General features: G+C 61.3%; 102 protein-coding genes (2 of these 102 cut by a window edge). 62 read left to right on the forward strand and 40 right to left on the reverse strand.

The window, feature by feature from the left end; all coding sequences use genetic code 11:
- Window positions 1-1653, reverse strand: the 5' portion of a protein-coding gene (gene iolC, locus AWX27_RS19200; protein WP_060424471.1) for a bifunctional 5-dehydro-2-deoxygluconokinase/5-dehydro-2-deoxyphosphogluconate aldolase. Its footprint begins 279 nt before the window's first position; 1653 of the gene's 1932 nt are visible here — the first part of the coding sequence; its start codon is at window positions 1651-1653; the stop codon falls past the left edge of the window.
- Between the two features lie 545 nt (window positions 1654-2198).
- Between iolC and iolD the strand changes: the two genes are divergently transcribed.
- Genes iolD through iolE form a run of 4 tightly spaced genes read left to right on the forward strand, consistent with a single transcriptional unit; the run spans window position 2199 to window position 7069 of the window.
- Window positions 2199-4139: a 3D-(3,5/4)-trihydroxycyclohexane-1,2-dione acylhydrolase (decyclizing) gene (iolD, locus tag AWX27_RS19205; protein WP_060424473.1), complete on the forward strand. Its 1941-nt coding sequence runs from the start codon at window positions 2199-2201 to the stop codon at window positions 4137-4139.
- A gap of 35 nt (window positions 4140-4174) precedes the next feature.
- Complete coding sequence (locus tag AWX27_RS19210; protein ID WP_038871433.1) at window positions 4175-5188, forward strand: bifunctional inositol 2-dehydrogenase/D-chiro-inositol 1-dehydrogenase; 1014 nt, start codon at window positions 4175-4177, stop codon at window positions 5186-5188.
- 40 nt (window positions 5189-5228) lie between these two features.
- Window positions 5229-6113 carry a sugar phosphate isomerase/epimerase family protein gene (locus tag AWX27_RS19215; protein ID WP_004930845.1) on the forward strand — a complete coding sequence of 295 codons (885 nt, stop codon included), beginning with the start codon at window positions 5229-5231 and terminating at the stop codon, window positions 6111-6113.
- Window positions 6114-6172: 59 nt separating this feature from the next.
- Complete coding sequence (gene iolE, locus AWX27_RS19220; RefSeq protein ID WP_019455194.1) at window positions 6173-7069, forward strand: myo-inosose-2 dehydratase; 897 nt, start codon at window positions 6173-6175, stop codon at window positions 7067-7069.
- Window positions 7070-7127: 58 nt separating this feature from the next.
- On the opposite strand, the gene AWX27_RS19225 is transcribed toward iolE, so the two are convergent.
- Window positions 7128-8309 (reverse strand): P1 family peptidase, encoded by a 1182-nt coding sequence (locus AWX27_RS19225; RefSeq protein ID WP_060424475.1) that lies wholly within the window; start codon window positions 8307-8309, stop codon window positions 7128-7130.
- On the reverse strand, window positions 8302-8817 hold the full coding sequence (locus AWX27_RS19230; RefSeq protein ID WP_060424478.1) for a GNAT family N-acetyltransferase: 516 nt from the start codon (window positions 8815-8817) through the stop codon (window positions 8302-8304). The genes AWX27_RS19225 and AWX27_RS19230 overlap by 8 nt, the downstream gene beginning before the upstream one ends.
- A gap of 389 nt (window positions 8818-9206) precedes the next feature.
- On the opposite strand from AWX27_RS19230, the gene AWX27_RS19235 reads away from it, so the two are divergent.
- From AWX27_RS19235 to gntK, 4 genes are all read left to right on the forward strand, one after another.
- Window positions 9207-9902, forward strand: a complete 696-nt coding sequence (locus tag AWX27_RS19235; RefSeq protein WP_038873615.1) for a pirin family protein — start codon at window positions 9207-9209, stop codon at window positions 9900-9902.
- A gap of 289 nt (window positions 9903-10191) precedes the next feature.
- On the forward strand, window positions 10192-11187 hold the full coding sequence (gene gntR, locus AWX27_RS19240) for a gluconate operon transcriptional repressor GntR (protein WP_060424481.1): 996 nt from the start codon (window positions 10192-10194) through the stop codon (window positions 11185-11187).
- Window positions 11188-11527: 340 nt separating this feature from the next.
- Entirely contained in the window at window positions 11528-12844 is a 1317-nt protein-coding gene (gntT, locus tag AWX27_RS19245; protein WP_033636339.1) for a gluconate transporter, read from the forward strand.
- Between the two features lie 101 nt (window positions 12845-12945).
- Window positions 12946-13473 carry a gluconokinase gene (gene gntK / locus AWX27_RS19250; RefSeq protein WP_033649350.1) on the forward strand — a complete coding sequence of 176 codons (528 nt, stop codon included), beginning with the start codon at window positions 12946-12948 and terminating at the stop codon, window positions 13471-13473.
- Between the two features lie 30 nt (window positions 13474-13503).
- Here gntK and AWX27_RS19255 read toward each other — a convergent pair whose 3' ends face one another.
- Window positions 13504-14097 (reverse strand): YhgN family NAAT transporter, encoded by a 594-nt coding sequence (locus AWX27_RS19255; protein ID WP_025159894.1) that lies wholly within the window; start codon window positions 14095-14097, stop codon window positions 13504-13506.
- Between the two features lie 192 nt (window positions 14098-14289).
- Here AWX27_RS19255 and asd point away from each other — a divergent pair, with 192 nt between their 5' ends.
- From asd to glgP, 6 genes are all read left to right on the forward strand, one after another.
- Window positions 14290-15393, forward strand: a complete 1104-nt coding sequence (gene asd / locus AWX27_RS19260) for an aspartate-semialdehyde dehydrogenase (RefSeq protein ID WP_016930397.1) — start codon at window positions 14290-14292, stop codon at window positions 15391-15393.
- 443 nt (window positions 15394-15836) lie between these two features.
- Entirely contained in the window at window positions 15837-18023 is a 2187-nt protein-coding gene (gene glgB, locus AWX27_RS19265; protein ID WP_060424483.1) for a 1,4-alpha-glucan branching protein GlgB, read from the forward strand.
- Complete coding sequence (gene glgX / locus AWX27_RS19270) at window positions 18020-20002, forward strand: glycogen debranching protein GlgX (protein WP_060424485.1); 1983 nt, start codon at window positions 18020-18022, stop codon at window positions 20000-20002. Before glgB ends, glgX begins: the two co-directional genes overlap by 4 nt.
- Window positions 20003-20017: 15 nt before the next feature.
- Entirely contained in the window at window positions 20018-21295 is a 1278-nt protein-coding gene (gene glgC, locus AWX27_RS19275) for a glucose-1-phosphate adenylyltransferase (protein ID WP_004930810.1), read from the forward strand.
- Between the two features lie 135 nt (window positions 21296-21430).
- A complete protein-coding gene (gene glgA / locus AWX27_RS19280; RefSeq protein ID WP_049202834.1) occupies window positions 21431-22861 on the forward strand; it encodes a glycogen synthase GlgA in 1431 nt (476 codons plus the stop codon).
- Window positions 22862-23002: 141 nt separating this feature from the next.
- Window positions 23003-25450 carry a glycogen phosphorylase gene (gene glgP, locus AWX27_RS19285; RefSeq protein WP_060424487.1) on the forward strand — a complete coding sequence of 816 codons (2448 nt, stop codon included), beginning with the start codon at window positions 23003-23005 and terminating at the stop codon, window positions 25448-25450.
- Between the two features lie 63 nt (window positions 25451-25513).
- On the opposite strand, the gene glpD is transcribed toward glgP, so the two are convergent.
- The 6 genes from glpD to ulaG all read right to left on the reverse strand — a co-directional run bounded on the left by glpD (window position 25514) and on the right by ulaG (window position 31428).
- Window positions 25514-27022, reverse strand: a complete 1509-nt coding sequence (glpD, locus tag AWX27_RS19290) for a glycerol-3-phosphate dehydrogenase (protein WP_049202828.1) — start codon at window positions 27020-27022, stop codon at window positions 25514-25516.
- A 247-nt stretch (window positions 27023-27269) separates the two neighbouring features.
- The gene (locus AWX27_RS19295) at window positions 27270-28028 is read right to left on the reverse strand and encodes a DeoR/GlpR family transcriptional regulator (RefSeq protein WP_004930797.1); all 759 of its coding nucleotides are present in this window, start codon (window positions 28026-28028) and stop codon (window positions 27270-27272) included.
- Window positions 28029-28078: 50 nt separating this feature from the next.
- On the reverse strand, window positions 28079-28915 hold the full coding sequence (gene glpG, locus AWX27_RS19300) for a rhomboid family intramembrane serine protease GlpG (RefSeq protein WP_060424489.1): 837 nt from the start codon (window positions 28913-28915) through the stop codon (window positions 28079-28081).
- Between the two features lie 171 nt (window positions 28916-29086).
- A complete protein-coding gene (glpE, locus tag AWX27_RS19305; protein WP_060424492.1) occupies window positions 29087-29413 on the reverse strand; it encodes a thiosulfate sulfurtransferase GlpE in 327 nt (108 codons plus the stop codon).
- 84 nt (window positions 29414-29497) lie between these two features.
- Entirely contained in the window at window positions 29498-30253 is a 756-nt protein-coding gene (gene ulaR, locus AWX27_RS19310) for an HTH-type transcriptional regulator UlaR (RefSeq protein ID WP_060424494.1), read from the reverse strand.
- Window positions 30254-30363: 110 nt separating this feature from the next.
- Window positions 30364-31428: an L-ascorbate 6-phosphate lactonase gene (gene ulaG, locus AWX27_RS19315; protein WP_060424495.1), complete on the reverse strand. Its 1065-nt coding sequence runs from the start codon at window positions 31426-31428 to the stop codon at window positions 30364-30366.
- A gap of 354 nt (window positions 31429-31782) precedes the next feature.
- Here ulaG and ulaA point away from each other — a divergent pair, with 354 nt between their 5' ends.
- Genes ulaA through AWX27_RS19345 form a run of 6 tightly spaced genes read left to right on the forward strand, consistent with a single transcriptional unit; the run spans window position 31783 to window position 36208 of the window.
- Window positions 31783-33180 (forward strand): PTS ascorbate transporter subunit IIC, encoded by a 1398-nt coding sequence (gene ulaA, locus AWX27_RS19320; RefSeq protein WP_060424498.1) that lies wholly within the window; start codon window positions 31783-31785, stop codon window positions 33178-33180.
- Window positions 33181-33194: 14 nt separating this feature from the next.
- Window positions 33195-33503 (forward strand): PTS ascorbate transporter subunit IIB, encoded by a 309-nt coding sequence (gene ulaB, locus AWX27_RS19325; protein WP_047729673.1) that lies wholly within the window; start codon window positions 33195-33197, stop codon window positions 33501-33503.
- A gap of 10 nt (window positions 33504-33513) precedes the next feature.
- The gene (gene ulaC, locus AWX27_RS19330) at window positions 33514-33984 is read left to right on the forward strand and encodes a PTS ascorbate transporter subunit IIA (RefSeq protein ID WP_047729674.1); all 471 of its coding nucleotides are present in this window, start codon (window positions 33514-33516) and stop codon (window positions 33982-33984) included.
- An 18-nt stretch (window positions 33985-34002) separates the two neighbouring features.
- Entirely contained in the window at window positions 34003-34653 is a 651-nt protein-coding gene (locus AWX27_RS19335; RefSeq protein ID WP_060424598.1) for a 3-keto-L-gulonate-6-phosphate decarboxylase UlaD, read from the forward strand.
- A 9-nt stretch (window positions 34654-34662) separates the two neighbouring features.
- Window positions 34663-35517 carry an L-ribulose-5-phosphate 3-epimerase gene (locus AWX27_RS19340; protein WP_060424499.1) on the forward strand — a complete coding sequence of 285 codons (855 nt, stop codon included), beginning with the start codon at window positions 34663-34665 and terminating at the stop codon, window positions 35515-35517.
- Window positions 35518-35521: 4 nt separating this feature from the next.
- Window positions 35522-36208 (forward strand): L-ribulose-5-phosphate 4-epimerase, encoded by a 687-nt coding sequence (locus AWX27_RS19345; protein ID WP_060424600.1) that lies wholly within the window; start codon window positions 35522-35524, stop codon window positions 36206-36208.
- Between the two features lie 3 nt (window positions 36209-36211).
- Here the strand turns inward: AWX27_RS19345 and malT are convergent, their stop codons facing one another.
- Window positions 36212-38926 carry an HTH-type transcriptional regulator MalT gene (gene malT, locus AWX27_RS19350; RefSeq protein ID WP_060424501.1) on the reverse strand — a complete coding sequence of 905 codons (2715 nt, stop codon included), beginning with the start codon at window positions 38924-38926 and terminating at the stop codon, window positions 36212-36214.
- A gap of 460 nt (window positions 38927-39386) precedes the next feature.
- Here malT and malP point away from each other — a divergent pair, with 460 nt between their 5' ends.
- Window positions 39387-41792 (forward strand): maltodextrin phosphorylase, encoded by a 2406-nt coding sequence (gene malP / locus AWX27_RS19355; protein WP_055311831.1) that lies wholly within the window; start codon window positions 39387-39389, stop codon window positions 41790-41792.
- 9 nt (window positions 41793-41801) lie between these two features.
- Complete coding sequence (malQ, locus tag AWX27_RS19360; protein ID WP_060424503.1) at window positions 41802-43892, forward strand: 4-alpha-glucanotransferase; 2091 nt, start codon at window positions 41802-41804, stop codon at window positions 43890-43892.
- A gap of 69 nt (window positions 43893-43961) precedes the next feature.
- Here the strand turns inward: malQ and nfuA are convergent, their stop codons facing one another.
- Together nfuA and gntX are read right to left on the reverse strand one after the other, a co-directional pair.
- Window positions 43962-44537 carry a Fe-S biogenesis protein NfuA gene (nfuA, locus tag AWX27_RS19365; protein WP_033631902.1) on the reverse strand — a complete coding sequence of 192 codons (576 nt, stop codon included), beginning with the start codon at window positions 44535-44537 and terminating at the stop codon, window positions 43962-43964.
- Window positions 44538-44595: 58 nt separating this feature from the next.
- Window positions 44596-45279: a DNA utilization protein GntX gene (gntX, locus tag AWX27_RS19370; RefSeq protein WP_060424505.1), complete on the reverse strand. Its 684-nt coding sequence runs from the start codon at window positions 45277-45279 to the stop codon at window positions 44596-44598.
- A gap of 40 nt (window positions 45280-45319) precedes the next feature.
- On the opposite strand from gntX, the gene bioH reads away from it, so the two are divergent.
- Window positions 45320-46090 (forward strand): pimeloyl-ACP methyl ester esterase BioH, encoded by a 771-nt coding sequence (gene bioH / locus AWX27_RS19375; protein WP_060424507.1) that lies wholly within the window; start codon window positions 45320-45322, stop codon window positions 46088-46090.
- A gap of 270 nt (window positions 46091-46360) precedes the next feature.
- A complete protein-coding gene (locus AWX27_RS19380; RefSeq protein ID WP_049202818.1) occupies window positions 46361-46645 on the forward strand; it encodes a YdgH/BhsA/McbA-like domain containing protein in 285 nt (94 codons plus the stop codon).
- A 41-nt stretch (window positions 46646-46686) separates the two neighbouring features.
- Here the strand turns inward: AWX27_RS19380 and AWX27_RS19385 are convergent, their stop codons facing one another.
- The 5 genes from AWX27_RS19385 to greB all read right to left on the reverse strand — a co-directional run bounded on the left by AWX27_RS19385 (window position 46687) and on the right by greB (window position 53109).
- Window positions 46687-46926: a FeoC-like transcriptional regulator gene (locus AWX27_RS19385; RefSeq protein WP_048232091.1), complete on the reverse strand. Its 240-nt coding sequence runs from the start codon at window positions 46924-46926 to the stop codon at window positions 46687-46689.
- Complete coding sequence (gene feoB, locus AWX27_RS19390; RefSeq protein WP_060424509.1) at window positions 46926-49241, reverse strand: Fe(2+) transporter permease subunit FeoB; 2316 nt, start codon at window positions 49239-49241, stop codon at window positions 46926-46928. Before feoB ends, AWX27_RS19385 begins: the two co-directional genes overlap by 1 nt.
- Before the next feature lie 72 nt (window positions 49242-49313).
- A complete protein-coding gene (gene feoA / locus AWX27_RS19395) occupies window positions 49314-49538 on the reverse strand; it encodes a ferrous iron transporter A (RefSeq protein WP_038878234.1) in 225 nt (74 codons plus the stop codon).
- A 606-nt stretch (window positions 49539-50144) separates the two neighbouring features.
- Window positions 50145-52478, reverse strand: a complete 2334-nt coding sequence (locus AWX27_RS19400; protein ID WP_060424511.1) for a Tex family protein — start codon at window positions 52476-52478, stop codon at window positions 50145-50147.
- A 157-nt stretch (window positions 52479-52635) separates the two neighbouring features.
- Window positions 52636-53109, reverse strand: coding sequence for a transcription elongation factor GreB (greB, locus tag AWX27_RS19405; RefSeq protein ID WP_038878177.1), 474 nt, complete (start codon window positions 53107-53109; stop codon window positions 52636-52638).
- A 230-nt stretch (window positions 53110-53339) separates the two neighbouring features.
- Between greB and cbpA the strand changes: the two genes are divergently transcribed.
- From cbpA to envZ, 4 genes are all read left to right on the forward strand, one after another.
- Window positions 53340-54302 carry a curved DNA-binding protein gene (gene cbpA, locus AWX27_RS19410; protein WP_060424513.1) on the forward strand — a complete coding sequence of 321 codons (963 nt, stop codon included), beginning with the start codon at window positions 53340-53342 and terminating at the stop codon, window positions 54300-54302.
- Window positions 54303-54307: 5 nt separating this feature from the next.
- Window positions 54308-54613, forward strand: a complete 306-nt coding sequence (locus tag AWX27_RS19415) for a chaperone modulator CbpM (protein ID WP_049202813.1) — start codon at window positions 54308-54310, stop codon at window positions 54611-54613.
- 257 nt (window positions 54614-54870) lie between these two features.
- The gene (gene ompR / locus AWX27_RS19420; RefSeq protein ID WP_004709363.1) at window positions 54871-55590 is read left to right on the forward strand and encodes an osmolarity response regulator transcription factor OmpR; all 720 of its coding nucleotides are present in this window, start codon (window positions 54871-54873) and stop codon (window positions 55588-55590) included.
- Window positions 55587-56957 carry a two-component system sensor histidine kinase EnvZ gene (gene envZ / locus AWX27_RS19425; protein WP_038881686.1) on the forward strand — a complete coding sequence of 457 codons (1371 nt, stop codon included), beginning with the start codon at window positions 55587-55589 and terminating at the stop codon, window positions 56955-56957. The genes ompR and envZ overlap by 4 nt, the downstream gene beginning before the upstream one ends.
- Window positions 56958-56991: 34 nt before the next feature.
- On the opposite strand, the gene AWX27_RS19430 is transcribed toward envZ, so the two are convergent.
- The 7 genes from AWX27_RS19430 to AWX27_RS19460 form a co-directional block, all read right to left on the reverse strand.
- Entirely contained in the window at window positions 56992-57471 is a 480-nt protein-coding gene (locus AWX27_RS19430) for a type II toxin-antitoxin system VapC family toxin (protein ID WP_015379310.1), read from the reverse strand.
- On the reverse strand, window positions 57468-57728 hold the full coding sequence (locus tag AWX27_RS19435; protein WP_015379309.1) for a FitA-like ribbon-helix-helix domain-containing protein: 261 nt from the start codon (window positions 57726-57728) through the stop codon (window positions 57468-57470). Before AWX27_RS19435 ends, AWX27_RS19430 begins: the two co-directional genes overlap by 4 nt.
- Before the next feature lie 126 nt (window positions 57729-57854).
- On the reverse strand, window positions 57855-59474 hold the full coding sequence (gene pckA, locus AWX27_RS19440; protein ID WP_015379308.1) for a phosphoenolpyruvate carboxykinase (ATP): 1620 nt from the start codon (window positions 59472-59474) through the stop codon (window positions 57855-57857).
- A gap of 194 nt (window positions 59475-59668) precedes the next feature.
- Window positions 59669-60547, reverse strand: coding sequence for an Hsp33 family molecular chaperone HslO (gene hslO / locus AWX27_RS19445; protein ID WP_060424515.1), 879 nt, complete (start codon window positions 60545-60547; stop codon window positions 59669-59671).
- Between the two features lie 25 nt (window positions 60548-60572).
- Window positions 60573-60980 (reverse strand): ribosome-associated heat shock protein Hsp15, encoded by a 408-nt coding sequence (gene hslR, locus AWX27_RS19450; RefSeq protein WP_015379306.1) that lies wholly within the window; start codon window positions 60978-60980, stop codon window positions 60573-60575.
- On the reverse strand, window positions 60977-61657 hold the full coding sequence (gene yrfG / locus AWX27_RS19455) for a GMP/IMP nucleotidase (protein ID WP_025304546.1): 681 nt from the start codon (window positions 61655-61657) through the stop codon (window positions 60977-60979). The genes hslR and yrfG overlap by 4 nt, the downstream gene beginning before the upstream one ends.
- Before the next feature lie 98 nt (window positions 61658-61755).
- The gene (locus AWX27_RS19460) at window positions 61756-63891 is read right to left on the reverse strand and encodes an intracellular growth attenuator family protein (RefSeq protein ID WP_060424517.1); all 2136 of its coding nucleotides are present in this window, start codon (window positions 63889-63891) and stop codon (window positions 61756-61758) included.
- A gap of 448 nt (window positions 63892-64339) precedes the next feature.
- On the opposite strand from AWX27_RS19460, the gene nudE reads away from it, so the two are divergent.
- Complete coding sequence (nudE, locus tag AWX27_RS19465; RefSeq protein WP_038878156.1) at window positions 64340-64894, forward strand: ADP compounds hydrolase NudE; 555 nt, start codon at window positions 64340-64342, stop codon at window positions 64892-64894.
- A 51-nt stretch (window positions 64895-64945) separates the two neighbouring features.
- Here the strand turns inward: nudE and mrcA are convergent, their stop codons facing one another.
- Window positions 64946-67504, reverse strand: coding sequence for a peptidoglycan glycosyltransferase/peptidoglycan DD-transpeptidase MrcA (gene mrcA / locus AWX27_RS19470; protein WP_047729686.1), 2559 nt, complete (start codon window positions 67502-67504; stop codon window positions 64946-64948).
- A gap of 121 nt (window positions 67505-67625) precedes the next feature.
- On the opposite strand from mrcA, the gene pilM reads away from it, so the two are divergent.
- The 12 genes from pilM (at window position 67626) to trpS (ending at window position 77655) form a co-directional block, all read left to right on the forward strand.
- Entirely contained in the window at window positions 67626-68459 is an 834-nt protein-coding gene (pilM, locus tag AWX27_RS19475; RefSeq protein WP_060424519.1) for a pilus assembly protein PilM, read from the forward strand.
- Window positions 68459-68998 carry a PilN domain-containing protein gene (locus tag AWX27_RS19480; protein WP_060424521.1) on the forward strand — a complete coding sequence of 180 codons (540 nt, stop codon included), beginning with the start codon at window positions 68459-68461 and terminating at the stop codon, window positions 68996-68998. Before pilM ends, AWX27_RS19480 begins: the two co-directional genes overlap by 1 nt.
- Complete coding sequence (locus AWX27_RS19485) at window positions 68991-69485, forward strand: hypothetical protein (RefSeq protein WP_060424523.1); 495 nt, start codon at window positions 68991-68993, stop codon at window positions 69483-69485. Before AWX27_RS19480 ends, AWX27_RS19485 begins: the two co-directional genes overlap by 8 nt.
- Window positions 69478-69840, forward strand: coding sequence for a HofP DNA utilization family protein (locus AWX27_RS19490; protein ID WP_060424525.1), 363 nt, complete (start codon window positions 69478-69480; stop codon window positions 69838-69840). Before AWX27_RS19485 ends, AWX27_RS19490 begins: the two co-directional genes overlap by 8 nt.
- Window positions 69837-71081 (forward strand): DNA uptake porin HofQ, encoded by a 1245-nt coding sequence (hofQ, locus tag AWX27_RS19495; RefSeq protein ID WP_072265488.1) that lies wholly within the window; start codon window positions 69837-69839, stop codon window positions 71079-71081. The genes AWX27_RS19490 and hofQ overlap by 4 nt, the downstream gene beginning before the upstream one ends.
- Before the next feature lie 349 nt (window positions 71082-71430).
- Window positions 71431-71952 (forward strand): shikimate kinase AroK, encoded by a 522-nt coding sequence (aroK, locus tag AWX27_RS19500; protein WP_004391482.1) that lies wholly within the window; start codon window positions 71431-71433, stop codon window positions 71950-71952.
- Between the two features lie 106 nt (window positions 71953-72058).
- Complete coding sequence (gene aroB / locus AWX27_RS19505) at window positions 72059-73159, forward strand: 3-dehydroquinate synthase (protein ID WP_060424528.1); 1101 nt, start codon at window positions 72059-72061, stop codon at window positions 73157-73159.
- Window positions 73160-73315: 156 nt separating this feature from the next.
- Complete coding sequence (locus tag AWX27_RS19510) at window positions 73316-74329, forward strand: SPOR domain-containing protein (RefSeq protein WP_060424531.1); 1014 nt, start codon at window positions 73316-73318, stop codon at window positions 74327-74329.
- Window positions 74330-74413: 84 nt separating this feature from the next.
- Entirely contained in the window at window positions 74414-75226 is an 813-nt protein-coding gene (dam, locus tag AWX27_RS19515; RefSeq protein WP_038878140.1) for an adenine-specific DNA-methyltransferase, read from the forward strand.
- A 50-nt stretch (window positions 75227-75276) separates the two neighbouring features.
- Complete coding sequence (gene rpe, locus AWX27_RS19520) at window positions 75277-75954, forward strand: ribulose-phosphate 3-epimerase (protein ID WP_019456160.1); 678 nt, start codon at window positions 75277-75279, stop codon at window positions 75952-75954.
- Complete coding sequence (locus tag AWX27_RS19525) at window positions 75947-76645, forward strand: phosphoglycolate phosphatase (RefSeq protein WP_038878137.1); 699 nt, start codon at window positions 75947-75949, stop codon at window positions 76643-76645. Before rpe ends, AWX27_RS19525 begins: the two co-directional genes overlap by 8 nt.
- Window positions 76646-76647: 2 nt before the next feature.
- Complete coding sequence (gene trpS, locus AWX27_RS19530) at window positions 76648-77655, forward strand: tryptophan--tRNA ligase (RefSeq protein WP_025304534.1); 1008 nt, start codon at window positions 76648-76650, stop codon at window positions 77653-77655.
- Between the two features lie 51 nt (window positions 77656-77706).
- On the opposite strand, the gene cysG is transcribed toward trpS, so the two are convergent.
- From cysG to nirB, 4 genes are read right to left on the reverse strand one after another with little or no spacing between them, the layout of a single operon-like run.
- A complete protein-coding gene (gene cysG, locus AWX27_RS19535; protein WP_060424534.1) occupies window positions 77707-79110 on the reverse strand; it encodes a siroheme synthase CysG in 1404 nt (467 codons plus the stop codon).
- A 50-nt stretch (window positions 79111-79160) separates the two neighbouring features.
- A complete protein-coding gene (gene nirC, locus AWX27_RS19540; RefSeq protein ID WP_060424537.1) occupies window positions 79161-79961 on the reverse strand; it encodes a nitrite transporter NirC in 801 nt (266 codons plus the stop codon).
- A 16-nt stretch (window positions 79962-79977) separates the two neighbouring features.
- Window positions 79978-80304, reverse strand: coding sequence for a nitrite reductase small subunit NirD (nirD, locus tag AWX27_RS19545; RefSeq protein WP_038878129.1), 327 nt, complete (start codon window positions 80302-80304; stop codon window positions 79978-79980).
- The gene (nirB, locus tag AWX27_RS19550; RefSeq protein WP_038878127.1) at window positions 80301-82850 is read right to left on the reverse strand and encodes a nitrite reductase large subunit NirB; all 2550 of its coding nucleotides are present in this window, start codon (window positions 82848-82850) and stop codon (window positions 80301-80303) included. Before nirB ends, nirD begins: the two co-directional genes overlap by 4 nt.
- A gap of 303 nt (window positions 82851-83153) precedes the next feature.
- On the opposite strand from nirB, the gene AWX27_RS19560 reads away from it, so the two are divergent.
- The gene (locus AWX27_RS19560) at window positions 83154-84422 is read left to right on the forward strand and encodes a cytosine deaminase (RefSeq protein WP_369819341.1); all 1269 of its coding nucleotides are present in this window, start codon (window positions 83154-83156) and stop codon (window positions 84420-84422) included.
- A gap of 54 nt (window positions 84423-84476) precedes the next feature.
- Here AWX27_RS19560 and tsgA read toward each other — a convergent pair whose 3' ends face one another.
- The 4 genes from tsgA to AWX27_RS19580 form a co-directional block, all read right to left on the reverse strand.
- The gene (tsgA, locus tag AWX27_RS19565; RefSeq protein ID WP_033636290.1) at window positions 84477-85661 is read right to left on the reverse strand and encodes an MFS transporter TsgA; all 1185 of its coding nucleotides are present in this window, start codon (window positions 85659-85661) and stop codon (window positions 84477-84479) included.
- A 191-nt stretch (window positions 85662-85852) separates the two neighbouring features.
- A complete protein-coding gene (locus AWX27_RS19570; RefSeq protein ID WP_060424542.1) occupies window positions 85853-86833 on the reverse strand; it encodes a LacI family DNA-binding transcriptional regulator in 981 nt (326 codons plus the stop codon).
- Between the two features lie 73 nt (window positions 86834-86906).
- Window positions 86907-88214 carry a 6-phospho-beta-glucosidase gene (locus tag AWX27_RS19575; protein WP_060424544.1) on the reverse strand — a complete coding sequence of 436 codons (1308 nt, stop codon included), beginning with the start codon at window positions 88212-88214 and terminating at the stop codon, window positions 86907-86909.
- The gene (locus tag AWX27_RS19580; RefSeq protein ID WP_038878111.1) at window positions 88211-88549 is read right to left on the reverse strand and encodes a PTS lactose/cellobiose transporter subunit IIA; all 339 of its coding nucleotides are present in this window, start codon (window positions 88547-88549) and stop codon (window positions 88211-88213) included. Before AWX27_RS19580 ends, AWX27_RS19575 begins: the two co-directional genes overlap by 4 nt.
- 353 nt (window positions 88550-88902) lie before the next feature.
- Between AWX27_RS19580 and ppiA the strand changes: the two genes are divergently transcribed.
- From ppiA to AWX27_RS19610, 6 genes are all read left to right on the forward strand, one after another.
- Window positions 88903-89472, forward strand: a complete 570-nt coding sequence (gene ppiA, locus AWX27_RS19585; RefSeq protein WP_060424547.1) for a peptidylprolyl isomerase A — start codon at window positions 88903-88905, stop codon at window positions 89470-89472.
- Between the two features lie 156 nt (window positions 89473-89628).
- Complete coding sequence (locus AWX27_RS19590; protein WP_060424549.1) at window positions 89629-91314, forward strand: sensor histidine kinase; 1686 nt, start codon at window positions 89629-89631, stop codon at window positions 91312-91314.
- A complete protein-coding gene (btsR, locus tag AWX27_RS19595; protein WP_060424551.1) occupies window positions 91314-92039 on the forward strand; it encodes a two-component system response regulator BtsR in 726 nt (241 codons plus the stop codon). The genes AWX27_RS19590 and btsR overlap by 1 nt, the downstream gene beginning before the upstream one ends.
- A gap of 151 nt (window positions 92040-92190) precedes the next feature.
- The gene (locus AWX27_RS19600; protein WP_033649312.1) at window positions 92191-93717 is read left to right on the forward strand and encodes a helicase HerA-like domain-containing protein; all 1527 of its coding nucleotides are present in this window, start codon (window positions 92191-92193) and stop codon (window positions 93715-93717) included.
- A gap of 72 nt (window positions 93718-93789) precedes the next feature.
- Window positions 93790-94365, forward strand: coding sequence for an aminodeoxychorismate synthase component II (locus AWX27_RS19605; RefSeq protein WP_049198366.1), 576 nt, complete (start codon window positions 93790-93792; stop codon window positions 94363-94365).
- 131 nt (window positions 94366-94496) lie between these two features.
- Entirely contained in the window at window positions 94497-95714 is a 1218-nt protein-coding gene (locus tag AWX27_RS19610) for a bifunctional acetylornithine/succinyldiaminopimelate transaminase (RefSeq protein ID WP_060424553.1), read from the forward strand.
- 40 nt (window positions 95715-95754) lie between these two features.
- Here AWX27_RS19610 and AWX27_RS19615 read toward each other — a convergent pair whose 3' ends face one another.
- On the reverse strand, window positions 95755-97833 hold the full coding sequence (locus AWX27_RS19615; protein ID WP_060424556.1) for a YccS/YhfK family putative transporter: 2079 nt from the start codon (window positions 97831-97833) through the stop codon (window positions 95755-95757).
- 50 nt (window positions 97834-97883) lie between these two features.
- Window positions 97884-98516: a cAMP-activated global transcriptional regulator CRP gene (crp, locus tag AWX27_RS19620; RefSeq protein ID WP_004090925.1), complete on the reverse strand. Its 633-nt coding sequence runs from the start codon at window positions 98514-98516 to the stop codon at window positions 97884-97886.
- A 382-nt stretch (window positions 98517-98898) separates the two neighbouring features.
- Between crp and AWX27_RS19625 the strand changes: the two genes are divergently transcribed.
- Window positions 98899-99306 (forward strand): OsmC family protein, encoded by a 408-nt coding sequence (locus AWX27_RS19625; RefSeq protein ID WP_004930372.1) that lies wholly within the window; start codon window positions 98899-98901, stop codon window positions 99304-99306.
- Between the two features lie 38 nt (window positions 99307-99344).
- On the opposite strand, the gene AWX27_RS19630 is transcribed toward AWX27_RS19625, so the two are convergent.
- From AWX27_RS19630 to AWX27_RS19640, 3 genes are all read right to left on the reverse strand, one after another.
- On the reverse strand, window positions 99345-100214 hold the full coding sequence (locus AWX27_RS19630) for a phosphoribulokinase (protein WP_033636275.1): 870 nt from the start codon (window positions 100212-100214) through the stop codon (window positions 99345-99347).
- 151 nt (window positions 100215-100365) lie between these two features.
- Entirely contained in the window at window positions 100366-100599 is a 234-nt protein-coding gene (locus AWX27_RS19635; protein ID WP_004930376.1) for a YheU family protein, read from the reverse strand.
- The gene (locus tag AWX27_RS19640) at window positions 100596-101576 is read right to left on the reverse strand and encodes a hydrolase (protein WP_047729705.1); all 981 of its coding nucleotides are present in this window, start codon (window positions 101574-101576) and stop codon (window positions 100596-100598) included. The genes AWX27_RS19635 and AWX27_RS19640 overlap by 4 nt, the downstream gene beginning before the upstream one ends.
- 119 nt (window positions 101577-101695) lie before the next feature.
- On the opposite strand from AWX27_RS19640, the gene AWX27_RS19645 reads away from it, so the two are divergent.
- The 6 genes from AWX27_RS19645 to tauD all read left to right on the forward strand — a co-directional run bounded on the left by AWX27_RS19645 (window position 101696) and on the right by tauD (window position 106656).
- Complete coding sequence (locus tag AWX27_RS19645) at window positions 101696-102298, forward strand: LysE family translocator (RefSeq protein WP_060424559.1); 603 nt, start codon at window positions 101696-101698, stop codon at window positions 102296-102298.
- A gap of 10 nt (window positions 102299-102308) precedes the next feature.
- Window positions 102309-103091, forward strand: a complete 783-nt coding sequence (locus tag AWX27_RS19650) for a PhzF family phenazine biosynthesis protein (RefSeq protein ID WP_060424562.1) — start codon at window positions 102309-102311, stop codon at window positions 103089-103091.
- A 114-nt stretch (window positions 103092-103205) separates the two neighbouring features.
- A complete protein-coding gene (tauA, locus tag AWX27_RS19655; protein WP_060424564.1) occupies window positions 103206-104201 on the forward strand; it encodes a taurine ABC transporter substrate-binding protein in 996 nt (331 codons plus the stop codon).
- A 9-nt stretch (window positions 104202-104210) separates the two neighbouring features.
- The gene (gene tauB, locus AWX27_RS19660) at window positions 104211-104978 is read left to right on the forward strand and encodes a taurine ABC transporter ATP-binding subunit (protein WP_060424566.1); all 768 of its coding nucleotides are present in this window, start codon (window positions 104211-104213) and stop codon (window positions 104976-104978) included.
- Entirely contained in the window at window positions 104975-105811 is an 837-nt protein-coding gene (gene tauC, locus AWX27_RS19665) for a taurine ABC transporter permease TauC (RefSeq protein ID WP_033645254.1), read from the forward strand. The genes tauB and tauC overlap by 4 nt, the downstream gene beginning before the upstream one ends.
- Complete coding sequence (gene tauD / locus AWX27_RS19670; protein WP_033636267.1) at window positions 105808-106656, forward strand: taurine dioxygenase; 849 nt, start codon at window positions 105808-105810, stop codon at window positions 106654-106656. The genes tauC and tauD overlap by 4 nt, the downstream gene beginning before the upstream one ends.
- Before the next feature lie 3 nt (window positions 106657-106659).
- Here tauD and AWX27_RS19675 read toward each other — a convergent pair whose 3' ends face one another.
- Window positions 106660-108573, reverse strand: coding sequence for an ABC transporter ATP-binding protein (locus tag AWX27_RS19675; protein ID WP_060424569.1), 1914 nt, complete (start codon window positions 108571-108573; stop codon window positions 106660-106662).
- 129 nt (window positions 108574-108702) lie between these two features.
- Here AWX27_RS19675 and kefG point away from each other — a divergent pair, with 129 nt between their 5' ends.
- From kefG to AWX27_RS19710, 7 genes are all read left to right on the forward strand, one after another.
- On the forward strand, window positions 108703-109254 hold the full coding sequence (kefG, locus tag AWX27_RS19680) for a glutathione-regulated potassium-efflux system ancillary protein KefG (RefSeq protein WP_033645385.1): 552 nt from the start codon (window positions 108703-108705) through the stop codon (window positions 109252-109254).
- 2 nt (window positions 109255-109256) lie between these two features.
- Window positions 109257-111065, forward strand: coding sequence for a glutathione-regulated potassium-efflux system protein KefB (gene kefB / locus AWX27_RS19685; RefSeq protein WP_060424571.1), 1809 nt, complete (start codon window positions 109257-109259; stop codon window positions 111063-111065).
- 14 nt (window positions 111066-111079) lie between these two features.
- Window positions 111080-111283 carry a YheV family putative zinc ribbon protein gene (locus AWX27_RS19690; protein ID WP_015379274.1) on the forward strand — a complete coding sequence of 68 codons (204 nt, stop codon included), beginning with the start codon at window positions 111080-111082 and terminating at the stop codon, window positions 111281-111283.
- A 112-nt stretch (window positions 111284-111395) separates the two neighbouring features.
- The gene (gene slyD, locus AWX27_RS19695; protein WP_038878063.1) at window positions 111396-111983 is read left to right on the forward strand and encodes a peptidylprolyl isomerase; all 588 of its coding nucleotides are present in this window, start codon (window positions 111396-111398) and stop codon (window positions 111981-111983) included.
- Window positions 111984-112075: 92 nt separating this feature from the next.
- The gene (locus AWX27_RS19700; RefSeq protein ID WP_060424573.1) at window positions 112076-113104 is read left to right on the forward strand and encodes a LacI family DNA-binding transcriptional regulator; all 1029 of its coding nucleotides are present in this window, start codon (window positions 112076-112078) and stop codon (window positions 113102-113104) included.
- A 122-nt stretch (window positions 113105-113226) separates the two neighbouring features.
- On the forward strand, window positions 113227-114666 hold the full coding sequence (nhaC, locus tag AWX27_RS19705) for a Na+/H+ antiporter NhaC (RefSeq protein WP_060424576.1): 1440 nt from the start codon (window positions 113227-113229) through the stop codon (window positions 114664-114666).
- Between the two features lies 1 nt (window position 114667).
- A protein-coding gene (locus AWX27_RS19710; RefSeq protein WP_060424580.1) for a MalY/PatB family protein crosses the window boundary here: on the forward strand, window positions 114668-114898 show its 5' end (the start). It continues 942 nt past the right edge of the window; the window shows 231 of its 1173 coding nt (coding positions 1-231); the start codon lies at window positions 114668-114670; its stop codon lies off the right edge, out of view.

Raw genomic sequence — 114898 nt, forward strand, 5'->3', positions numbered from 1 at the left:
GACCCGCCGCCAGTTTTCCGCGCTCAGCGGCGGCAGTTTCCACCAGTCCGGCTGAATGCCCAACCGGTAGAAGTGTTCAATCATCTCCAGGTAATGGCGTTCGTCCTTGTCGGGGTTGTTGTCCGGCAGGATCACCTCCAGCAGCAGCTCGTGGCCGGATTTGCAGCAGCCGCGGTAGACGTCGGCGATCAGTTCATCCTGCTCGTGGCGCAGTTCCGCCGCGTCGTGCGGGTGATAAAACACCAGGCACTTCACCACGTGCTCCTGCGGCCAGTCGATCAATTGCGAGCCGATATTGCCGTGCTCCAGGCGCAGCGGGCGCGAGCTGGGCAGCTCCACCGGCCGGCCGATCCACCATCCCTGGCCGGTGATCTCGTTCAACGCCGCCTGCCCGTAGGTGGTGTCGGCCAGAATGCCGCTGTTGCCGTTGAGCCCGGCCTGCGCGGCAGCCTGTTGCGCCGCGGTGAGCAGCAGGGTTTTCAGGCGCGGAATGCGTTCCTCGCCGACGCCGGCTTCGCGCGCCATGTCCGCCAGCTGCTTGCGGTGATCGAAGGCGAACACGCACAACTCTGGCCATTGCTGCTTGCGGGTGGTCACCCGGTGCAGGTGGTTCAGGCGTGCGTCGCGGTCCGGGCGCGTGACCTGCCGTTCGCGCAGCAGATAGTCGTCCAGCTCCCGTTTGGTCGGCATGGCCGGCGCGCAACCGTGGCGCGACACCACCAATGCGCCGCAGGCGTTGGCGTAGCGGCAGGCCTGATCCCAGCCCTCATCGTTCAGGTAGCCGCGCAGCAGGCCGGACATAAAGGCGTCGCCGGCCCCCAGCACGTTCAGCACCTCAACCCGCACGCCGGCGTGCAGCTTCACCTGCGCCCAGTCGTCGGCGATTTCGCCTTCGAACACCGAGCAACCCTGCGCGCCGCGCTTGCACACCAGCGTGGCCGCCGTGGCCCGCCGCACGTTTTTTAGCGCCGTCAGCGTGTCGGTGCTGCCGCCGGCGATGTGAAACTCCTCTTCGGTGCCGACGATCAGATCGAAATGGTGCAGCACCTCCTGTAGCTCGCGCGTGACCTGGTCCGATTCCACAAAGCGGGTTTCGCCGTCGCCCAGCGACGTCAGCCCCCACAGCACCGGGCGGTAATCGATGTCCAGGGCGGTGCGCAGATCGTGGCGGCGCGCGTATTCCAGCGCCTTCAGCACCGCGGCGCGGGTGTTCGGGTGCGACAGGTGCGTGCCGGTGATGGCCAGCGCGCGCGAGGAAGCGATGTAGGCCTCGTCGATGTCGTCCGGCGTCAGCGCCATGTCCGCGCAGTTTTCGCGGTAGAAGATCAGCGGGAAAGTTTCCTGATCCTTGATGCCGAGGATCACCAGGCCGGTTAATCGTTGCTTGTCGGTGATGAGGCAGCGGGTATCGGCCCCGACGCGCTGCAGCTCTTCACGCAGAAAGCGGCCCATGTGCTCGTCGCCGACGCGCGCCAGCATGCCGGATTTTAACCCCTGAATGGCGGTGCCGTAGGCCACGTTGCCGGAAGAGCCGCCGAGGTACTTGGCGAATGTGCCGGCGTCTTCCAGCCGCGCGCCGATCTGCTGAGCATAGAAATCGACGGCGATGCGCCCGAGACAAATGACATCAAGCTGTTTTTCTTGTGTAGCCATACCCGTTTCCTTCTGTTTAAGCAAAACTCCGGCGGCGGCCCGAGCGTGGCGCCCTGCAGGAAGCATGTGGACAGTATGGGGAATGAAAATTTCAATTTCAATATGGAATGAAATTTACACCCCAAAAATGTGATGCATTTAAAACATCGGCAAGGGGGTGGAAAAGGCGGTGAAACGGCCACGGAAGGGCGGCCAGGCGCGCGCTGAAAAGGAGTGCGAGGACAGGATAAAAGGCTGTCATCCTGAGTGCTGACGGTGGTCACCCGCCATTGCGCGGCGCGAAGTCAGCGAAGGTTGAAGCACGAGATGAAACGGGCTTTTCATGCAATATGCGATCTTTATCGCAAAATGAAATGTTTCTTCTGTAATGTGATTTTATGAAAAATATATTTGTTTATAATCGCTTCACGTTTCAGGTTGTCGACTTCGTGAGCAGCGGGCATCGCCAGCTCAAGATAATAGCTGCCGCCGCGTAACACAAACACGGGATTGTCGGCTCGGCGCGAGCACTTTCCGGGGCGGCCCTCAATCTAAAGGGTGAGTAAATGGGCAAGATCAGGCTAACCATGGCGCAGGCGCTCGTCAGATTTCTCGATAACCAGTATCTGCTGGCCGACGGCGTGGAAACCAAATTCGTCGCGGGCATTTTCGCGATTTTCGGCCACGGCAACGTGCTGGGGCTGGGGCAAGCGCTGGAACAGGATAGCGGCGAGCTGCGGGTACATCAGGGCCGCAACGAGCAGGGCATGGCCCACGCGGCGATCGGCTTCGCCAAACAGAAGCTGCGCCGGCAGATCTACGCCTGCACCTCATCGGTCGGCCCCGGCGCCGCCAACATGATCACCGCCGCGGCCACCGCTACCGCCAACCGCATTCCTTTATTGCTGCTGCCGGGCGACGTTTACGCCTCCCGCCAGCCGGATCCGGTGCTGCAGCAAATCGAGCAGCCTTACGATCTCAGCATCAGCACCAACGACGCGTTCCGCGCGGTGAGCAAATACTGGGATCGCATCGTGCGGCCGGAGCAGCTGATGAGCGCCTGCATCAACGCGATGCGCGTGCTGACCGATCCGGCGGATACCGGCGCGGTGACGCTGTGCCTGCCGCAGGACGTGCAGGGTGAAGCCTACGACTATCCCGACTATTTCTTCCAAAAACGCGTGCATCGGCTCGATCGCCGCCCGGCGACCGACGGCATGTTGGCGGACGCGCTGGCGCTGCTGACCGCCAAGCGCAAACCGCTGCTGGTGTGCGGCGGCGGCGTGAAATACTCGCAGGCCGGGCGGGCGCTGCGCGAATTTGCCGAGCGCTTCGGCATTCCGTTCGCCGAAACCCAGGCCGGCAAAGGCACGGTGCCGAGCGACCATGAATTCAACCTCGGTGGCATCGGCGAAACCGGCTGCCTGGCGGCCAACACGTTGGCCCGGCAGGCCGATCTGGTGATCGGCGTCGGCACCCGTTACACCGATTTCACCACCTCGTCCAAATGGCTGTTCCAACACCCGGACGTCAGCTTCCTCAATATCAATGTCAGCGCCTTTGACGCCGGCAAGCTCGACGGCGTGCAGGTGCTGGCGGACGCCCGCGAGGCCCTGAACGCATTGGGTGCGCTGCTGGCGCAGGCTGACTACCGCGCCGGCTGGGGCGATGCCATCGCCGCGGCGCGCGGTGCCCAGCGTGAAGAGACCGCGCGTGTTTACGCGGTGGAATACGGCGGCGCGGGTTTTGTGCCGGAGATCGACGATCACCTCGATCGCGAGCGGGTGTTCGCCGAATTTATCGCCCAGACCGATTCCGCGCTGACCCAGAGCCGCGTGCTGGGGGTGTTGAACCGCGAGCTGCCGGCGGACAGCGTGATCGTCGCCGCCGCCGGCAGCCTGCCGGGCGATCTGCAGCGGGTGTGGCACAACCGCAGCGAGCACGGCTACCACGTGGAATACGGCTACTCCTGCATGGGGTACGAGGTGAACGCCGCGCTGGGGGTCAAGCTGGCCGAGCCGCAGCGCGAGGTGTACGCAATGGTGGGCGACGGCGCATTCATGATGCTGCATTCCGAACTGGTCACCTCGATTCAGGAAGGCTGCAAGATCAACGTGGTGCTGTTCGACAACATGACCAACGGCTGCATCAACAACCTGCAGATGGAACACGGCATGGACAGCTACACCACCGAATTCCGCTTCCGCAATCCAGAGGGCGGCAAGCTCGACGACAAGCTGGTGCCGGTCGATTTCGCCATGCTGGCGGCGGCTTACGGCTGTAAAACCTATCGGGTCACCACCGAGCAGCAGCTGCTCGACGCGCTGGCCGACGCCCGCAGGCAAACCGTGTCCACGCTGCTGGACATCAAGGTGTTGCCGAAGACCATGGTGCACAAGTATCTCAGCTGGTGGCGCGTGGGCGGCGCTCAGGTGGCCGACAGCGAGAAAATCGTCGAAGTGGCGCGCAAGCTGCAGGAAAACATCGATAAGGCGCGCGATTACTGATTCGTTTTCATACATAAATCTCGAGGGTAGCGAAAATGACATTGAACATTGGGGTTATCGGCACCGGCGCCATCGGCCGCGATCATATCCGTCGCTGCAGCAAAGTGTTGCAGGGTGCCCGCGTGGTGGCGGTAAACGACATCAACCGCGACAACGCCGCCAAGGTGGTGAGCGATCTGCAGCTGGATGCGCGGGTGTATGACAACGGCCACGATCTGATCAAGGCCGCCGACGTGCAGGCGGTGCTGGTCACGTCCTGGGGGCCGAGCCACGAAGAGTTCGTGTTGGCGGCCATCGCCGCCGGCAAACCGGTGTTCTGCGAGAAGCCGCTGGCGGTGACCGCGCAGGGCTGCAAAAACATCGTCGATGCCGAAGCGAAACACGGCAAGCGGCTGGTGCAGGTCGGCTTTATGCGCCCTTATGACCAGGGCTATCGCGCGTTGAAACAGGTGCTGACCAGCGGCCAGATCGGCGAACCGCTGATGCTGCACTGCGCGCACCGCAACCCGACGGTCGGCGAGGCCTACACCACCGATATGGCGATCACCGACACCCTGATCCACGAAATCGACGTGCTGCGCTGGCTGCTCGATGATGACTACGTGTCGGTGCAGGTGGTGTTCCCGCGTAAGAGCCCGAAGGCGTTCCCGCACCTGAAAGATCCGCAGATTGTGCTGTTTGAAACCGCCAAGGGTACGCGCATCGACGTCGAAATCTTCGTCAACTGCCAGTACGGCTACGACATTCAGTGCGAAGTGGTGGGGGAAACCGGCATCGCCAAACTGCCGGAGCCGTCCTCGGTGCAGATGCGCAGCGGCGCCCGCCTGTCGACCGAAATCCTGACCGACTGGAAAGATCGCTTTATCGACGCCTATGACGTCGAGCTGCAGGGTTTCATCAACGACGTGGCTGCGGGCAAGCTGACCGGGCCTTCCGCCTGGGACGGCTACGCCGCCGCGGTGACCGCCGACGCCTGCGTGGCGGCCCAGCTCAGCGGCGAGATTGTGCCGGTGACCTTGCCGGCGCGCCCGGTGTTCTACAACAAATAATCGGCTTGTCCCCCATACCTACGATTGCAGAGGAGTGACCATGAAGATCGCTTTTGATGTCGACGTTATACGGGATTTGGGCGTGACCAAAATGGTGCAGCAGGTGGCGGACTGGGGCTACAAATACATCGAACAGTCGCCGCACCCGCAGATCAACCCGTTTTACAAGCATCCGAAGGCCAGCCGCGAAATCATGGCGGAGTATAAAAACGCCCTGAAAGCGACCGGCGTGGAGATCTCCTCATTTATCGTGGTGTATCGCTGGTCCGGGCCAGGGGAAGATCGCCGCCAGGCGGCGGTCAAAAACTGGCGGCGGATGATCGAAATCGCGGTGGAAATGGGCGTGCAGGTGATTAACACCGAACTGGCGGGCAACCCCAACGAACCGGAGATCTGCGAGGAGCTGTGGTATCGCTCGATGGAGGAGCTGCTGCCGATCGTCGAGCGCGAGGGTATCCGTATGGAGATCCAGTCGCACCCGTGGGACTTCTGCGAGCTGAGCAACGAAACCGCCGATCTGGTGAAGTCGCTGCGCAGCGACCACGTCAAATACCTCTACAGCGTGCCGCACACCTTCTACTACGACAAGGGGCAGGGTGACGTGGCCGGCATGCTGCAGTACGCCGGGGACGATCTTTCCCACGTGCTGATTGCCGACACCATGAATCACACCAAGCATTGCCGTTATATCGTCAACCCGCCGGGCGTTGACGCCGCGGTGCATCAGCACGTCGGCATCGGCGAAGGCGAGGTGAATTTCGACGCCCTGTTCCAGACGCTGCGCGACATGGAATTTGCCAACCGCAGCTTCAAGGTCGGCGGCGAATCGATCATCTGCACCTCGCTGTTCGGCTACCCGGAAAAGATGCCGAGCCAGGCGGTGGCGACCAGAGAGCGCATCGAAAGAGAGCTGTTGGGCAAATAATCTTATTCGGCTCGCCGGCGGCGTTTGCACCGGCGGCCCTCCAAGGACCGAGGCAGACCATGAATAAAGACAACGTGAAATTGGCCATTGCGCCGATCGGCTGGACCAACGACGACATGCCCGATCTGGGCAAGGAAAACACCTTCCAGCAGTGCGTCAGCGAAATGGCGCTGGCCGGCTTCACCGGCAGCGAAGTGGGCAGCAAATACCCGCGCGATCCGGCGGTGCTGAAACCGATGCTGGATATTCGCGGCATCCAGATCTGCAACGCCTGGTTCAGCACCTTTTTCGCCGACGGCCAGAAAGACAAAACCATCGATGAATTTATCAACCACATGAATTTCCTGCATGCCATGGGCGCCAGGGTGATCGGCTGCTCCGAGCAGAGCAAGAGCATTCAGGGCACCACTAAAGGCGTGTTCGAAGAGAAGCCGTACTTCAGCGATGAAGAGTGGCAGCGCGTGGCCGACGGTTACAACGAGCTGGCGAAGATCGCCGCCGGCAAAGGCATGCAGGTGTGTCTGCACCACCACATGGGCACCGGCATTCAGACCACGGCCGAAATCGATCGCTACATGAGCATGGTCAACGACGACGTCTACCTGCTGTTCGATACCGGCCATGCCTACTATTCGGAAGGCAGCCAGCAGGCGATGATGGCGATCCTGGAGAAGTATCTGCCGCGCATCAACCACGTCCATCTGAAGGACGTGCGCGATGAGGTGGTGGCGGAAGTGAAAGCCAACAAGCTGAGCTTCCTCGACGGCGTGAAGAAGGGCACCTTCACCGTGCCGGGTGATGGCGTGATCGACTTCAGGCCGGTGTTCAAGCTACTGGACGAGCGCGGTTACAAAGGGTGGATGGTGGTGGAGGCCGAGCAGGATCCGGCGCTGGCCAACCCGTTCGAGTATGCGGTAAAAGCGCGCCGTTATATTCGGGAAACCGCCGGCATTTAAGCGACGAGGGTTAATCATGATTAAGGGGCGCCAGCGCCCCTTTTTTGGTGGCGGCGTGTTAGCCGCCGAGCGTTTGCCAGGTTGCGACCTGGCTGCCGGGCCACGGCGTGGCGGCATGTACGCCACGGGCGATCGCCCGGGCCAGGGTGTCCGCCGCCAGCGCGCCGATCTGCAGCACCGCCAGTTCGCGGCTGCCCTGAACCTCGCGCTGCCCGGTGGACAGGGCGAACACTACGTCGCCGTCAAACGGGCTGTGCAGCGGGCGGATGGCGCGCGCCATGCCGTCTTGCGCCATGATGGCCACCCGTTTCAACTCCACCCGCGTCAGCGCCAGGTCGGTGGCGATGCAGGCCAGGGTCGTGTTCTTTCTGCCGCCCTGCGGCTCTTGTTCCATCCAATCTTCGCCCTGCGCGCGCAGTTGTGCCAGCGCCGCTGCGCCGCCGTTGCCGAATTCACCGTCAATTTCATAGGGGGTCGCCCAGAAGGCGCGGGTGCCGGGTGCGACCACCGCACCCAAACTGTTGACCGCCACCAGTGCGCCGACGGTAGCGCCATTGGCGGCAATGATAGATGCCGAGCCGAGGCCGCCTTTCAGCTTACCCATGCCGGTCATGGCACCGTAGCCGGCGCCGACGGTGCCCAGCGGAAAGTCCAATCCGGCCTTGCCGACCGCATCGATGCCCAGTTGGCGATACGGCGGCGTGAGCTGCCAGTTTTTGTCGCCGCCGTTGGCCAGATCGTACAGGCAGGCGGTGGGCACGATAGGGGAGACCGGCACGCCGGGGGCCGGGCGCAGCGCGTAGCCTCGGCCCTGTTGCCCCAGCCAGGCAGCGACGCCATCCGCCGCCGCCAGCCCGTAAACCGAGCCGCCGCTGAACGTCAGCGCATCGACGGTCTGTACCAAATTGTCTTCACCCAGCGCGTCGGTTTCCCGGGTGGCGGGGCCGCCGCCGCGCACGTCCACGGCGGCGATCGCCGGGCTGTCCGGCAGGATAACCGTCGTGCCGGTACGCACCCGGCTGTCTTGCGCCACGCCGACCTTCAGGCCCGGCACATCGGTAATCAGGTTGCGGGCGCCTGGGCGCCCGGCGGCGGAAGTTGGCATAGCGGCACCTAACGAGGTGAGAGGAGAGAATATGCCGGCGGCGGCGGTCAGGCCGGCCAGCGCTTGTAAAAAGGTTCGGCGGTTGATGCACAGGGGCCGGCACAGTGGCCCCTGTGGGTGAGGGCGATTACGCATCGCCGTGCGGCTGCCCGGAGCGCAAACGCGCCATATGGTAGGCGTCGACCAGCACGCCGTCGCGCATGGCATAGGCGCGGCTGGTGCCCTCTATTTCGAAACCGAACTTGCGGTATAGCGCGATAGCCGCCGGGTTGTCGGTGAACACCGTCAGTTCGATGCGCTCGATGGCCGCCCAGTTGTCGCACAGGTCGATCATCGCCTGCATCAGGCGGCTGCCGACGCCTTGACCGTGGTAGCGTGGATCGACGCCGATGCCGAAGGTGGCGACGTGGCGGCGGCGAACGCGCTGATTCAGCATCACGACCAACTGCCCGGCAAGCTGTCCGTCGATGAAGGCTGCCAGGTTATGCGTGCCCGGTTCGGGATTGGCGAGGCGCTTCTGCCAGGACTCGACGGACGGTAGCGGGAGCTGCAGCGTATCGCGATAGACGGGCGTCTGAGAATAAAGATGATGCAGGGCTTGCGCATCCGTCGTTTCCACGTGGCGTATCACGATCTCGCTCATCTCGCTGCTCCTGTTGCTTACCGGTTGAATAACCTCTGAATTTATCCGTTTACTGCCTTGAGTCAATATTATTTGAACGGGTCAAAAAAAACGCTTTACAGGTGCGAATGATAATGATTATTATTGCGATGCGTTCCGGGGAGGGCATCAACCCTTGATACTCTCGCTGCGAAGGCACGACATTGCTCACATTGCTTCCAGTGTTTACTTAGCCAGCTCGGGTGCTGGCTTTTTTTTTGCCCTTTTTCAACCGCTTCCGCCTTCAACAAATCCGTTGCCCATCTGCCGCTTCATTCCATCGAAATTTTTGAACAGAGGCATGAGTTTTTTACGCTTTCTTATTCTGCCCGCAGGACTAGACTGTAAAAAAACATTGAGGAGAGTTGAATATGATTTATGTACGTAAAGCGGAAGACCGCGGCCACGCCAATCATGGCTGGCTGGATAGCTGGCACACCTTCTCTTTTGCCGACTACTACGATCCGAACTTTATGGGGTTCTCGGCGCTGCGTGTGATCAACGAAGACGTGATCGACGCGGGGCAGGGTTTCGGTACCCATCCGCATAAAGATATGGAAATCCTGACCTACGTGCTGAGCGGCACGGTGGAGCATCAGGACAGCATGGGCAACAAGGAGCAGATCCAGGCCGGCGAATTCCAGATCATGAGCGCAGGCACCGGGGTGCGTCACTCCGAGTACAACGCCAATCAGGATCGTCCGTTGCACCTGTACCAGATTTGGATCATTCCGGATCAGGTCGGGCTGGAGCCGCGCTACGAGCAGCGCATGTTCGACGCGCCGCAGGGCCGTCAGCTGGTGCTGTCGCCGGATGCGCGCGACGGTTCGCTGAAGGTGTTCCAGGATATGACGCTGTCGCGTTGGGCGCTGAATAAAGGCGAACAGGGTGAGTACCCGATCGCCGCCGGCCGCCGTATTTGGATCCAGGTGGTGCGCGGCAAAGTCTCGGTCAACGGCCAGGCCGCCGGCATCAGCGATGCGTTTGCGGTGTGGGATGAATCGGCGCTGACGATTCAGGCCGACGAAGAGAGCGAAATCCTGCTGTTCGATCTGCCGCCGGTGTGATTAAGCGGTAAATTTCAAGGGCTCACGCTGTGAGCCCTTGAGGTTAACGACAAGCCTGATGACGTTGCCCGCCTGAAAGCCGGCAGCATATTAAAACAAGGAAAATCAATTTATTGATTTTCGGCTGACAATCACAAAGGGGAGAAACCACGCTTTTTCCCCTTTGTCACCGTATGAAGGGCTCACGCTGTGAGCCTTTTTGCGTTGGCCGTCGCATAACCGACAATATCGGCCCGCCGTTTTTTTTGCTAAAATGACTGCCCATTCACGGTTAGTCAGTTCATTGATAATGAAGAAAAAACGGCCGGTACTCCAGGATGTGGCGGACAAGGTGGGCGTGACCAAGATGACGGTGAGCCGTTATCTGCGCAATCCCGACCAGGTTTCTGCCGCCCTGCAGCAAAAAATCGCCGTCGCGCTGGATGAGCTGGGCTACATCCCCAACCGCGCGCCGGACATCCTCTCCAACGCCACCAGCCGGGCGATTGGCGTGCTGTTGCCGTCGCTGACCAACCAGGTGTTCGCCGAAGTGCTGCGCGGCATCGAAAGCGTCACCGACGCGCACAACTACCAGACTATGCTGGCGCACTATGGCTACCTGCCGGAGCGTGAAGAAGAGCGTCTGACCTCGCTGCTTTCTTACAATATCGACGGCCTGATCCTGTCTGAGCGCCATCACACGGCGCGCACCCTGAAAATGATCGAGGTGGCGGGCATTCCGGTGGTGGAGCTGATGGACTGCGTCTCGCCGTGCATCGATCTGGCGGTGGGCTTCAACAACTTCGAGGCGGCGCGCCAGATGACCCAGCAGATCATCGCGCACGGCCACCGTCACGTGGTCTATTTCGGTGCCCGTCAGGATGAACGTACCCTCATCAAGCAGCAGGGGTATGAGCAGGCGATGCGCGAATCCGGCCTGGAGCCTTACAGCATCATGACCGCGCGTTCTTCCTCCTATTCCGCCGGCGGCGAGCTGCTGCGCCTGGCGCAGCGCGACTATCCGCAGATCGACAGTATCTTCTGCACCAACGATGACCTGGCGATCGGCGCGGCCTTCGAGTGCCAGCGGCAGGGGCTGTCGATCCCGCAGGACATGGCGATCGCCGGTTTCCACGGCCATGATATCGGCCAGGTGATGGTGCCTAAGCTGGCCAGCGTGCTGACGCCGCGCGAACGCATGGGGCAGATCGGTGCCGAGCGTTTGCTGGCCCGGCTGCGCGGCGAAACGGTGTGCCCGCGCATGGTGGACGTCGGTTTCACCGTGATCCCCGGCGGCAGTATCTGAGCCATTTTAACGTTCTGTTTTAACACCCTTTCTTTTTGCAGCGCGCCCTGAGGCGCGCGGGTTATCCCGCCTGTAAGCCCGCCGGTCGTTGCCGGCATAAGTTTGATCTCTGTCCCAGAACGCGAATTTTAGCCGCTTACCCGGTTCCGGCGCTCATGTTGTTACCGGTATCATGATACCGGTAACAACGAGCGTGCGGTCATCTTGCTGCAAGACTGAACCTCTGAATCAACAACACCTACAGCTCTTCTTAAACACCGGGAAAGAGCCTAAAAATAAAACAACCGCACGCTTTACGCCTATCGTAAAGAGAGTCGCGATAAAAGGTTGGAGAAAAATTATGCCATTAGTGATTGTTGCAGGCGGCGTAGCGCTGCTGCTGCTGCTGATGATCCGCTTCAAGCTGAACGGCTTTATCTCTCTGGTGCTGGTTGCTCTGGCGGTCGGGATCGCACAGGGTATGCCGGTCGATAAGGTCATCGGCTCCATCAAGGCCGGCGTGGGCGGCACGTTGGGCAGCCTGGCGCTGATCATGGGCTTCGGCGCCATGCTCGGCAAACTGCTGGCGGACTGCGGCGGCGCACAGCGCATCGCCACCACGCTGATCGACAAGTTCGGCAGAAAACATATTCAATGGGCGGTGGTGCTGACCGGCTTCACCGTCGGCTTCGCGCTGTTCTATGAAGTGGGCTTCGTGCTGCTGCTGCCGCTGGTGTTCACCATCGCCGCCTCCGCGCGCATCCCGCTGCTGTACGTCGGCGTGCCGATGGCCGCCGCGCTGTCGGTGACCCACGGCTTCCTGCCGCCGCACCCGGGCCCGACGGCCATCGCCACCATCTTCCATGCCGACATGGGTAAAACCCTGTTGTACGGCACGCTGCTGGCGATCCCGACGGTGATCCTGGCCGGCCCGGTTTATGCCCGCTTCCTGAAAGGCATCGACAAGCCGGTGCCGGAAGGCCTGTACAACCCGAAAACCTTTACCGAAGCAGAGATGCCGAGCTTTGGCGTCAGCGTCGCCACGTCGCTGGTGCCGGTGATCCTGATGGCGCTGCGCGCGGTGGCTGAAATGGTGTTGCCGAAGGGCCACAGCCTGCTGCGCTTCGCCGAGTTCTTCGGCGACCCGGTGATGGCGACCCTGATCGCCGTGCTGATCGCTATCTTCACCTTCGGCCTGAACCGCGGCCGCACCATGGATGAAGTGATGGGCACCATCACCGACTCGATTAAAATCATCGCCATGATGCTGTTGATCATCGGCGGCGGCGGCGCCTTCAAACAGGTGCTGGTGGACAGCGGCGTCGAGCAGTACATCGCCGGCCTGATGGAAGGCAGCAACGTTTCGCCGATCCTGATGGCCTGGTCGATCGCCGCCGCGCTGCGTCTGGCGCTGGGTTCCGCCACCGTGGCGGCGATCACCGCCGGCGGCATCGTCGCCCCGCTGATCGCCACCACCGGCGTCAGCCCTGAGCTGATGGTGATTGCGGTCGGTTCCGGCAGCGTTATCTTCTCGCACGTTAACGATCCGGGCTTCTGGCTGTTCAAGGAGTACTTCAACCTGAGCATCATGGAAACCATCAAATCCTGGTCGGTGCTGGAAACCATCATCTCGGTGTGCGGCCTGGTGGGCTGCCTGCTGCTGGCGACGGTCGTATAATCGTTATCCGACGCCCTGCGGGGCGTCGGCGTTCCAGAGTATCTTTATCAGTTGGGACGCATTTGGCGCGCTCGCGCCAGTTCCCATAAGGGCATGACACAATGAGTAATCCGCAGAATCACGTATTTATCCTGATGGGGGTGTCCGGCAGCGGTAAATCCGCCGTGGCCAGCGCCGTCGCCCGGGAAGCCGATGCCGCCATGCTGGACGGCGATTACCTGCACCCGCGCGCCAACATCAACAAAATGGCCGCCGGGCATGCGCTGGACGACAACGATCGCGCTCCGTGGCTGGCTGCGCTCAACGACGCCATCTTCGCCATGCAACGCACCAATCCGGTGTCGCTGCTGGTGTGTTCGGCGCTGAAAAAAAGCTATCGCGACCGCCTGCGCGAAGGCAATCGCAACCTGCATTTCCTCTACCTGAAAGGGGATAAAACGGTGATTGAGGAGCGCCTGAAGCAGCGCAAAGGCCACTTCTTCAAACCGCAGATGCTGGTTTCGCAGTTCGCCACGCTGGAAGAGCCGGGCGAGCAGGAGCCGGATGTGCAGGCGATCGACATCAACCAGCCGCTGGACGGCGTGGTCGCCGACACGCTCGCCTGCATCAACCGCATCACCGCCCGCTAAGCGCGGGCCGTCGTCGGCGCCGTCAGGCGCCTACAGCTTCATATAAGCCCGCACGCCGTCCAGGAACATCTGGGTCGACAGCATCACCAGAATCAGCCCCATCAACCGCTCCAGCGCGCTGACGCCTTTGCTGCCCAGCAGGCGCAGGAACAGGTTCGACATCAGCAAAATGGCTGCGGAGAGGCCCCAGGCGATCAACAGCGCCGCCACCAGATGGGGCAGCTGGTGCGGATACTGGTGCGACAGCAGCATCAGCGCTGCCAGAATCGACGGCCCGGCCACCAGCGGGATCGCCAGCGGCACCAGGAAGGGCTCTTCGCCGGCGGACAGCCCCGAACTGTTGCCCTCCTGAGACGGGAAAATCATCTTGATGGCGATCAGAAACAGGATGATGCCGCCGGAAATGGAGACGGTTTCGGTACGCAGGTTGAGGAACGCCAGAATTTTCTCGCCGGCGAACAGGAAAATCAGCATCAGCAGCAGGGCGATCAGCAGCTCGCGGATCAGCACCACCCGGCGCCTGCGCGGCTCCAGGTGCTTGAGCACCGACATGAAAATCGGCAGATTGCCCAGCGGGTCCATAATTAAAAACAGCAATACCGTAGCGGAAATCATCTCTGTCATGGTGACCTCGTGATCGGGAAAACGCCTCGGCCTTTCCGGCCGCGTCCTTGCCTATAAGAAGGATTGCTGAGAAATCCTCAGCCATCGAATAAATTCACTTTGCGCCCGCGCCGACATTTTGTAAGGTGAGGAGATATTGCACACAACTCGTTATCACCTACATAGCCCTTATCCGGGCGGGAAACAGATATTATGAAAAACGTTGGTTTCATCGGTTGGCGCGGAATGGTCGGCTCGGTTCTCATGCAACGCATGACGGAAGAGCGCGATTTCGACGCCATTCGCCCGGTCTTTTTCTCCACCTCGCAGCACGGTTCTGCCGCGCCGGCCTTCGGCGGCCAGCAGGGCACGCTGCAGGATGCGTATGACATCGACGCGCTGAGCGCGCTCGATATCATTATTACCTGTCAGGGCGGCGATTATACCAACGAAGTGTATCCTAAGCTGCGCGCCAGCGGTTGGCAGGGTTATTGGATCGACGCGGCCTCTTCGCTGCGCATGCAGGACGATGCCATCATCATCCTGGATCCGGTCAACCACGCGGTGATTCAGCAGGGCCTGGACAAAGGCATCAAAACCTTCGTCGGCGGCAACTGCACCGTCAGCCTGATGCTGATGTCGCTCGGCGGTCTGTTCGCCAACGATCTGGTGGAGTGGGCGTCGGTCGCCACCTACCAGGCGGCCTCCGGCGGCGGCGCGCGCCACATGCGCGAACTGCTGACCCAAATGGGCATGCTGCACGCCGACGTGGCGAAGGAACTGCAGGACCCGGCCTCCGCCATTCTGGATATCGAGCGCAAGGTGACCGAGGCCACCCGCAGCGGCAAACTGCCGACCGATAACTTCGGCGTGCCGTTGGCCGGCAGCCTGATCCCGTGGATCGACAAGCAGCTCGACAACGGCCAGAGCCGTGAAGAGTGGAAAGGTCAGGCGGAAACTAACAAGATTCTGAACACCGGCAGCGTGATCCCGGTCGATGGTCTGTGCGTGCGCGTTGGCGCGCTGCGCTGCCATAGCCAGGCGTTCACCCTGAAGCTGAAAAAAGACGTGTCGCTGCCGGAAATCGAGCAGATGCTGGCGACGCACAATGACTGGGTGCGCGTGATCCCGAACGACCGCGAGCTGACCATGCGCGAACTGACGCCGGCGGCGGTGACCGGTACGCTGAATACGCCGGTCGGCCGTCTGCGCAAGCTGAATATGGGGCCGGAGTACCTGTCGGCGTTCACCGTGGGCGACCAGCTGCTGTGGGGCGCGGCCGAGCCGCTGCGCCGCATGCTGCGCATCCTGCTGTAAACCCGCACTTCCTGGGGGCTGGCTGATTTCAGCCCCCTAAAGCCTCGTTTTCCGCTTTTTTGTTCGCCGCGCACCGCGCCGGGCAACGTCACCGCAAGCCTCGTTTCACCGTGCTCCACCCCGCATATCTCCTCGTCGGCCGCCGCATGCAGAAGCCGCCGGGCTGGCAGTTTTCTTAATGAAGAATTTTCCTGAGCAATGCTGAGCAGTTTTTAACAGACATTGGCTATGCTTAACGCATGGGCGAACAATTTTTCACCATGACTGAAATATTTCAAAAAATAAGCATAAAGAGCGAAATTCAGGTCGGCAGAGTAAAGATTGGTCAATAACCGACCGCAATCACGCTTTAGAGTCCGAATGCATTGCATGATGACCAAAACGGCCAAGGAATAACCAACAAGCCGTGCTTAGATCATGCTGTTAATCTAAGGAAGAAGACTATGCCTGTACTTCCCGATCGTGACGTGATTGATCAGATCATCTCCGGCCATTACGCCGATCCCTTTGCTCTGCTTGGCATGCATGCGACCGATAACGGTCTGCAGGTGCGTGCGCTGCTGCCGGACGCCACCGAGGTTTGGCTGATTGAGCAGCAAACAGGCCGGCGGTTGGCGCAGCTGAACTGCGACGATCCGCGCGGCTTCTTCAGCGCCGTGGTGCCGCGGCGCAAAAATCCTTTCCGCTATCAGCTGCAGGTCAGCTGGCGCGATCACCAACAGACTGTCGACGATCCCTACCGGTTCGGCCCGCTGCTGCAGGACATCGACAGCTGGCTGCTGGCCGAGGGCACGCACCTGCGCCCCTATGAACGCCTGGGGGCTCACCTCACCACGCTGGATGGCGTCGACGGCGTCAGCTTTGCCGTTTGGGCGCCTAACGCCCAGCGCGTCTCGGTGGTGGGGGAGTTCAACTTCTGGGACGGCCGCCGCCATCCGATGCGTCTGCGGCGTGAAAACGGCATCTGGGAGCTGTTCCTGCCCGGCGTGCGGGCCGGCCAGCTGTACAAATATGAAATCGTCGATTGCTACGGCAATACCCAGCTGAAAGCCGATCCTTACGCCTTCGAGGCGCAGATGCGCCCGGACACCGCCTCGCTGGTGGCGCCGCTGCCGGAGGTGGTGCCGTCGACGCAGGCGCGCCGCCGCGCCAACGATTTTGACCAGCCGATCGCTATCTACGAGGTGCATCTCGGCTCATGGCGTCGTCACACCGACAACCACTTCTGGCTCAGCTACGGCGAGCTGGCGGTGCAGCTTATCGACTATGTGAAGGACATGGGATTCACCCATATCGAGCTGCTGCCGATCAACGAGCACCCGTTCGACGGCAGTTGGGGCTATCAACCGCTGGGGCTGTATGCGCCGACCCGGCGCTTCGGCACGCCGGCCGATTTCAGGGCGTTCGTGGCGGCGGCGCATGAGGCGGGCATCAACGTGATCCTCGACTGGGTGCCGGGGCACTTCCCGAGCGACGCCTATGGCCTGGCGAACTTCGACGGCACGGCGCTGTACGAATACGCCGATCCGCGCGAGGGCTTCCATCAGGACTGGAATACGCTGATCTACAACTACGGCCGCCACGAGGTGCGCAACTACCTGGCGGGCAACGCGCTGTATTGGCTGGAGCGCTTCGGCATCGACGCGCTGCGGGTCGATGCGGTGGCGTCGATGATCTATCGCGACTACAGCCGCGCCGACGGCGAGTGGGTGCCGAATTACTACGGCGGCAACGAGAACCTGGAGGCGATCGCCTTCCTGCGTTATACCAACCAGACTATCGGCCAGGCGCAGCCGGGCGCGGTGACGTTGGCGGAGGAGTCCACCGACTACCCCGGCGTCACCCTGCCGCCGGACGCCAACGGTCTGGGGTTCCACTACAAATGGAACCTCGGCTGGATGCACGACACGCTCAATTACATGAAGTGCGATCCGGTGCACCGTAAGTATCACCACAACCAGATGACCTTCGGCATGCTGTATGCCTATACCGAGAACTTCGTGCTGCCGATCTCGCACGATGAAGTGGTGCACGGCAAAAAATCGATCCTCGACCGCATGCCGGGCGACGCCTGGCAAAAGTTCGCCAACCTGCGCGCCTACTACGGGTTTATGTGGGCGCATCCGGGCAAAAAGCTGCTGTTTATGGGCTGCGAGTTTGCGCAGGGGCGCGAGTGGAATTTCGATACCAGCCTCGATTGGCATTTGCTGGAAGGGCTGGATAACTGGCACAACGGCGTGCAGCGGCTGGTGCGCGATCTGAACCACTGCTACCGGCAGCAGGCGCCGCTGTATGAGCGTGACTATCGCCCGGACGGCTTCGAGTGGCTGGTGGTCGACGATCACGACAACTCGGTGTTCGCGTTCGCGCGCTACGATTCGCAGGGCAATGAGCTGATCGCCATCAGCAACTTTACCCCGGTGCCGCGCTACCGCTACCGCATCGGCCTCTCCCGCGCCGGCGACTATCGCGAGATCCTCAATACCGATTCGCACCACTATCACGGCAGCAACGCCGGCAATCAGGGGCGGGTCTCTTCCGAAGCGGTCGGCAGCCACGGCCGCGACTTTTCCATCTGCGTGACGCTGCCGCCGCTGGCGACCATTTATCTGCTGCGGGAGGCGCCATGACGGAGCTGACGGCCGGCCTCGCCGCACCGCTGGGCGCGCATTACGACGGCGAAGGCATCAATTTTACCCTGTACTCGGCGCACGCCGAGCGGGTGGAGCTGTGCCTGTTCGACGGCCAGCAGCGTGAGGTGCGCCTGCCGCTACCGGCGCGCAGCGGCGATATCTGGCATGGCTATTTGCCGGGCGGCAAGCCGGGACAACGTTACGGTTACCGGGTCTACGGCCCGTTCGACCCGGCGAACGGACAGCGGTTCAACCCCAACAAGCTGGCGCTCGATCCGGCCGCGCGCGCGGTGGAAGGGCCGGTGGCGGACCACCCGCACCTGCACGGCGGTTACGATCGGCCGGATCCGCACGACAGCGCCGAGCTGATGCCGAAATGCGTGGTGGTGGACCAATGCTACGACTGGCAGGACGATCGCCCGCCCGCCACGCCCTGGGGGCAGACGGTGATTTACGAAGCGCACGTACGCGGTCTGACGCTGCTGCACCCGAAGATCCCGCCGGCGCTGCGCGGCAGCTTCGCCGCGCTGGGGCACCCGGTGATGATCGCCCACTTCAAACGCCTCGGCATCACCGCGCTGGAACTGCTGCCGGTGCAGCAACATACCTCCGAACCGCGTCTGCAGCGGCTGGGGCTGATCAACTACTGGGGCTATAACGTGCTGGCGCCCTATGCGCCGGACAACCGCTACGCCAGCCTGAGCACCGACGGCACGCCGCTGAACGAATTTCGCGATGCGGTCAAGGCGCTGCATCAAGCCGGCATCGAGGTGATCCTCGACGTGGTGTTCAACCACAGCGCCGAGCTGGATATGGACGGGCCGATGCTGTCGCTGAGCGGCATCGACAACCAGAGCTACTACTGGCTGACGCCGGAAGGGGACTACGTCAACGACACCGGCTGCGGCAATACCCTGCGGCTCGATCAGCCGCAGGGCGTGGCCTGGGTGATGGACTGCCTGCATTTTTGGGTGCGGGAGTGCCACGTCGACGGCTTCCGCTTCGATCTGGGCAGCGTGCTCGGCCGCACGCCGGGGTTCGATCGCGATGCGCCGCTGTTCCAGGCGATGCTGGCGGACGATGTGCTGTCGCGCTGCAAGCTGATAGCCGAACCCTGGGACGTTGGCCCCGGCGGCTATCAGGTGGGGGCGTTTCCCGGCCGCTTCGCCGAATGGAACGACCATTACCGCGACGACATGCGCCGTTTCTGGCTGCAGAGCGGCGTGTCGCTCGGCCAGTTCGCCCGGCGTTTTGCCGCCTCCAGCGATGTGTACAACCAGCGCGGGCGAGCGCCTTACGCCACCGTCAACATGCTGACCGCCCATGACGGTTTTACCCTGCAGGACGTGGTCAGCTTCAACGAGAAACACAATCAGCCGAACGGCGAAGGCAACCGCGACGGCAGCGATCGTAATTTCAGCAACAACCACGGCGTGGAAGGCCTGGTCGCCGACGACGCCATTGTGCAACGCCGCAGGGCCAGCCAGCGGGCGATGCTCGCCACGCTGTTGCTGTCCCAGGGAACGCCGATGCTGCTGGCCGGCGATGAACAGGGACACAGCCAGCAGGGGAACAACAACGCCTATTGTCAGGACAACGCCACCACCTGGCTCGACTGGTCCACGGCGGATGACGCGCTGACCGATTACGTCGCGGCGCTGATCGCGCTGCGCCGCCGGATCCCCGCGTTGCAACAGGACCGCTGGTGGCAGCAGGACGACGGCAGCGTGCAGTGGCTGAACGCACAAGGGCAGGCGCTCGACGCGCAGCAGTGGGAGCAAGGCGATCTGCTCATGCAGATCCTGCTGTCGCAGCGCTGGCTGCTGCTGGTCAACGCCACGCCGCAAACGGTGGAGATGAGGTTGCCGGAAGGCGATTGGCAGGTTGTCGCTCCGTTCACTCAGGAAGACTCACGGGCGGTGTTACCCGCCTGGCACCAGGACGCGCGCTCGCTTTGCGTTCTGGTACGGAAATAATAAAAGGAGTCCGCTATGGTTAGGTTTGAAAATAAAGACCCCCTGATGTTGGCGCGCCAGCTGCCGATTAAATCCGTAGCGCTGATCCTGGCCGGCGGCCGCGGCTCGCGCCTGAAAGATTTGACCTCCACCCGCGCCAAGCCCGCCGTCCACTTTGGCGGCAAATTCCGCATCATCGATTTCGCCCTGTCGAACTGCCTGAACTCCGGCATCCGCCGCATCGGCGTGATCACCCAATACCAGTCGCACACGCTGGTGCAGCACATTCAGCGCGGCTGGTCGTTCCTCAACGAAGAGATGAACGAGTTCGTCGACCTGCTGCCGGCCCAGCAACGCCTCAGCACCGAACATTGGTACAAAGGCACCGCCGACGCGGTCTACCAGAATCTGGACATCATCCGCCGCTATGAGGCCGAATACGTGGTGATCCTGGCGGGCGACCATATCTACAAGATGGATTACTCGCGCATGCTGATCGACCACGTCGAGAAGGGGGCCCAGTGCACCGTGGCCTGCCTGCCGGTGCCGCGCAGCGAAGCCGGCGAATTCGGCGTGATGAAGGTGGATGAAAGCGACCGCATTATCGAGTTCCTGGAGAAACCCGCCGATCCGCCGGCGATGCCGGGCAACCCGGATATGTCGCTGGCCAGCATGGGCATCTATATTTTTAATGCCGCCTACCTGTTCCAGCTGCTGGAAGAGGATATGTCGACCCCCGGTTCCAGCCACGATTTCGGCAAGGATCTGATCCCGAAAATCACCGCGCAACAGGCGGCGTGGGCGCATCCGTTTACCTTGTCCTGCGTGACCTCCAACCCCGATCTGCCGCCGTACTGGCGCGACGTGGGCACGCTGGACGCCTACTGGCGCGCCAACCTCGATCTGGCGTCGGTAACGCCGGAGCTGGACATGTACGACCGCGCCTGGCCGATCCGCACCCACATGGAGCCGCTGCCGCCGGCCAAGTTCGTGCAGGATCGCTCCGGCAGCCACGGCATGACCATGAACTCGCTGGTGTCCGGCGGTTGCATCGTGTCCGGGTCGGTGGTGGTGCATTCGGTGCTGTTCCCGCGCGTGCGAGTGAACTCGTTCTGTACCATCGACTCTACCGTATTGTTGCCGGACGTGAACGTCGGCCGTTCCTGCCGCCTGCGGCGCTGCATCATCGACCGCGCCTGCCACATTCCGGAGGGCATGGTGATCGGGGAAAACGCCGATGAGGACAGCAAGCGCTTTTATCGCTCGGAAGGCGGCATCGTGCTGGTGACGCGCGAAATGTTGTCAAAATTGTGAGTTAACGTGGGCGGCAGAACGATAGCCTGCCGCCTGATGAACGGTTCGATGGCTTGCGCAACGCGGCAAACATAACAGCGGCAAGCCTGCTTTATTTCTTATCCAGAGGCCTTCGGCCGACTTTCAGGAGTGATAATGCAGGTCTTACACGTATGTTCTGAAATGTTCCCCCTGCTGAAAACGGGCGGACTCGCAGACGTGGTTGGCGCACTGCCGGCGGCGCAAATCGCCGAAGGCGCCGATGTTCGGGTGCTATTGCCCGCTTTCCCTGACGTACGCAACGGCATTCCGGACACCGTGCTGGTGGCGGAAATCGACTCGTTCGCCGGCCGGGTGGGCCTGCGTTACGGCACCTACCATGGCGTGGGCATCTATCTCATCGACGCCCCCTGGCTGTATGACCGGCCGGGCAGCCCGTACCACGACCAATCCATGTACGCCTACCCCGACAACCATCGCCGCTTTGCGCTGCTGGGCTGGATGGCCTGCGAGCTGGCCAAGGGGCTGGATCGCTACTGGCGCCCGCAGCTGGTGCACGCCCACGACTGGCACGCCGGCCTGAGCTGCGCCTATCTGGCCGCCAACGGCCACCCGGCGCGCTCGGTGTTCACGGTGCACAACCTGGCCTATCAGGGGCTGTTCTCCGCCCATCATGTGACCGAGCTGTGGCTGCCGGCGTCGTTTTACGACGTTTATGGCCTGGAGTTCTACGGCCAGATGTCGTTCCTCAAGGCCGGGCTGTTTTATGCCGACCACGTGACCGCCGTCAGCCCGACCTATGCGCGCGAGATCACCCGGCCGGAGTTCGGCTATGGCATGGAGGGGCTGCTGCAGGAACGGCAGCGGCAGGGCCGGCTGAGCGGCATCCTCAACGGGGTGGACGACAAGATTTGGGATCCGGCCCACGACCCGCGGCTGAGTACCCGCTACGACGCCGACGATCTGAAAAGTAAGGTCAAAAACAAGCTGCATCTGCAAAAGGCCATGGGGCTGAAGGTGGACGAATCGCTGCCGGTGTTCGCGGTAGTGAGCCGCTTGACCAGCCAAAAAGGTCTGGACCTGGTGCTGCAGGCGTTGCCTGAGCTGCTGGCGCAGGGCGGGCAGCTGGCGCTGCTGGGCGCCGGCGACGCGGTGCTGCAACAGGCGTTTCTGGCCGCCGCCGCCGACTATCCCGAGCAGGTTGGGGTGCAGATCGGCTATCACGAGTCCTTCTCCCACCGCATCATCGGCGGCGCCGACGTGATTCTGGTGCCGAGCCGCTTCGAGCCCTGCGGCCTGACGCAGCTCTACGGCCTGAAATACGGCACGCTGCCGCTGGTGCGGCGCACCGGCGGGCTGGCGGACACGGTGGTGGACTGCGCGCTGGAAAATCTGGCCGACGGCACTGCCAGCGGCTTCGTGTTCGACGATTGCGATGCCGTCGCGCTGGGCAACGCCATCCGCCGCGCCATGGTGCTGTGGAGCCGGCCGAAACACTGGCGCCACGTTCAGCGCCACGCCATGAGCGTGGACTTCGGCTGGCCGGTGGCGGCGAAAGAGTATCTGTCGCTTTATCAACGTTTGTAGCCCGCGTTTCGCGTCTTGGGTTGGCGCGCGGCGGGCAGCCGTTTGGGTTGATTGTCGGGGCGCGGCATACCGCGTCCATGTTCAGCGGGGCCAGCTATTCCGCGGCGAATGGCTGGGCTCCCTAAAAGGGATCAAAAAGCCATGACTTCACCGTTTAGTTACACCTCACCTACGGTCAGTGTGGAAGCGCTGAAACACTCCATCGCCTATAAGCTGATGTTTATCGTCGGCAAGGATCCGGCCATCGCCAACCGGCACGACTGGCTGAACGCCGTGCTGTTCGCGGTGCGCGATCGCATGGTTGAACGCTGGCTGCGCTCCAACCGCGCCCAGCTGTCGCAGGACGTGCGGCAGGTGTATTACCTGTCGATGGAGTTCCTGATCGGCCGCACCCTGTCGAACGCGCTGCTGTCGATGGGCATCTATCAGGACATCGACAACGCGCTGAACGAAATGGGGTTGAGCCTGGGTGAACTGCTGGAAGAAGAGAACGACCCTGGCCTTGGCAACGGCGGTCTGGGGCGCCTCGCGGCCTGCTTCCTCGATTCGCTGGCGACGCTGGCGCTGCCGGGGCGCGGCTACGGCATTCGCTACGAGTACGGCATGTTCAAGCAAAACATCGTCAACGGCCAGCAGATGGAATCGCCGGACTATTGGCTGGAGTACGGCAATCCGTGGGAGTTTCCGCGCCACAACACCCGCTACAAGGTGCGCTTCGGCGGCCGCGTGCAGCAGGAGGGCGCCAAGGCGCGCTGGCTGGAAACCGAAGAGATCGTGGCCATCGCCTACGATCAGGTGATCCCCGGTTTCGACACCGACGCCACCAACACCCTGCGGCTGTGGAGCGCGCAGGCCAGTAACGAGATCAACCTCGGCAAGTTCAACCAGGGCGATTATTTCGCCGCGGTGGAGGATAAAAACCACTCGGAGAACGTGTCGCGCGTGCTGTATCCGGACGACTCGACCTCCTCCGGGCGCGAGCTGCGGTTGCGGCAGGAGTATTTCCTGGTGTCGGCCACGGTGCAGGACATCCTCAACCGCCATTGGCTGATGCACAAAACCTTCGACAACCTGGCGGACAAGATCGCCATTCACCTTAACGACACTCACCCGGTGCTGTCGATTCCCGAACTGATGCACCGGCTGATCGACGAGCACAAATTCAAGTGGCTCGACGCCTGGGAAGTGGTGGAGCAGGTGTTTTCCTACACCAACCACACGCTGATGAGCGAGGCGCTGGAAACCTGGCCGTTGGACATGATAGGGCGCATCTTGCCGCGCCATCTGCAGCTGATTTTCGAAATCAACGATCACTTCCTCAAGATGGTGCAGGAAGTGGCGCCGGGCGACAACGACCTGCTGGCGCGGGTCTCGATCATCGATGAAACCAACGGCCGCCGGGTGCGCATGGCGTGGCTGGCAGTGGTGGCCAGCCACAAGGTCAACGGCGTTTCTGCCCTGCATTCCGAGCTGATGGTGCAGTCGCTGTTCGCCGACTTCGCCCGGCTGTTCCCCAATCGTTTCTGCAACAAAACCAACGGGGTGACGCCGCGCCGTTGGCTGGCGCTGGCCAACCCGCCGCTGGCGGCGGTGCTGGACGACTGCATCGGGCAAACCTGGCGCACCGATCTCAGCCAGCTGAGCGAGATCAAAGCCAACGTCGATTACCCGAGTTTCCTGCAGGCGGTGCAGCGCGCCAAGCGGCAGAACAAGGAGCGATTGGCGCTGTACATCGCCAAAACGCTCAACGTGGTGGTCAACCCGGATGCGCTGTTCGACGTGCAGATCAAGCGCATCCACGAGTACAAACGGCAGCTGCTCAACGTGTTGCACGTCATCACGCTGTATAACCGCCTGCTGGACGATCCGGAGATCGAGCGTGTGCCGCGGGTGGTGATCTTCGCCGGCAAGGCGGCCTCGGCCTACTATGCCGCCAAGCAGATCATCCGCTTGATCAACGACGTGGCCAAAGTGATCAACGACGATCCGCGCGTGCATACCCAACTGAAGGTGGTGTTCATTCCGAACTACGGCGTCAGCCTGGCGCAGATCATTATCCCGGCGGCGGATCTGTCGGAACAGATCTCGCTGGCGGGCACCGAAGCCTCAGGCACCAGCAACATGAAGTTTGCGCTGAACGGCGCGCTGACCATCGGTACGCTGGACGGCGCCAACGTCGAGATGCGCGAGCACGTGGGGGAGGAGAACATCTTTATCTTCGGCAATACCGCCGAACAGGTGGAGGAACTGCGCCGCAACGGTTACAACCCGCATCAATACTACGAGCAGGATCCCGAGCTGCATCAGGCGCTGACGCAGATCGCCACCGGCGTGTTCAGCCCGGACGAACCGAAGCGCTACAGCAACCTGTTCGACTCGTTGGTGAACCTGGGGGATCACTACCAGCTGCTGGCGGATTATCGCAGCTACGTGGATACGCAGGACAAGGTGGACGAGGTGTATCTCAATCAGGACGAGTGGACGCGGCGCGCGGTGCTGAATATCGCCAACATGGGCTACTTCTCCTCCGATCGCACCATCCAGGAATACGCGGACGAAATCTGGCACATTCAGCCGGTGAAACTGTAAGACGGAAGAGAAAGCGCAAAGAAAAGGGCCGGATAACCGGCCCTTTTTTCGTTACGCTGCGGCTCAGGAAGCCAGAGACAGCGCTTTCGTTTTCGCGTGTTCCGCCAGCCAGGCTTTCACCCGCGCCTGCTGCGCGTCGTCCAGCCACATACCCAGCTTGGTGCGGCGCCAGATGGCGTCGTCCAGCTCTACGACCCACTCTTTGTCGGTCAGGTAGCGCAGTTCGGCTTCATACAGACCGTGGCCGAAGTCTTCGCCCAGATCGCCGAGGCCGTTGGCGCCGGCCAGGATCAGCTCGCTCTGGCTGCCGTAGGTGCGGGCATAGCGGCGCGCCAGGGCTTCCGGCAGCCAGCCGTGTGCACGGCGCAGTTTGGCCGCGTAGCCGTCGCGATCGCCGCCGATGTCACCGCCTGGCAGCGTGGCGTTTTTGGTCCACGCCGGGCCGCAGCCTGGGTAGTAGTGGGCCAGTTTTTCCATCGCGTGCTCGGCCAGCTTGCGGTAGGTGGTCAACTTGCCGCCGAAGACCGACAGCAGCGGCGCCTTGCCTTGCTCGTCGTGCACGTCCAGCGTGTAATCGCGGGTGATCGCCTGCGGCGAATCGGATTCGTCGTCGCACAGCGGACGCACGCCGGAGTATGTCCAGACGATGTCGTCGCGGCCCAGCTGCTTCTTGAAGTGATCGTTGTACACTTTCAGCAGATAAGCGATTTCGTTCTCGTCGATCTTCACGTCCTTCGGATCGCCTTTGTACTCCACGTCGGTGGTGCCGATGATGGAGAACTCGTCATTCCACGGGATCACGAACACGATGCGGTGGTCTTCGTTCTGCAGAATGTAAGACTGCGGCTGATCGTGCACGCGTGGCACCACGATGTGGCTGCCTTTGATCAGGCGGATGCCGTAAGGCGATTTCAGCTTCAGGCCGTCGTCGAAGAAGTTTTTCACCCACGGGCCGGTGGCGTTCACCAGGCCTTTGGCGCGCCAGGTGAAGGTTTTGCCGCTGTCGATATCGACCGCTTCCACCATCCACAGGCCGTTTTCACGCCATGCGCGGGTCACTTTGGTGCGGGTGCGCACTTCGCCGCCGCGTTTTTCCACTTCCTGCGCGTTCAGCACCACCAGGCGAGCATCGTCGACCCAGCAGTCGGAATATTCGAAACCGCGCTTCAGTTCAGGCTTCAGCACCGACTCTGGTCCAAAGCGCAAGCCCTTGCTGCCCGGCAGGCTGGTGCGTTTGCCCAGGTGATCGTACAGGAACAGGCCGATACGGATCATCCAGGCCGGACGCAGGTGCGGCTGGTGCGGCAGGCGGAAACGCATCGGGAACGCGATGTGCGGCGCCAGCTTCAGCAGCACTTCACGCTCGGCCAGCGCTTCGCTCACCAGACGGAATTCGTAGTGTTCCAGGTAGCGCAGGCCACCGTGGATCAGTTTGGAACTGGCGGAAGACGTAGCACAGGCCAAGTCTTGCGCTTCCAGTAGCAGTACCGACAGCCCGCGCCCGGCAGCATCCGCCGCGATGCCGGCACCGTTGATGCCGCCACCGATAACGATCAAGTCTTTGGTTTCCACGTCATCTTCCTCCAGATGTTCGAAATAGCTCTTTCATGTTCGTTTTCGCTCATGATTGTAATCAAAAACCAACAAGCAAGCCAAGACTTAACCAAACAAAAACATTTAGGCGTGATAGAGGTAACAGTTTGGTGATGATAGTCACATAAATGATGTGGATATGGCGCGAGCGCGCAAACGGCTGTCGATGAAGAGGGGCGGGGGGTAGGAAACGGGGCGGCGGCGCGCCCCGCAGGTTAACAGCGGATCAGCACAGCTCCAGCTGCACGTCGTACTGCTCGATGATTTTCATCACGCTCGGCGGCGGCAGCTGGTCGGTAAACAGGTAGTCGATCAGATTCATGTTACCCAGGTTGACCATGGCGTTGCGGCCGAATTTGGAGTGGTCGGTGACCAGCATCACGCAGCGGGAATTTTCGATAATCGCGCGTTTGGTGCGCACTTCGTGATAGTCGAATTCGAGCAGCGAGCCGTCCATATCGATGCCGCTGATGCCGAGAATGCCGTAATCGAGGCGGAATTGGGAGATGAAGTCCAGGGTGGCTTCGCCCATGATGCCGCCGTCGCGGGTGCGCACTTCGCCGCCGGCCAGGATCAGGCGGAAGTCTTCCTTGGCGGTCAGCAGGGTGGCGACGTTGAGGTTGTTGGTGACCACGCGCAGGTTCTTGTGGTTCATCAGCGCATGGGCCACCGCTTCCGGCGTGGTGCCGATATCGATGAACAGCGTGGCGCCGTCCGGGATCTGGCTGGCGACGCGCTGCGCGATGCGGGCTTTCTCTTCCGACCACATCACCTTGCGATCGTTATAGGCAGCGTTGACCGAGCTGGAAGGCAGCGCCGCGCCGCCGTGGTGACGCTGGATCTTGTTCTGGTCGGCCAGGTCATTCAAATCGCGGCGAATCGTTTGCGGGCTGACGTCAAAATGTTCCACCAGCTCTTCCGTGCTGACGTAACCCTGCAGGCGCACCAGCTCGATAATTGCGTCATGACGCTGTGTTTGCTTCACGATAATCCCCTAAAACGCCCGCTGTGCCCGCTGGGCACAGCTCCCGGCTGTTATTGTTCGTTGTGTGCGCGATGACGCGTATCCCAAAATGCCATCAATAACCCTAACACTAAACCGGCTACGTGTGCCGCGTTGGCGATCGACATTCCTAAAATATCGAAATATCCGGCTACCAGCCACAGCACCGAGAACACCATCAGCCCGCGCGGCAGCATCAGGCCGCGCTCCGGCGCCCGTTCGCCCGTCAGCCACACATAGCCCATCAGCGCATAGACCACGCCCGACAGCCCGCCGAAGAGCGCGCCGCTGAACAGCGATTGCGCCCAGCCGCTGAAGAAGGCCGACACCACCGCCAGCACGAACAGCTTGCCGGCACCGAGGCGTTTTTCCATCTGGCCGCCGAGATACCACCACCACATCAGGTTAAACAGGATATGCAGCAGGGAGAAATGCAGGAACGCATGGCTGACCCAGCGCCACAGCTGCGTGTATTGGCTGCTGTCCTGCGGCCAGGAGAGCCAGTACATCACGGTGTCGTCGCCCAGCACCTGCATCAGGATGTAGATCGCGATGCACAGCACCATCACGCCGAGCGTCAGCGGCCCGGCCTTGCTGCGCAGGGTGTGCAGGTAGGATTCGCTCTGATAGTGCAGACCGGCGTCGGTATGGCCGGTCTGCCAGCTGGCGGCCTGATAACGGCGGTTGAGCGGATCGACCAGAAACTGCTGCAGCTCGTGTTGCACCTGTTCGAGGTGGCCGTCGTCGACCAGCCAGATTTCCGCCGCCTCGCCGCTGTTGCGCAGCTCAAGCCGGATGCCCTGGGTCGCCATATAGTCGACAAAGGCCAGCGCCAGGCGCGGGTTGGATATGGCGATTACTCTAACCATTGCTCTTCCGTCGTAAGTGAATGATTTTGGCCGCGGCTTGCTCGCCGGCGACCCTGACGGCCGATTATAACGTCGAAATCCTGAGCGCTGGCAAACGGATCTGCGAAAAACCCGCGAAAACGCGCACAAAAATGAAGGGGAAGCCCGCCGACGCACGGCGGGCGGCGGGAATCAGGCAGAGGTTTCCACGTCTTGCGGATACTGGCGGGCCCAGGCCTCGAAGCCGCCGTCGATGCTGTAGACCGCGTCGAACCCCTGGTGCAGCAGGTACTGAGCCGCGCTGCGGCTGCTGTTGCCGTGGTAGCACATCACCATCACCGGCCGCTCGAAGTCATTTTGTTGCATAAAGGCCGACAGGGTGGCGTTGGTGAGGTGAAAGGCGCCCGGCGTATGCCCGGCTTCAAAACTTTGCGGATCGCGGATGTCGACCAGGGCGGCGCTGCCCTCTATCCAGCGGGTGTACGCCTGCTCAACGTTGATCGCTTCGAACTGTTCCATACTGCTGACTGCCTCGTAATTGGGGGACGCCGCTATTGTAACCAACTCTGCGGCGTTTAAGACCAGAGTAAGGTTGTGGTTTTGTCACACCAGCAGCACTTCAACGCCTTGCTGACGCAGTTGCTCAACGATGGCGGGATCGGCGGCCCGGCCAGTGATCACCATGGCAATTTGCTCGGTGCGGCTGAACAGCATGCCGGCGCGTTGGCCGACTTTGCTGCTGTCGACCAGCACCACCAGTTTACCGACATAGTTGAGCATCTTCTGTTCTGCCATCGCGGTCAGCATATCGGTTTTATACAAACCGTCAGCGGTGAGGCCGATACCGCTGGTGAACATCCAGTGCCCGGCGTACAGGGTTGCGTCGCCTTCCTGAGGCGCCAGAGTAATCGACTGGGTTTTGTTGTACTGGCCTCCCATGATCACCACGCTGTCGTGTTCCTGATCGATCAGGTAATTGGCCAGTGGCAGATAATTGGTGATCACCTGAACCGGCTTGCCGCAAATTTCACGGCCCAACAGAAATGCGGTGGAGCCGCAGTTGATCACCACGCTTTCACCCGGCTGACAGAGCTGTGCCGCGGCCGCCGCAATGCGCATTTTTTCATCGAGGTGCTGGGTTTGGTGGATATTGAGCGGCGTCCAGGCCGGGCGCGGAGTTTGCGTGGCTTCGGCGCCGTTGCGTACTTTGCGCAATTTGCCGATTTCATTCAGCTTGTTGATGTCCCGGCGCGCGGTGGCCGGAGAGATGTCAAACGCCGCGATGACGTCCGCCACGGAGATTTGCCCCTTGCGCTGCAAGAGATCGAGAATAGCGTTGTGGCGTTGGGACTCTGTCATGCGGGCTCCGTGGAGAGAAAAAACGTCGTTGCCTTCGATTATATGCGCGCCGTTTGACGATTTGAATCATTGCCGTTCAAAAGCGCGCATCCGTATGCAACACCGATTGATTACAAGAAAGACTTGAAGGGCAGGTCGGGTTCCTGGATGAAACAATCATCGAACCCGCGCGGGTAGTGATATTCCAGATTGTCTTTGTCCTGCGGCCAGATGAACTTGCCGCCAACCTGCCAGATAAACGGTTTGAAACCGTACTTGAGCCGGTCCTTTTTCATATCCCACAACACGCGGATCTCCTGCGGATCTGCCTGGAAATTAGACCAAATATCGTGGTGGAAGGGGATAACGACCTTGGCGTTCAGCGATTCCGCCATGCGCAAGATGTCGGCGCTGGTCATCTTGTCAGTAATGCCGCGCGGGTTCTCGCCGTAGGAACCGAGGGCGACATCGATCTGATGATCGTTGCCGTGCTTGGCGTAATAGTTGGAGTAGTGGGAATCGCCGCTGTGATAAAGGTTGCCGCCCGGCGTTTTGAACAGGTAGTTGACCGCCCGCAGGTCCATGCCGTCCGGCAGAACGCCCGCCGCTTTTTGTTCCACCGGCAATGTGATGAGTGCCGTGCGATCGAAAGCATCCAGCGCATGAATTTCGATGTCTTTGATTTTTATCACGTCGCCAGGTTTGACGGTGATGCAGCGCTCCGGCGGCACGCCCCAGCCGATCCAGATATCTACGCAGCTTTGCGGCCCGATAAACGGGACGGTGGGGGCGCAGTTCTGCAACACTGCCGCCGCGACGTTCACATCGATATGATCGTTGTGATCGTGCGTGGCCAACACGGCGTCGAGCTGGGTAATGGCGAACGGATCGAGCACGAATGGGGTCGTGCGCAGGTTCGGTTGCAGTTTACGCACCCCGGCCATGCGCTGCATTTGGTGGCCGGTTTTCATCAGCGGGTTGCCGTGACTCTGCTTGCCGGTGCCGCACCAGAAATCGACGCACAGGTTGGCGCCTTCTTCAGACTTGAGCCAGATGCCGGTGCAGCCCAGCCACCACATGGCGAAAGTACCGGGCGCGACGTTCTCCTGCTCTATCTCTTCGTTCAGCCAGGTGCCCCATTCGGGAAAGGTGTTCAATATCCAGGACTCGCGGGTGATGTCGTTGACTTTACTCATGGGTCTTTCCTCGTTGGTGGTGATAATAAAATCACAAATAATCATTTAAAGATTTTATGTGATTTGTTTTGATCGAATCTAGCACCGTTTTTTTCAACTGACAACGATCGAAATACACGTAAACGCCGCAGGATTTACGCGCTGCGCCGGCGTTTTCTCTCCTTTTCGTTTGATTAACTGCTATTAAATTCAATAGGTAATAAAGTGTAAGTCGTCTAATTCATTGAATGTTAGTGGAATTGATTTTTAACTTGCGAGGTTGTTCACAAATAATCATTTATGATCTTTTTGTGATTTATTGTGATTGGTATGGTGAAGGCGTTACCTGCATGCCAACCTTTTCGGGAGAGCCGTATGGAAACTCTTTACACCATCTTCACCGTCTTTTTTAACCAGGTGATGACCAATGCACCGCTGCTGTTGGGGCTGGTTACGCTGTTGGGTTACACGTTGCTGCGCAAAAGCGCGGCGGTCATTATCAAAGGCACGATCAAAACCATTATCGGTTTCATGTTATTGCAGGCCGGCTCCGGCATCCTGACCGGCACGTTCAAACCCGTTGTGGCGAAGTTGTCCGAGGTATACGGCATCAACGGGGCGATTTCAGATACCTATGCCTCGATGATGGCCACCATCGAACGTATGGGGGACGCCTATAGTTGGGTCGGCTACGCGGTCTTGTTGGCATTGGCGCTGAACATACTCTACGTGTTGTTGAGGCGCATCACCGGCATCCGCACCATCATGCTCACCGGCCACATCATGTTTCAGCAGGTTGGGTTGATCGCGGTATTTTTCTACATTCTGGGTTACGGCATGTGGACGACGGTATTGTGCAGTGCGCTCTTGGCTTCACTGTACTGGGGCATCACCTCCAACATGATGTTCAAACCGACGCAGGCGGTAACGGAAAACAGCGGTTTCTCCATTGGGCACCAACAGCAGTTCGCTTCGTGGCTGGCATACAAGGCCGCACCGTATCTCGGTAAAAAAGAGGACAGCGTAGAAGATCTGAAGCTGCCCGGATGGCTGAACATTTTCCATGACAACATCGTGTCCACCGCCATCGTGATGACGCTGTTTTTCGGCATCATTCTGTGCTCGTTCGGCTTGGACACTCTGCAGGCGATGGCCGGTAAAACTCACTGGAGCATCTATATCCTGCAAACCGGGCTGATGTTCGCGGTGGCGATTTTCATCATCGTGCAGGGCGTGCGCATGTTCGTCGCCGAATTGACCGAGGCCTTTAACGGCATTTCCCAACGTCTGATCCCCGGCGCGGTACTGGCCATCGACTGTGCCGCCATTTATAGCTTCGCGCCCAACGCCGTGGTGTGGGGTTTTATGTGGGGCACCATCGGCCAACTGATCGCCGTCGGCATACTGTTAGCGCTTGGCTCTTCCATCATGATTATTCCCGGTTTCATTCCCATGTTCTTTTCTAACGCCACCATCGGCGTATTCGCTAACCACTTTGGTGGCTGGCGCGCGGCGATGAAGATCTGTCTGGTGATGGGAATGATAGAGATCTTCGGCTGCGTGTGGGCCATCAAACTGACTGGGCTAAGTGCCTGGATGGGCATGGCGGACTGGTCGATTCTGGCGCCGCCGCTGATGCAAGGGCTGAGTCTGGGCCTGTGGTTTATGGGCGTGGTGATCGTTATCGCCCTGCTGTACATGTTCTTCGCCGGACGCACCCTGCGTGCGGAAGAAGATGCTGAAAAACAATCGGTTGAATCGGCATCACGTTAATAGGAGTGCAGATTATGACGGTACGAATCCTGGCGGTATGCGGTTGCGGACAAGGCAGTTCCATGATCATGAAAATGAAAGTCGACCAATTTTTAACGCAGCAAGGCGTGGATCATTCGGTCAACAGCTGTGCGGTGGGGGAATACAAATCCGAGTTGAATGGGGCTGACATCATCATTGCTTCCACCCATGTCGCGGATGAAATCGTCGTCAGCGGCAACAAATACGTGGTTGGGGTACGCAATATGCTCTCGGCGGCGGACTTCGGCCCGAAGCTGATGGACGTCATCGGCGCGCATTTTCCGCAAGATTTGAAGCAGTGAGGAGCGAGTCATGAAGCTGAGCGATTCGTTGGCGCAGAATAACGCTATCCAACTGCAGGCGGAGGCTGCCGACTGGCGCCAGGCGGTGCGGCTGGGGGTCGATCTGCTGGTGGCCGCCGGCGTGGTGGAACCACGCTATTTTGACGCCATTTTGGCCGGCGTCGAACGGCACGGCCCTTACTTCGTGCTGGCGCCGGGCCTGGCGATGCCGCACGGCCGGCCGGAGGAAGGGGTGCTGAAAACCGGCTTCGCCTTGGTCACCCTGAAGACGCCGGTGTGTTTCGGCGATGAGGACAACGATCCGATAGACATCTTGATCACCATGGCGGCGGTGGACGCCAAAACGCATCAGGAGGTGGGGATCATGCAAGTGGTGAACCTGTTTGAAGATGAGGCGAATTTCGATCGCTTGCGGGCCTGTCGCCACGCGAGCGAGGTATTGGCGTTGATCGACAAAACGTCTACGGCGGCGGCGAATTGAAGGAGACAACCAATGAACATGCATTTACCGATGTTGCAGGTGGCGCTGGATAACCTGTCTATGGCTGCGGCTTACGACACGACTCGCCTGATCGCGGCCGAAGTCGACATCATCGAAGTCGGCACTATTTTGTGCGTGGCGGAAGGCGTGCGAGCCGTACGCGATTTAAAAGCGCTGTATCCGGATCGCATCGTGTTGGCGGACGCAAAAATCGCCGATGCGGGTCAGATTTTGGCGCGAATGTGCTTCGAGGCGCATGCCGATTGGATCACGGTGATCTGCTGCGCTGACATCAATACGGCCAAGGGCGCGCTGCAGGTGGCACATGAGTTCGGTGGTGACGTGCAGATAGAACTGACGGGGTTCTGGACCTGGGAACAGGCGCAGGCGTGGCGTGAAGCGGGAATTGGTCAGGTGGTGTATCACCGCAGCCGTGACGCGCAGGCGGCGGGGGTATCCTGGAGCGATGACGATATCCGCGCGGTTCGTCGCCTGAGCGAGATGGGTTTTAAGGTGACGGTCACCGGCGGACTGGCGCTGGAGGATTTGCCTCTGTTCCAAGGTATTCCCATCCATGTCTTTATCGCCGGGCGCAGCATTCGTGATGCCGCCGATCCGGTCGCGGCGGCGCGGGAATTTAAACGTGTCATCGCCCAGCGGTGGGGCTGAGGAGCGGTTATGTTGCACAAATCCGTGCCGTTGGGCATCTATGAGAAAGCGTTGCCGCCGGGCGAGGACTGGCTGACGCGCCTGCAACTGGCGGGTGAGTTGGGATTCGATTTCGTTGAAATGTCGATCGATGAAAGCGACGGCCGCCTGGCGCGGCTGGACTGGAGCGTTGAACAGCGGCTCGCGTTGGTTAGCGCCGTTGCGGCGAGCGGTGTGCGCGTGCCTTCTTTATGCCTCAGCGCCCACCGGCATTTTCCGTTGGGCAGTGAAGACGACACGACGCGCGACCGAGGACTGGATATCGTGCGAAAAGCTATTCGGCTGGCGCAGGATACCGGCATCCGGGTGATCCAACTGGCCGGGTATGACGTTTATTACCAGCAGTCTACTGCGCAGACCCGCGCCCGGTTCCGCGCCGGATTGGTGCAGGCGGTAGAGATGGCCAGCCGTGCACAGGTCATGCTGGCGATGGAAATCATGGACTATCCGCTGATGAACTCGATCAGCAAGGCGCTGGGCTATGCCCACTACCTGAATAACCCGTGGTTTCAGCTGTACCCGGATATCGGCAACTTGTCTGCCTGGGACAACGATGTGCCGATGGAGCTCATGGCCGGGCGCGGACATATTGTGGCGGTACACGTTAAGGATACGCGGCCGGGGGAGTTTAAGAATGTACCGTTCGGCGAGGGCGTAGTGGATTTCGTACGCTGTTTCGAAACGTTGCTTGCGAGCGGCTATCGTGGTCCCTATCTGCTCGAGATGTGGAGCGAGAAAGCGAACGATCCGCTGCGGGCGGTGCGGGAGGCGCGTGCCTGGTTGGTTGAACGCATGGTCGAGGCCGGGTTGGAAATAAGGAGGTAGCATGCTGGAGCAACTGAAAAGTCAGGTGTACCGAGCCAATATGGCGTTGCCTGAGCACGGGCTGGTGACCTATACCTGGGGCAATGTCAGCGGTATCGATCGGGCCAGTGGGCTGGTGGTGATCAAACCCAGCGGCGTACCTTATGAAACGATGCGGGCTGAGGATATGGTGGTGGTGAATGTGCGAGGTGAGGTTGTTGAGGGGCAACTGCGGCCTTCGTCCGATACGCCGACGCATTTGGCGCTGTACCGGGCATTCCCTCAACTCGGCGGTGTGGTGCATACGCACTCCACCCATGCCACCGCCTGGGCGCAGGCAGGGGAAGCGATACCGGTGCTCGGCACCACTCACGCCGACTATTTTTCCGGCGATATTCCTTGTACCCGCGGGCTGACGGCGGAAGAGGTGGCGCGGGAATATGAGCTGAACACCGGTCGGGTGATTATCGAAACCCTGAAAGGGCGTGAACCGTTGCACGTTCCCGGTATCCTGGCGTATCAGCATGGCCCGTTCAGTTGGGGAAGGACGCCGGATGAGGCGGTGCATAACGCCGTGGTGTTGGAGGAGGTGGCGAAAATGGCGTGGATCAGCCGGGATATTAACCCCGGCCTACGGCGGATCGATGACTATCTGCTGGAAAAGCATTTCAGCCGCAAACATGGCGCTGGCGCCTATTACGGCCAGCGCTGACTCTCAGGCGCCGTACCCCATCATCTTCAGCAGCTGCTGCGCCTGCTGCACCGCCTCCTGGCGATGAGCCACGCCGAGCTTCTGGTACAGGTTGCGGATGTGCGTCTTGATGGTGGTGGCCGCCACGTCCAGCTCGCCGGCGATCTGGTCGTTGCTGTAGCCGGAATAGATCAGCCCCAGCACCTGCCATTCGCGCTGGGTGAGCGGGCTGGTGCGGATCAGCTCCGGCACCTGCGGGTGGGTCAGCAGCTTATCGACGAAGTTCTCGTCAAAATGCGCGAACTTGTGCCGATGATGCTGGTTGATGTCGCGCAGGATGCGCTGGGCGCGATGCTGTTCCAGCTCCGGCAGCGTGTTGAGCTGGATCAGCTGGCGCAGCTGCTGCGCCATCGCTTCGCCCTCGATGACGAAATGGCTGATAAAGCCGGTGCGGTTGGCCAGCGACAGCGCTTCGATCAACGCCTGCTGCGCTTCGCCCTTGCGCTCTTGCAGCCAGTACAGCTGGTTGCTGAGCAGCAGGTTGCGGTTGAGATCGCTCACCAGCCGCAGCCGGCGGGCGTTCTCGTTCAGTTCATCCAGCACCACGCCGGCCTCGTCATACTGGCCGAGCAGAATCTGCACCCGCGCAATGTTGCGCCACTGGCCCTGCGTGAAGTGGTTGTCCGCCATGCCGGGCTTTTCGGTGTGGCGTAGCCACTGGGCGGCGGCGGCGGTGTCGCCGGTCATCTGCCAGTGGATCACCCGCGACTTGTCGGTGTTGGTCAGCCAGTCGCGATGGTAGTGGGCGCCGTGCAGCAGGGTTTCGCAGCGCTGCAGGTGAGTATTGGCATTGTCCAGATCGCCGCGCGCCAGCGAGCATTTGGCCAGCATGGCGATGCACTGCAGCTGTTGCTGCGGCTGGTAGTTCGCCAGGATTTTCAGCCCGGTGCGCGCCGCGTCTTCCGCCTCGTCCAGCCGCGACCACGACCACAGGATCTGCGCGCGAATGCGCAGCAGGAACTCGTGCATCGGCAGCTGTTCCAGGTGCTGCTCGCGGATCAGTTCGAACGCCTTGTCCTGGGTTTCGTAAGCGGCCTGCAGAAAGCCCTGGGCGATGAGGATTTCGCTCTGCTGCAGCAGTGCCCAGAGCGCGTAATGGTTGGCCTGATGGCGACGCGCCATCTGCTCGGTTTGCTGCATCATCGGCAGCGCGCGCGCCAGCTCGCCCTTGCAGTGGTGCACTTCGCCGGTCACCGAGGTGGCGACGATGCGGCTGTAATAGCTGGACAGCGGCAGGAATTTCAACGCTTCGGTCGCCAGCCGTTCGGCCTCTTCCGGTTTGCCGGCGTTGATCGCCACCTGGGCGCGCAAGGCGTCGAACTCGGCGTGCAGCGTTTGGTCTATCTCGATTTTCTGTTCGCGCATGGTGCGCTCGGCGCGCTCCAGCAGAGTGTTGACCTCGCCGTAGCGGTGCTGGCTCTGCGCCAGCCAGGCCTGCAGCAGCGCCAGCTTGGGATTCTGGATCAGGCGCTCATAGGGCAGCGCGTTGAGGCACTCTTCCAGCAAGGCCAGTTCGCTGTGGTGGAACAGCGACCAGGCGTGTTGCAGCAGGATATCGCGCAGCATGCTGACGTCGCTGGCCGCCAGCGCATGGTGAATGGCCTCTGCCGGATATCCCAGCGCCAGCCAGCCTTCGGCGGCGGCGCGGTGCAACCCCGGCAGCTCCAGTGCCAGTTCCCACTGGCAACGCTGGCGCAGGAAAGAGGCGAACAGCGGGTGGAAGTTGAACCATTCGCCGGTGTCGTCCATGCGGTGGATAAACAGCCCCTGGCGCTCCAGCTCCTCCAGCCGCTGCTGGCCGTTGTCTTCGCCGGTCAGCCGCACGATCAGCGCGTCGTTCATCGAGCGCAGCACCGAACAGCGCAGCAGGAAGGCGCGCGCATCGGCATCGACGTGATCCAGCACTTCGTCCACCAGGTAGTCGGACAGGTGACTGGCGTTCAGCCCCGCCAGGCGCTTGGCCGACAGCTGGGCCGACGAGGCGGACTGGCGGGCCGACAACGCGATCAGCTGCAGCGCGGTGGCCCAGCCTTCGACTTCGTCGCACAGGCGGCTGCTGTCCTGCTGCTCCATCGGCGCCGCCAGGCGGCAGTCGAAGAACTGTTTGGCTTCCTGATGGGTAAACGCCAGCTGCTGCGTACCCATTTCCAGCAGCTGATCGCGCACCCGCAGATTGGCGATGCCGAGCGGCGGCAGGGTGCGCGAGAGCAGGATCAGCGTCAGGTTTTCCGGCTGATGGCGCAGGAAAAAGCGCATGGCTTCGTGGATGGCGTCGTTGGTGATCAGGTGGTAGTCGTCGATCACCAGGTACAGCGGCTGGTGCCAGTCGGCCAGCTCGATAAACAGCTGGGCGAACAGCGCCGACAGGCTGGCGTACTGATGCTTCTGGCTCAGCGCCTCGCTCTTGACGCAGCGGCCGCCGCTGGCCTGCTGCAGCGCGGCGATCAGGTAGCTGGCGAAGCGCTCCGGCTGGTTGTCGCTCTCATCCAGGGAATACCAGCCCAGATCGGCCTTGCCGGCCGCCCATTGGGCGATCAGCGTGGTTTTCCCGTATCCCGCCGGGCAATTGACCAGTGTCAGGCGATAGTTGCCCGCGCTGGCCAGTTTGGCCAGCAGGCGATCGCGGATCACGGTATTTTGCAGCCGTACCGGGCGGCTCAGTTTTGATGGGATCAGCATAGTATTCCAGGGTATAAATCGCGGTTCCCGCCGGGATTGGAGTGGCGCTAATTATTTTATGGTTCGTAATTAATAGCTCCCCCTAACTTCTGCCAACCCTAAACGTATTGCAACAAGCTTCCGCATCGGCTTGGAGTTAAGTTGCTATCGATCACACTTTTTTACGTTTGGCGCCGGCGCGCGGCGATGCGGTTGCAGATCGCATTTCCGGCCATGGACAAAACTTCAGCAGTGCGAATACTTGTGCTAACGTCATGGTTAACGTTCTCAGTGCTCGCCGCACGCGTTGGCGGGCTTTTTTGCATCGTTGCAAGGGAGTCAAAAAGTGCCTGAGATCACAATTCCAGCTACGCCCCAATCCTCCTCCCCAGCTAATCCCCAGGCGGGATGATGCCGTCAGGCTTTCTCACCGGCACGATAGCGGCAATTTGACCCACTTACTGGATAGAGAGTTTTCCTTATGTCACAGCCTACGCTCAAGAAGGATGCTTTTCTGGCGGCGCTTGCCCGCCAGTGGCAACGGTTCGGCCTCAGTTCCGCACAGCAGATGACGCAGCATCAATGGTGGGAAGCCGTCAGTGCGGCGCTGGCCGAGCAGTTGGCCGCGCAGCCGGCGCCGCGCAAAAGCGCCAAACCGCTGCGCCACGTGAACTACATCTCGATGGAGTTTCTGATCGGCCGGCTGACGGCGAACAACCTGATCAACCTGGGCTGGTACGATACCGTCGAGCAGGCGCTGGCGGAGCAGAACGTCAAGCTGGCGGATTTGCTGGAGCAGGAAACCGATCCGGCGCTGGGCAACGGCGGGCTGGGGCGCCTGGCGGCCTGTTTCCTCGACTCGATGGCGACGGTGGAGCAACCGGCCACCGGCTATGGGCTGAACTACCAGTACGGGCTGTTCCGCCAGTCGTTCCAGGGCGGGCAGCAGCAAGAGGCGCCGGATAACTGGCAGCGCGAGAGCTACCCGTGGTTCCGCCACAACGCCGCGCTGGCGGTGGATGTAGGCATCGGCGGCAAGTTGGAAAAGCAGGCCGACGGCCGCGAACTGTGGCGCCCGGCCTTCACCCTGCGCGGCGAAGCCTGGGATCTGCCGGTGCTGGGGTATCGCAACGGCGTGGCGCAGCCGCTGCGCCTGTGGCAGGCGACCCATCAGCATCCGTTCAACCTGAGCGATTTCAACGACGGCAAATTCCTGCAGGCGGAGAAGCAGGGCGTAGAAGCCGACAAGCTGACCAAGGTGCTCTACCCGAACGACAACCATCAGGCCGGCAAGCGCCTGCGCCTGATGCAGCAGTATTTCCAGTGCGCCTGCTCGGTGGCGGACATTTTGCGCAAGCACCATCAGGCCGGCCGCAAGATTGAAGAGCTGCCGAAGTACGAAGTGATCCAGCTGAACGACACCCACCCGACCATCGCCATTCCGGAAATGCTGCGCATTCTGCTGGACGAACACCAGCTGGAGTGGGAGGCGGCCTGGGCGATCACCAGCAACACCTTCGCCTATACCAACCACACCCTGATGCCGGAAGCGCTGGAGTGCTGGGATGAAAAACTGGTGCGCAGCCTGCTGCCGCGCCATTTCTCCATCATCAAACAGATCAACGCCAGGTTCAAAAAGCAGGTGGATAAGCATTGGCCGGGCGACGAGGCGGTGTGGGCCAAACTGGCGGTGCATCACAACAAGCAGGTGCGCATGGCCAACCTGTGCGTGGTCAGCGGCTTTGCGGTCAACGGCGTGGCGCAGCTGCACTCGGATCTGGTGGTGAAGGATCTGTTCCCGGAATATCACCAGCTGTGGCCGAACAAATTCCATAACGTCACCAACGGCATCACGCCGCGTCGCTGGCTGAAACAGTGCAACCCGGCGCTGTCGGGCCTGATCGACGAGACGCTGAAGGTGGAATGGGCGAACGATCTCGACGCGTTGCGCGGGCTGGAAAAATTCGCCGACGACGCAGCGTTCCGCCAGCGTTATCAGCAGATCAAACGCGACAACAAGGTGGCGCTGGCCCATTACGTGCACGGCGTGATGGGGTTGACGCTCGATCCGGACGCGATTTTCGACGTGCAGATCAAGCGTCTGCACGAGTATAAACGCCAGCACCTGAACCTGCTGCACATCCTGTCGCTGTATCGCCAGCTGCGCGACAACCCGAATCTGGACATCGTACCGCGCGTCTTCCTGTTCGGCGCCAAGGCGGCGCCGGGCTACTACCTGGCGAAAAACATCATTTACGCGATCAACCAGGCGGCCGAGAAGATCAATAACGATCCGTTGGTGAAAGATCGCCTGAAAGTGGCGTTCATTCCCGACTACCGCGTGTCGGTGGCCGAACTGATGATCCCGGCGGCGGATATCTCCGAGCAGATCTCCACCGCCGGTAAAGAGGCCTCCGGCACCGGCAACATGAAGCTGGCGCTGAACGGCGCGCTGACGGTCGGCACGCTGGACGGCGCCAACGTCGAAATCGCCGAGCAGGTGGGCGAAGACAATATCTTTATCTTCGGCAATACCGTGGAGCAGGTGAAGGCGATACTGGCGAAGGGCTATGATCCGCTCAGCTACCGCAAAAAAGACAAGCACCTGAAGGCGATTTTGGACGAGCTGGCGAGCGGCGCATTCAGCCACGGCGACAAGCACGCGTTCGACATGATGCTGCACAGCCTGCTGGAAGGCGGCGATCCCTATCTGGTGCTGGCGGACTTCGCCTCGTACTGCCAGGCGCAGCGCCGGGTCGACGAACTGTACCGCGACCGGGACGAATGGACGCGGCGGACTATCCTTAACACTGCGCGCGTCGGCATGTTCAGCTCGGATCGCTCGATTCGCGATTACCAGCAGCGCATCTGGCAAGCCAAACGTTAAGGAGAGCGAATGGATCGTAAGCGTATCGATCAGGCGGCAGCGCAGGCGGGGATCGCTGCCGATTTCATCAATGCCCACGGCAAGCGGCAGGCGATTGAGCCGGAGACCAAGCGCAAGCTGCTGGCGGCCATGAACCGGGCCGATGCTGCGCAGGAAGGGGCGGCATCGCCGTTGCCGGCGGTCAAGGTGTTCTATCAGGGCGCGCCGCTGGCGCTGACCCCGGCGGGCGAAGGCGACTACCTGTGGGTGCTGCAGCGTGAAGACGGCGAATGCCTGCAGGGGCGCGTCGGCGCGCGCAAGACCCTGACGCTGCCCGGCGACCTGCCGGCGGGGTATCACCAATTGACGCTGAGCCAGGGCGCACGGCAGTGGCCATGCCGAGTGATCGTCGCGCCGAGGCGCTGCTTCGAGCCGGACGCCTTGCTGACCGGCAAGAAACTGTGGGGCGCCTGCGTTCAGCTGTATACGCTGCGTTCCGATCGCAACTGGGGCATCGGCGATTTCGGCGATCTGCGTCTGATGGTGGAGCAGGTGGGGGAGCGCGGCGGTGCCTTCGTCGGTCTCAATCCGATCCATGCGCTGTATCCGGCCAACCCGGAGAGCGCCAGCCCTTACAGCCCCTCGTCGCGCCGCTGGCTGAATCTGGCGTATATCGACGTCAACGCGGTGGAGGATTTCCAGCGCAGCGACGCGGCGCAGCGCTGGTGGCAGAAGCCGGCGACGCAGAAGCAGCTGGCCAAGGCGCGCGCCGCGGAGTGGGTGGATTACACCGCCGTGATGCAGCTGAAGCTGGCGGCGCTGAAGCTGACGTTCCCGCTGTTTCAGGCGCGCAAGCCGAACGACGCGCAGCGTCAGGCGTTCGAACGGTTCGTGACTGAGGGCGGCGACAGCCTGTATCAGCAGGCGGCGTTCGACGCGCTGCATGCCCACCTGGCGGCCAAAGACGCCAGCCAGTGGGGATGGCCGGCCTGGCCCGAGGGCTATCGGCGGGGGCAGAGCGAAGCGGTGCGGCAGTTCTGCGACGAACATCAGGACGCGGTCCGCTTTTACCTGTGGCTGCAATGGCTGGCGGCCACGCAGTTTGCGCAGTGTTTTGAGCAGAGCCGGCAGCAGCAGATGCCGATTGGTCTGTATCGCGATCTGGCGGTCGGGGTGGCGGAAGGCGGGGCGGAAACCTGGTGCGACCGCGAGCTGTACTGCCTGAAAGCGTCGGTCGGCGCACCGCCGGACATCCTGGGGCCGCTGGGGCAAAACTGGGGCCTGCCGCCGATGGATCCGCACGTGATGGCGGCGCGCGGTTATCAGCCGTTCATCGATCTTTTGCGCGCCAACATGACCAGCTGCGGCGCGCTGCGTATCGATCACGTCATGGCGCTGCTGCGGCTGTGGTGGATCCCTTATGGCGAAACCGCCGATCGCGGCGCCTACGTCAAATACCCGGTGGACGATCTGCTGGCGGTGCTGGCGCTGGAAAGCCAGCGCCACCGCTGCATGGTGATCGGCGAGGATCTCGGCACCGTGCCGGTAGAGATCGTCGGCAAGCTGCGCGACAGCGGCGTCTATTCCTACAAGGTGCTGTATTTCGAAAGCGACGGTGAACACCATTTCCGCGCGCCGCAGGCCTATCCGGTGCAGGCGATGGCGACCATCACTACCCACGATCTGCCGACGTTGCGCGGCTATTGGCAAAGCGGTGACCTGACGCTGGGCAACCGACTGGGGCTCTATCCGGACGCGGAGATCCTGCGGGAGCTGTTCGCCGATCGGGAACGCGCCAAGCAAGGGCTGCTGGACGGGTTGCATCGCTATGGCTGCGTGCCGCAGAAGGTGGGCAAGAGGGCGGCGCTGCTCGGCATGAGCCCGCTGCTTAACCGCGGCCTGCAGCGTTATGTCGCCGACAGCGCCAGCGCCCTGCTCGGCCTGCAGCCGGAAGACTGGCTGGACATGGCCGATCCGGTTAATATTCCCGGCACCAGTGACCAGTACCCTAACTGGCGGCGCAAGCTGACCCAAACGCTGGAGGAGATGTTCGCCGATCCGCGGATAAACCGGCTGCTGAAGGATTTGGACAAACGGCGGCGCAAGGTGTCGGTGGGCTAAAAACGACAATGCCGGAACGGGTTCCCCCTTCCGGCATTGCGTTATCTACCGTGGCGTGAGCGCCGGGTATCAGTAGTAAGAGTGCTCGCCGCGCTGGTGTTCGGTCAGATCACGCACGCCTTTCAGCTCCGGGAACTTCTGCAGCAGCTCTTTCTCGATGCCTTCTTTCAGCGTGACGTCGACCATCGAACAGCCGTTGCAACCGCCGCCGAACTGCAGGATCGCCATGTTGTCGTCGGTGATCTCCATCAGCGTCACGCGGCCGCCGTGGCCCGCCAGCTGTGGGTTGATCTGCGACTGCAGCACGTATTCCACGCGCTCCATCAGCGGCGCGTTGTCATCGACCTTGCGCATTTTGGCGTTCGGCGCCTTCAGCGTCAGCTGAGAACCCAGCTGGTCGGTCACGAAGTCGATTTCGGCGTCTTCCAGATACGGCGCGCTCAGCTCATCGACATAGGCGGACAGTTTGTCGAACTTCAGTTCGGTATCCGTCGCTTCTACCGCGTCCGGCGGGCAATAAGAGACACCGCATTCGGCCGTCGGCGTGCCCGGGTTGATCACGAATACGCGGATTTGGGTGCCTTCTTCTTGATTTGCCAGCAGTTTGGCAAAGTGTTCCTGTGCAGCATCTGTTATACGGATCATAGCATTAGCTCAATAGTTGACTTCTATAGTCGGTTATAATACGCCCATTGCCGTGGCACTACAACGTGCGGCAAACGCACCAGATCTGCACCGAGGCGGCGCCTTGCCGCCGCAGCAGCGCCGCGATCTCCGCGACGGTGCTACCGGTGGTCACCACGTCATCCACCAGGGCGATATGCCGGCCGGCGACCGAGACGGTGCAGACGAACGCGCGCTGCAGATTGCGCCTGCGTGCTCCGGCGCTCAGCCGCTGTTGCAGGGCGGTCTTGCGTACCCGGCGCAAGGCGGCGGGCCGATAGGGGCAGCCCAGCCAGCGCGCCAGCGGCCGGGCCAGCAGATCGCTCTGGTTATAGCCGCGGCGCCAGCAGCGTGATGCATGCAAGGGTACCGCTAAAATCAGGTCGGGTCTGTTCAGATACTGCTCTCTGCGCGCCTGCTGCCAGCGCAACAGCATCAGGCGCGCCAACGCCGGGGCCAGCTCGGACGCGCGGTGAAACTTGAACCTCTTTACCAGTTGGCTGAGGGGCGCAATGTAGTCGCCGACGAACACCAGCCGTTGCCAGGGCGGCGGCCGTTGCAGGCAGCGGCCGCAGGGCGTTTGCGTTCTCCCGGCGGGCAACCCGCAGCGCGGGCAACACGGGGGGCTGGCCGGCAGATGGCGCAGGCAGCAGTTGCAGATGCCATGACGCATCAGGCTCAACGGCTGTCGGCATAGCCAACAGCGGCTGCGGATTGATAGCATAGAGCCTCCGAGACGGGTAAGCATGAAAGGACAATAACCAATGACAGCGCTGTACTGGCAAACAATAGGTGAAGGCGAACGCGATCTTGTGCTGCTGCACGGCTGGGGATTGAACGCCGAAGTGTGGAGTTGCATTCAGGCGCGACTGGCGCCGCATTTTCGCCTGCACCTGGTCGATCTGCCGGGGTACGGCCGCAGCCAGGGGTTCGGCGCCCTGTCGCTGGAGCAGATGACGGAAATCGTGCTGGCGGCCGCCCCGTCGCAGGCCTGGTGGCTGGGCTGGTCGCTCGGCGGGCTGGTGGCCAGCCAGGCGGCGTTGATGCAACCTGAGCGGCTCAAGGGCTTGATCACCGTGGCCTCTTCGCCTTGCTTTGCCGCCCGCGATGAGTGGCCGGGGATCCGCCCGGACGTGCTGAGCGGTTTTCAGCACCAGCTGAGCCTGGATTTCCAGCGCACCGTCGAGCGTTTTCTGGCGTTGCAGACGCTGGGCACCGAGAGCGCGCGTCAGGATGCGCGCCAGCTGAAAGCGGTGGTGCTCAACCAGCCGACGCCGAGCGTCGAGGTGTTGAACGGCGGGCTGGAGATCCTGCGCACCGCCGATCTGCGTGCGCCGTTGGCCGCGCTGGAGCTGCCGTTGCTGCGGATTTACGGCTATCTGGACGGGCTGGTGCCGCGCAAGGTCGCCGAGCTGCTCGACGCGGCCTGGCCGAATTCTACGTCGCAGGTCGTGGTCAAAGCCGCCCATGCGCCGTTTATCTCTCATCCCGACGAATTTGTGACGATGATCGAAGCGTTTATTGCAGCACATTGAATGCGGCGGGAAAACGCACGATAGGGCGCGAAAAAAAACGCCGCCGGGTGGATAAAAGACAAAGCTGTTCGATACTTAGTGAGTCAATGCGTTGGCTGCAAAATGAAAAGACCGCGTGCGGCGCTTTTCATTTTGGCGTTTCGTCTCTGGGAAACAGGCCCCGTCAGGGAAAGCAACGAGGCCTGAGGATGTCGCGGCAGCCTGCTGTACTACGCATGGATTCTTGACGGCTTTCATAACAGATAAATTATCCATTGAGAGGTTAGTGTCATGAAATCATTGAAGATGATTATTGCAGCGGCAGTGCTGGGTTCGGTGTCTTTCGGCTCCATGGCGGCAACCCTGCTGACCAAGGAAGATCTGGATAAGAACCCGGGTAAATACGAGAAGATCGGCACCGTGACCACCACGGCGCAGACCACCTCGCCGATGGATGCCAAGGATGAGCTGTCCAAACTGGCGGACGAGAAGGGCGGTCAATACTACGTGATCCTGGCAGGCCGCGAGCACGGTAAATTCAGCGCCATCGCTGAAGTTTACAAAGACAAGCAATAAGCCTTCAACGGCAAGGGGCGCCGCTGCGGCGCCCCTGATCGTCAGGCCTTCAGCCGGTAGAAAACCGTGCTGCACCCCTGGCCCTGCGGGCAGCCTTTGCAACTGCCGCTCAGACAGGCGCCGTCATCCTGTTCGATACGTTCTACTTTTCCCATCGCCGCCAAACGGTCCAGCATCGCCTGCACCAACGGCAGCGGCGTCGCCAGCGATTGGCTGAGCTGCTGCGCCTGAGCGCTGCCAAGCAGCGCCAGCGCATCGCGCACCTGCAGCAGCCCGGCCATCAGTGACAGCTCCCCTTGGCGCCCTGGCAACAGGCCGCCGGCGTAGCGTTGCCCAGGCGCACCGTAACGCGGCTGCGCGCCCGGCGCAGGCCGAACAGCACCAGCAGGTTCACCGCCAGCACCACCAGGATCGCCGTCAGGCTGTACTGCGGGTGTTGGTTGAAGGTGGCCACCTGGTAGAACAGCGTCGCCAGCGAGTAGGCCACGTTCAGCCCCCACAGAATAGAGAAGGTCATCCAGCCGCGGCTCGATTCACGGGCGATGGCGCCCATCACCGAGACGCAAGGCACATACAGCAGCACGAAGATCAGGTAGCTGTAGGCGGAGATGCCGGAGCCGAATTTGCTGCTCATTACGCCCATCGAGCCGACGCCCATCTCGCCGTCGCCCTTGCTGGCTTCGATTGGGTTGGAGAGCACGCTCAGGCTGAAGGTGTTTTTCAGGCCGTCCCAGGTTTCGTTCAGCGCGCCGCCCAGCTCATCGAGCAGGTTGAAGTTGGCGGCGTCGAACGCCTCTTTGTTGATGTGCTCGGCGGTGTACAACGTGTTCAGCGTGCCGACCACCACTTCTTTCGCCATCGCGCCGGTCACCAGGCCGACGGTGGCCTGCCAGTTATCGCTGTGGACGCCCATCGGCTGCAGCAGCGGCGTCAACACCTTGGAGACCGAGGCCAGCGCGGAGTCGTTGATATTGTCGACCGTCTTGCCGCTGAACGAGAAGCTGTTCAGGCCGCCGATGAACATGCTGGCCACCACGATCACCTTACCGGCGCGCAGCACGAAGCCTTTCAGCCGCTGCCAGGTTTGCAGCAGCAGGCTTTTCAGGTGCGGCACGTGGTAGACCGGCAGCTCCATCACGAACGGCGAGGCCTCGCCACGCATGATGGTGTATTTGAGCACCAGACCGGTGAGGATCGCCACCGCAATGCCGAGCATGTACAGCGAGAACACCACCCCGGCGCCGTCCTGGCCGAAGAAAGCGGCGGCGAACACCGCAAAGATCGCCAGACGGGCACCGCACGACATGAACGGCGCCATCATGATGGTGATCAGGCGCTCACGCTGGGCGTCCAGCGTCCGGGCACCCATGATGGACGGCACGTTGCAGCCGAAGCCGACGATCAGCGGCACGAAGGATTTGCCCGGCAGCCCGAGCGCCTGCATCAGGCGGTCCATCACGAACGCCGCGCGCGCCATGTAGCCGGAATCCTCCAGGAAGGACAGGAACAGGTACATCATGCCGATCTGCGGCACCAGCGGCAGCACGGTGTTGATACCACCGCCGATGCCCTGCGCCAGGAAAACGGTCAGCCAGTCGGGGAAGTGCAGGGTGTAGCCGAGCCACTGAATGCCCTGAATGAAGATCGCCGCCGAACCGATATCGAAGATCGGCTGCAGCGCGCCGCCGATGTTGATCGCCAGCAGGAACATCAGGTACATCACCAGCAGGAAGATCGGCACACCCAGCCAGCGGTTGAGGATCACTTTATCCAGCATCTCGGTCAGGCGGTTGGGCATCGCCTGCTGCGAGTTGCTGACCGCGTCGCACAGGGCGGCGATAGACTGATAGCGCGCGTCGGCGATCACCAGCGCCGGGTCTTCTTGCTGCTGCTGTTGCAACGCCTGGGTGGCCGCAGGCAGCAGTGCGACGGCGGGGCCGGCCAGCCGGTGGCTGTAGATGTCGCCTTCCAGCATCTGCAGCGCCAGCCAGCGGCGCTGTACTGCCGGCAGCGTTTGCGGCATGGCGTCGCTCAGCGTGGCGACCTCTTTCAGCAACCGCGGCGGATAGTTCACCAGCGCCTGCTGTTCGTTGATGTGGTGATTGTCGATCATCTGTTTCAGCACGCCGATGCCGTCGGCGCGGGTGGAGACCATCGGCACCACCGGGCAGCCGAGGCGCGCCGACAGCGCGGCGACGTCGATATCGATATGCTGGCTTGTGGCGATGTCGAGCATGTTCAGCGCCACGATGCAGGGAATGCCCAGCTCCAGCAGCTGCAGCGTCAGATAGAGGTTGCGCTCCAGGTTGGAGGCGTCGACCACGTTGATCAGCAGATCGGCGTCGCCGCTCAAAATGTAGTGGCAGGCGATCTGCTCATCGAGCGAGGTTTGCTCTGAAATGGTGGTCAGGGAATAGGTGCCCGGCAAATCGACCAGCCGCACGTCGGACTGCGGGGTCGTGAAATGGCCTTCTTTGCGTTCGACCGTCACGCCCGCCCAGTTGCCGACCCGTTGGCGTGCGCCGGTCAGCTGGTTGAACAGCGTGGTTTTGCCGGAGTTCGGGTTACCGATTAAGCCGATGGTGAGTTTTTTCATAGTTCAGCGTGTCGTCTTCAAGGAGAACAGCGCCGGCGCAAGGGCGCGTCGGCAAACGGAGGGCGTGCCGGCTCAGGACTGGCCGTCGAGCTGCAGCAGCGCCAGATCCTTCCTGCGCAGCACCAGGCTGACGCGGCGAGTTTTAATTTCTATCGGATCGCCCAGCGGCGCGACGCGCACCACGTCGAACGAAGAGCCGGGCAGCATGCCGAGCGATAACAGTTTCTGGCGGTAGGCCGGCGCAATTTCACCGGAAAAGCCGACAATCTTATACGTGCGTTTAGGTTGAAGCTGCATGTGATTAACCTTCCGGGTGCCGATGAACATCGGGCTGATGATAATTGGACGTTGCCGGCGAAAATGCCACGCCGTCGGCGGTATTCATCCATAAGGTCATGCAATAAAGTGAGCGCAAATAATAGTAATTATCATTATCGCGTTCAATACAAAAAGTAAGGGTATTGTAACCAATTATTATGGCGACGACAGTTTTTGATGGCGTTGCCTTTATTAATGACGTTTTACCACCGCTGGCGAGCGGGAACAAATGAGAATGGCGAGTTAAATCAGTTACGTATTTGTAGCCGAGTTTTCTCGTTTGCAAACTTCGAGGGCTTTTTCCCTTTATTTATTTCCGTCGAAAGGCAATTCAATAACATTATTCCGGCGTAATGCGAGCGGTAACCATTTGTGTTTCGTTCACAATTCGCGAGATGAAACAGGCGTGTTAACGAAGTTGTTAATAAATGGCTGCGGAGAGGATTTTTATTGCCTGAATAATGGGAGGACGGTCACGCAGGAACGGGACATAAAAAGATGACGGTTTATTGAGACGGGTCAAAAAATGCCGCAGGTTTTATTCATCAGAAAGGGCGGAGCAGGCTCCGCCCTGTCGGTTCCGACTTAGCGTTTCTTGCCGAATGCCGCCGCCAGCGCGTCGCCCATGGCGCTGTTGCCGGCCGGCGCCGCGTTGCGCGGTTTGGCCTTGTTGGCACCCGCCGAACGGCTGGCGTTGTCGCGTGTCTGCGCTGGCGCGTTGCCGCCGCGGCGCGGTGAACCTTCGCCCGGCTGTTCATCCAGGCGCATGCTCAGCGCGATGCGTTTACGCTGCAGATCGACTTCCATCACCTTCACTTTGACGATGTCGCCGGCCTTTACTACGGTGTGCGGATCTTCAACGAACTTGTCCGCCAGCGAGGAGATGTGCACCAGGCCGTCCTGATGCACGCCGATATCCACGAAGGCCCCGAAGTTGGTGACGTTGGTGACCGACCCTTCCAGGATCATGCCCACCTGCAGATCGTTGAGGGTTTCCACCCCTTCGGCAAAGGTCGCGGTTTTGAACTCCGGGCGCGGATCGCGGCCCGGTTTCTCCAGCTCTTTCAGGATATCGGTGACCGTCGGTACGCCGAACTTGTCGTCGGTGAAATCGACCGCTTTCAGGCTGCGCACCGCCGAAGCGTTGCCCATCAGGTCCTGCAGCGCCTGCTCGGTGGCGACCAGAATGCGCTGCACCACCGGGTAGGCTTCCGGGTGAACGGTGGAAGCGTCCAGCGGGTTGTCGCCGTGGTTGATGCGCAGGAAGCCGGCGCACTGTTCGAAGGCCTTTGGCCCCAGGCGGCTGACCTTCAGCAGCTGTTCACGGTTGCTGAAGCGGCCGTTCTCGTCGCGCCAGTTGACGATATTTTGCGCCATCATGCGCGTCAGGCCGGCCACGCGGGTCAGCAACGGCACCGACGCGGTGTTCAGATCGACGCCGACGGCGTTCACGCAGTCTTCCACCACCGAGTCCAGCTTCTTCGCCAGCTGGCTCTGGCTGACGTCGTGCTGATACTGGCCGACGCCGATGGATTTCGGGTCGATCTTCACCAGCTCCGCCAGCGGATCCTGCAGGCGACGGGCAATGGATACCGCGCCGCGCAGCGACACATCGAGATCCGGGAATTCCAGCGCCGCCAGTTCGGACGCGGAATACACCGATGCGCCCGCTTCGCTGACGATCACTTTCTGCGCTCGGACCTCGGCGAACTGCTTTTGCAGGTCGAGATAAAAGCGCTCGGTTTCACGCGAGGCGGTGCCGTTGCCGATGGCCACCAGCTCCACGTTATGTTTGATACACAGTGCCGCGACGATGGCGGCGGCTTTGGCCGCTTGCCCGGTGTGTGGGTAGACGGTGTCGGTGGCGACCAGCTTGCCGGTCGCGTCGACCACGGCGACTTTCACCCCGGTGCGCAGGCCCGGATCGAGGCCCATGGTGGCGCGCATGCCGGCCGGCGCGGCCATCAGCAGATCGTGCATGTTGCGGGCGAACACGTTGATCGCTTCGTCTTCCGCGCGCTCACGCACCGTGCCCATCAGCTCGGTTTCCAGGTGTAGCAGCACCTTGATGCGCCAGGTCCAGTTGACCACTGCCTTGCGCCAGGCGTCGGCCGGGGCGTTGTTCAGGCGCAGGTTGAGGTGATTGATGATGATCAGCTCCGCCTGGCTTTCGCGCGGCGCTTCCTCAAACTGCGGATCGGCGTTCAACGCCAGCTGCAGCACGCCTTCGTTGCGGCCGCGGAACATCGCCAGCGCGCGGTGCGAAGGCACCTGGGAAATCGGTTCGTGATGATCGAAATAGTCGCGGAATTTGGCGCCTTCTTCTTCCTTGCCCTCGACCACTTTGGACACCAGATGGGCGTTTTTCCACAGGTAGTCGCGCACCTTGGCCAGCAGCGTGGCGTCTTCGGCGAAGCGCTCCATCAGGATATAGCGCGCGCCGTCGAGGGCGGCTTTGACGTCCGCCACGCCCTTGTCGGCATCGACGTAGCGTTCAGCCAGCTGTTCCGGCTGCTGTTGCGGATCCTGCCACAGCGCGTCCGCCAGCGGTTCCAGACCGGCCTCGATGGCGATCTGGCCGCGGGTGCGGCGCTTCGGTTTGTACGGCAGGTAGAGGTCTTCGAGTTCGGTCTTGCTCAGCGTGGCGTTGATCGCCCCCGCCAGTTGTTCGGTCAGTTTGCCCTGTTCATCGATCGACTTCAGGATGGTCTGGCGACGATCTTCCAGTTCACGCAGATAACCCAGGCGGGTTTCCAGCTGGCGCAGTTGGGTGTCGTCCAGGCCCCCGGTGACTTCCTTACGATAGCGTGCAATAAAGGGCACGGTATTACCTTCATCCAGCAGACGGATGGCGGAGTCGACTTGCTCCGGCCGGGCCTGCAGTTCTGTTGCAATAATGCGGCTCAGTGGGTCATTCATAGGTCTGGTATCTGTATTGAGAACGGTGAATAAACAGGGGACAGTTATACGGATTGATCGCGGAAAATGCCAGCGGAGCGGGCCGCCGCCGCGCGGCCGCGGCGTGGAGAACAGCTCAGGCGGCGGCGTTGGCGGCGGTTCGGAAAAAGCTGAAAGCTTACTTCGGGTAGTCTATCTCGTTCACGTACCACTGCGCCTCGCCCAGCGGCGTATTGACGGTGGCGACGTCCCCGACCTCTTTTTTCAGCAGGGCGCGCGCCATCGGCGCGTCGATGGAGATGTAATCCTTGCGGCCGAAGATCTCGTCGTAACCGACGATGCGAAAGCGTTTGGTCTCGCCGTCTTCGTTCTCTACTTCCACCCAGGCGCCGAAGAACACTTTGCCTTCCTGCTGCGGGGAGTAATCGACGATCTTCAGCTGCTCCAGGCATTTGGTCAGATAGCGGACGCGGCGGTCAATTTCGCGCAGCCGCTTCTTGTTGTACTGGTAGTCGGCGTTTTCGCTTCTGTCGCCCAGGCTGGCGGCCCAGGTCACTTTCTTGGTCACCTCGGGGCGTTCTTCGCGCCAGAGGTAATCCAGCTCTTGTTTGAGCTTGTCATACCCTTCACGGGTTATCAGTTGAGTTCTCATCGTGATTTATCTTTATGGGGCCACCGCCACAGTGTACGTGAATGCGCAGGGCTTTAGAAATGGCGTGGGGGCCTGCGCGTTGTCGCACGGTTTTTATTCAGTTTGCGCAGCTTTTAACAATCGGGAGTATGCTTAGCGATAGCGGAAAAGGAATGTGACGAAAGGAGGATATCTGGCGAGAGAGACAAGGAATTTTGGCGCACAACCCAACACATTGAAGGTATTACCGCATGGAATTTAAAGATTACTACGCAACGATGGGCGTTGAGCCCAACGCCGATCTGAAAACCATCAAAACGGCCTACCGCCGGCTGGCGCGTAAATATCACCCTGACGTGAGCACCGAAGAAGACGCCGAGAGCAAATTCAAGGAGCTGGCCGAAGCCTATGAGGTGCTGAAGGACGAAGAGCGCCGCGCTGAGTACGATCAGATCCGGCTGCACCGCAACGATCCGAACTTTGGCCGCCAGGCGCGCGGCGAGCACGGTGGCTATCAGCAGAGCGCTTCATGGCATGGCGGCGGTGCCGACGCACAAGACTTCTCCGATTTCTTCGAAAGCATGTTCGGCGGGCGTGCGGCAGGCGGGCACCGCTCCGCTTCGCACTCGCACGGTGGGCATGGCTTCCGCGGCCAGGATCTCGAGATGGAGGTGCCGCTGTTCCTCGAGGAAACGCTGCATGGCCAAAGCCGCGAGATCGCCTACAAGCTGCCGGTGTACGACGAGCTGGGGCGGCAGGTGAGCGAAGCCAGCAAAACGCTGAACGTGAAAATCCCGGCCGGCGTGGGCGACGGCGAGCGCATTCGCCTCAAGGGGCAGGGCGTTGCCGGCGTGGGCGGCGGCCAGAACGGCGACCTGTATCTGGTCATCCGCCTCGCGCCGCATCCGCTGTTCGAGATTGACGGCCACAACCTGAGCATCGTGGCGCCGCTCGCCCCGTGGGAAGCGGCGCTGGGGGCCAGCATCGAGGTGCCGACGCTGACCGGCAAAATCGCGCTGACCGTGCCGGCCGGCAGCCAGAGCGGCAAACGGCTGCGGGTCAAGGGCAAGGGGCTGGCGGGCAAGAAAGAGCCCGGCGATCTGTATGTCATTCTCAAGGTGGTGATGCCGCCGAAGCCGAACGAGAAGGCCAGCGCCCTGTGGCGAGAACTGGCTGAACAGGCGGCGTTCAACCCGCGCGCGGAATGGGAGTAAAGCACATGATGAAAAAAGAGATCACATTCACCGTGGTGGAACTGTGTCAGAGGGTGGAGATTTCAGAGGATGAGCTGGTCGAGATCGTCGGCCTGGGCGTGATCGTGCCGCTGGAGCCGGCGCAGCCGAGCTGGGAGTTCGATTACCCGGCGCTGAGCCATCTGCAGCGTGCGCGCAGGCTGCGGGCCGAACTGGATCTGGATTGGCCGGGGATCGCCATGGCGCTGACGCTGCTCGACCGGGTTGATGCACTGCAGCAAGAGAACCGGCAGCTGCGCCGGCAGCTGGCGCGTTTCCTGCAGACTTCCTGACTCGTCGTCAAAACGCCACCGTGCGGTTCGCCGGTGGCGAAATTGCGTAAAATTGGGCCACTGCCCCACATTGCGCCGATAAAGGGCGAAATTTTGACGAACCCCCGTCGACATTCGATGAAAATTGTTGATAAATGGGGAAAAGAATAAGCTTTGTAACAATTTCGTCTAGAATACATACCATTAAACGCTGTCTCAAATGGCAAGGTTTTCTAACAATATTCGAGTCAGGCAATAAAGCCTTTGGGAGTAATACCATGCAAGAGAATCATAAGATCCTGGTTGTCGATGATGACATGCGCCTGCGCGCGCTTTTAGAACGTTATTTAACCGAGCAGGGCTTCCAGGTTCGCAGCGTTGCCAACGCTGAGCAAATGGATCGCTTGCTGACACGTGAATCCTTCCATCTGATGGTGCTCGATCTGATGTTGCCGGGCGAAGATGGGCTGTCCATCTGCCGCCGCCTGCGCAGCCAGAGCAACCCTATGCCGATCATTATGGTCACCGCCAAAGGCGAAGAGGTCGATCGCATCGTGGGGCTGGAAATCGGCGCCGACGACTACATTCCTAAGCCGTTCAACCCGCGTGAGCTGTTGGCTCGCATCCGCGCGGTGCTGCGCCGCCAGGCTAACGAACTGCCGGGCGCGCCTTCGCAGGAAGAAGCGGTGATCGCGTTCGGCAAATTCAAACTGAACCTCGGCACCCGCGAGATGTTCCGCGAAGATGAACCGATGCCGTTGACCAGCGGCGAGTTCGCGGTCCTGAAGGCGCTGGTCAGCCACCCGCGTGAACCGCTGTCGCGCGATAAGCTGATGAACCTGGCGCGTGGCCGCGAATACAGCGCCATGGAGCGCTCCATCGACGTGCAGATCTCGCGCCTGCGCCGCATGGTGGAAGAAGATCCGGCGCATCCGCGTTATATCCAGACCGTTTGGGGTCTCGGCTACGTGTTCGTCCCGGACGGCAGCAAGGCATGAGGCGATTGCGCTTTTCACCGCGTAGCTCGTTTGCCCGAACCCTGTTGTTGATCGTCACCTTGCTGTTCGTCAGCCTGGTGACGACCTATCTGGTGGTGCTGAACTTTGCCATCCTGCCCAGCCTGCAGCAGTTCAACAAGGTATTGGCGTACGAAGTGCGTATGCTGATGACCGATCGGCTGCAGCTGGAGGACGGCACGCTGCTGGAAGTGCCGCCGGCGTTCCGCCGTGAGATCTACCGCGAACTGGGCATCTCTCTCTACACCAACTCGGCGGCGGAGGAGAGCGGCCTGCGCTGGGCGCAGCACTACCAGTTCCTCAGCCAGCAGATGGCGCAGCAGCTCGGCGGGCCGACCGATGTGCGGGTGGAGGTGAACAAGAACTCCCCGGTGGTGTGGCTGAAAACCTGGCTGCAGCCCGATATCTGGGTACGCGTGCCGCTGACGGAAATCCACCAGGGCGACTTCTCTCCGCTGTTCCGCTATACGCTGGCGATCATGCTACTGGCGATCGGCGGCGCCTGGCTATTTATCCGCATTCAAAACCGCCCGCTGGTGGAGCTGGAACATGCGGCGCTGCAGGTGGGCAAGGGCATCATTCCGCCGCCGCTGCGCGAGTATGGCGCTTCCGAAGTGCGGTCGGTGACTCGCGCATTCAATCAGATGGCGTCGGGCGTCAAGCAGCTGGCGGACGACCGCACCTTGCTGATGGCCGGGGTCAGCCATGACCTGCGCACGCCGTTGACGCGCATCCGGCTGGCGACGGAGATGATGAGCGCCGAAGACGGCTATCTGGCCGAGTCGATCAATAAAGACATCGAAGAGTGCAACGCCATCATCGAGCAGTTCATCGATTACCTGCGCACCGGGCAGGAGATGCCGACCGAAAGCAGCGATCTGAACGCCATTTTGGGCGAGGTGGTCGCGGCGGAGAGCGGCTATGAGCGGGTGATTGAAACCGCGCTGTCGCCGGGCGAGCTGATGATGAACGTGCATCCGCTGTCGATTAAGCGGGCGGCGGTGAACATGGTGGTGAACGCGGCACGTTACGGCAACGGCTGGATCAAGGTCAGCAGCGGCCGTGAGCTGCAGCGCGGCTGGTTCCAGGTGGAGGATGACGGCCCGGGCATCAAACCGGAAGAATTGAAGCATCTGTTGCAGCCGTTCGTACGCGGTGACAGCGCGCGCAGCACCAGCGGCACCGGTCTGGGGCTGGCGATCGTGCAGCGCATTATCGACGCGCACGACGGCGAACTGGATATCGGCACCAGCGAACGCGGCGGGCTATTGATCCGCGCGTATATTCCGTTGCCGATGGAGAAAAAAGAGTCGGCCAACGGCCATCAAACCGCCAGGGAAAACGCCTGACGCTCTTGGCGCGGGCCGCGTTGCTGCGGCCCCGTCAGGACTTCCTGCTCATCACGTAGTATTCCGCCGCATCCTCATGCAACCGACGGCCGGTCGGCGCCTGCCACGGATCGATTAACTCGATGCCGCAGTGGAGGAAGTCTTTGGTGTTGCGGGTGGCCAGGGCGGCACCGTAATGCAGGCAGGTGGCGGCGATTTGGGTATCCGGCATGCTGACGCCAATGCCTCGGCGGCGATTGGCGCCCATTAATTCCGCATGCTGCATCGCACAGCCGACGTCAAAGGGTAAGATTCTGTCTGAAAACTCTTCCTGCAGCATGTCGCCGAGGTTAGTTTGCAGTTCGAGCTGTTTCTTGCCGTGAGGCATGCAGGCGATGCCCGTATACAGCTCCGCAACCACGATGGCGCTCAAATAGAACCGATACGTATCCTGCTCATCTAACCAGCGCAATACATTGTAGTGAGGCGCCGGCCGCAGCAATTCCGAAACGACGTTGGTATCCAGCACAATCATTTTTCATCGTCTTCATCAAAGTTGACAATACGATGAGGGGCTTCATCACGTGGGGGGATCTCCAACTCAACGCCGCCGAATTCGGCGAAGTACTGATGCATGCGTGTTCCTAACCCATAGCGCGGCGGTTTTTTCACCAGCGCCTGTTTCAGGATCATGCGCGCTTCCTCTTCCATAGAATGGCCGTTTTTCGCCGCTGAAATACGCAGCAGCTCTTTGATTTCGTCGTCCAGATTTCTGACGGTGATAGTCGCCATTCAAACCTCCTTTGCTATCAATGATTGCATTGACTTATTTTCTCGCCTTGCTGGTTAAAAAGCAATCGCTGAAAATAAAAAAAGGCGCGGGATCCGCGCCTTAGCTGAAGAGGTAACGCTACCGAATTACAGCTTAGGGCCGGCGCTGACCAGCGCGGCGCCCGCAGGCGTGTCGGTGTATTTATCGAAGTTGGTGATGAAGCGCTCGGCCAGATCCTGCGCTTTTTCCTGCCACTGCTCGAGGCTGGCATAGGTATTGCGCGGATCGAGGATCTCCGGGTTCACGCCCGGCAGCGCGGTCGGCATCGCCAGATCGAAGATCGGCAGGGTAACGGTTTCCGCCTTGTCGATTTCACCGCTCAGGATGGCGTCAATGATGCCGCGCGTATCTTTGATCGAGATGCGCTTGCCGGTACCGTTCCAGCCGGTGTTGACCAGGTAAGCCTGGGCGCCGGCGGCCTGCATGCGTTTCACCAGCACTTCGGCGTACTGCGTCGGGTGCAGCGACAGGAATGCGGCGCCGAAGCAGGCGGAGAAGGTTGGCGTCGGTTCGGTTACGCCGCGCTCGGTGCCGGCCAGCTTGGCGGTGAAGCCGGACAGGAAGTGGTACTGAGTCTGGTTGGCGGTCAGACGCGATACCGGCGGCAGCACGCCGAAGGCATCGGCGGTCAGGAAGATCACCTTGGTGGCGTGACCCGCCTTGGACACCGGCTTGACGATGTTCTGGATATGGTAGATCGGGTAAGAAACGCGGGTGTTCTCGGTTTTCGAACCGTCGTTGAAGTCGATGCTGCCGTCGGCCAGCACGGTGACGTTTTCCAGCAGCGCGTCGCGTTTGATGGCGTGATAGATGTCCGGCTCGGCTTCTTCAGACAGCTTGATGGTCTTGGCGTAGCAGCCGCCTTCGAAGTTGAACACGCCGTCGTCGTCCCAGCCGTGCTCGTCATCGCCGATCAGCTGACGCTTCGGATCGGTGGAGAGGGTGGTCTTGCCGGTACCGGACAGGCCGAAGAACACCGCCACGTCGCCTTTCTCGCCCACGTTGGCCGAGCAGTGCATCGAGGCGATGCCTTTCAGCGGCAGCAGGTAGTTCATCATCGAGAACATGCCTTTCTTCATTTCGCCGCCGTACCAGGTGCCGCCGATCAACTGCATGCGCTCGGTCAGGTTGAAGGCGACGAAGTTCTCCGAGTTCAGGCCTTGCTGCTGCCAGTTCGGGTTGGTGCATTTGGCTCCGTTCATCACCACGAAGTCCGGCTCGAAGTCAGCCAGTTCTTCATCGCTCGGGCGGATGAACATGTTTTTCACGAAGTGCGCCTGCCAGGCCACCTCGGTGATGAAGCGCACTTTCAGGCGCGAGTCGGCGTTGGCGCCGCAGAAGGTATCCACCACGAACAGGCGTTTGCCGGACAGTTGTTCGGTGACCAGGTGTTTCAGATCGGCCCACACTTCCGGGCTGAGGGGTTTGTTGTCGTTTTTGCCTTTGCCCTGATCGGCCCACCACACGGTATCGCGGGTGATGTCGTCGCGGACGATGTATTTGTCTTTCGGCGAGCGGCCGGTGAAGATGCCGGTATCGACGGAGACGGCACCCAGCTTGGTGACTACCCCACGCTCAAAACCTTCCAGAGATGGGTCTGTTTCTTCCTTAAACAGCAGTTCATAGCTCGGGTTGTGAACGATTTCGCTAACGTCGTGAATGCCGTAAGCGGCCAGATCCTGAGGGGTTATACCTTTAACGCGCATGTTACTACTCCTTGGTCACAGAATTTCTGGCGGCAATTGTAGGGATCTAACGGTGCGTAACCGCGATGGGTATCAAATATTTAACGTTTTAGGCGGTATTTCGTTACGATCTGAGAGATAGCACACGGAAAAAAGCAAACGTGCAAACGGCGGGCGTTGGCGGGCGCCGAGCGCGCCCGCCAAGAGGGTGTGACTTAGTGCAACTGGTCGCTTTCGCCGGTGTTACCCGCATACAAAGCGGCAACATCACCCGGGTCAAAGACATAGTGGCTGCCACAGTAGTCGCAGTGCATGTCGATATTGCCGTCCTGCTCCAGCATGTCCGCCACTTCGTCGGTCGGCAGGGTCAGCAGCGCGTCGGCGCAACGCTGGCGCGAACAGGTGCAACGGAACTGCACGTCCTGCGGTTCGTACAGGGTGACCTCTTCCTGGTGATACAGGCGGTACAACACTTCGTTGGCCGGCAGGCCGAACAGCTCTTCGCTTTTTACCGTGTTGGTCAGTTGCACCAGATGATCGAAATCATCGAGGTTGCCGTCCTGCGCCGGCAGCACCTGCAGCAGCATACCGGCCGCCGCGGCGTTGCCTTCCGCTTCGCCGGTGCGGATGAACAGGCGGGTTGGCAGCTGCTCGGACTGGCGGAAGTAGGCTTCCAGGCATTCGGCCAGGGTTTCACCTTCCAGACCGACTACGCCCTGATAGCGCTCGCCTTCCGTCGGCGAAATGGTGATGACCATGACGCCGTTGCCGATCATCTGATGCAAGGTGCTGTCGTCGGCGATAGGCGCCTGGGTGCGCGCAACGCCGCGCATCTCCTGACGGTTGTTGCCGTTGATCACCGCCAGCTTCAGCGGGCCGTCGCCTTGCAGCTGCACGGTGATGTCGCCGTCGAACTTCAGGGTCGCGGTCAGCAGACTGGTGGCGACCAGCAGTTCGCCCAGCAGCTTCTGTACCGGCGCCGGGTAGTCGTGGTTGTTCAGGATCTGCTGATAGGTTTCGCTGACGGTAACCAGCTCGCCGCGCACCGCGTAGTTTTCAAACAGGTAACGGTGCAATTGGTCATGGTTGGACATAATCTTCTCTCATTGCGGTGAGGGGTTATTCCGGCTCACCAAATTTAAATTTCATCAGGTCTCGCCGCTCCTTTTTGTCCGGACGACGGTCCGGATGCGGCATGGTCAACGCGTTCATCTTGCGCGCCAGCGCCATCTTTTCGCGGTTGGCGATGCTGGCTTCGGTTTCCTGATACATTTGCTGCGCCTCGCCGGCGCCGCGGCGTTGGCTGGTCAGCGCCAGCACGATCACCGTACGTTCTTCGTTGCCTTGCCGCAGCTTGAGCTCGGCGTTGAGTTCGACAATCTTGCTCGGCTTGCCGCGCTGGCCGTTGTAATGCACCTTGCCGCCGTCGATCATTTCGCGTGCCAGCGCACGGGTCTTATAGAAGCGAGCGGCCCAGAGCCACTTATCCAGCCGTACCGCGTCGTCGCGCGTCGCTTTTTCCTTCATGCTTCCCCCTTGGCCAGCGCCGGTATCAGCAGGCGGTAGTCACGCATCGACGGATGGCGCTGGAAGCTTTTCTCCGCCGTACTGGAGTCCGGGTTTTGCACGCCCAGGCAGTAACGAATGCCGAAAGTGCGCGCCGCGTCGAGGATCGGCTCGCCGTCGTCGACGAACAGCGTGCGCTGCGGATTGAATCCGGTGTGCTGTTGCACCGCCTGCCACAGACGCTGATCTTCTTTCGGATAACCAAATGTGTGGGTGGAAAACAATAAATCAAGGTGCCGATCGAGGCCGGTATGCTCGATTTTCACCGCCAGGCTGTGCGGATGGGCGTTGGTCAGCAAAATGGTTTGCAGACCGGCGTCGCGCAGCGCCCGTAAAAACGGCTCGGTGTCTTCGCGCAGCCGGGCGCGGCTGCCGACTTCGCTGGTCATGCGGTAGATATCCAGATCCAACCGCTCGCTCCAGTAATCGAAGCAATACCAGTTCATGGTGTGCTGCACCGCCTGATACTCCCGCTCAATGATATGACGGGCTTCGTCGAAAGGAATGGCGCGCCTTTCGCTCAGCGCCTGCGGCACCAGGCTGAGCCAAAAGTGGCTGTCGAACTCCAGATCCAGCAAGGTGCCGTCCATATCCAGCAGCACGGTATCGATCTGCGGCCAATCAAACTCGGGAACCATAAAAACTCCACGGGCGGACCGACGGGCGGTCCGCAGATGAGAATAATAGCGTTAGCGTAGCATAAGCAGATGACAGGGCGGAGGCCCCGGCGTCAGGTTCAGGCCATCGGCCGCATCGACATCGGATTGAGCTGCGGATTGAAGCAGCTGTCGTAGTAACGCTGGATATCGGCGACGCGGTGCTGATTGATGCGCCGACGCTGCACCAGCCGCCAGGCGTTATAGCCCAGGCTGATGACGACCGCCAGCAACAGCAGACTGGTACCGAGGTAGCGCCACAGGGTGATCATGTCCGGTTCGCTGTGCAGCGCCACATGACGGGTGCCGTTGGCGTCGACGCTGAGGCTGGTGATCACGCCCTGTGCCTGGAAGGGGGTGTGCAGCAGCAGAGTGGAAAGGCGCTGCAACTCATTCCACTGGTCGAGGGCGTTGTATTCGCTCTGCGGCGCCGACGGCTGCGGATGGCTGACCAGCTGGCGGCCTTCGTCGCTGCTGATCAGGAAACCGCCCGGCGGCGGGCTGTTGAGCGCTGCGGCGGCCAAACGCGTTTCATTGAAGATGAACGACGATGTGGCCACTTTGGTCAGGCTTTCCAGCGACTCGGCGCTCACCGGGCGCAGCAGGACGTTGACGCCTTGCAGCGCGCCGGACCTGGCGCGTTTCACCAGGCCGCTCCAGTTTTTGGCGTTGCCCAGGTTGACCAGGGCGTTCTTCAACCGCACGCAGTCGCTTTCTGCCTGGCACAAATCCTGTGTTTTCAAAACGATATCAGAGAAGTCGTCCAACAGGATCATGCCGGATTTCTCGATGGCGCTGGCCAACTGCGGGTTGACCTTCTGATCGGCGCCGCTCGGATGCAGCTGGCTGTTGACCGTAGCCAGCAGGGCCGTCGCTTTGTCTATGACTTCCGATTCCGGCTGTGGCAGTGGGGCGGCGTTGTTCCAGTAGATGCCGGAACAGTCGAACGGCGCAAAATTGACGGCGCTGCCCCCATTGGCCGGCGGGGGCACATAGCACATGCCGCTGCCGCGCACTTTCAGCGTGTCGCCGATGCGCAACGGCGTGGCTTCCAGCGCCTGAACGCTGGTCACTTCCACTTTTTGCGCACCCTGCAGCCAGGCCATGCTGAGGGTCAGCGGCAGGTTGAGCGGGATATAGATCAGCAGCAACAGCAGCACCAGCGCCGAGCTGGCGACCAGCACCGCGTTGCGGCCCCACTGCTGCAGCGGGAAGTTTTTCACTTCGTCATGCAGCGAGAGGAAGCGCCCCTGGCGCACCACCTGCCGATTGAGGTAGACGTCCACATCGGTGGTCTTGCCCAGGTCCTGCGTCAGGTAAGGCTGCCAATGCGGCGGGTAGATAAGATCGATGATGCCGAGTGAAATGTTGCTGATCTGCCCCTGGCCGGATTCGCCGAACAGGCCCCAGCGCTTCGGCGTACCGCGCAGACAGTGGATCTCTTTCAGCTCGCGTGACGCCGGACGGCGGAACAGGTTCCAGCATCCCCAGGCGATCATCAGCACCGCCACGAAAATCATCCAGGGGATCACCAGCACCGGGCTTATCAGGCTGAAGAACAGCAGCAGCAGCGCGGCGGAGATGATGACGGCTTCACGGATGCCGTTCGGCCGGTTCAGCGCATGCTCTTCCGGCGTTTCCTTGCGAATATTGACCAGCTCGACATGCTCGCTCTCTTCCTTGCGGATAGAGGCGTTTTTGGTCGGCGCGGCGTTCACCACCGGCGGTTGCGGCCGGTCGTGAATATGATCTTTCAGCGAGTGCCCGTTGAGCGAAATCACCAGCGGCAGCGTCTGGGTACGGATCACTTCCACATGGTTGTCGGCGGTGATATAGGGTTCCCAAAACGGCGGCAGGTGCACCTCTTCGGCATCGAGGTAATAGCGCCATTTATTGGGATCGTCGCTGGCCAGCCCATAGCGGGTGATGGCGTGCGTGACGGGATAAACGTTATCGCTTTGCGGGGTGAGCGCCAGTTTGGCTGCGGGCAAGGTAGCGCCGCCGCCGGGCAACAGCTTGTTGCTCAGCTTGTTTTGCTGATTGAGATAGAACTCGACCGCAGCACGCTCTTCGTCGGTCAGCTTGCGGTGGGCAGGTTTGATAAACGGCAGCGCGTGCGCCAGCGCCGACGGGTTGCGCGCCTTGAACCACAGGTACAGGCCGGCGGCAATCAGGCAGACAAGCACTAAGGCCAATATCAACACTATTGTGCTCATGCAATCCCCATTTCACACCCGTGAATTTCGCCAACCTGATGAAAAGGTGAATATTATACGGAGTAAACCGCCAGGAGGCACCCAGAACTAATAATGAGGGAACAAACAGATTCTCGCTCTGGATCTCATTCCTTCATGACGCAAGGCCATTTTATCACTGATTCTTGCCTGCGTGATACTAGCAACCGGCCTCTGCCGTCGATATCGGTATTATCCTATTTTCATGCGTGCTGTTTGCTGAATCAGTACGGAAAATCGCCCGCCGCTGGCTACGCTTGTTAAAAGAAAGTAAATTACTGCTCATGCTCGTTGCGGCGGAGCTTACCCTTAACGCACAATGTGATCAGGATCGAATTTGGTCAGCGTTTGAGCGCCAACGAGCCGTGCGTTACGCCAATCATTATTTCGGTTGCCCCGTCCGCGCCTGGGTAACCTCTTTGAGGCAATCATGGATAAACACCTGCAAAAACCTAAAATTCTGAAAGTGGAAACCGTCGCGCGTTCGCGTTTGTTCAACGTCGAGTCGGTCGATTTGGAATTCAGCAACGGTGTGCGGCGGGTGTATGAGCGCATGCGGCCTTCGGATCGCGAAGCGGTGATGATCGTGCCGGTGATTGGCGATGACCTGCTGCTGATCCGCGAATATGCGGTAGGCACCGAATCCTATGAGCTGGGGTTCCCGAAAGGGCTGATCGATCCCGGTGAGGGGGTGCTGGAGGCCGCCAACCGCGAGCTGATGGAAGAGGTGGGATACGGCGCGAAGCGCTTTGATTTTCTCAGCAAGCTGACGATGGCGCCCTCTTACTTTTCCAGCAAAATGAATATCGTGCTGGCGCACGATCTCTATCCGCAGAGCCTGGAAGGGGATGAGCCGGAGCCCCTGCCGCAGGTGCGTTGGCCGATCGCCGACATGATGGCGCTGCTGGCGGAACCGGATTTTCGTGAGGCGCGCAACGTCAGCGCGCTGTTCCTCTCAGAGGCATTTTTGCGCGCTTCGCGCTGATACGCTTCGCGCCAAACAAAAAAAGGGCCAGATTTCTCTGGCCCTTTTCGATCAGAACAGCTCGTGGCTTTCACCGCCCGGATCGGTCAACGTGGTGCCGGTATCGCGCGATGGGTAGTCCGTCGGCTGAGTTCCTTCGATGAAGTACTCGGAACGGCTGCCGCCGCCACCGCCAGAGAGCTTGCCGCTGCTCTTGTCGATGGTGACGCTGATGATGCCCGGCGGCGGCGTGACTTTCTGCTCCGGGATGCCTTCCAGCGCGGTCTTCATGAAGTCGTCCCACGCCGGCTGGGCGCTCTTGGCTCCGCCTTCACCGCCGGAAATCTGATCCGGGATGGCGCCGGATACCGTCGAACGGCCCAGGTCGCGGCGGTGATCGTCGAAACCGATCCACACCGACGTCACGGTATCCGGACCATAGCCGGAGAACCAGGCGTCTTTGGAACTGTTGGTGGTACCGGTTTTGCCGCCGATGTCATGACGCTTCAGATCGCGCCCGGCGCGCCAGGCCGTGCCCATCCAACCCGGTTCACCGAAGATGTTGCTGTTCAGCGCGTCGTGGATGAGGAAGGCCAGCGGCGTGCTGATCACGTGCGGCGCATACTGTTGGTCGCCGTCCTGCTGCACCTGAGCCGGGGTAACCTGCTCCAGCTGCGGCATCGGCACCGTGCTGTTGCTGCCTTCCTGCGAGGTGGCGACGTTTTCGATGTTGTCGTCGGACAGCACCGCCGAACGGTGGGTGTCGCCGTAGATCACCGGCAGGTTGCAGCTGCTGCACACCACTTTCGGTTTGGCTTCGAACACCGTATTGCCGTTGTCGTCTTCAATTTTGGTGATGAAGTACGGGTCAACCAGGTAACCGCCGTTCGCCAGCACCGCGTAGCCGCGTACCAGCTGCATCGGGGTGAAGGAGGCGGAGCCCAGCGCCAGCGATTCGGTATGCACGATGTTCTGCGCCGGGAAGCCGAAGCGCTGCAGATATTCCGCCGCGTAGTCGACGCCCATCGCACGCATCGCGCGCACCATCACCACGTTCTTCGATTGCCCCAGCCCCTGCCGCAGGCGAATCGGGCCGTCGTAGGTCGGCGGCGAGTTTTTCGGCCGCCAGTCGGTGCCGGCGCCGGCATCCCAACGGGTAATCGGCAAGTCGTTCAGAATGGTGGCCAGCGTCAGGCCTTTATCCATCGCGGCAGTGTACAGGAACGGTTTGATGTTCGACCCTACCTGGCGCAGAGCCTGCGTGACGCGGTTGAACTTGCTCTGGTTGAAATCGAAGCCGCCAACCAGCGCTTTCACCGCGCCGTCGTTCGGGTTGATTGAGACCAGCGCCGAGTTGACGTCCGGCACCTGCGACAGCCACCAGGCCTCGTTCACTTTACGCACCCACACCTGCTGGCCGGCCTGCACCACGTCGGTGACGCGTTTCGGCGTTGGGCCTTGCTGCGTGTCTGAACGGTATGGGCGCGCCCAGCGCATGGTCGCCATCGGCAGGGCAATGCTGCTGCCGTCGGCCAGCATCGCCGTCGCTTCCTGCGGGTTGGCGGCGGTGATCACCGCCGGCGCCAGCGGGCCGTAGTTCGGCAGGTTTTTCAGCGAATCAACAATCTGTTTGCGATCCCAGGCCGCTTCGCCGACTTTCCACAACACGTTGGACGGGCCGCGGTAGCCGTGGCGCATGTCATAGGCCAGCACGTTGTTGCGTACCGACTCCTGCGCCGCCAGCTGCAGCCGCTTGGTGACGGTGGTGTAAACCTTGTAACCGTCGGTATAGGCATTTTCACCGTAGCGCTTGATCATCTCCTGACGCACCATCTCGGAGAGATACGGCGCGGAGAAGCTGATTTCCGGCGCATGGTAGTTGGCGACCAGATCTTCGGCGCGCGCCTGATCGTACTGCGCCTGCGTGATGTAGTGTTCGTCCAGCATGCGCGACAGCACCACGTTGCGACGGGCAACGGCGCGATCGTGCGAATAGAGCGGGTTGAAGGTGGACGGCGCTTTCGGCAGGCCGGCGATGGTCGCCATTTCGCTCAGGGTCAGCTGGCTGACGTCTTTGCCGAAATAGACCTGCGCGGCGGCGCCCACGCCGTAGGCGCGGTAACCCAGATAGATCTTGTTCAGATATAGCTCAAGGATTTCATCCTTGGTGAGCATCTGCTCGATGCGCACCGCCAGGAAGGCTTCCTTGATTTTACGCATCAGGGTGCGTTCCGGGCTTAAGAAGAAGTTACGCGCCAGCTGTTGGGTAATGGTACTGGCCCCCTGCGAAGCGTGGCCGGAGACCAGCGCGATGGAGGCGGCGCGGAAGATGCCGACCGGATCGACGCCGTGGTGATCGTAGAAGCGGCTGTCTTCGGTGGCGATGAATGCGTGCACCATCACCGGTGGAATTTGATCCAGCTTCAGCGGAATGCGGCGCTTCTCGCCGTATTGGGCGATCAGTTCGCCATCGGCGCTGTAAACCTGCATCGGTATTTGCAGCCGCACATCTTTCAGCGTTGCGACGTCGGGCAGCTGTGGCTCGACATATTTGTACAAGCCGAAAATCGAGGCTGCTCCCAGCACGATGCAACATACTGCAAGGATTAGTAAATACTTTACGAACTTCACCTGAGATTTCCCATTTCTAAGTCATTTGGGCAGTTTATAAACAACCGCGCGGTAGTATAAAGGCAAGCCTGCGACATGGATATGTTCTTTTATCATCTGATGTTATGGAGGCTTGCGAAACATGTTCCCTCAAGCATGGCAGGTGGGGCTGGATATACAAATCGACTGCGTGCGGGCGGTGGCGGCCCAACGCCGCCGCAACGGCTGGCAGTTGCGCCACTGGTGGCAGCAGGCGCTGCCGCAGGCAGTTTTACGCGACGGCTGCCTGGAACCTTCCGAATTCCTGATCCGGGCGCTGCGGCAATGGCGCGTCCAGCTGCCGCGACATATTTCCTTACGCATTGCCCTGCCGGCGCAGCGCGTGTTGCAGCAGCGTATGGCACGGCCTGATGCGCGGCTGCGCGAGCCGGAACGCAGCGACTATATCGGCGGCCACGGTTTGAAGCAGTTTCCGCTCGACGGCCAGACGCTGGCGCTCGACTATCGCGCCGCACCGGGGGATGAGGCGGCGCTGCTGTTGACCGCCGCGCGGCGGCAGGAACTGCAGCAGTGGCTGCTTTGTCTGCGTCAGGCTGGCCTGCATCCGCAGGCGGTCGATATCACCCCCTGCGCGCTGCGGATGATGGCGACGGCGGCAGGCGTGCCGCCCGCCGCGGGGCTGATGCATCGCCTCGAACGAGAATGGCTGTGGGTGGCGCCGGCCGATGGCGCCTTCGCCTTTGGTCTGGCGCCGGGCGACGATGGCGCCCAGGCGCTGCGGGCGCTGCAAGCCCAGACGCCGGCGGGCGACGATCGGCCTGTCTATGCCGGCAGCGTGCTGGCGGGAGCCCTGCCCGCCGGCTGCCTGGCCTGGTCGCCGCTCAGCGCCTTTACGCAGCTGCGTCCGCCGTTGCCCGTGCATCCCTCGGCGTTCGCGTTGGCCGGTGGTCTGGCGCTGCGCGAGGAGGATCGTTGATGTATCAGGTTAACTTTCTGCCCTGGCGCCAGCGCCGCGATCGGCGACGCGCCTATTTCTGGCTGGGCGTGCTGCTGTTGCAGGTAACGGCGCTGCTGCTGGCACTGTTCCTGGCCGCCGGCCAACTGCGTCACCAACAGACGCAGCGGCAGGCGCGGCAGGCGATGCTGGGTGAGGAGCTGGCGGCATTGACGTCGCTCGCCCGCCAGCAGCAGCAAGAGCGGGCGCAGCAAGCGATGCACAGTGCCCGCGCCGAACGGCAGGCAAATAACGCCCAACATAACCGGCGTTATTTGCAGCTGCTGCAGCAATTGTCCTCCAGCATTCCTCCGCCGCTGTGGCTCACGGCGTTGGACTGCAATGCGGCGAACGGCCTGCGGCTGCGTGGATTGAGCCGCTCTCCTGCGGCCATCACGCAGTTCGAACGGCGGCTGGCGGGGATACCTGCGTTGCCACGGCTGCATTTGGCGGAGATGGCGCAACGCGAAGACGGCCTGTACTCCTTTCATCTGGCGGCGCAGTGGGGGCGTGATGGATAGCCGTTTGTCCTCCGGGCTGCGCCTCTGGCTGAGCTTACCGGGCTGGCTATTGCTGCTGTCGCAAGGGTTGGGCATCGGCACGCTGGCGCTGTTGGGCGGCGGTTGGCTGCTGCAAGACGAATGGCGTCAGCGGGAAAATGCGGCGGAGCGGCAACAGCGCCTGCTGCAACAGATCGCTATGGTGCAGAGCCAGTTGGAAGAGACGCCGCAAACCATTATCCCGGCGGCGGTGCTTGCGCCGACCACCACCGGCGATTTGGCGAGCGTGCTGCAACGGGCGGGGGGCGCTTTGCTGCGCTGGCAGCGGCAGGAAAAACCGCTGCGGCAAACGCTGAGTTTGCGCATTGACTACGCCGGTTTGTTGGCGCTGCTGGAGGCGCTGCCCGCCGATTTGCGCCTCGAGCAGCTGAGCGTGGAGACGCCGCCCCTTGGCATGACGGCGCGGTTGGTTTTGCAGGATGCCACCGAGGAGCAGGCAGATGAGTAAAAGACCCGGCCGTGGGTGGTGGTGGCTGCTATGGCCGTGGGCCCTATGTGCTGAGCCGCGCGACCCGTTTGCGCCGCCTCCGCTGCCTGCTTGTGCCCAAACGGCGGCATCGCCGGCGGGCTGGCGACTGAAAGGCGTCATCGGGCAACCGACGCTGCGCTATGGCTGGGTGGTGACGCCGGCGGGGCAGTGGCTGCGCCTGCGGCCGCAGCAGCGGGTGCTGGCCGAGCGTTGGCAGGTGACGCAGGTGCAGGCGCGCAGCCTGACGTTAACGGCGCTGGCGGCCGAACCGGATTGCCCGGCGAGCCAGGGCGACATCCCGCTGATAATGGACAACAAGGATGGGAAACCATGAAAGGACGCGCTGGATTGGGCGTGGCGCTGTGGTGTCTGACGCTCGGCGCCGCACAGGCGCAGGATAAACAGGTTATTTCGCTGGAGTTTCAGGATGCGCCGGTCACGGTCATCCTGCAGGCGCTGGCGGATTATCGGCAGATGAACCTGATCGCCGCGCCCGGCGTGAGCGGCAACCTGACGCTGCGGCTGGAGAATGTGCCCTGGCCTCAGGCGCTGGCGCTGACCCTGCGCATGGGCAAATTGGCGATGACGCGTGAGGGTAACGTGATGCTGATTGCGCCGGAGCCGGACGCGCAGGAAAAAAGGCAGCAGCGAGAGGCGCTGGCGCAGCGGCAACCGCTGCACAGCCTGAGCCTGACGTTACAGAACGGCGATGCGGCGGAGATTGCCGAAAGCCTCAATGCCCAACGCGGCGCCTTGCTCAGCGAGCGGGGCAGCGTGCTGGCGGATAAGCGCACCAATACGCTGCTGCTGCGCGACACCGCGCCGATCCTGGCGCAGTTGAAAAAGCGGGTAACGGAAATGGACGCGCCGCTGGCACAGGTCCAGCTGGCGGCGCATATCGTGACCATCAACAGCGAAAGCTTGCGCGAACTCGGCGTGCGTTGGGGATTGGCGCCTGACGACAGGCCGGCGAAGCCGCTGCGGCCGGGCAATCTCGGCGTCAACCTGCCGCTGGAGCGCAGCGCGGTGAACGCCGGTTTCCATCTGGCGCGCATCAGCGGGCGTTTGCTGAGCCTCGAGCTGACGGCGCTGGAACAGGAGAATCAGGTGGAGATCATCGCCAGCCCGCGCCTGCTGACGGCGCACCTGCAAACCGCCAGCATCAAGCAGGGAACCGAGATCCCTTACGAAGTGTCAAGCGGCGCCAGCGGTGCGACCGCCATCGAGTTCAAAGAGGCGGTGCTGGGCATGGAGGTGACGCCGAAAGTGTTGCCGGACGGGCGCATCACGCTGACGTTGCACATCAGCCAAAATATGCCGGGGCGCGCCATCAGCCGGGGCGCGGGGGAAGCGCTGACCATCGATAAACAGGAGATTAAAACGCAGATCACGGTGAAAAACGGTGAAACCCTGGTGCTCGGCGGTATTTTTCAACGGCATAGCGGCAAGACGGCGGACAAGGTGCCGGGATTGGCGGATGCGCCGTTATTGGGAGGCTTGTTCCGACAAAGCGGCGCACAACAGAAAAAACGCGAGCTGGTGATCTTCATTACGCCGACCCTGATTAAGGGATAAGCGGCTACCTGTCAGCCGGACGGCAAATCTCCTAAAGTTGATGAGCAGATACACTTTTTTATCTCCTTGGGGGGATCTGCGTTTGACGCTGCGGCCGATTTAGCTTACAAGGGTTACCGAATTGAGCACCGAGGTTTTTTGTTAGCGTCAAGACGCCGTTAAAAACATATGGTTTCCCTCCCGCGGCGTGGATTGCGATTTATTCGGTTGCCAAACTACCAAGAGTGTTGAGATAATTTTTCGTCTGATCTCGCACTATCGCTCATGAGGTTTCAGTTTAGGTCCCGCCGCTGATTTGATTGGCGGGGCGGGTTAACATTAACGAATTGTCTTAGTAATACCGAAAAACATGGCAGAGAAACGCAATATCTTTCTGGTTGGGCCTATGGGTGCCGGCAAAAGCACTATTGGCCGTCAGTTAGCTCAGCAACTCAATATGGAGTTCTTCGACTCCGATCAAGAAATTGAGCGACGTACCGGAGCTGACGTGGGCTGGGTATTCGACGTGGAAGGGGAAGAAGGTTTCCGCGATCGTGAAGAAAAAGTCATTAATGAACTGACGGAAAAACAAGGGATTGTGTTGGCGACCGGCGGCGGTTCGGTGAAGTCGCGCGAAACGCGCAACCGTCTGTCCGCGCGCGGCGTGGTGGTCTATCTGGAAACCACGATCGAGAAGCAGCTGGCTCGTACCCAGCGTGATAAAAAACGCCCGCTGCTGCAGGTCGATTCTCCGCCGCGTGAAGTGCTGGAAGCCTTGGCGAAAGAGCGCAATCCGTTGTATGAAGAGATTGCCGATGTCACCATCCGCACCGACGATCAGAGCGCTAAAGTGGTTGCTAACCAGATCATCAACATGCTGGAAAGCAACTGATTGCCGATTTTCGCGTTCGCCGTCGGCCAATGCGGAAAACTGATTTGTGTTCCCCGCCGCTGCGGGGATCAACCACCGCCGCACCATACAGAGAACTGAGCGCGACATGGAGAGAATTACTGTAACGCTTGGGGAGCGCAGCTACCCGATTACCATCGCCGCCGGATTGTTTAACGATCCGGCTTCTTTTATGCCGTTGAAGGCGGGTGAGCAAGCGATGTTGGTCACCAACCAGACCCTGGCGCCGCTCTATCTGGAGCGCGTCCGGCAGGTGCTGGAGCGGGGCGGCGTCGTGGTGGATCAGGTGATCCTTCCCGATGGTGAGCAGTACAAATCTCTGGCGGTGTTGGAGCAGGTGTTTTCGGCGCTGCTGGAAAAACCGCACGGGCGCGACACGACGCTGATCGCGCTCGGTGGCGGCGTTGTCGGCGATCTGACCGGCTTTGCCGCCGCGTGCTATCAACGCGGCGTGCGCTTCATTCAGGTTCCCACCACGCTGTTGTCGCAGGTGGATTCTTCCGTGGGCGGCAAGACCGCCGTCAACCACCCGCTCGGCAAAAACATGATCGGCGCTTTCTATCAACCCGCTTCGGTGGTGGTTGATCTGGATTGCCTGAAAACGTTGCCGACGCGTGAACTCTCTTCCGGTCTGGCTGAAGTCATCAAATACGGGATCATCCTCGATCGCGAGTTCTTCGTCTGGCTGGAAAACAACATCGATGCGCTGATGGCGTTGGATATGCAGGCGTTGGCCTACTGTATCCGCCGCTGCTGCGAGCTGAAGGCCGAGGTCGTGGCCGCCGACGAACGCGAAAGCGGCCTGCGCGCCTTGCTGAATCTGGGCCATACTTACGGCCACGCCATCGAAGCCGAAATGGGCTACGGCGTATGGCTGCACGGCGAAGCGGTGGCTGCGGGCATGGTGATGGCGGCGGAAACCGCGCACCGTCTCGGCCAGTTCTCCGTTGAAGACATCGAACGCATCAAAACGCTGCTGCTGCGCGCCGGCTTGCCGGTCTGCGGGCCGCAGGAAATGACGCCGGAATCCTATTTGCCGCACATGCTGCGCGACAAGAAAGTGCTGGCGGGTGAACTGCGTCTGGTGCTGCCGACCGCGATCGGTGCGGCCGAAGTGCGCGGCGGCGTAGGGCATGAACTGGTGTTGGCGTCGATCGCCGCCTGCCTGCCTGAGCAGCAGCGTAATTAAATCGGACCAAGTAACAGTGGCTTAGCCGCCATTTGCATCTATATTAATACAGTGAGCAGAGCACGACGGGTGTCGCTTTGCCATCATCGGGTTAATCTGCCCGTGCCACGGTAGGTCTACGGTGGTGGGCTTTTGCCTCTAGTTGGAGGGTTTCAGATGGACGAGTTTAAACCGGAAGACGATCTCAGACCTGATAGCAGCGATCGTCGTCCTACGCGTTCGCGCAAGCCGGCCGCCGCGCCGCGCTTCGCCGTTTCGCGCCAGCATTTGATGATTGGCATCGGCATTTTGGTGCTGTTGCTGCTGATTATCGGCATCGGTTCCGCCTTGAAGGCGCCGACCAAGCATGAGGCGGCTCAGGATAGCGGCGCGCAAAACGGCGCGGCTCGCGACATCAACCTGTCCGGCTCTTCGTCGCTGACCACCGCCAACAACGGCGTGCCGGGCGGCACGACGGATACCCACGATAACAACGGTGTGAGCGCGACTCAGCCGCAGCAACCGCAGAACGTCAGCGTTCCGCCGATCTCCGGCACGCCGACCGAAGCGCAAACTCAGCCTCAGCAGGGCGGTGCGCAGCAGCGCGTCGATCTGCCGGGCAACATGGCGGATGCGCTGTCGCAGCAGCAGGGGCAGGTGGATGCCGCAACCCAGGGCATGACCGGCGCAGCGTCGACGTTGCCGACTGCACCGGCAACGGTGATGAGCGGCGCTGCGGCGCGCGAGGCGACGCGCCCTGTGCAAGGCACCACGCCGCAACAGCATAAAACGCCGGCGAAAACCGCCGCCACCAAACCGACCGCGACGCAGCATAAATCACCGACTACGGTGTATACGCCGCCGGCCAAGCCGTCTTCCACCGCGAAAGCGGGAGCGGTCAGCAGCAGCGGCAGTTCGCTGCAGTCTGCACCGGGCAGCCATTACACGCTGCAGCTGAGCAGCGCTTCGCGTTCCGATACGCTGAACGCCTACGCCAAACAGCAGAAGCTGCAGAACTACCTGGTGTACGCCACCAAGCGTGACGGCAAGCCGTGGTATGTGCTGGTAAGCGGCAACTACGCGTCTTCCGCGGAAGCGAAGCGCGCTATTGCTTCGTTGCCGGCGGATGTACAGGCGAAAAAACCATGGGTCCGACCTGTACATCAGGTACAGCAAGATCTTAAAAAATAAATCATTTAAATTTGTGCGCTGATGTGCTGTCTGAAACAGAGTACAATCCGCCGCTCTGAATTGTATAAGTAGCTAATTGACGGCATGAAGAAAAACCGCGCTTTTTTAAAATGGGCTGGTGGAAAATACCCGCTGGTAGACGAGATTCGTCGCCATCTGCCGGCGGGAGACTGCTTAATCGAGCCCTTCGTGGGTGCGGGATCCGTCTTCCTGAATACGGATTACGACGCCTACATTCTCGCCGACATCAATAGCGATCTTATCAACCTGTATAACATCGTTAAGCTGCGCACGGATGACTTCGTGCGCGATGCCCGCACGCTTTTCGCCGATGAATTCAATAACTCGGATCAGTTTTACCTGCTGCGAGAAGAGTTCAATACTAGCACCGAGCCTTACCGCCGGGCGCTGCTGTTCCTGTACCTGAACCGCCACTGTTATAACGGCCTGTGCCGCTATAACCTGCGCGGCGAGTTCAACGTACCGTTCGGCCGCTACAAGAAACCGTACTTCCCGGAAGAAGAGCTCTACTGGTTTGCTGAAAAATCGCGCAATGCCACTTTTGTCTGCGAGCATTACCGCGATACCATGGCGAAGGCCGTGGCCGGCGCCGTGGTGTATTGCGATCCGCCTTATGCGCCGCTGTCGGCGACGGCGAATTTCACCGCTTACCACACCAACAGCTTCAGCATCGCCGATCAGCAGAGCCTGGCGCAATTGGCGCATCAGCTCTCGGTAGAGAGCCGGGTACCGGTATTGATCTCCAATCACGATACCGAGCTGACGCGCGACTGGTACCAGAATGCTGCGCTGTATGTGGTGAAAGCGCGCCGCACGATCAGCCGCAATATTCTCGGCCGCAGCAAAGTGAACGAGCTTTTGGCGCTGTATCGCTAAGCCGGGGCACCCCGGCGCATAACAACTCGACCCTACGTTTGGAGAAGCGGATGAAAAAGTTTTTGATTGCCCCGTCCATTCTGTCGGCAGATTTTGCCCGGTTAGGTGAAGATACCGCCAACGTGCTGGCCGCAGGCGGCGACGTGGTGCACTTCGACGTGATGGACAACCACTACGTGCCCAATCTGACCATCGGTCCGATGGTGTGCGAAGCGCTGCGCAACTACGGCATTACCGCGCCGATTGACGTGCATCTGATGGTCAAGCCGGTGGACCGCATCGTGCCTGATTTCGCCAAGGCCGGCGCGTCTTATATCTCTTTCCACCCCGAAGCTTCCGAGCATGTCGATCGCACCATTCAGCTGATCAAAGAGCACGGCTGTAAAGCCGGCCTGGTGTTCAACCCGGCCACGCCGCTGAGCTATCTCGACTACGTGATGGATAAAATCGACGTGATCCTGCTGATGTCGGTTAACCCGGGCTTCGGCGGCCAGTCGTTCATCCACGGCACCCTGGACAAGCTGCGCCAGGTGCGCAAGCTGATCGACGACAGCGGTCGCGACATCCGCCTGGAAGTCGACGGCGGGGTGAAGGTGGATAACATCGCCGAAATCGCCGCTGCGGGCGCCGATATGTTCGTCGCCGGTTCCGCCATCTTTGGCCAGCCGGACTACCGCAAGGTGATCGACGAGATGCGCAGCGAGTTGGCGAAGGTTTCCCATGGCTGATTTCGGCGCGATCCGCGCATTGGCCTTCGATCTGGACGGCACGCTGGTCGACAGCGCGCCGGGCCTGGCGGCCGCCATCGATATGGCGCTGGAAGAAGCGGGCCTGCCGCAAGCGGGTGAGGAGCGGGTTGGCACCTGGATCGGCAACGGCGCCGACGTGCTGGTGCAGCGCGCGCTGCGCTGGGCGGAAGCGGAAGGCACGCCGGAACAGTGCGGCCGGCTGCGTGAACGCTTCGACCATTTCTATGCGCAGACCGTCGACAGCGGTAGCCGCCTGTTCCCGCAGGTGCAAGAGACGCTGGCCCGACTGGCCGCGCACGGCTACCCGATGGCGCTGGTGACCAACAAGCCGACGCCGTTCGTGGCGCCGCTGCTGGCATCGTTGGGGATTGGCGACTATTTCTCGCTGGTGATCGGCGGCGACGACGTGACGGAAAAGAAACCGCACCCGGCGCCGTTGTATCTGGTGCTCGGCAAGCTTGGGCTGCGCGCGCATGAACTGCTGTTCGTCGGCGATTCACGCAACGATATTCAAGCCGCGCAGGGCGCCGGTTGCCCAAGCGTCGGCTTTACCTACGGTTATAACTACGGCGAATCGATAGCCCTGAGCCACCCCGATCGGGTGTTGGAGCGCTTCGCCGATTTGTTGCCCGCTCTTGGGCTGTCATCTTTAGAGAATCAGGAAATTTAAACATGAGTAAGCCCATCGTATTTAGCGGCGCGCAACCGTCCGGCGAACTGACCATCGGCAACTACATGGGTGCGCTGCGTCAGTGGGTGCAGATGCAGGACGACTACGACTGCATCTACTGCATCGTCGATCTGCATGCCATCACCGTGCGCCAGGACGCCGAGAAACTGCGCAAAGCCACGCTGGATACGCTGGCGCTGTACCTGGCCTGCGGTATCGATCCGGAAAAAAGCACCATCTTCGTGCAGTCGCACGTGCCTGAGCACACGCAGCTGAGCTGGGTGCTGAACTGCTACACCTATTTCGGCGAACTGAGCCGCATGACGCAGTTCAAAGACAAATCCGCGCGCTACGCGGAGAACATCAACGCCGGGCTGTTCAGCTATCCGGTGCTGATGGCGGCGGATATCCTGCTGTATCAAACCAACCAGGTGCCGGTGGGCGAAGACCAGAAGCAGCACCTGGAACTGAGCCGCGACGTAGGGCAGCGTTTCAACGCGCTGTACGGCGACGTGTTCAAAGTGCCGGAGCCGTTTATTCCTAAATCCGGCGCGCGCGTGATGTCGCTGCAGGAACCGACCAAGAAGATGTCCAAGTCGGACGATAACCGCAACAACGTGATCGGCCTGCTGGAAGATCCGAAAGCGGTGACCAAGAAGATTAAGCGCGCAATGACCGACTCGGAAGAGCCGCCTGTCGTGCGTTACGACGTGGTCAACAAGGCGGGCGTCTCCAACCTGCTGGATATTCTCGCCGGCGTGACCGGCAAGAGCATCGCGCAGCTGGAAGCCGAGTTCGAAGGCCAGATGTACGGCCACCTGAAAGGCGCGGTGGCGGAAGCCGTCTCCGGCATGCTGGGTGAGCTGCAGGAGCGCTATCACCGCTTCCGTAACGACGAAGCCTATCTGCAGCAGGTGATGCGCGACGGCGCCGCCAAGGCCCGCGCACGCGCGCAGGAAACCCTGGCGAAGGTCTATCAGGCCGTCGGTTTCGTACCGCCGCAGGCGTAACGCCAGCGAAAATAAAAAAAGCGGCCACGGGCCGCTTTTTTTATGTCGGTATCACGCCATTTGCGCCAGGCCGGCAGGCGGTACCTCGCTGGCGAACCAGTTGAGTTTGCTGCGCAGGCTGACCACGCTGCCGACGATGATCAGACTGGGGCTGGCGGCCTGCAGTGACAGGGCGCCCAGTTGGCCGAGTTCGCCTTCGATCACCCGCTGGTGGCAGGAAGTGCCGTTTTCTACCAGCGCCACCGGCGTGGTGGCCGCCAATCCATTCGCTATCAGCTGGCGTTGGATCTCCGCCGCCTGCGACAGCCCCATATAGAACACCAGCGTCTGTTGCCCGGCGGCCAGCGTCGCCCAGTCCAATCCGCCGTCGGCCTTGGCGTGGCCGGTCACCAGGCGCACGCTCTGCGCATGGTCGCGGTGGGTAAGCGGGATACCGCTGTAGGCGGAACAGCCGGAGGCGGCGGTGATGCCCGGAACCACCGAGAACGGCACGTTGGCGTCCGCCAGCGTCTCCAGCTCTTCGCCGCCGCGGCCGAAGATAAAGGGATCTCCCCCCTTCAGGCGCACCACGCGTTTGCCTTGCTGCGCCTGCTGCAGCAGGATTTGGTTGATTTGCTCTTGCGGCACGCAGTGGTGGCCGGCGCGTTTGCCGACGAAGATGCGTTCGGCGTCGCGGCGCACCAGCGTCATGATCTCTTCGGAGACCAGCCGGTCGTACACCACCACGTCGGCCTGCTGGATCTGCTGTAGCCCTTTCAGCGTCAGCAAGCCGGCATCGCCCGGCCCGGCGCCCACCAGCACCACTTCACCGCGATCTTCCGGCTGTTCGCTGAACAGCTGCTCGAGCTGGCGTTCGGCCAGCGTGGCGTCGTCGTTGGCCAGCGACTGCGCCAGCCGATCGTGGGCGAATAACCGTTCCCAGAAGCGACGGCGCGCGCCGAGGCTGCTGAAGCGTTGTTTTACCCGCTGCCGCAGCGAGCCGCCCAGCTGGGCCAGCTTGCCGAGGTGCTGCGGCAGCATCGCTTCCAGCTTCTCGCGCAGCAGCCGCGCCAGCACCGGCGCTTTGCCGCCGGAGGACACCGCCACCATGATCGGCGAACGATCGATGATTGACGGCATGATAAAGCTGGCGCGTTTCGGATCGTCCACCACGTTGCAGAACACCCGCTGCCGGTTGGCGCACTGATACACCAGTGCGTTGACCTCCAGCCGGTCGGTGGCGGCGATCACCAGCCATTTTTCCGCCAGCAGGGCCGGGCTGAATTCGCCTTCGGCCAGCGTCAACCGGCCTTCTTCCGCCCACAGGCGGAACTGCGGGGTGAAGTCCACGGCGTTGACGGTCAGCGCTGCGCCGGCGTCCAGCAGCAGGCGCGCCTTGCGTTCGGCGATCTCGCCGCCGCCCACCAGCAGGCAGGCTTTATGTTGCAGTTGGCAGAAAATCGGCAGGTAGTCCATCGGCACTCCTCGGGGTAATCAGTGTGGGGGCGAAATGCGCCCCCGAAAACTCAGGCGGTCTGACGTGCGGCGGCTTTCGCCGCCTGCGGGCGTTCGGCGCGCGGCGTGGCGTACCAATACCCCAGGCCCATCAGCACCGAGCCGGACAGGATATTGCCCAGCGTCACCCACAGCAGGTTGTGGCCGATGCCGGTGAGGGTATAGGCCTCGCTGTGGTTGCCGAACCAGGAGAGGGCGAACAGCGTCATGTTGGCGACGGAGTGTTCGTAACCCGAGGCGATAAAGGCCAGCAGGCACCACCAAATGGCGATGAACTTGGCGGCGCCTTCTACGCGGATCGCCATCCAAATCGCCAGGCAAACCAGCCAGTTGCACAGCACCCCCTTGAAGAACAGGACTTCGGCCGGCGCGGTGGTTTTCGCCAGCGCGGCGCTGTGCACCAGGCTGGTATCCACCGGCAGCAGGCTGCCGCCGCCGTAGTAATACATCAGCGCCACCAGCACCGAGCCGAGCAGGTTGCCGAGCCAGGTTTGCGGCAGCACCGCCCACATCTGGGTTTGGCGGATGGTGCCGGCCTTGACGCCGAGCGTCAGGAACATCGTATGGCCGGTGAACAGCTCGGAACCGGCGATGATCACCAGCGTCAGCGCGATGCCGAAGGTGGCGCCCATCACCAGCGGTCGCACGCTTGGGTCGACCAGGTTGCCGAGGGTGAAGATCAGGATGATGCCGAGACCGACGTAGGCGCCGGCCATCGCCGAGCTGATCCAGAAGCCGAGCGGGCTCTCCTTCGCCAGTCGGACGATGCGCGCCGCGTTGGCGGCGCATTTATTGATCGTGTCGGTAAACATGTTGCCTCCCGAAAGGTTATGCCGCGACTTGTACGATGCCGTCGACCACCCGGCTGGTGAAGCTGGCGACGGAACGGCTGTCGTCTTCCAGACAGTGGCCGTCGTACAGGCGGAAATGTTGTTTCTTCAGCGGGCTGGCGACCCACAGCTCGCCCTGATGCTCGGCGATGAGGCCGCGCGACAGCACGCTGGCCTGGGCGAACGGGTCGATATTGCTGATGGCGAACACCTGCTCGTCGGCATAGGGGCGGAACACCGCCACCTGCCGATCGCCGATCAGGGCGCACACGCCGGTGCCGGGCAGAATGTCGGCGACGGGACAAACGGTAATCCACTGGCTCATGCGTGGCTCTCCTCGGTATCGATCAGGGTGACGGGAATGCGCTCGTCCGGGCGCGCAGGGCGGTGCTGGTCGCGTTCGGCCACCACCTGCACATTCGGATCGCGCAGCGGGCTGTTGATGAAGTGGGCGAAGCGCAGCTGCGTTTCCGGATGCTCGACGGTCTCTTTCCACTCGCAAATCACCGCGTCGCGCAGGCGGGCGATCTCCGCTTCCAGTTGGTCGTTGATGCCGAGCTTGTCGTCGATGATCACCTTGCGCAGGTAGTCGATACCGCCTTCCAGGCTTTCCAGCCACACCGAGGTGCGCTGCAGTTTATCGGCGGTGCGGATATAGAACATCATGAAGCGGTCGAGATAGCGCACCAGCGTCTCGCGATCGAGGTCGGCGGCCAGCAGGTCGGCGTGGCGCGGTTTCATGCCGCCGTTGCCGCAGACGTACAGGTTCCAGCCGTTCTCGGTGGCGATGATGCCGACGTCCTTGCCCTGCGCCTCGGCGCATTCACGGGTACAGCCCGAGACGCCGAACTTCATTTTGTGCGGGGTGCGGATGCCTTTGTAGCGATGCTCCAGCGTGACGCCGAAGCCGACGCTGTCGCCGACGCCGTAGCGGCACCAGGTGCTGCCGACGCAGGTTTTCGCCATGCGCAGCGCCTTGGCGTAAGCGTGGCCGGTTTCAAAGCCGGCGGCGAGCAGCTTGCGCCAGATGGCCGGCAGATCGTCTTTCTGCGCGCCGAACATGCCGATGCGCTGCGAGCCGGTCATTTTGGTGTAGAGATTGTACTCCTTGGCGATCTGGCCAATGGCCAGCAGGCCGTCCGGGGTGATTTCGCCGCCGGCGGAGCGTGGGATCACCGAGTAGGTGCCGTCTTTCTGGATATTGCCGAGGAAGTTGTCGTTGGTATCCTGCAGCGGCGTATGCTGCGGCTTGAGGATGTATTCGTTCCAGCAAGAAGCCAGCAACGAGCCGACGGTGGGTTTACACACTTCGCAGCCGTAGCCTTTGCCGTATTTGGCCAGCAGCGCCTCGAACGACTTGATGCCTTCGACGCGGATCAGGTGGAACAGCTCCTGGCGCGAATAGGCGAAGTGTTCGCACAGGTGGTGGTTGACCTCGATGCCTTGCTTGCTCAGCTCGGCGTTCAGCACCTGGGTGAGCAGCGGGATGCAGCCGCCGCAGCCGGTGCCGGCCTTGGTTTCGGCCTTCAGCGCCGCTACGGTGTGGCAGCCTTTGTTGACCGCCTGGATAATGTCGCCTTTGCTGACGTCGAAGCAGGAGCAGATCTGCGCGCTTTCCGGCAGCGAATCCACGCCGATGGCCGGTTTGCTGCCCGCATGGGCCGGCAGGATCAGGCCGTCCGGGTTTTCCGGCAGTTCGATGCCGTTCAACGCCAGCTGCAGCAGGTTGCCATAATCGCTGGTGTCGCCCACCAGCACCGCGCCGAGCAGGGTTTTATTGTCGGCGCTGACCACGATGCGTTTGTAGACTTCTTTGCTTTCATCCAGATAAACGTAGCTGCGGGCGCCCTCGGTGCGGCCGTGGGCATCGCCGATGCCGCCGACGTCTACGCCCAGCAGCTTCAGCTTGGCGCTCATGTCGGCGCCCTGGAAGCCGTTTTCGCGGCCCAGCAGGTGATCGACGGCCACCTGCGCCATTTTGTACCCCGGCGCCACCAGGCCGAAGGTGCGATCGCGCCAGGCGGCGCACTCACCGATGGCGTACACGTCCGGATCCGACGTCTGGCAGCTGTCGTTGATGGCGATGCCGCCGCGGCGGCCAATCTCCAGCCCGCACTGACGCGCCAGCTTGTCCTGGGCGCGGATGCCGGTGGAGAACACGATGAAATCCACTTCCAGCAGGCTACCGTCGGCGAAATGCATGGTTTTGCGCGCCGTGCCGCCGCCGTTGACGATCTCCTGGGTATTTTTGCCGGTGTGTACCTTGACGCCCATGCGCTCGATCTTGCGGCGCAGCTGGTCACCACCCATCGGGTCGAGCTGTTCGGCCATCAGCACCGGAGCGAACTCGATCACGTGCGTTTCCACCCCCAGGCTTTTCAGCGCGCCGGCGGCTTCCAGCCCCAACAGTCCGCCGCCGACTACCGCACCGCGTTTGCTGCGGCGCGCGCAGGCTTCGATGGCGTTCAGGTCTTCGATGGTGCGGTAAACGAAGCAGTCCTGGCTATCCGAGCCTTTAATCGGCGGGATCCACGGATAGGAGCCGGTGGCCATGATCAGCTTGTCGTAATAGACGGTGCGGCCGGTGTTGGAGTGGATCACCTTCTCGTCGCGATTGATGGTGATGGCGCGCTCGCCGACCAGCACCTTCACGCCGTGTTTTTCGTAAAAGCCTTCGCGCACCAGCGACAGCTCTTCGGCGGTGTGGTGCGAGAAGTAGGAGGAAAGGTGCACGCGATCGTAAGCGATGCGTGGCTCTTCGCAAAATACGGTGATTTCGAACTGGTCTTTGTCTGCTTTATCCAACAGATCTTCGATGAACCGGTGGCCGACCATGCCATTGCCGACGACGGCAAGTTTGACTCTGCTCATTATTGCCTCAAAATTCTGGTTTCCTAGGCTTACCTTATCTCTCCCGATGGGCAATTTATTGATGCAAATCAATCACACCCTTATATACCTCTAACGTGGTATATGGATGATTTTTCACGTTTTTTGATAAGTTGCGGATTTTATTCACCTTTAGCTGAAGCGAGTCAGTTTGCATGCAAATTACCCCGCAGGGAGTAAACGCAGGGGGTAGGTAGGCAACGGCGACTTTGTCAGCGCGATCCGCTGCCAGTATGATGAAGAAAACCAGCGCAACGGCAGAGGTGAAGGGTGGCGAAACGTCCATTGAAGTTTATCGACAACCTGCGTTTAAGCGGGCATGAAGGGTTGTGGCAACTGGCGATCGAACAGGGGCGCATCGCGCATCTGGTGCCGCAGCCGGAAGGGCAGGAGTGGCGCAGCGACGTGTTGGATGCGCAGGGCGGGCTGGCGTTGCCGGCGTTCGTCGAACCGCATATCCACCTGGATACCACGCAAACCGCCGGTCAGCCGGCCTGGAACCAGTCCGGCACGCTGTTCGAGGGCATTGAGCGCTGGGCCGAACGTAAAGCGTTGCTGACCCATGAAGACGTCAAACAGCGCGCCTGGCAAACGCTCAAGTGGCAGATCGCCAACGGCGTGCAGTATGTGCGCACCCACGTCGACGTTTCCGATCCCACGCTGACCGCGCTGCGTGTCATGCTGGAGGTGAAGCAGGAGGTGGCGCCCTGGGTGACGCTGCAGATCGTCGCCTTCCCGCAGGAGGGGATCCTTTCCTATCCTAATGGCGAAGCGCTGCTTGAAGAGGCGCTGCGGCTGGGGGCCGACGTGGTGGGTGCCATTCCGCACTTCGAATTCACCCGCGAATACGGCGTGGAGTCGCTGCATAAGGCGTTCGCGCTGGCGCAAAAATACGATCGGCTGGTGGACGTGCACTGCGATGAAATCGACGACGAGCAATCGCGCTTCGTCGAGACCGTGGCGGCGCTGGCGCTGAAGCTGGAGATGGGGGCGAAAGTCACCGCCAGCCACACCACGGCGATGCACTCTTACAACGGCGCTTACGCCTCGCGGCTGTTCCGCCTGCTGAAAATGTCCGGCATCAACTTCGTCGCCAACCCGCTGGTGAATATTCACCTGCAGGGGCGTTTCGACAGCTACCCGAAACGGCGCGGCGTGACGCGGGTGAAGGAGATGCTGGAGGCAGAGATCAACGTCTGCTTCGGCCATGACGACGTGTTCGATCCCTGGTATCCGCTCGGCACCGCCAACATGCTGCAGGTGCTGCATATGGGGCTGCACGTGTGCCAGCTGATGGGCTATGGCCAGATCGACGATGGGCTGAAGCTGATCACCCACCACAGCGCGCGGACCCTTAACCTGAGCGACTACGGCCTGGCGGCCGGCAACAGCGCCAACCTGGTGATTCTGCCGGCGGAAAGCGGCTTCGACGCGGTGCGCCGCCAGACGCCGGTGCGTTATTCGATTCGCCAGGGAGCGGTGATCGCCGAAACGCGGCCGGCGGAAACCACGCTGCATTTGCAGCAGGATGAGACGGTGGATTTTCGGCGCTAAGGCGCAAAAAAAGGGCGCCTTGCGGGCGCCCTTGGTGCATTTAATAAAAAGAAATCAGTGCGTCACGTGACCGTGGCTGCGGTGCTTGGTCACGAAGCCCAGCAGCAGACACATCACGAACACCGCCAGGTACAGGCCGTTGGCGGTGGTCAGCGCTGCGTGCGCGCCGCCTTTCGCCACGATCGGGCCGGTGACCACGAAGGTCAGCATGGTGCCGATGGTGCCGCAGGTCAGGATAAAGTTGACCAGCTTCGGCGAGGAGACCTTGGTCTGCAGCGAGCCGAGGGTGATCAGCGTGGTGTAGATGGCGCTGGAAACGAAGCCCAAGGCCATGATGTAGTAGCCCAGGTGCTCCGGGTTGTCGGTGCTGACGAACAGGTACATCGCGCCGGTAGCCAGTGCGGCCAGCACGGTAACGATGCGCTGCAGATCGAAGAAGCGCAGGATGAAGCTGAACACCCACATGCCGACCATGTAAGAGGTCCAGAAGTCGCTCACCAGCTTACCGGCCTGGCCAATGTCCATGTTGAACGATTTGGTGGCGTACTCAGGCACCCACTGAATGAAGCCCAGCTGGCCGAGGATGTAGCACAGCGCGGCGATCGACAGGAACAGCACGCCAATGCCCCATTTTTCTTTCTCGACCGGCTGACCGGCGTCGGCACCTTTCTTGCCCAGCACCGGGAATTCGGAGCACAGGGTCAGCACGAAGATCCCCACGTACAGCAGGCCGATGCAGGCATAAACCCAGTACCAGCCGATGTGGCGGGCCAGCAGCATCGCAGCGACGATCGGGAAGATCATCCCGGCCATGCTGAAGAAGGAGTCGGTGAACAACAGGCGTGAACCGCGCTGGCGGCCGGCATACATGTGCGTGATCAGGAAGGTGCCTATCGACATGGTGATACCGCTAACCACGCCGAGGATAAACATGCACAGCGAGAACATGGTCAGGCTCTTGCCGAGCATCAGCCCTGCGACTGCCAGCACCATCAGGACAAAGCCGAAGATCAGCTGACGCTTCAGCGGGATGATTTCCATCAGCCAGGCATTGAGGAAGATCGAAATCAAAATACCGGCGTTGAGGAAAGTAAAGGTGTTACTCATGCTGGAAACCGGCAGGTTAAAGTACTCTGCAATGTTTCCCATCACCATCCCTGTGACGATCACTAAAGCACCGGTCAGCGCGTACGAAAAGAAGCTGATCCAGGTAAGCCGTATGCGGTTACTGTCATTCATTGTATAGGCCTGAATATGTCTGTTAGAGGTTTTAAAGCTGGCATAAGGCCGCTGGCTTTTCCTGGCAAACGCAGAAAAAAGTCCCGATCAGGCCACCAGGGGGCGGATCCTAGCACAGACAACGGGATTTTTTGTGATGGCTGTCGATTTTTTGATGTAATCCATGAAGGGGTGATGCGCATTATTGTGATCTATTTGCGTACCGTCACAATGGAATCACGGTTGACTATCGTCGGCTCAAACCGGTGCGACGGGGTGGCGGGGTCGATCAGCCTGCGCGCCGCGTATTGGGCCATCTCGCTGATGGGAAAATGGACGCTGCTCAACGCCGGGCGCACGAAAGGCGCGCGTTCGCCGCTGTCGTAGCAGATCAAGGAGATATCTTGCGGTACCCGCAGGCGGTGCTCGTTGATCGCCAGCAGCGCGCCGATCGCCATCTCTTCGTTGCAGCAGTAGATGGCGCTGGGCCGCGAGGCTTGCTGCAGCAGTCGATCGGCGCAGCGGTAACCGCTTTCCAGATCGTAGACGCCCTCCAGGCAGGCCACCGGTTCGATATTCGCCGCCTGCATTGCCTCTTCAAACCCCTGCAGCCGCAGGCGGCTCGACGGGCGCTCACGAGGGCCGCTGATGCAGGCGATGCGCCGGTGCCCGGCATCGAGCAGTTGCTGCGTCGCCATGCGGCTGGCGAGCGGGTGATCGAAGGTGACACAGCGGGCTTCCAGCCCCGGTACCAGACGATCGAGCAACACGAAATCACGTTGTTCCGCCGCCAATTGGCGCAGCCGATCGTCGCTGAGAAAACGCACGTGCAGGATCACGCCGTCGCAGCGCAGGCTAAATAGCCGCTGTATCGCCTGCCATTCGTTTTCGGCGCTGTTGCGGCCCTGGGTCACCAGCAGCTGTTTGCCGTGGGATTCGGCCTCGGTCTGCACGAAGTCCATCAGCGCGCCGAAGAAGCCGCCGCGGTACGACGTGGTGACCAGTCCGAGGGTATTGCTGTGGCTGGAGGCGAGCGCGCGGGCCGCCGGGTTGGGGGTATAATCGAGCTGGGCGACGGCGCGTTCAACCTTCTCGCGGGTCGGCGCCTTGACGTTGCTGTCGCCGTTCACCACGCGCGATACGGTGGCGCGCGAAACGCCCGCCAGCGCCGCGACATCTTCCAGTGTCACCATCGTCCCACTCCTGAATTACGGCTAAAAAAATGGGTTCGGCGCGCCGAACCCCTGTCTGGCTGCGTATAGCCGCTTACCTGAACTGCGGCAAATACGGCGCGTTTATCGTCAACACCTCGTCCAGCAGCGGCTGCGCCAGGTTGGCGTTGCCCACTAACGGGTTGGCGATCAGCGCCAGCAACCCGCTGCGGCGATCGCCGTGCACCGCGGCTTCGATGGTTAGACGTTCGTAGGCTTTCACCTGCTGCGTCAGGGCCTGCATCGGCTCCGGCAGCGGGCCGAAGGTCAGCGGGTGTGCGCCCTGAGCATCGACGATACAGTTGATTTCTATCACAGCATCGTCCGGCAGGCCATGGATTGCGCCGCGGTTTGCGGTGTTGACCACTAATTGCGTGCCGAGATTATTATGGATAGCACGAATCAGCTCCAGCGCAACTTCGGAATAGAAAGAACCGCCGCGGAAGCTGAGCTGCTCCGGTTTCGTGTTTAACTGCGGATCGGCATACAGCTCGAACAGCTCTTTTTCTACCTGCATCACCTGCTCGGCGCGGGTACCGCGCTCGCCGGCGGCGGCCATCTCTTCCGCCAGCATCTCGCGGGTCTGGTAAAAATAGCGGTGGTACGGGCAGGGGATCGCGCCGAGCGCGCGCAGGAAGTCCGGCTGCCAGGGCTCTTCCTTGATGTTGTTCATGGTCAGCGCCGCACCGTCGCACAGCATGTCGATCACCTTGGCGGTGACGTCGCGCCCCAGGTGCGTGACCTGATGCACCCAGACCATGTGGTTCAGGCCGGCGAACTGCAGCTGTACGTCGGCGTAAGGCGCCTGCAGCATGTTGGCGATCATGTGATGCATGCTGATCGGCACGTTGCACAGGCCGATGATCTTCGCTTTGGTAAAGCGAGACACCGCCTCGGTGACGATGCCGGCCGGGTTGGTGAAGTTGATGATCCAGGCGTCGGGTGCCAGCTTTTCCACCCGGCGAGCGATATCCAGCATCACCGGGATGGTGCGCAGCGCTTTGGCGAAGCCGCCGACGCCGGTGGTCTCCTGGCCGAGCAGCTGATATTTCAGGCCCAGCCGTTCATCGGCGGCGCGTGCCGGCAGTTGCCCGACGCGGAACTGGGTCAGCACGAAAGCGGCGTCGCGAATGGCGTCGTCCAGCGCGAAGTGCACGCTGACCTTCACCTGCTCCAGCCCGTGGCGCGCCAGCATGCGGCGGGTCAGGGCGGCGATGGTTTCCACTTTTTGCCGGCCCGGTTCGACGTCCACCAGTGCCAGTTCGGTGACCGGCAGCTCCTCGATGCGCTGGATCAGCCCGTCCACCAGTTCGGGGGTGTAGCTGCTGCCGCCGCCGATCACGGCGATTTTGAGCGTGCTCATGGGCGGCCCTCCGTCTGCGACTGACGGCGATAGAGCTCGATCATGTCGTCGGCCAGATCCTGGATCACCATGGCGTTCATCAGATGGTCCTGCGCATGCACGGTGATCAGGTTGATCGCCAGCTTGCCGCAGCCTTCGTCCAGGCCGATCAGCTCGGTCTGGATCAGGTGCGCCTTCTTCACCCATTCTTTGGATTCGGCCATGTGCTTGGCCGCGGCGGCGAAGTCGCCGGCGCGCGCTTGCCGCAGCGCCATCAACGCATTGCTGCGCGCGCTGCCGGAGAACACCAGCAGTTCCATGATGGTGCTTTCAAACTCGGGGCTGACTTCAGTCATCAATTCACTCACGTCATTTCTCCAGGGGTTGCGCGGCGACGCCGCCGTGGGATGCTTCAGTATCCGTTCTTTTTATAATGAGAGCGCTCTCATTTAAATAGAGTAACGACAATGCGTGTGCAAACTGGGAGGCAGATCGCAAAAACCGACCCAGGGTGGCGCGGGGCAAAAAATGCGTGATGCGGTTGGCAAAAAAGTCTTCTGCGCCCATACTTTCCGCAGCAAAATTCAGGGCCGCCTAGGATATGTCCCGTAATTGGGTAAATATAGGTAAATGGCTGGCACTTGCCGATACAGCTCTTTAGAATCAAAGCGCTTTTCCGTTGTTTGTCTCTCAGAGAAAGGACCCGTTAATGTTCAAACGTACTTTAGTGACCTTCGTCGCGCTGTGTTCCCTGACCGCAGTGGCGCCAGCCGCACTCGCCGCCGGTGAGACCCACGTCATGCTGACGACCTCGGCGGGGAATATCGAGTTGGCGCTCGACAGCCAGAAGGCACCGGTTTCCACCCAGAACTTCGTCGATTACGTGAACAGCGGGTACTACAACAACACCATCTTCCACCGCGTGATCCCGGGTTTTATGGTGCAGGGCGGCGGTTTCACCGCTGACATGCAGCAAAAATCCACCAAGGCGCCGATCAAGAACGAAGCCGACAACGGCTTGCGCAACCTGCGCGGCACCATCTCGATGGCGCGCACCGCCGACAAGGACAGCGCCACCAGCCAGTTCTTCCTGAACGTGGCGGATAACGCCTTCCTGGATCACGGCCAGCGTGACTTCGGCTACGCGGTGTTCGGCAAAGTGGTGAAAGGCATGGACGTGGTGGACAAAATTGCCCAGGTGCCGACCGGCAACGTCGGCCCTTACCAGAATGTGCCGACCAAACCGGTGGTGATTCTGTCGGCCAAGGTACTGCCGTAAGTTTTTTGGCCGATCCCGCCGGGGTCGGCCGCTCCTTCCTCCCGAAGCCTTGCCTTCATCACTGTTTTCTCCTGCGCCCCATGCTCTAATCGGCAGACAATAATCAGACCGGAAATCCGGCGTTCGCCCTTTGTTGTCTCTGGATGAGTTGCTGCCATGTATGAATTTAACCAGGTGCTGTTGCTGCTGCAGCAGATGTGCGTCTATCTCGTTATCGCCTATCTGCTGAGCAAAACCCCGCTGTTCATCCCGCTGATGCAGGTGACCATCCGCCTGCCGCACAAGCTGCTGTGCTACGTGATCTTCTCGGTGTTCTGCATCATGGGCACCTATTTCGGGCTGCACATTCAGGATTCGATCGCCAACACCCGCGCGATAGGCGCGGTCCTGGGCGGGCTGCTGGGCGGGCCGTCGGTGGGCTTTCTGGTCGGGCTGACCGGTGGCCTGCACCGGTATACGCTCGGCGGCATGACCGATGTGGCCTGCGCGATTTCCACGGTGTCGGAAGGCCTGGTCGGCGGCATCGTGCACAGCATCGCCATGCGCCGGGGGCGCATCGAGCTGCTGTTCAATCCGCTGTTCGTCGGCGGCGTGGCGCTGGTGGCGGAAGTGCTGCAGATGGCGATCATCCTGGCGGTGGCGCGCCCCTACGACGAAGCGTTGCAGCTGGTGGAGCACATCGCGCTGCCGATGATGATCGCCAATACCGTCGGCGCGGCGATGTTCATGCAAATCCTGCTGGATAGGCGCGCGATGTTCGAAAAATACACCAGCGCCTTCTCTTCCAAGGCGCTGAAGATCGCCGAGCGCACCGAGGGCATCCTGCGGCAGGGGTTCGATCAGGAGAACAGCATGAAGGTCGCCCGGGTGATCTATCAGGAGCTGGGCATCGGCGCGGTGGCGATCACCGATCGCGACAAGCTGCTGGCGTTTATCGGCATCGGCGACGATCATCACCTGCCGGGCACGCCGATCGCCTCGGTGCATTCGCATCGCGCCATCGACAACAACGAGGTGGTGTACGCCGACGGTAATCAGCTCTCTTATTGCTGCTCGATCAACCCGGCCTGCAAGCTGGGTTCGACGCTGGTGATCCCGCTGCGCGGCGAAAACCAGCGGGTGATCGGCACCATCAAACTGTACGAACCGAAAAGCCAGCTGTTCAGCACCATCAACCGTACGCTGGGCGAAGGCATCGCCAGCCTGTTGTCGGCGCAGATCATGGCCGGACAGTACGAGCGCCACAAGCAGCTGCTGGCGCAGTCGGAGATCAAGCTGCTGCATGCGCAGGTCAATCCGCATTTCCTGTTCAATGCCTTGAATACCCTGGTGGCGGTGATCCGCCGCGATGGCGAGCGCGCCTGCGATCTGGTGCAGTCCCTCTCGACCTTCTTTCGTAAAAACCTCAAACGCTCGGATGACGAAGTCAGCCTGGCGGATGAGATTGAACACGTGAAGGCCTACCTGCAGATCGAGAAAGCGCGCTTCGCCGATCGGCTGGAGATCGCGGTATCGCTGCCGGAGGCGCTGTTGGCGGTGCGGCTGCCGGCGTTCTCGCTGCAGCCAATCGTCGAAAACGCCATCAAGCATGGCACCTCGCATCTGTTGGGCGTGGGTCGCATCGAAATCGGCGCCTGCTGCGAAGGCGAGCATCTGCTGCTGCAGGTGACGGACAACGCCGGGCTGTTCCAGCCGAAACCGAACTGCAGCGGGCTGGGGATGAATCTGGTGGATAAACGCATTCGCGTGCGCTACGGCGAAGGCTATGGCGTGCAGGTGGATTGCCGGCCGGACGCCTACACCCGCATTACGCTCAATGTCCCCATGGAGAGGGCCGCCTGATGTTAAACGCACTGATTGTTGACGATGAACCTTCCGCGCGCGACAACCTGCGCCATCTGCTGGAGGCCGAGGCGGAGATCGCGATTATCGGCGAATGCGCCAACGCCATCGAAGCCATCAGCCAGATCCACCGGCTGCAGCCGGACGTGGTGTTTCTCGATATCCAGATGCCGCGCATCAGCGGGCTGGAAATGGTCGGCATGCTGGATCCCAACCGCATGCCGCACATCGTGTTTCTGACCGCCTACGACGAATACGCGGTGCAGGCGTTCGAGGAGCATGCCTTCGACTATCTGCTGAAGCCGGCGGAGCCGAAGCGGCTGAGCAAGACGCTGCAACGCCTGCGGCAGCGCAGTGCACCGCAGGACGTGGCGGCGCTGGAAGAGAGCGCCGGTTACCTGAAATACATTCCCTGCACCGGCCACAGCCGCATCTATCTGCTGCGGTTCGACGAAGTGCTGGCGATCCGTTCCAAACTGAGCGGGGTCTTCGTGGTGCGCAGCGACGGCATGGAGTGTTTCACCGAGCTGACGCTGCGCACGCTGGAAAGCCGTACGCCGCTGGTGCGCTGCCATCGGCAGTATCTGGTCAACCTGGAACAGGTGCGCGAGATCCGCTTCGAAGAGGGCGGCTCGGCGGAAATGATCATGTCGGCCGGCGATCCTGTACCGGTCAGCCGACGCTATTTGAAGGCGCTGAAAGAGCAACTGGGGCTGCGGGGGTGACGCAGGTCTTAGGGGGATTCTGAAAAGACAGGCATCATGGGCATCCCGACGGCGCCCATTTTGTTTGTCCTTGACGGGGTTACGCGGCGCTTATAGCTTTATTGCATCAACAGGCGCGTTTCGCGCTGCGTCAGCGTCAAAGGAACAGAAAATGAGTGAACCACGGATTATCGCCAAAGCGATGAAAGACGGAAAACCGGAGCAGGATCTGGTGATTTTGCCGGCGTTGGCCAACCGCCACGGGCTGATCACCGGGGCAACCGGCACCGGCAAGACGGTGACGCTGCAGAAAATGGCCGAACAGTTCTCGCGCATCGGCGTGCCGGTGTTCCTGTCCGACGTGAAGGGCGATCTGTCCGGCATCGGCGCCGAGGGCGTGCCTTCCGAGAAACTGCAGGCGCGCCTGGCGGCGATCGGCGTCACCGACTGGCAGCCGCAGGCCTGCACCATTATCCCGTGGGATATTTACGGCGAAAAGGGCCACCCGATCCGCGCCACAATTTCCGATCTCGGGCCGCTGCTGCTGGGGCGCCTGTTGGATCTGAACGAGGTGCAAAGCGGCGTGCTGCAGCTGGTGTTCAAGATCGCCGATGACAACGCGCTGCTGTTGCTGGACATGAAGGACCTGCGCGCCATGGTGCAGTTCGTCGGCGACAACGCCAAACAATTCCAGACTCAGTACGGCAATATCTCTGCCGCGTCGATCGGCGCCATCCAGCGCGGGTTGCTGACGCTGGAAGAACAGGGTGCCAACCAGTTCTTCGGCGAGCCGATGCTGGACATCAACGATCTGATGAAAACCGACGCCAACGGTCACGGCGTGATCAACCTGCTGGCGGCGGACAAGCTGATCAATCAGCCGAAGCTGTATTCGGTGTTCCTGCTGTGGCTGCTGGCCGAGCTGTTTGAGCACCTGCCGGAAGTGGGCGACCCTGAACAGCCGAAGCTGGTGTTCTTCTTCGATGAGGCGCACCTGCTGTTCAACGATGCGCCGGCGGCGCTGTTGACCAAGATCGAACAGGTGGTGCGTTTGATCCGCTCCAAAGGCGTCGGCATTTACTTCGTCACCCAGAACCCGCTGGACATTCCGGACAGCGTGCTGGGCCAGCTGGGCAACCGCGTACAGCATGCGCTGCGCGCCTTTACTCCGCGCGATCAGAAGGCGGTGAAGACGGCGGCGCAAACCCTGCGCGCCAATCCGGCCTTCGATGCCGAAACGGCGATCACCGAGCTGGGCGTGGGCGAAGCGCTGGTGTCATTCCTCGACGAGAAGGGCCGGCCTAACGTGGTGGAGCGGGCGATGGTGATCGCGCCGGAATCCAAAATGGGCATGCTCGGTGCGGAAGGGCTGAACAGCGCGATCAACAAGTCGCCGCTGTATGGCCGCTATGAGGATATGATCGACCGCGAATCCGCCTACGAGAAGCTGTCGTCGGGCGGCTTCGCCACCGTCGGCACCCCGCAGCAGGGGCAGCAACCGCAGGCGCAACAACAACAACAGCAGGCGGGCGGCGGCCTGATGGACGGCCTGAACGAGCTGCTGTTCGGTTCCACCGGCCCGCGCGGCGGCAAGCGCGACGGCATCGTCCAGACCGCCGCCAAAAGCATGGCGCGCGATCTCGGCCGCCAGATCCTGCGCGGCGTGCTGGGGTCGATCACCGGCGGCCGTAAAAAGTAAGCGGAAATTATCGTCGGCAGCGGCGGGTTAAATCAGTACACTGTGGCGGCATTTTTCTCTGCCGGACCTAACATGCTGCTGCTGATCGATAACTACGACTCCTTTACCTATAACCTTTACCAGTACTTCTGCGAATTGGGCGCCGAGGTGCTGGTGAAGCGCAACGATGAGCTGCAGCTGGCAGATATCGAGCGGCTGGCGCCGCAGCATCTGGTGATTTCCCCTGGCCCCTGTACCCCGAACGAAGCGGGTATCTCGCTGGCCGCCATTCGTCATTTCGCCGGCAAGCTGCCGATCCTCGGCGTGTGCCTGGGGCACCAGGCGCTGGGGCAGGCGTTCGGCGCCGAGGTGGTGCGCGCCCGCGCGGTGATGCACGGCAAAACCTCGGCGATTCGTCACCTGGGCGTCGGCGTGTTTCGTGGCCTGAGCGATCCGCTGACCGTGACCCGCTATCACTCGCTGGTGCTGAAAGCCGATACGCTGCCGGACTGTTTTGAAGTGACCGCCTGGAGCGAGCGCGACGGCGTGCGCGACGAGATCATGGGCATCCGCCACCGCACTTTGGCGCTGGAAGGCGTGCAGTTCCATCCGGAAAGCGTGCTCAGCGAGCAGGGCCACCAGCTGCTGGATAATTTCCTCAAGCGTTAATTCCGGTGCGTTTTTTTCGCCCGTCAGGCGTTTTGCGTTTGCGCTTGATTGGTTTTTTATGCATATTTCGTGATTATGTTTTCAATCTAACATTACGATAGCGCTGAAAAACTTTCAGGGTGGAGCCGAAAATGACTGAAAAATCCGCAGTGAGCCGCAGTACCTTTGACCAGGTGATCCTGCCTGTTTATGCGCCTGCCCAGTTTGTGCCGGTGCGCGGCCAAGGCAACCGGGTCTGGGATCAGCAGGGAAAAGAGTACATCGATTTTTCCGGCGGCATCGCGGTGACGGCGCTGGGGCACTGCCATCCGGCGCTGGTCGAGGCGCTCAAACGCCAGGGCGAAACCCTGTGGCATACCAGCAACGTCTTCACCAATGAGCCTGCGCTGCGCCTGGCAAGCAAACTGATCGACGCTACCTTCGCCGATCGGGTGTTCTTCGCCAACTCCGGCGCTGAGGCCAACGAGGCGGCGTTCAAACTGGCGCGCCATTACGCCATCACCCGCCACAGCCCGTACAAAACTAAAATCATCGCTTTCTATAACGCGTTTCACGGCCGCACGCTATTCACCGTGTCGGTGGGCGGGCAGGCTAAATACTCCGACGGGTTCGGGCCGAAGCCGGCCGACATCGTGCACGTGCCGTTCAACGATTTGGCGGCGGTGAAGGCGGTGATGGACGACCACACCTGCGCGGTGGTGATGGAGCCGATTCAGGGCGAGGGCGGTATTACGCCGGTCGACGCCGGCTTCCTCAAAGGCGTGCGCGAGCTGTGCGACCAACATCAGGCGCTGCTGGTGTTCGACGAAGTGCAAAGCGGCATGGGGCGCAGCGGCAAACTGTTCGCCTATATGCATTATGGCGTGACGCCGGACATTCTCACCACCGCCAAGGCGCTGGGCGGCGGTTTCCCGGTCAGCGCCATGCTGACCACCGAAGACATTGCGTCGGTGATGCAGGTGGGCACCCACGGCACCACTTACGGCGGCAACCCGCTGGCCTGCGCGGTGGCGGAGGCGGCGCTGGACGTGATCAATACGCCGGAGGTGCTGAGCGGCATTGAGCAGCGTCATGCGCTGTATGTGCAGGCTTTGCAGCATATCGGCGATAAATACGGTATTTTCACCGCGATTCGCGGCATGGGGCTGCTGATTGGCGCCGAGCTGACGCCGCATTATCACGGCAGGGCGCGCGACTTCCTCACCGCCGCCGCCGCGCGTGGGTTGATGATCCTCAATGCCGGGCCGAACGTGATCCGCTTCGCGCCGGCGCTGGTGGTGGAGCTGCAGGATATCGAGGCCGGCATGGCGCTGTTCGAGCTGGCGGTGCAGGATGTGATCAACGCCTGAAGCCCGCGCGGCATATAACGGGGCGCGGCATGCCGCGCCCTTATTGATCGCGCAGTTTGCGCTTGAGCCAGATGCCGTGGTGCGGGCGCTGGCGCCAGGCCAGCGACGAAATGGTGTGCATCACGCTCAGGTGCGACAAAATGCGCCGCAGATGGCGCTCCATCTCGGTAACGGGCATGTCCGGATGCAGATCCGGCGGCTGCATGATGCCGCTGTTGCCGCTGCTCGGGCCGTCGTATTCCAACCGCTGCTGGCAGCTTTGCAGCGCGATTTCACAGGTCTGCAGATACTCTTCCGCCAGTTTCGGCGTCAGCATGTAGTGCTCGCGTGCCAGAATGGTCATGGCGTTCAGGTGTTCGACGATGAACTGGCTGTGAGTGACCCACAGCCGCATGTCCGCCAGATAGTTTGACGCGAACCCCGGCTCTTGCATCGCCTGATTGAGCGAGGTGAACAGCGCGTTGTGTGCCTGGTTGACCTGCATGCGGGTATAGGCCAACGCGGTGGCGTCCGGTTCCGGTTGCTTCAGCATCAGCCGCAGCGCGGCTTGATCGTTCTCCAGCGCCTGATGGGCATTCTTGCGCAGCAGCCCGCTTTGCCACTGCGGCCACAGCCAAATGGTGCCGCCGAACGCCAGCACGCAGCCGATCAGCGTATCGATCAGGCGCGGTACCAGAAAATGCGAGCCGTTCAGCGCCAGCAGCTGCAGGGTGTAAACCGCCGTGACCGTAAAGCCAATCACCGACAGCCCGTAGTTCTTGCGCGAAACCAGGTAGGCCAGCAGCGTGATCACCAGCATGATGCTCAGCGTTTCTCCCTCCGGCAGCTGCAGCTGCAGCAGCCCGGCTGCCAGCAATAGCCCGGCAATCGTGCCCAGCGCACGGTGCTGAATACGCACCCGGGTGGCGTTATACCCGTTTTGGCTCACCAGCATGATGGTGAGCAGGATCCAGTAAGGCTTCGGCAGGTTGAATACCGCACCCAGGCTGCTGCCGACCGCCAGCGTTACGCCCAGCCGCGCGGCGTTGCGCAGGGCGGTGGATTTGAACGACAGATAGCTGACCAGCGCCGGCCAAAACGGCAGGCGGTGCTGGCCGGGCATCAGGTCGCGGCGGTACAGCGGATGCTGGGTGCGCAGCAGGCGGGCGATGCGGCTGAAGTGGTAATAACAAAACTGGCCGACCGGATTATCGGGATGCTGCGCCGCCATTTTTTCCAGCGCCGCCAGCTCGTGGGTCATGGAGAAGCGCTTCGAATGTTGATGATAGAGAATATCGTGCGCCACCACGCGCAGCCGGCCGGCGATCACCTGAGCATTGCGGCGAATGATCGCTTCGGCCTGGCTCTGCTCCACCAGTTTTTGCACCTCTTCCGGCAGATGCAGGCTGACGGTGATGTGCTCCTGCAGGTCCATCGCCACCTGAAAGGCGCGCTGCAGGCGCTTTTGCTCGAGATTGTTGGCGTGCGGCAGGAAATTAAGCTGTTGGTACAACAGGCTGATCAGGTCCATCACCTTTTGCTGGCGCACCAGCAGCGGCGGCAGCGCGGTCTGCGGATCGGTGTGCTGGGTCAGCAGCGAGTATTTGGCTTCGAAATAGTCCGCCAGTTCCAGGTAGAGCTGGCTCAGCGTCTCGCGCATCGGCTGCTCTTTCCACAGCTTGAACCAGAACCAGGTGAATAAGCCATACCAGGCGGTGCCGATCGCGTACAGCAGCGGCGCCTGCCAGATAGGCACCGTGCCGGCCGTGCTGAGGGCGAAGATGGCGGCCACCAGCGCCGCCGGCAACAGCCGGGCGTGCAGCGGGCTGATTTCGCCGGTGACGCCGAGCAGCAGCGCCAGGCCCAGCATCAGCGCCGGCAGCGGCACGTGCCACAGCAGGGCCTGTTGCAGCAGCACGCTGCTGAAGGCGAACAGCGAACCGCCGACGATCAGTCGTTTAAAGAAGCGCTTATGCGGCGTATCCAGCCCGGCGATATTGCAGCAGGCGGGCACGAGGGAGAACATCAGGCCGAGCTGCAGCTGGCCTATCAGCAGGCCGAACAGCACCGGCAGGCACAACACCAGCGTTTGTCGCAGTGCGTAGTTGATTTCCGGGTGGTAGATCAGGCGGCGCCACATGGCAGAGAGCAGACAAAAAAACGGCGCAGACTGCGCCGTTTTTTCAGGGATTAACGGGTGCCGTAGACGACAATGGTTTTGCCGTGGGCGGAAATCAGGTTTTGATCTTCCAGCATTTTCAGAATACGGCCAACGGTTTCACGCGAGCAGCCGACGATCTGGCCGATCTCCTGACGGGTGATCTTGATCTGCATGCCGTCCGGGTGAGTCATGGCGTCGGGTTGCTTCGCCAGATTCAGCAGGGTTTGCGCGATGCGGCCGGTAACGTCCAGGAAGGCGAGGTTGCCCACTTTTTCGGAGGTGACCTGCAGGCGGCTCGCCATTTGGGCGGACAGACGCATCAGGATGTCCGGGTTCACCTGGATCAGCTGGCGGAATTTCTTGTAGGAAATTTCGGCCACTTCACAGGCGGTTTTCGCGCGAACCCAGGCGCTGCGCTCCTGGCCTTCTTCGAACAATCCGAGCTCGCCGATGAAATCCCCCTGGTTGAGGTAGGACAGGATCATCTCTTTACCTTCTTCATCCTTGATCAGCACCGCGACGGAGCCTTTCACGATGTAGTAAAGCGTTTCGGCCTTTTCACCTTGGTGAATCAGCGTACTCTTCGATGGATATTTGTGGATATGGCAATGAGACAGGAACCATTCGAGAGTAGGGTCTGTTTGCGGTTTGCCGAGAACCATTCGCTGTTATCCTCTGTTGTTATCGCTGCCTTGTGTCACAGGGGTCAGAGTTCCCTGTAAAACCCGCCTGTAGCCGCAGTCATGAGCGAGGGCTACCGGCAAGTTTTGAGGCGTGTCATAAAAATACGCTGTCGCTCTAGCATATTAACTTGCCGTAAGCGCTGCAAGCTACATTCTGTTAACATACCGGTAAAGGAGCCTTTCTCTGGGCGTTTCCCTGAAATTCAGTGTCCCGGAAAGATTTATTGCGGCTCTGTTTGTAGCACAGAGTAAGGCGGGTGTCTCGTGTTGTCTCGCTTCAGCATGATTAGCATCAGGTTACGTTGCCTGTTTCTATGCGAAAGCGTACTCTGATTTTAAGAAATCAACCGGAGTGACCAGAATGCAGGCAAGAGTTAAATGGGTGGAAGGGTTAACGTTTTTGGGGGAATCGGCCTCCGGCCACCAGGTGCTGATGGACGGCAACGCCGGTGATAAAGCGCCCAGCCCGATGGAGATGGTGCTGATGTCGGTGGGCGGCTGCAGCGCGATCGACGTGGTGTCCATCCTGCAAAAAGGGCGCAACGACGTGCGCGACTGCGAGGTGAAGCTGACCTCCGAGCGCCGCGAAGAAGCCCCGCGGTTGTTCACCCATATCAACCTGCACTTCATCGTTACCGGCCAGGACCTGACCGACAAGATCGTCGAGCGTGCGGTGAACCTGTCGGCGGAGAAGTACTGCTCGGTGGCGCTGATGCTCAACAAGGCTGCCACGGTGACCCACAGCTTCGAGATCCGCCAACCGGCGTAATCGAAACGGAGCGCGGCCCGGCGCCGCGCTCAACGCATTTATTCGATCTTCTTGCCTTCCAGCAACCGCTGCACCAGCGGCGCCATGATCAGCTCCATCGCCAGCCCCATCTTGCCGCCCGGCACCACTAACGTATTGATGTGTGAGATAAACGAGCCCTGCAGCATCGCCAGCAAATAGGGGAAATCTATCTGATCCAGCCCGCGGAAGTGGATCACCACGAAGCTTTCGTCCAGTGAGGGAATCGCCTTGGCGGCGAACGGGTTGGAGGTGTCCACCGTCGGCACGCGCTGGAAGTTGATGTGGGTGCGCGAGAACTGCGGCGTGATGTAGTTGATGTAATCTTCCATCGAACGCACCACCGAATCCATCACCGCTTCGCGAGAGTGGCCACGCTCGCCGGTATCGCGGATCAGTTTCTGAATCCACTCCAGGTTGACGATCGGCACCACGCCGACCAGCAGATCGACGTGGTTGGCCACGTCATGGTGCTCGGTGACCACGCCGCCGTGCAGCCCCTCGTAGAACAGCACGTCAGTCGGCGCCGGCAGCGGTTCCCACGGGGTGAAGGTACCCGGCACCTGATTGTAGGGCACCGCTTCGTCGTAGGTGTGCAGATACTTGCGTGAGCGCCCGGTGCCGTTCTTGCCGTAGTCGATAAAGCTCTGCTGCAGCAGGCCGAAGTCGTTGGCCTCGGGGCCGAAATAGCTGATGTGTCTGCCCAGATCGCGCGCCTTGCGGATCGCCGCGTCCATTTCCGGCCGGGTGTAGCGATGGAAGCTGTCGCCCTCCAGCTCGGCGGCGCGGATGTTGAGCTGTTGGAAGATCTTACGGAACGCCACGCTGGTGGTGGTGGTGCCGGCGCCGCTGGAACCGGTCACCGCGATAACGGGATGTTTGGCAGACATGATGGTTGTCACTCCGTGTTGAATGCGCCGGCGTCAGGGGATTATTGTGGCTCTTGTTGACGCTCTCTATCTCAGGAAAAAATGGCGCGCGCTGGTTTGCAATGCCCCATTGTTACCTGATTTTTTCCGTCAGTCATAGAACCGAGCGCCACTAAATTTCTTCCTGCCCGGCGCGGAACTGGCCGCGCGGCATGATGTTGACGCTCTCGTGCAGTTCCGACCACACCAGCACCACTTCGCCGTTTTTCAGCTGGCGACGCACGTCTTCCACCTTCTGTTCCAGCGAGCGTTCGTGTTCGCCGTAATCGGTGCCTTCGCGCAGTACAAAGGATTCGATCAGGCTGTTCAGGGTGTCGGTTGCCAGTTCTTGCCAGGGAATGATCACGTCGGGATGTCCAGATAAGGGGAAAGCCAGGCCGGAATGCGATGTTCCAGCCACATGTGCGGTTTTTTCAGCGTGCCGCCGACGAAGCCGACGTGGCCGCCGTACTCGGTCAGTTGATATTCGATATTGCGCGGCAGGCCGGCGACGTCGGGGATCACCTCATGGGTCATGAAGGGATCGTCCTTCGCATGGATGATCAGCAGCGGCGTCTGAATAGCCGGCAACAGCGGCAGGGCGCTGCAGCGGCGATAGTAGTCGATAGCGTCGCTAAAGCCGTGAATGCGCGAGGTAATGGCGTCGTCGAATTCGCGGATGCGCCGCAACCCGTTCAGCTGTGACAGCTTGAGCGGCAGAGTGTCCGGGTAGTGCAACAGCTTGCGGGTGGCGTTTTGTTTCAGCTGCCCCAGCAGGTAGCGCTGATAAACGCGGGAGAAGCCTTGCTCCATGCGGTAGGCACAGGGCTCCAGCATCAGCGGCGCCGAGACCACCACCGCCGCCTGCAGCAGGCTGTCGGCGCCTTGCTGCGCCAGATAGCAGGCCAGCATGTTGCCGCCGAGCGAAACGCCTACCGCCGCGGTTGGCACCTCGCCGTAGCGGTCGCGCAGCCAGCGCAGGAAGAAGCGTGCATCTTCGGTTTCACCGGAGTGGTAGATGCGCTGCTTGCGGTTGGGCACGCCGCTGCAGCCGCGAAAGTGCATCACCACGCCGAGCCAGCCACGCTCACGCCAGGCGTTGAGCAGGCCATGTGCGTAGGGGCTGTAGAAGCTGCCTTCCAGGCCGTGGAACAGCACCGCGCGCGGTTTGTCGCGCGCCTGCGCCGGATCTTCGCTCCAGGCGAGATCGACGAAATCGCCGTCGGGCAATTCCAGCCGTTGCCAATGCGGTTTCAATAACACGCGGCGGCGCACCAACCGCGGCAACAGCGTTTGCAGGTGCGGGTTACTGGCCCCGGTCAGAGGGCGAAAGGTGTTAGGCATAGGCTGAGTAAAAATGTTGTGGGCGGCTATTGTGAGATCCCTAGCGCACTGTTAGCTTCAATACCAAGAACTAACAATGATACTGCAAAAAAGCGCCTTGGGTGAGGAGCACCCGTGCCATGGAACCGAGTTTATTCCTTTCGATGCTGGGCTTCCTGTGGGTCGCCGCCATCACGCCTGGCCCCAATAACCTGCTGTTGACCACCTCTGGCGCTAACTTCGGCTTTATGCGATCGCTGTGGCTGATGGTCGGTATCATGCTCGGCATGCAAAGCATTTTGCTGCTGGTGGCCTTCGGCGTCGGCAGCCTGATCCTGGTCTACCCGTCGCTGCACCTGATCCTGAAAATCCTCGGCAGTTTGTACCTGCTGTGGCTGGCGTGGAAAGTCGCCACCGCCGCCTATGAAAAGCTGGAAACCGACGTGGCGCCGCCGCAGCCGGTGCGGCTGTATCAGGGCTGGCTGCTGCAGTTCCTCAACCCGAAAGCCTGGCTGATGGCGCTGGGGGCGGTGGCCAGCTTCAGCCTGGCGGGCGATAAGTACAACGGATCCATTGCGGCGATCGCGCTGGGCATTTTGGTGGTCAACATTGTCGCCGGCATTATCTGGCTGGCGTTCGGCACCGTGATCGGCCGCCTGCTGCGCAGCAAAAAGGCCTGGGTTATCTTCAACGGTTCCATGGGGTTGTTGACCGCAGCCTGTGTGTTACTGATCTGGCATTAAGGAGCGAACGATGGCGGAAAATTATTATCACGTGGTTGCCTTTAGCGGCAAAGGGCTGCGCGGCAACCCGGCCGGAGTTTGCCTGCTGACGCAGCCGCTGCCGGCGGAGCGGCTGCAGGCGATCGCCAACGAGATCGGCCTGCCGGAAACCAGCTTTGTCTGGGATGACGGCGACATGACCGCTATCCGCTGGTTTACCCCGGAACGCGAGGTCGATCTTTGCGGCCACGGCACCCTGGCGGCGGCGCATGTGATGTTCAGCGCGATCAATCCGGCGCTGCAGGATATCCGCTTCCGTTCGGCCGGCGGCGAGCTGTTCGTCAAGCGCGATGCGCAGGACGGGGAACGGCTGGTGCTCGACTTCCCCGCACGGCCGCCGCAGAAGGTGGCTGAACCGGCGGGCCTCGCGGCGCTGCTGGGCGTGCAGCCGCAGGAGGTGTGGCAGGCGAAAGCGCTGATGGTGGTGCTGGAAAACGAGGCGCAGGTACGCGCGCTGCGGCCGGACATCCCGGCGCTGATCGCGCTGGCCGGGCGTGCGGTAATCGTTACCGCGTCGGGTGACACCGTGGACTTCGTGTCGCGCTATTTCACGCTCGATGGCGGTGAAGATCCGGTTACCGGCTCCGCGCACTGCACGCTGATGCCTTACTGGACGGCGCGTCTCGGCCGCCATCAGCTGCATGCGCAGCAGATCTCGGCACGCGGCGGCGAACTGTTCTGCGAACTGCACGGGGATCGCACGCTGCTCGGCGGCTATGCTCATGTGTTCCTGCGCGGAAGTATCGCGCTGTAACCCGCGTTTATATTACTCACGGTAATAAAGAAGACTTTTTTATTCTTTTATAGCCCGTCATCGCTCAGATAAAACTGTCAGCAACTGAACAGATTTTTATCAACGGAGCGGAACATGGCGGGCAAACTCTTTTCCTTACGCAACGCGGCGCTGTTGGCGCTGTCGCTCAGCGCAACCAGCGCCTACGCGGTGGATGTGACCGTGGCGTACCAGACGTCGGCAGAACCGGCCAAGGTGGCGCAGGCGGAAAACAGCTTCGCCAAACGGTCCGGCGCGACGGTCGACTGGCGTAAGTTCGACAGCGGCTCCAGCGTGCTGCGTGCGTTGGCCTCCGGCGACGTGCAGATCGGCAATATCGGCTCCAGCCCGCTGGCGGTGGCCGCCAGCCAGAAACTCCCCATCGAAGTGTTCCTCATCGCCTCGCAGCTCGGCAGTTCCGAAGCGCTGGTGGTGAAAAATGACATCAAAAGCCCGCAGGATCTGATCGGCAAGCGCATTGCGGTGCCGTTTATCTCCACCACCCATTACAGCCTGCTGGCCTCGCTCAAGCATTGGGGCATCAAGCCTGAGCAGGTGAAGATCCTCAATCTGCAGCCGCCGGCCATCGCCGCCGCCTGGCAGCGCGGCGACATCGACGGCGCCTACGTCTGGGCGCCGGTGGTCAACGAACTGGCCAAACAGGGCAAGGTGTTGACCGACTCCGCGCAGGTGGGCGAATGGGGCTCGCCGACGCTGGACGTGTGGGTGGTGCGCAAAGATTTTGCCGAGAAACATCCCGACGTGGTGACCGCCTTTGCCGCCAGCGCCCTGCAGGCGCAAAAAGCCTACCTGGCGGCGCCGGAACAGTGGCTGAAAGATCCGAACCACCTCAGCACGCTGGCGCGCCTGAGCGGCGTGCCGGAAGCGCAGGTGCCGGAGCTGGTGAAGGGAAACCGTTATCTGCCGGTGGCGGATCAGGTTGCCCAGCTCGGCCAGCCAGTGGACAAGGCGATCCGCGATACCGCCGAATTCCTCAAGCAGCAGGGCAAGATCCCGCAGGTCGACAGCGACTACAGCGCTTACGTGACCGACCGCTTTGTGAAACAGGTGCAGGCTGCGCCGCAGTCGTAAGGAAGCAGGATGCTAAACGTCAATCATCTTTCAGCAGAGTATCAGGGGCGGCCCGCGCTGCGTGACGTGTCGTTCCAGATCGCCGCCGGGCAACTGGTGGTGGTGCTCGGCCCGTCGGGCTGCGGCAAGACCACGCTGCTGAATTTGATCGCCGGGTTTATCGAGCCTTCAGCTGGCAGCATCACGCTGGATGGAACGCCCGTTCACGGCCCGGGCGCCGAACGGGGCGTGGTGTTCCAGCATGAGGGCTTACTGCCGTGGCGCAACGTGGTGGACAACGTCGAGTTCGGCCTGCAACTGGCCGGCGTCGGCAAGGCGCAGCGCCGCCAGGTGGCGGAGCAGATGCTGCAGCGCGTGGGGCTGGCGGGCTATGAACAGCACTTCATCTGGCAGCTTTCCGGCGGCATGCGCCAACGCGTCGGCATCGCCCGCGCTCTGGCCGCCGATCCGCGGCTGTTGTTGTTGGACGAGCCGTTCGGCGCCCTGGACGCGTTTACCCGCGAGCAGATGCAGGAGCTGTTGCTGACCATTTGGCGTGATACCGGCAAGCAGGTGCTGCTGATCACCCACGATATCGAAGAGGCGGTGTTCCTCGCCAGCGAACTGCTGCTGCTGTCGCCGGGGCCAGGGCAAGTGGTGGAGCGGCTGTCGCTGAACTTCGGCCAACGCTATGCCGACGGCGAAGCCTGCCGCGCCATCAAGTCAGATCCTGAATTTATCGCGCAGCGCGAATACGTGCTGGGCAAAGTTTTCCAACAGCGCGAGGCCTTGCTATGAGCCTGCATTCCACTCTGAAGGCCGCGGCGCAGCCGCAGGGCAAAGCGACGCGCCGTTTCAGCGTGCCGCGCAACGTTTGGCTGAGCGGCGCCACGCTGTTGACGGTGTTGATCGTCTGGTGGGGCGTGACGGCGCTGCAGCTGATCAGCCCGCTGTTTTTGCCGGCGCCGCAGCAGGTGCTGCACCAGTTGATCACCATCGCCAGCCCGCAAGGCTTTATGGACGCCACGCTGTGGCAACATCTGGCGGCCAGCCTGGGGCGCATTCTGGTAGCGCTGTTGGCGGCGGTGATCGTCGGCATTCCGGTGGGCATTGCCATGGGGCTGAACGACACGGTACGCGGCATCCTCGATCCGCTGATTGAAATCTATCGCCCGGTGCCGCCGCTGGCCTATCTGCCGCTGATGGTGATTTGGTTCGGCATCGGCGAAACCTCAAAGATCTTACTGATTTATCTGGCGATCTTCGCGCCGGTGACGCTGTCTGCCGTGGCCGGCGTGCGCAGCGTGGCGCAGGTGAGGGTGCGTGCCGCCCGCGCGTTGGGCGCCACGCGTTGGCAGGTGCTGCGTTTCGTGGTGCTGCCGAGTGCGCTGCCGGAGATCCTGACCGGCATTCGCATCGGGCTGGGCGTCGGCTGGTCGACGCTGGTGGCCGCCGAACTGATCGCCGCCACGCGCGGCCTGGGATTTATGGTGCAATCCGCCGGTGAGTTTCTGGCGACCGACGTGGTGTTGGCCGGCATCGGCGTGATTGCGGTGATTGCATTTGGGCTGGAGCTGGGGCTGCGTGCCCTGCAGCGCCGATTGACCCCGTGGCATGGAGTACAGCAATGAACGAACGTCTGAATATCACCCCGCTGGGGCCTTACATCGGGGCGCTGGTGGAAAACGTCGAATTGGCCCGGCCGCTGGGCGACGGCCAGTTTGAACAGCTTTATCATGCCTTGCTGAAGCATCAGGTGCTGTTCTTCCGCAATCAGCCGATCACGCCGCTGCAGCAGCGCGATCTGGCCGGCCGCTTCGGCGATCTGCATATCCATCCGGTCTATCCGCACGCCACCGACGTGGAAGAGATCATCGTGCTCGATACCCACGACGACAACCCGCCGGACAACGATAACTGGCACACCGACGTGACCTTTATCGAGAACCCGCCGCTGGGGGCGATCTTGGCGGCCAAGACCTTGCCTTCCACCGGCGGCGATACGCTGTGGGCCAGCGGCATCGCGGCCTACGAGGCGCTGTCGGCGCCGTTCAGAACGCTGCTCGCAGGGCTGCGTGCGGAGCATGACTTCACCAAGTCGTTCCCGGAACACAAACATCGCGGCAGTGAAGAGGAGCATCAGCGCTGGCAGCTGGCGGTGCAGAAAAACCCGCCGCTGCTGCATCCGGTGGTGCGCACCCACCCGGTCAGCGGCCGGCAGGCGCTGTTCGTCAATGAAGGGTTTACCACGCGGATCGTCGATCTGGCGCCGAAAGAGAGCGACGCTTTGCTGAACTTCCTGTTTGCTCACATCACCAAACCGGAGTTTCAGGTGCGCTGGCGCTGGCAGGAAAATGACGTGGCGATCTGGGATAACCGTGTGACGCAGCACTACGCCAACGCGGATTATCTGCCGCAGCGGCGCATCATGCACCGCGCGACCATTCTGGGGGATAGGCCTTTTTACAAGGCCTGAGGCTTAGGCTTCGAACGCCTGCGTTAACTGTTCCAGCTGTTCCTGTGCATCCAGCCAGGTCATTTCCGTCTCTTCCAGCGCGGATTTGGCCTGGCTTTGCTTTTGCAGGCAGTCGGTCAACTCGGCCTTGCGGCTGATGTCGTACAGTGCGGAATCCGCCAGCTGTTCCTCAACCGCCGCCAGTTCGGCGCCCAGTTTTTCCATCTGCTGTTCCAGCTTGGCGATCTGCTTGCGCAGCGGCTGGGTCTGCGTACGGAACTCCGCCTCGCGGCGTTTTTGATCCTTGCGCGCCTGCGCGCTGTTGCCGCCGCTCTCTTTTTCCGGTGCGTCCTGCTGGCTTTCCTGGCGCTGCAGGTCGACAAGCCACTGCTGGTAGTCGTCGAGATCGCCCTCGAAAGGCTCGACCTGGCCGTCGTGCACCAGGTACAGATCGTCGGTGGTGGAACGCAGCAGGTGACGGTCGTGTGAGACCACCACCAACGCGCCTTCGAAATCGATCAGCGCTTCGGTCAGCGCCTGACGCATGTCGAGATCCAGGTGGTTGGTCGGTTCATCGAGCAGCAGCAGGTTAGGGCGCTGCCAGACGATCAGCGCCAGCACCAGCCGCGCCTTCTCGCCGCCGGAGAAACGTTCGGTCACTTCGCTGACCTTGTCGCCCTGGAAACCGAAACCGCCCAGATAGTCGCGCAGCTGCTGCTCCAGCACCCGTGGCGCGATGCGGCTCAGGTGCTGCAGCGGCGATTCGTCGGCGCGCAGGAATTCCAGCTGGTGCTGGGCGAAGTAACCCAGCTTGATGCCTTTCGCCAGGCCGATCTCGCCGCTCAGCGGTTCCAGAGTGCCGGCCAGCAGTTTGATCAGCGTCGATTTACCGGCGCCGTTGCGGCCGAGCAGGCCAATGCGCGAGCCGGGCACCAGGTTCAGCTTGATTGACTTCAGGATCACCTTGTCGCCATACCCGGCGCTGACTTTGTCCATGCGCAGCAGCGGGTTCGGCAGGCTTTCCGGCGGACGAAAGCTGAAGGTGAACGGGTTGTCGACGTGCGCCGGGGCGATCAGCTCCATGCGCTCCAGCATCTTGATGCGGCTCTGCGCCTGCTTGGCCTTGGTGGCCTGCGCGCGGAAACGGTCGATATAGCTTTGCAGGTGCGCCACTTTTTCTTGCTGGTGCTGATACAGCGACTGCTGCTGCGCCAGCTTGGTGGCGCGCTGGCGTTCGAACGACGAATAGTTACCGGTGTATTCATTCATCGTCTGCTGTTCGATATGCAGGATTTTGTCGACGATCGGATCGAGGAAGTCGCGGTCGTGCGAGATCAGCACCAGCGTGCCGGGATAGCTTTTCAGCCAGCGCTCCAGCCAGATCACCGCGTCGAGATCCAGGTGGTTGGTCGGTTCGTCGAGCAGCAGCAGGTCGGAACGGCACACCAGCGCCTGCGCCAGGTTGAGGCGCATGCGCCAGCCGCCGGAGAAGTCGCGCACCGGGCTTTGCAGCTGTTCGTTGGAGAAGCCGAGGCCGTGCAGCAGGCTGGCGGCGCGGGAGCGGATGGTCCAGGCGTCGATGGCGTCCAGCTTGCCGTGCAGGGTGGCGATGGCGTGGCCGTCGTTGCGATCGTTGGCCGCCTGCAATTCGGCTTCGAGTTGGCGAAACTCGCGGTCGCCGTCGATAACATACTCGATTGCCGGCACGTCCAGCGCCGGCGTCTCCTGGTTGACCCAGGCCAGCGCCCAGTTGCCGGGGAAGGTGAAGCTGCCGCCGTCCGCCGCGATCTCGCCCTTCAGCAGCGACAGCAGCGTGGATTTGCCGCAGCCGTTTTTGCCCACCAGGCCGACCTTCTGACCTGGATTAACCGTCGCCGTGGCGTTGTCCAGCAGGACGCGGATGCCGCGTCGGATTTGTAGCGAGGAGAATACAATCATAAAGCGCCGTATGTTCAGAGTATGTTAAATTATCATTAAGGTAACAGAACGCGCACCGCGCGCTGTTTTTGTCTTTGCGATGCATGGTAACGGAAAACCGCTACCCTGACGACGCTTTGGAGGGGAATGATGTCGCAGCCGCCCAAGGTCTTGCTGCTGTATGCCCATCCGGAATCCCATGACTCGGTGGCGAACCGGGTTTTGCTTCGACCGGCGCAGCAGTTGGAACATGTCACCGTGCACGATCTCTACGCGCACTACCCTGATTTTTTTATCGATATCCATCACGAACAACAGCTGCTGCGTGAGCATCAGGTCATCGTGTTTCAGCATCCCCTGTACACCTACAGCTGCCCGGCGCTGCTGAAGGAGTGGCTGGATCGCGTGCTGTCGCGCGGCTTTGCCAGCGGCGTGGGCGGCAATGCGCTAGCGGGCAAATACTGGCGTTCGGTGATCACCACCGGCGAACCGGAAGGCGCCTACCGCACCGGCGGTTATAACCACTACCCGATGGAAGATATTCTGCGGCCGTTCGAGCTGACCGCCGGGATGTGCCATATGCATTGGCTGACGCCGTTCGTGGTGTATTGGGCGCGGCGGCAAAAGCCGGAGGTGCTGCGTAGCCATGCGGATGCCTACGGCGAGTGGCTGAGCCACCCGCTGCCGCGCGGAGGGCGGTGAGCATGGAAGGATCGACCTTACTGACCGCCATTTTACTGTTCCTGTTCGCCGCGGTGGTGACGGTGCCGATCGCCCGTCGCCTGGGGATCGGCGCGGTGCTGGGCTATCTGATCGCCGGCATCGCCATCGGCCCCTGGGGATTGGGCTTCATTCGCGACGTCGACGAGATCCTGCACTTCTCCGAGCTGGGCGTGGTGTTCCTGATGTTCATCATCGGCCTGGAGCTGAACCCCAGCAAGCTGTGGGAGCTGCGGCGTTCGATCTTCGGCGCCGGCGCCGGCCAGGTGTTGATCACTGCGGCGGTGCTGGGCGCGTTGCTGTACCTGACGCACTTCGCCTGGCAGGCGGCGGTGATCGGTGGTGTCGGCCTGGCGATGTCTTCCACCGCCATGGCGCTGCAGCTGATGCGCGAGAAGGGCATGAACCGCAACGAAGGGGGGCAGCTCGGCTTCTCGGTGCTGCTGTTCCAGGATATGGCGGTGATCCCGGCGCTGGCGCTGATCCCGATTCTGGCCGGCGCCGGCGGCACCAGCGACGACTGGGCGAAGATCGCGCTTAAGGTGGCGGCGTTCGGCGGCATGCTGATCGGCGGCCGTTTCCTGCTGCGGCCGCTGTTCCGCTATATCGCCGCTTCCGGCGTGCGCGAGATCTTCACCGCCGCGGCGCTGTTGCTGGTGCTCGGCTCGGCGCTGTTTATGGAAGCGCTCGGCCTGTCGATGGCGCTCGGCACCTTCATTGCCGGGGTGCTGCTGGCGGAGAGCGAATACCGCCACGAACTGGAAATTTCCATCGAGCCGTTTAAAGGGCTGCTGCTGGGGTTGTTCTTTATCTCGGTGGGCATGGTGTTGAATATCGGCGTGCTCTACACCCATCTGGCCGAGGTGTTGATCGGCGTGCTGGTGCTGGTGGCGGTCAAATCCGGCGTGCTCTACGGCGTGTCGCGCCTGTTCGGCCTGCGCAGTTCGGTGCGGTTGCAGTTCGCCGGGGTGCTCAGCCAGGGCGGTGAGTTCGCCTTCGTGCTGTTTTCGGCGGCGGGCGCCCAAAAGGTGCTGCAGCCGGATCAACTCTCTTTGCTGCTGGTGGTGGTGACGCTGTCGATGATGACCACGCCGCTGCTGATGCAGGCCATTGACCGCATTTTGGCGCGCCGCTATAACGCCAAAGACGAAGACGAGGAGACGCCGTACGTGGAAGATGACGATCCGCAGGTGATCATCGTCGGCTTCGGGCGTTTCGGCCAGGTGATCGGCCGCCTGTTGATGGCCAACAAAATGCGCATTACCGTTCTGGAGCGCGACGTCAGCGCCGTTGGCGTACTGCGGCGCTACGGCTACAAGGTTTATTACGGCGATGCCACCGAGCTGGAGCTGCTGCGCGCGGCGGGCGCCGAGAAGGCCAAGTCGATCGTGATCACCTGCAACGAGCCGGAAGACACCATGGAGATCGTGCGGCTGTGCCAGCAACACTTCCCGAACCTGAGCATTCTGGCGCGGGCGCGCGGCCGCGTGGAGGCGCATGAGTTGCTGCAGGCGGGGGTGAAACAGTTCAGCCGCGAAACCTTCTCCAGCGCGCTGGAACTGGGGCGCAAGGCGCTGATGGAGTTGGGGATGCACCCGCATCAGGCCTTCCGCGCCCAGCAGCATTTCCGCCGCCTGGATATGCGCATGCTGCGTGAACTGATGCCGCCGCATCAGGGCGACGTGGCGCAAATTTCCCGCGTGAAAGAGGCGCGGCGCGAGCTGGAAGAGCTGTTCCATCGCGAAATGCAAAAAGAAAGCCGCCAGTTCGACGGCTGGGACGAATACGAATAAGCGGGAGCATAACGATGTCTGCAACACGTAAAAGATTTATCGCCGGGGCAGTGTGCCCGAGCTGTAGCGCCATGGATACGCTGGCGGTATGGCGGGAGGATCAGGTGGAGGTGGTGGAGTGCGTCAAGTGCGGCCACCATCAGCGCCAGACCGAACAACAGGTGGAAAAACACGTTCGCCCGCAAGAGCAGGTGATCGGCATTTTCCAGCCGAAGTAGCGTTTTTTTATCCCGGAGGGTACAGCGAGGCAGATTTCCGTTACAATCTGTCCGGAAAAGGCGCGCATCCCGATAACGGTGTGCGTCCTAGTAGCCAACGGTAGGAGATATCATGAAAGTAGCAAAAGACTTGGTGGTCAGCCTGGCTTACCAAGTACGTACAGAAGACGGTGTTTTGGTTGATGAGTCTCCGGTGAGCGCACCGCTGGACTATCTGCACGGGCATGGTTCTCTGATCGCAGGTCTGGAAAAAGCACTCGAAGGCCACGACGTTGGCGATCGTTTTGACGTTCACGTCGGCGCGAACGACGCGTACGGCAACTACGACGAAAACCTGGTGCAACGCGTACCGAAAGACGTCTTCATGGGCGTTGACGAACTGCAGGTCGGCATGCGTTTCCTGGCTGACACCGATCAGGGCCCGGTACCGGTTGAAATCACCGAAGTTGACGGCGACCACGTGGTGGTTGACGGCAACCACATGCTGGCCGGCCAAAACCTGAACTTCAACGTGGAAGTTGTCGCGATCCGCGAAGCGACCGAAGAAGAACTGGCGCACGGCCACGTACACGGCGAGCACGACCATCACCACGAGCACGGTGAAGGCTGCTGCGGCGGTCACGGCCACAGCCACGATCACGACCATGGTCACGACCACGGTAAAGGTGGTTGCGGTAACGGCGGCTGCGGCTGCCACTAAGCAGAGCGCAGTGACGAGACAAGAGGGCGGCCATCGGCTGCCCTTTTTTATGCGCGGCGCACCGGGCGCCGAACGGCACAACAGGACATGCCATGGCCACCATGAAAGACGTTGCGCGCCGCGCCGGCGTTTCCACGGCCACCGTCAGCCGGGTGATCAATAATACCGCCTACGTTGAACCGGTGACCCGCGAACGCGTCGAGAAAGCGATGCGCGAGTTTAACTACCATCGCAACGCCGCCGCGCTGGCGCTGGCGAAAAGAAGCGGCAATATGCTGGGATTGCTGACCGGCAACCTCGACGATCCGTTTTTTTCACGCCTGGCGCGGGGCGTGGAAGACATCACGCGGCAGGCCGGCGTGCGGTTGATGTTGTGCAGCGGCGGGCATCAGGCCGAGCTGGAAAAAAGCGGCCTCGATTTTCTCATCAACCAGGGATGCGAAGCCATCGTGGCGCACGTCACGCGTATGGGGGAGGAGGAGCTGCTGCGCTACGCCGCCCACACGCCTGCGCTGGTGCTGATCAATCGTTATCTGCCCGCCATCGCCAACCGTTGCATCTGGCTCGACAACGCCAATGCGGCGCAGGCGGCGACCGAGTTGCTCATACGCCAGGGGCATCGGAGAATTGCCTGCGTGACGGCGGATCTGCCGATCGACGACCGCGCGCAGCGGTTAGCGGGTTACCGCAAGGCCATGGCCGCCGCCGGCATTGAGGTACCCGGCAGCTGGATCATCAGCGTGCCCTTCAACGAGCGAGGGGGCGAACTGGCGGCCGAGCGCGTGCTGGCCAGCGACCCATGCTTCACCGCCGCAGTGACCTTCAACGACGTAATGGCCGCCGGCATGATGCGCACCTGCCACCAACGGCACATTCAGCTGCCTGAGGCGCTGTCGATCGTCGGTTTTGACGACATTGCCCTGGCGAAGTATCTCCACCCTGCGTTGACCACCGTGCATTATCCCATCGAGAAAATGGCTCGGCGTGCCGCGCGCCTGGCGCTACAGATCCACAGCGGCAGCGACGTCGCGCCACGGAACAACCGCTTTTCGGCCGAACTTATCCTGCGAGACTCTGTAGCCGACGGCGAACCGCATGAGCAAAGCAAGCGCGGCGAATGAGAGACGGCTCACACAACGCCATCTCATGAAACCGATTACATGGCCGGTTGCCTGCGCTCACATCCTCCGATTACCAAAGCCATTACGCTGTTGCAGTACCCCATCTTCAACAGGAGCCGTATATGGATAATAAGAAAACGCTCAACCTTGGGCTGGCGACGCTGCCGATTGTGGCCATGCTATTGCTGCTCATCATCGGCTATGGCCAGTTCGGCCTGCGCATTGAACCGCTGCTGCTGGTTTCCGCCGCCATCGCCGCCGCGTTAGCCTGGTGGCAAGGCTACCGCTGGGATGACATCATCGAGGCCATCGTGGCCAAGCTGGCGAAGGCGATGCCGGTTATCCTGATCCTGATCTGCGTGGGCGGCCTGATCGGCACCTGGATGATCAGCGGCACCATCCCTTACATGGTGTATTGGGGGCTGAAGCTGATCAGCCCGCAATACATTCTGATCGCCGCGTTCTTCATCACCAGCGTGATCTCGGTGTGCACCGGCACCTCGTGGGGGGCGGCCGGCACCGTGGGCGTGGCGCTGATGGGCGTGGCCGCCGGTCTGGACGTGCCGCTGGCCGCCGCGGCCGGGGCGGTGGTGTCCGGCGCTTACTTCGGCGACAAAATTTCGCCGTTGTCCGATTCGACGAACTTCGCGGCTATCGTTGCGGATACCGATCTCTACAGCCATATCCAGCATCTGATGTACACGACGCTGCCGAGTTTTATCCTGGCCGCCGTGGTGTACCTGATCGCCGGCCACACCGGTGCGGTGGGCAGCGTGGCAACGCCCGAGAAAGTGACCGAAATTGTCGGTGCGCTCGAGGGGCTGTACCACTTCAATCTGCTACTGATCCTGCCGCCGGTGCTGGTGCTGTGGGGCGCGGTGACCAAACGGCCGGTGATCCCCGTCATGCTGGCCGCCTGCGCGCTGGCGATCGCCATCGGCGTCGTGCTGCAGGGCTTTAGCCTGCAGCAGGGGCTGAATGCGTTGATGGACGGCTTCAATCTGTCGATGTTCGCCACTCAGGGCCATAACGTCGAAGGGATCGTCGCCGATGTGCCGCGCCTGCTGAACCGCGGCGGCATGTTCTCGATGATGAGTACGATCCTGCTGGTGTTCTGCGCCTTTTCCTTCGCCGGCGCCCTGACGCTGACCGGCGCGCTGACGGTGATCATCAGCCGGCTGCTGAAAGTGGTGCACACCACCGGCCAGCTGATCGCCGCCACCGTTGCCACCACTATCCTGGTGACCGGCGCGACCAGCGACGGCAAGCTGGCGCTGCTGATCCCGGCGGAGCTGTTCAAAGGGGCCTATCGACGCATGGGGCTGGACAACAAAAATCTGTCGCGCACCGTCGAAGATGCGGGCACCGTCATCGAACCGCTGATCCCGTGGACGGCCGCCGGCATTTACATGGCCACCACGCTGGGGGTCAGCACCCTCGATCTGCTGCCGTGGGCGATCCAATGTTATGCCGCGGTGGTGTTCGCCCTGATTTATGGGTTTACCGGCTTCGGTATCGCCAAACTCCAACCTCAGAACGACTTGCAGCGTAAGGAAGCCTGACATGACGAGTCATTTCAACGCCATCATCGATCGCCACAACACCGGCTCCGTGAAGTGGGACTTCATCGACCGCTATCTGCAACTGGACGGCAGTGAACTGTTGCCGATGTGGGTGTCCGATTTCGACTTTCCGTGCCCGCCGGAGGTGCAGCAGGCGCTGCATCAGCGGGTGGACCACGGCGTCTTTGGCTACAGCGAACGCGACGACGCTTACTATGAGGCGGCGATCGAC

Source organism: Serratia sp. 2880STDY5682894 (assembly GCF_001537385.1).
Lineage (GTDB): Bacteria > Pseudomonadota > Gammaproteobacteria > Enterobacterales > Enterobacteriaceae > Serratia > Serratia nevei.

What these genes read in the sequence shown, in the direction of transcription:
- iolD (WP_060424473.1), top strand. Translation starts at nt 2,199, where the DNA reads ATGGGCAAGATCAGGCTAACCATGGCGCAGGCGCTCGTCAGATTTCTC.
- AWX27_RS19210 (WP_038871433.1), top strand. Translation starts at nt 4,175, where the DNA reads ATGACATTGAACATTGGGGTTATCGGCACCGGCGCCATCGGCCGCGAT.
- AWX27_RS19215 (WP_004930845.1), top strand. Translation starts at nt 5,229, where the DNA reads ATGAAGATCGCTTTTGATGTCGACGTTATACGGGATTTGGGCGTGACC.
- iolE (WP_019455194.1), top strand. Translation starts at nt 6,173, where the DNA reads ATGAATAAAGACAACGTGAAATTGGCCATTGCGCCGATCGGCTGGACC.
- AWX27_RS19225 (WP_060424475.1), bottom strand. Translation starts at nt 8,309, where the DNA reads ATGCGTAATCGCCCTCACCCACAGGGGCCACTGTGCCGGCCCCTGTGC.
- AWX27_RS19230 (WP_060424478.1), bottom strand. Translation starts at nt 8,817, where the DNA reads ATGAGCGAGATCGTGATACGCCACGTGGAAACGACGGATGCGCAAGCC.
- AWX27_RS19235 (WP_038873615.1), top strand. Translation starts at nt 9,207, where the DNA reads ATGATTTATGTACGTAAAGCGGAAGACCGCGGCCACGCCAATCATGGC.
- gntR (WP_060424481.1), top strand. Translation starts at nt 10,192, where the DNA reads ATGAAGAAAAAACGGCCGGTACTCCAGGATGTGGCGGACAAGGTGGGC.
- gntT (WP_033636339.1), top strand. Translation starts at nt 11,528, where the DNA reads ATGCCATTAGTGATTGTTGCAGGCGGCGTAGCGCTGCTGCTGCTGCTG.
- gntK (WP_033649350.1), top strand. Translation starts at nt 12,946, where the DNA reads ATGAGTAATCCGCAGAATCACGTATTTATCCTGATGGGGGTGTCCGGC.
- AWX27_RS19255 (WP_025159894.1), bottom strand. Translation starts at nt 14,097, where the DNA reads ATGACAGAGATGATTTCCGCTACGGTATTGCTGTTTTTAATTATGGAC.
- asd (WP_016930397.1), top strand. Translation starts at nt 14,290, where the DNA reads ATGAAAAACGTTGGTTTCATCGGTTGGCGCGGAATGGTCGGCTCGGTT.
- glgB (WP_060424483.1), top strand. Translation starts at nt 15,837, where the DNA reads ATGCCTGTACTTCCCGATCGTGACGTGATTGATCAGATCATCTCCGGC.
- glgX (WP_060424485.1), top strand. Translation starts at nt 18,020, where the DNA reads ATGACGGAGCTGACGGCCGGCCTCGCCGCACCGCTGGGCGCGCATTAC.
- glgC (WP_004930810.1), top strand. Translation starts at nt 20,018, where the DNA reads ATGGTTAGGTTTGAAAATAAAGACCCCCTGATGTTGGCGCGCCAGCTG.
- glgA (WP_049202834.1), top strand. Translation starts at nt 21,431, where the DNA reads ATGCAGGTCTTACACGTATGTTCTGAAATGTTCCCCCTGCTGAAAACG.
- glgP (WP_060424487.1), top strand. Translation starts at nt 23,003, where the DNA reads ATGACTTCACCGTTTAGTTACACCTCACCTACGGTCAGTGTGGAAGCG.
- glpG (WP_060424489.1), bottom strand. Translation starts at nt 28,915, where the DNA reads ATGGTTAGAGTAATCGCCATATCCAACCCGCGCCTGGCGCTGGCCTTT.
- glpE (WP_060424492.1), bottom strand. Translation starts at nt 29,413, where the DNA reads ATGGAACAGTTCGAAGCGATCAACGTTGAGCAGGCGTACACCCGCTGG.
- ulaR (WP_060424494.1), bottom strand. Translation starts at nt 30,253, where the DNA reads ATGACAGAGTCCCAACGCCACAACGCTATTCTCGATCTCTTGCAGCGC.
- ulaG (WP_060424495.1), bottom strand. Translation starts at nt 31,428, where the DNA reads ATGAGTAAAGTCAACGACATCACCCGCGAGTCCTGGATATTGAACACC.
- ulaA (WP_060424498.1), top strand. Translation starts at nt 31,783, where the DNA reads ATGGAAACTCTTTACACCATCTTCACCGTCTTTTTTAACCAGGTGATG.
- ulaB (WP_047729673.1), top strand. Translation starts at nt 33,195, where the DNA reads ATGACGGTACGAATCCTGGCGGTATGCGGTTGCGGACAAGGCAGTTCC.
- ulaC (WP_047729674.1), top strand. Translation starts at nt 33,514, where the DNA reads ATGAAGCTGAGCGATTCGTTGGCGCAGAATAACGCTATCCAACTGCAG.
- AWX27_RS19335 (WP_060424598.1), top strand. Translation starts at nt 34,003, where the DNA reads ATGCATTTACCGATGTTGCAGGTGGCGCTGGATAACCTGTCTATGGCT.
- AWX27_RS19340 (WP_060424499.1), top strand. Translation starts at nt 34,663, where the DNA reads ATGTTGCACAAATCCGTGCCGTTGGGCATCTATGAGAAAGCGTTGCCG.
- malT (WP_060424501.1), bottom strand. Translation starts at nt 38,926, where the DNA reads ATGCTGATCCCATCAAAACTGAGCCGCCCGGTACGGCTGCAAAATACC.
- malP (WP_055311831.1), top strand. Translation starts at nt 39,387, where the DNA reads ATGTCACAGCCTACGCTCAAGAAGGATGCTTTTCTGGCGGCGCTTGCC.
- malQ (WP_060424503.1), top strand. Translation starts at nt 41,802, where the DNA reads ATGGATCGTAAGCGTATCGATCAGGCGGCAGCGCAGGCGGGGATCGCT.
- nfuA (WP_033631902.1), bottom strand. Translation starts at nt 44,537, where the DNA reads ATGATCCGTATAACAGATGCTGCACAGGAACACTTTGCCAAACTGCTG.
- gntX (WP_060424505.1), bottom strand. Translation starts at nt 45,279, where the DNA reads ATGCTATCAATCCGCAGCCGCTGTTGGCTATGCCGACAGCCGTTGAGC.
- bioH (WP_060424507.1), top strand. Translation starts at nt 45,320, where the DNA reads ATGACAGCGCTGTACTGGCAAACAATAGGTGAAGGCGAACGCGATCTT.
- AWX27_RS19380 (WP_049202818.1), top strand. Translation starts at nt 46,361, where the DNA reads ATGAAATCATTGAAGATGATTATTGCAGCGGCAGTGCTGGGTTCGGTG.
- AWX27_RS19385 (WP_048232091.1), bottom strand. Translation starts at nt 46,926, where the DNA reads ATGGCCGGGCTGCTGCAGGTGCGCGATGCGCTGGCGCTGCTTGGCAGC.
- feoB (WP_060424509.1), bottom strand. Translation starts at nt 49,241, where the DNA reads ATGAAAAAACTCACCATCGGCTTAATCGGTAACCCGAACTCCGGCAAA.
- feoA (WP_038878234.1), bottom strand. Translation starts at nt 49,538, where the DNA reads ATGCAGCTTCAACCTAAACGCACGTATAAGATTGTCGGCTTTTCCGGT.
- AWX27_RS19400 (WP_060424511.1), bottom strand. Translation starts at nt 52,478, where the DNA reads ATGAATGACCCACTGAGCCGCATTATTGCAACAGAACTGCAGGCCCGG.
- greB (WP_038878177.1), bottom strand. Translation starts at nt 53,109, where the DNA reads ATGAGAACTCAACTGATAACCCGTGAAGGGTATGACAAGCTCAAACAA.
- cbpA (WP_060424513.1), top strand. Translation starts at nt 53,340, where the DNA reads ATGGAATTTAAAGATTACTACGCAACGATGGGCGTTGAGCCCAACGCC.
- AWX27_RS19415 (WP_049202813.1), top strand. Translation starts at nt 54,308, where the DNA reads ATGATGAAAAAAGAGATCACATTCACCGTGGTGGAACTGTGTCAGAGG.
- ompR (WP_004709363.1), top strand. Translation starts at nt 54,871, where the DNA reads ATGCAAGAGAATCATAAGATCCTGGTTGTCGATGATGACATGCGCCTG.
- envZ (WP_038881686.1), top strand. Translation starts at nt 55,587, where the DNA reads ATGAGGCGATTGCGCTTTTCACCGCGTAGCTCGTTTGCCCGAACCCTG.
- AWX27_RS19430 (WP_015379310.1), bottom strand. Translation starts at nt 57,471, where the DNA reads ATGATTGTGCTGGATACCAACGTCGTTTCGGAATTGCTGCGGCCGGCG.
- AWX27_RS19435 (WP_015379309.1), bottom strand. Translation starts at nt 57,728, where the DNA reads ATGGCGACTATCACCGTCAGAAATCTGGACGACGAAATCAAAGAGCTG.
- pckA (WP_015379308.1), bottom strand. Translation starts at nt 59,474, where the DNA reads ATGCGCGTTAAAGGTATAACCCCTCAGGATCTGGCCGCTTACGGCATT.
- hslO (WP_060424515.1), bottom strand. Translation starts at nt 60,547, where the DNA reads ATGTCCAACCATGACCAATTGCACCGTTACCTGTTTGAAAACTACGCG.
- hslR (WP_015379306.1), bottom strand. Translation starts at nt 60,980, where the DNA reads ATGAAGGAAAAAGCGACGCGCGACGACGCGGTACGGCTGGATAAGTGG.
- yrfG (WP_025304546.1), bottom strand. Translation starts at nt 61,657, where the DNA reads ATGGTTCCCGAGTTTGATTGGCCGCAGATCGATACCGTGCTGCTGGAT.
- AWX27_RS19460 (WP_060424517.1), bottom strand. Translation starts at nt 63,891, where the DNA reads ATGAGCACAATAGTGTTGATATTGGCCTTAGTGCTTGTCTGCCTGATT.
- nudE (WP_038878156.1), top strand. Translation starts at nt 64,340, where the DNA reads ATGGATAAACACCTGCAAAAACCTAAAATTCTGAAAGTGGAAACCGTC.
- pilM (WP_060424519.1), top strand. Translation starts at nt 67,626, where the DNA reads ATGTTCCCTCAAGCATGGCAGGTGGGGCTGGATATACAAATCGACTGC.
- AWX27_RS19480 (WP_060424521.1), top strand. Translation starts at nt 68,459, where the DNA reads ATGTATCAGGTTAACTTTCTGCCCTGGCGCCAGCGCCGCGATCGGCGA.
- AWX27_RS19485 (WP_060424523.1), top strand. Translation starts at nt 68,991, where the DNA reads ATGGATAGCCGTTTGTCCTCCGGGCTGCGCCTCTGGCTGAGCTTACCG.
- AWX27_RS19490 (WP_060424525.1), top strand. Translation starts at nt 69,478, where the DNA reads ATGAGTAAAAGACCCGGCCGTGGGTGGTGGTGGCTGCTATGGCCGTGG.
- hofQ (WP_072265488.1), top strand. Translation starts at nt 69,837, where the DNA reads ATGAAAGGACGCGCTGGATTGGGCGTGGCGCTGTGGTGTCTGACGCTC.
- aroK (WP_004391482.1), top strand. Translation starts at nt 71,431, where the DNA reads ATGGCAGAGAAACGCAATATCTTTCTGGTTGGGCCTATGGGTGCCGGC.
- aroB (WP_060424528.1), top strand. Translation starts at nt 72,059, where the DNA reads ATGGAGAGAATTACTGTAACGCTTGGGGAGCGCAGCTACCCGATTACC.
- AWX27_RS19510 (WP_060424531.1), top strand. Translation starts at nt 73,316, where the DNA reads ATGGACGAGTTTAAACCGGAAGACGATCTCAGACCTGATAGCAGCGAT.
- dam (WP_038878140.1), top strand. Translation starts at nt 74,414, where the DNA reads ATGAAGAAAAACCGCGCTTTTTTAAAATGGGCTGGTGGAAAATACCCG.
- rpe (WP_019456160.1), top strand. Translation starts at nt 75,277, where the DNA reads ATGAAAAAGTTTTTGATTGCCCCGTCCATTCTGTCGGCAGATTTTGCC.
- AWX27_RS19525 (WP_038878137.1), top strand. Translation starts at nt 75,947, where the DNA reads ATGGCTGATTTCGGCGCGATCCGCGCATTGGCCTTCGATCTGGACGGC.
- trpS (WP_025304534.1), top strand. Translation starts at nt 76,648, where the DNA reads ATGAGTAAGCCCATCGTATTTAGCGGCGCGCAACCGTCCGGCGAACTG.
- cysG (WP_060424534.1), bottom strand. Translation starts at nt 79,110, where the DNA reads ATGGACTACCTGCCGATTTTCTGCCAACTGCAACATAAAGCCTGCCTG.
- nirC (WP_060424537.1), bottom strand. Translation starts at nt 79,961, where the DNA reads ATGTTTACCGACACGATCAATAAATGCGCCGCCAACGCGGCGCGCATC.
- nirD (WP_038878129.1), bottom strand. Translation starts at nt 80,304, where the DNA reads ATGAGCCAGTGGATTACCGTTTGTCCCGTCGCCGACATTCTGCCCGGC.
- nirB (WP_038878127.1), bottom strand. Translation starts at nt 82,850, where the DNA reads ATGAGCAGAGTCAAACTTGCCGTCGTCGGCAATGGCATGGTCGGCCAC.
- tsgA (WP_033636290.1), bottom strand. Translation starts at nt 85,661, where the DNA reads ATGAATGACAGTAACCGCATACGGCTTACCTGGATCAGCTTCTTTTCG.
- AWX27_RS19570 (WP_060424542.1), bottom strand. Translation starts at nt 86,833, where the DNA reads ATGGTGACACTGGAAGATGTCGCGGCGCTGGCGGGCGTTTCGCGCGCC.
- AWX27_RS19575 (WP_060424544.1), bottom strand. Translation starts at nt 88,214, where the DNA reads ATGAGCACGCTCAAAATCGCCGTGATCGGCGGCGGCAGCAGCTACACC.
- AWX27_RS19580 (WP_038878111.1), bottom strand. Translation starts at nt 88,549, where the DNA reads ATGACTGAAGTCAGCCCCGAGTTTGAAAGCACCATCATGGAACTGCTG.
- ppiA (WP_060424547.1), top strand. Translation starts at nt 88,903, where the DNA reads ATGTTCAAACGTACTTTAGTGACCTTCGTCGCGCTGTGTTCCCTGACC.
- AWX27_RS19590 (WP_060424549.1), top strand. Translation starts at nt 89,629, where the DNA reads ATGTATGAATTTAACCAGGTGCTGTTGCTGCTGCAGCAGATGTGCGTC.
- btsR (WP_060424551.1), top strand. Translation starts at nt 91,314, where the DNA reads ATGTTAAACGCACTGATTGTTGACGATGAACCTTCCGCGCGCGACAAC.
- AWX27_RS19600 (WP_033649312.1), top strand. Translation starts at nt 92,191, where the DNA reads ATGAGTGAACCACGGATTATCGCCAAAGCGATGAAAGACGGAAAACCG.
- AWX27_RS19605 (WP_049198366.1), top strand. Translation starts at nt 93,790, where the DNA reads ATGCTGCTGCTGATCGATAACTACGACTCCTTTACCTATAACCTTTAC.
- AWX27_RS19610 (WP_060424553.1), top strand. Translation starts at nt 94,497, where the DNA reads ATGACTGAAAAATCCGCAGTGAGCCGCAGTACCTTTGACCAGGTGATC.
- AWX27_RS19615 (WP_060424556.1), bottom strand. Translation starts at nt 97,833, where the DNA reads ATGTGGCGCCGCCTGATCTACCACCCGGAAATCAACTACGCACTGCGA.
- crp (WP_004090925.1), bottom strand. Translation starts at nt 98,516, where the DNA reads ATGGTTCTCGGCAAACCGCAAACAGACCCTACTCTCGAATGGTTCCTG.
- AWX27_RS19625 (WP_004930372.1), top strand. Translation starts at nt 98,899, where the DNA reads ATGCAGGCAAGAGTTAAATGGGTGGAAGGGTTAACGTTTTTGGGGGAA.
- AWX27_RS19630 (WP_033636275.1), bottom strand. Translation starts at nt 100,214, where the DNA reads ATGTCTGCCAAACATCCCGTTATCGCGGTGACCGGTTCCAGCGGCGCC.
- AWX27_RS19640 (WP_047729705.1), bottom strand. Translation starts at nt 101,576, where the DNA reads ATGCCTAACACCTTTCGCCCTCTGACCGGGGCCAGTAACCCGCACCTG.
- AWX27_RS19645 (WP_060424559.1), top strand. Translation starts at nt 101,696, where the DNA reads ATGGAACCGAGTTTATTCCTTTCGATGCTGGGCTTCCTGTGGGTCGCC.
- AWX27_RS19650 (WP_060424562.1), top strand. Translation starts at nt 102,309, where the DNA reads ATGGCGGAAAATTATTATCACGTGGTTGCCTTTAGCGGCAAAGGGCTG.
- tauA (WP_060424564.1), top strand. Translation starts at nt 103,206, where the DNA reads ATGGCGGGCAAACTCTTTTCCTTACGCAACGCGGCGCTGTTGGCGCTG.
- tauB (WP_060424566.1), top strand. Translation starts at nt 104,211, where the DNA reads ATGCTAAACGTCAATCATCTTTCAGCAGAGTATCAGGGGCGGCCCGCG.
- tauC (WP_033645254.1), top strand. Translation starts at nt 104,975, where the DNA reads ATGAGCCTGCATTCCACTCTGAAGGCCGCGGCGCAGCCGCAGGGCAAA.
- tauD (WP_033636267.1), top strand. Translation starts at nt 105,808, where the DNA reads ATGAACGAACGTCTGAATATCACCCCGCTGGGGCCTTACATCGGGGCG.
- AWX27_RS19675 (WP_060424569.1), bottom strand. Translation starts at nt 108,573, where the DNA reads ATGATTGTATTCTCCTCGCTACAAATCCGACGCGGCATCCGCGTCCTG.
- kefG (WP_033645385.1), top strand. Translation starts at nt 108,703, where the DNA reads ATGTCGCAGCCGCCCAAGGTCTTGCTGCTGTATGCCCATCCGGAATCC.
- kefB (WP_060424571.1), top strand. Translation starts at nt 109,257, where the DNA reads ATGGAAGGATCGACCTTACTGACCGCCATTTTACTGTTCCTGTTCGCC.
- AWX27_RS19690 (WP_015379274.1), top strand. Translation starts at nt 111,080, where the DNA reads ATGTCTGCAACACGTAAAAGATTTATCGCCGGGGCAGTGTGCCCGAGC.
- slyD (WP_038878063.1), top strand. Translation starts at nt 111,396, where the DNA reads ATGAAAGTAGCAAAAGACTTGGTGGTCAGCCTGGCTTACCAAGTACGT.
- AWX27_RS19700 (WP_060424573.1), top strand. Translation starts at nt 112,076, where the DNA reads ATGGCCACCATGAAAGACGTTGCGCGCCGCGCCGGCGTTTCCACGGCC.
- nhaC (WP_060424576.1), top strand. Translation starts at nt 113,227, where the DNA reads ATGGATAATAAGAAAACGCTCAACCTTGGGCTGGCGACGCTGCCGATT.